The sequence below is a fragment of the Chitinophaga sp. 05T412 genome (assembly GCF_056396465.1).
In genome coordinates this window covers 115,344-230,686 of the sequence record NZ_JBFTLN010000007.1, presented here as the reverse complement: position 1 = coordinate 230,686, position 115,343 = coordinate 115,344, and the positions used below count along the sequence as shown (strand labels likewise).

Below are 115,343 nucleotides of genomic sequence, written 5' to 3'. Positions count from 1 at the left end.
AATCCAGCACCGGTAAGCTGAAAGATGCTAAACTCACCGGCTCACAGTCGCAGGCCGACCAGGAGAAGCTCACTGCCGCCCGTGCGCCGGTGCAAAAGAAACTGAAACCATTGTCTGATGCATTCGAGAAGCTGAATGATGAATACATTACTGCCAGCCGGGCAAAGAAGCCGGATGCGGTACTCGAGTCGTACAAAACAAAGCTCGACGGCATAAAGGCAAAAATGGAACCTTACTACGATGAAATGGAGAAAATTGATAAGGCCTTCCTCGATCAAAATCCCAACGCATATGTATCTGCACAGCTTTTGCGTTATCGTGTAAGCAGTATGCCACTAGCAGAGGGGGAAGCATATTACGCAAAAATGTCACCCGCCATGCAGCAAAGCTTCGATGGCCTCGAAATCAAAAAGGAGCTGGATGGCTTGCGGGCTGGCTCTCCGGGCAGTACAGCCTATGAGTTCACCAAAACGGATATCAACGGCAAAACGATTAGTCTCGCTGATTTTAAAGGTAAATATGTGATGCTGGATTTCTGGGCCAGCTGGTGTGGTCCTTGTCGCAAAGGAAATCCCCACCTGAAAGAGTTATATGGTAAGTACAGCGCCAAAGGCTTTGAAATCATCGGTATCTCTGATGACGACAGCAGCCCGGACGCCTGGAAAAAGGCTGTAGCACAGGATGGTATTGGCATCTGGCGGCATGTACTCCGCGGGCTCGACTGGAGCAAACGCGAGAAGAACTTGCCTAATCCGGAGGATACCAGTGACTATTATGGCATTCATTCGCTGCCCACTAAAATACTGATAGACCCCAAAGGGATGATTATTGGTCGCTATGGCGGCGGTGGAGAAGATGATGAGGCCATGAATAAGAAATTGAAAGAGATATTCGGTTCCTGAGCCATTTTAAAACCGGTTAAACATCCCTGCAGCGCTTTTGTTGTAGGGATGTTTCGTTTTTGGGCCTTCCATCTTCCCCAAAACTTCAAAATTGCTATAAATTTACATAGCACCTTCACACCAGGTATGTTATTATGAAAGTATTGATTGTAGAAGATAACAAGGAACTGGCCAGCGGGATATCCGATTATCTCAACGGCGAAAAGTATATCTGTGAGCTGGCGTATACCTTCGAAGCGGCGCGGGAAAAGCTGTCGCTTTTCTCCTACGATTGTATCCTGCTGGACATCATGCTGCCAGATGGTAACGGCCTGGAGTTGCTGAATTACATCCGTAAAGAGAACATCAACAGCGGGGTACTCATCATCTCCGCCAAAGATGCGCTGGATGATAAGGTAAACGGGCTGGAACGTGGGGCGGATGATTATGTCACCAAACCTTTTCACCTGCCGGAGCTGCATGCCCGGCTACGGGCTATTTACCGCCGGAAAAAACTGGAAGGAAGTAATAATAACCTGGTTACTTTCAACGAAATAGTACTGAATACCGATACGGTGGAAGCCACCGTGAATGATATCCTGCTGGATGTTACCCGCAAAGAATTTGACCTGTTGTTGTATTTTGTGGTCAATAAAAACCGCGTATTATCGCGGCAGTCTATTGCCGCCCACCTTTGGGGGGATTATACCGATAACCTGGCTAACTTTGATTTCGTTTACCAACATGTAAAAAACCTGAGAAAGAAGATCAGTGCGGTAGAAGGAACAGATTACATTGAAACGGTATATGGCTTGGGCTATAAGTTTAATACATCCAAAACATGAAGCTACTCAATAAAATAACGCTTTGGTTTATCGGTGTTGTATTGTTGGTAACGCCTGTTACCATGATCATCTCCCGGAATAATATCAAAAAACACCTGGATCAGGCGGAAATAGAGCGGATGAAGGTGGTGAACGACCGGGTGGCCCAACAGCTCCGCGAAGGCGAAAAGCCGGACCGCTATACCCATGGGCGCCCTATTGAAATCAGCCTGTTGCCGGGCGCTTTACCTGCGGAACGGGTTACTGTCAGCAAAGATAATTATGTGGCAGAAGACCTGGGGCAGAAGGAATGCCGCATCACCGTGAACTCTTACTATGAAGTAGGGGCACAGCACTATAAAATTTCTTCTTTCAATTATGTGATTAAGTCAGAAGAAATATTTCAGGGAATGCTTACCGCCGTAATATGGAAAATTGTATTGCTCACCATCGCGGTGTCTGTCACCGCCCGGTTGATCTCCGGCAAAATATTTTCTCCGCTGCGTCGCACCATGAAAGCCATTCATGCTTTTGACCTGAAGCAAAAAAAGAAAATACAACTCCCCCAAACCAGCACTACTGAATTTAAAGAGCTGAATGCTTTCCTCTGTAAAATGACGGATAAAGCCATGGATGACTATGCAGCAGTAAAGGAATTCAGCGAAAATGCGTCGCATGAACTGCAAACACCGCTGGCCGTGATCCGCAGCAAAATAGAATTGCTTTCTGAAACCAATATCGACCACACGCAGGCCGCGCTGATAGGGGATATGCAGAATGCCATTGAAAAGTTGTCGCATATCAACCGCTCGCTGATCCTGCTCACCAAGCTGGAAAATCAGGAGTTCAGAACCACGGAGAGCCTGCAATTCTGCCGTGTTACCAAAGAAGTGATCGCCACTTATGAAGACTGGCTCCTGATGCGGGAAATTAAATTAGTGACAGATCTGGATAAAGGCGTGTCTCTGAACATTCACCCGGCGTTGGCAGAAATGCTGATGAACAACTTGTTGAGCAACGCCATCCGGCATAATCGCGATGGGGGACAAATAGAGGTATTACTCACCCGGCGGGAACTTTGTGTCAGCAATACCGGTCTGCCACCACAAATACCTACCAGCGAACTATTCCAGCGATTTAAGAAAAGTAATCAGAGTAACGATAGTATTGGTCTGGGATTAGCGATTGTAAAGCAAATCTGTGAAGTGAATAATTATACCATTGACTACACCTATATCAATGGCTGGCATCGGGTACATCTTTACTTTTTTAAAGAAGATGCACCAAATGTGATGAACGGCGAACCCTTGCCCACAGCGGCGGAGATAAATGCCTAGGTATCCATCTCCCTAAAAAAATATCAATTTTGAATTTCCTTCAAAGTTACTTCAAAATGATACTGTCATTTTGCAGTTGAAATATCCCTCAAGGTATTTTCAACGTAAAATCTAGTTATTCATGTGGAGTAAAAAATATTGCCTGTTGGCGTTTGCAGCGGTACTAACCGGATACAAGGCAGATGCACAGCAGGTGTTTACCCTTAAGCAGGCCATTGATACCGCCGTCGCCAATTACGGCACTATCAAAGCCAAAGCCAGCTACACGGCGGCTGCACGCGAACAGGTATCGCAGGCACGCCGCGATTACCTGCCTAATGTCAACGTAGGAGTACAACAGGACTATGGTACTATTAATGGTCAAAATGGCCCCCTGTACGGCTTTGGAGGCCTCAGTGCCGCTTCTGCCGGACCATCACTCGATCATCAGAATTGGAATGCCGCCTTCGGCGCATTATATCTTACTAACATCAACTGGGACTTCTTTGCCTTTGGCAGAGCAAAAGAAAAGGTGAAAACGGCAGTAGCGGCCGCCACACAGAACGATAAAGACTGGCAACAAGAGATTTTTAAGCACAAAATTAAAGTGGCGGCCACTTATTTAAACCTCGTGGCAGCACAACAGCTCACCCGTTCCTATGAAGAAAACCTGCAACGCGCAGATACCATCCGCCGCGTGGTAGTGACCCGCGTGAAAAATGGCCTCATCGCCGGCGTAGACTCTTCCCAGGCCAATGCAGAATATTCCAGCGCTAAAATTGCACTTACCAAAGCGAGAGATTTTGAGCAGGAACAAAGCAATCAACTGGCGCAACTGCTGGGCGTAACACCACAATCATTTACGGTAGATACTACCTATATGACGCGTATTCCAGTGATGCCGCAACCAAATTTCAACCCGGATAGTCACCCGCTGTTGCAATGGTATAAAAGTCGCATTGCTCTTAGCGATGAACAAACGAAATACGCGAAAACACTTTACTACCCGGCCTTTTCACTGGTAGGCCTGTTGCAGACACGTGGCTCCGGCTTTGGCGCCGGTTATGCAGCGGATCAAACCGACTACTCCCACGGCTACTGGGATGGCGTGAAACCTACGCGCACCAACTATTTGCTGGGTGTAGGCGTTACCTGGAATATCACCCAGCCATTCCGTATATCCAGACAGGTACGGGCGCAACAACAGATCAGCAAAGGGTTACAGTATGAATACGAACTCGCCGGTCAGCAAATTCGTGCACAACTGGACCTCTCAGATATTAAAATAAAGAATGCCCTGGATAACTACCGGGAAGTGCCTGTACAGGTGAAAGCTGCGTCAGATGCCTATCTCCAGAAATCAGTACTGTATAAAAACGGGCTGACGAACCTGGTAGATGTTACACAGGCGCTCTATGTACTCATCCGGGCAGAAACAGACAAAGACATCGCCTATAGCAATGTGTGGCAGGCTTTATTGCTGAAAGCAGCAGCAGTAGGGGATTTTAGCATATTTGAGAACTAGCGCAGATCGCTTTCGTTAAACGGACGCCATTTTATGGCTTTATTTATCAACACGTCGTTATTATGAACTTAATCAGTTTCGCACTTAAAAAACCTATTACCATACTGGTACTTGTTGCCGGCCTGTTTTTCTTCGGGATAAAAGCGGTCAATACGATTAAGGTCGACATCTTCCCTAAGCTGGACATGCCGGTACTCTATGTATCGCATCCTTTCGGCGGTTATACGCCGGTGCAAATGGAAGCCTTTTTCGCCAAACAATATATCAACATATTCCTGTTTGTAAACGGGATCAAAAGCATTGAAACCAAGAACATCCAGGGCCTTACGCTGATGAAGATCAACTTCTATCCCGGCACCAACATGGCCCAGGCGGCGGCGGAGGTCAGCGCATTTTCCAACAGGATACAGGCGGCGTTCCCGCCAGGCTCCAATCCACCGTTTATCATTCGCTTTGATGCTTCCACACTGCCGGTAGGCCAACTGGTACTTAGCAGTGATAAGCGCAGCAACAACGAATTACTCGATATGGCGAACGTATATGTACGTTCCTCGTTTACGTCTATCCCCGGTCTGGTGGCGTCTCCGCCCTTTGGTGGAAACGTGCGTACCGTGGTGATCAAAGCAGACCCGGTATTGCTGCGTCAGCATAACCTCACGCCTGATCAGCTGGTGGAAGCCATGCGCCTGAATAACCAAACGGCGCCATCAGGGAATGTGCGCATCGGCGATAACAACTATATCACTTCCGCCAATACCACTATCCGTAATATCAAAGATTTTGAAAATATTCCATTGTTTAAGGGAGATGTACAAAATCTGTATCTGCGTGATGTAGCGACCGTGGAAGACGGCGCCGATATTACGGCCGGCTATGCACTGGTAAACGGCAGACGCTCTGTATACCTGAGTATCGCCAAAAGTGCCGATGCATCTACCTGGGAAGTGGTACAAAACCTGAAGAAATCTATTCCAAAAATGCAGGCTCAGCTACCCGAAGATGTAAAGCTGAGCTATGAATTTGATCAGTCCACCTATGTGATCAACTCCGTGAAGAGCTTACTCACAGAAGGTACCATCGGAGCCATTCTAACGGGGCTCATGGTACTGCTCTTCCTCGGGGACCCAAGAGGCGCAATGATTGTGATCCTCACCATTCCTACCTCTATCATTTCGGCGGTACTGTTTCTTAACCTCTTTGGGCAAACCATCAATATCATGACCCTGAGCGGGCTGGCGCTGGCCATTGGTATCCTGGTAGATGAGAGTACGGTGACCATTGAAAATATACACCAACACCTTGATATGGGGAAACCCAAGGCCCTGGCCATCTGGGATGCCTGTCAGGAAATTGCGTTCCCGAAATTGCTGATCCTCTTTTGTATCCTCGCAGTATTTGCGCCGGCATTCACCATGGGTGGTATCCCCGGTTCATTGTTCCTGCCACTGGCCCTGGCGATTGGCTTTAGCATGATCATTTCCTACTTCCTGGCGCAAACCTTTGTGCCGGTGATGGCCAACTGGGTAATGAAAGGTAAGCACCACAAAAAAGCCGATGGCACCAATATGTCAGATGCAGAAGAATTTGCCGCATCAGAACTGGCCGGTACCGGAGAGCACGATACCTGGGAACAGAAAAAAGTATTGGTAGAACGTGCCGATAGCAATCGCGATGGAAAAGTGAGTGGCTTCGAAAAGCTGCGAAACCGCTACCTGCGCTTTATTGGACGCATGATGCCTTATCGCCGGCCTATCGTGATTGGCTATCTCGTAGTGGTTTGCGGTATCGTGGCATTGCTGTTAAGCGGTATTGGCCGTGACGTATTGCCGAAAGTAAATGGCAGCCAATTTCAGCTGAGAATGCGGATTCCGGATGGTACCCGTATTGAAATCACGGAAGCAAAAACATTGCAACTGATGGATGGAATCAGAGGCATTGTAGGTAAAGATAATATCCAAATCACCTCTTCATACGTAGGCATGCATCCGCAGCTGTTTTCCATCAGCCCCATTTTCCTCTGGATGGCAGGGCCGCATGAAGCCGTGTTGCAGGTGGCGCTTAAAGAAGATTATAAAGTCAATCTGGATKAATTGAAAGATAAGATMCGTGCGCGTGCCAAAGGGATTGACCCGCAGATGAAACTATCTTTCGAACCCATTGAGCTGACCGATAAAATTCTCAGTCAGGGATCGCCAACACCAGTAGAGGTACGGTTTTCCGGCCGCGATAAAAAGCAGAATGAAAAGTATGCACAGATCATGGTGGACGAGCTGAAAAAAATCAGCTACCTCCGCGATGTGCAGATTGGGCAGTCTATTAAATACCCGGCACTCAATATCAATGTAGACCGTGTTCGTGCTGCCCAGCTGGGCGTGGATATGAGCGATGTATCCCGTTCACTCATCGCCTCAACCTCTTCTTCCCGTTTAACAGAAAAGAACGTATGGGTAGATGAAAAAGCAGGATATAGTTACAGCGTACAGGTACAGGTACCGGAAAACAAAATGGACAGTAAAGAACAGGTGGGAGAGATCCCGCTGTTGAAAAACACGTCGCGCCCCATATTGGGTGATGTGGCATCCATGTCCAACGACACTACTTACGGAGAAGCGGATAACCTCGGCGCCATGCCAACACTAACGGTAACGGCTAACCTGAATAACAAGGATCTTGGTACCGCTACTACCGATGTAAATAAGGCCATTGCTGCCATGGGCAAACTGCCCCGTGGTTTAAATGTGGAACTGATTGGTTTGAGCAGCACGCTCACAGAAACACTGGATAGCCTGCAGGGTGGTTTGATTGTAGCCATCGTCGTGATCTTCCTGATGCTGGCAGCTAATTTCCAGTCGTTCAAAGTATCAGCAGTAGTGCTGGCAACAGTACCGGCGGTGTTATTAGGGTCACTGGCATTATTGATGTTATGCCGCTCTACCTTAAACCTGCAGTCTTATATGGGAATGATTATGTCCGTAGGGGTATCTATTTCCAATGCGGTATTACTGATCACCAATGCGGAGCAATTACGCAAGCATAATGGCGATGCGCTGTTATCTGCTACAGAAGCGGCGGCGCTGCGTTTACGTCCTATTCTCATGACGGCATTAGCCATGGTGGTAGGTATGATTCCGATGGCCAGTGGTTTGGGAGAAGCGGGCGACCAGTCGTCTCCCCTGGGCCGCGCGGTGGTAGGAGGACTCGTAGCCTCAACTTTCGCTGCATTGTTTATCTTGCCGCTGGCTTTTGCCTGGGGACAAGGTAAAGCAGGCACGCGGAGCGTATCCCTGCATCCGAGAGATGAAGAGAGTGTACATTACATTCCTTCCGACGAAAAAGCATAATCATCTAATTTCTATTAAAATATATTTTATGAACAGCGGTTTCCGTATCACTTTCCCTTTATTGTCTGCAATGATAATCACCGCAGGACTACAGAGTTGTAGCTCCTCCGGCGCTAAAGAAGGGAAAGACCCATCCGCCACTGAAACAGCGCCTTCGCTGGATGCTTTCTCCCTGGAGAAAGGCAGTCTTTCTTCTTCTATACAAATTCCCGGTGAGCTGGTAGCTTTCCAGCAGGTAGACCTTTACGCCAAAGTCAGCAGCTTCGTAAAAAAGATGAATGTGGACGTAGGCAGTGAGGTGGCTGCAGGACAGCTATTAGTGACCTTGGAGGCGCCTGAAATCAATTCACAGTTATCTGGTGCAGAGTCCAGGTTGAAGTCGCAGGAGGCTATTTATTTATCCAGTAAAGCTACTTACGACCGCCTGCTGGAAACCAGTAAAACGCCTGGTACCATTTCACAGAACGACCTGGACGTGGCTTTTGCCCGCCAGAAGTCGGACCTGGCCCAGCTGGAAGCTGCCAGAGCAGCGCATCGCGAAGTAGGTGACAACCGGAACTACCTGGAAATACGTGCGCCCTTCAGCGGCGTGATCACCGCCCGTAACGTAAGCGCCGGCGCCTATGTAGGCCCTTCCGGTAAAGGCTCTGAAATGCCCATCTTCACCTTACAGGAACAAAAGAAACTGAGGTTGGTGGTGAGTGTGCCGGAAGCGTATACCAGCTACCTGAACAACCAGAGCGAAGTGAATTTTACCGTGAGATCACTGGCAGATAAACAGTTTAAAGGAAAAGTAATACGCCTGGCAGGTGCACTGGATCGCAAACTCCGCGCCCAGCACATCGAAATTGATGTGGCTAACAACGATAAAAGCCTGTTGCCCGGCATGGTGGCGGAAGTAGCGGTACCGCTGACCGGCAGCGCCAGCAACTTCCTGGTACCCACTACCGCGGTACTGAATTCAACGAAAGGCGTATATGTGGTGAAAATAGCCGACAAAAAAACAAAGTGGATACCTGTTACCACCGGTCGTACCGAAAAAGGGAAAACAGAAGTATTCGGGGAACTGACCACCGGCGATACACTGGTAACTGTTGCCAGCGAAGAAGTTCGGGATAATGCGCCCGCCAACAATGTAAACGTTAAGTAGGTAGATAGATGATGAATCAAAGGGGCTGTTTCCGTAAGGAGACAGTCCCCTTTTTATTGTCAGGAGCCGGCTACATACAGGCATCCATAATTACCGGTACTCAGCTGTTGTGCGGTGTAATAAATGCTGGTATATGAAGGATCTACCATAGTTGCTATGAAGGAGGAATTATTGCTGGCCATATCAAACTGCATCTGGTAAGCCACCACACCTGCTTCTCCATAAGTGGCGTACGCCATTACTACAAAATCTTCCGGCGCCCAGAAACTTTTAAAGGTATTCACTGTTACGGGACAGCCACACATCATTTTCACGAAAACGGAAATCTCAGAAGAGGAAGGGGCGGTGTTCTGCTCCAGTAGCAATCCAGGCACAATCAGGGTATACGTATAGGCGTCCTGTGTAGGACTAAGTACTACCTGTTGGTTAATTGTTATGGGTGTATCCGAATTAGGATAGGGGATGGTAGCGGTGATAGTCGCGGGTGTCATTGCTGTTACCAGGTACGATGGAAGTGTGCCACATACGGAGTTGCTGTCGGTGGCCAGGTAATCTACCTGTCCGCTGTTGGTATCGTTGGGTGTAATAATCGGCAGCAGGTTGGGCGTACGGCCGTTCACCAAAGGAGTGATGTTACCATCGTCGATACTGCTGCTGGCATTATAGTTTAAGTTGAAGGGCGTGCCACCTACATTCATTACCACGGAGATGGAGTTGTAGCCAGGATTCCAGGCATTGGGTCCCAATAGTTTGCCTCCCAATGCCTGTAGATATACTGTAATCAGCATAATATAGCTATTTTGAGCGTGAGAAAATAGATCATTAATTTAATCATATTCTCCCGGCTCACAAAATAGATCAACTGTTAACGGTGTGGATCACACCCCTGAAGAACCCTGCTGATTCAGCAATTCCCGGCAGGGGATCACTCATGTCTTTTTCATATTCAATACTACATACGCCCTGATAGTTGATCTTGTCCAGCGCGGCCACCAGTTTTTTGAAGTCAATTACACCTCTGCCTATTTCAATGGCTTTGGCATCTTTGGCGGCGGCGCTCACGTCTTTGATGTGGAGATCGAAGATCCTGTTTTTATACGCCAGAATGGCCCTGGAAGGCTCTTCGCCAGCTCTCATGGCATGACCAATATCCAGGCATAATCCCAGTCGCGGGTCCCGGTTTTTGATGAGGTCATACGCATTTTTAGGACCTGGGTACAGCGCATCTTCCGGACCGTGGTTATGTACGGCGAGACGGATATTATAAGCTTTGATTTTTTCTTCGGTGTAGTCTAGTAGCTCCGGTGTAGGTACGCCTACAATCAGCGTTACGCCTACGCGTTTGGCATATTCGAAGGCTTCATCTACTGCTTTTTTTGTTTTCATATAGATAACGCCTACCGCATATACTTTAATGCCGGCAGCAGTAAATTTCCCCAATACTTCCTGTATTTTCTCCGGAGTACTGTTGATAGGAAGATGGATATCTTTCACAGAGATGTTCGTAATATTCACCCGATTCATGATGGCGATAGCCTGATCCAGGTCAAATTTGGCAAAGGTGTAACCGGCCATGCCGATGGCAAGTGTTCCTTTTTCTTTGTTACCGGTGATGGCGGCCGTGGCAGCGAAAGGCGCCATAGTAGTGGCAGCTACGCCCAGGGCGGTTTGTAACAGGAAGTTCCTTCTTGATGACATATCGTTGTTTTACGTGGTGATAGCAATACGGCTGTGCAGGTGACAGGCGACTAAGATCTCTAAAATTTGTTGTTTTTTATGTTAAAGTGTCCGTTTTTTAAGGAAGTAGCGAATGAGGCCGTAAATAAGATGACCGATAAAGATCAGTTGTGCAATGACAAACGACAAGGTCAGGACTGTATAAATCAACATCGATTGCTTGTCTGGACGAATAATCTGATCATCCATTACATAGCGGTGTGTATTATCTAGAAATAAATCGGGGTACCAATAAGTGACCAGTATCATGCCCAATACTGCGCCTAATGTAAGGCCCACATGTAACCAGGTGAGCGTTCTTTTTTGCAGAAACCGATCGAACCAGAAGTATAGCAGCCCAATGACTCCGAAAATTAGCACCTGTACCCATAACAAAAAGGTGGCGGATACTACAAAAATTGTATCATGCAAATGGATGTCTACCTGTTTATGACCGACGAATAGCAACAGCACAAATGTCAGCAACACTGCCAATAGCAATAACAGGTAGGGATGACGGATAATAGCGCCAGTAAACGTTTTGAACATAGCATAAATATAATTAATTCATGGCAAATTCTTCAGGCACGTTAATTGTGCAGCGGGAAATTGCATTTTAATTACGGATCATGAGGAGAATAGCTTTACTATTATTGTCGTTATGTTATTGTTTGACCACCTCCGCACAATTTAGCGACTCGGTGCATTATTATATCAAATACGCATCTACCGGCGCTATCAACAGAACAAACAACGGGAATTCTTTCTTACTAAATAATAACCTGGGCTTTAAAATCAGCAAGAAACGGCTGACCATGAATACCGGCGCCAGTTACGTATATGGTAAGCAAGACCATAGCATGACCAACAACGATGTATCTGCCGCCATGGATGTGAGTATGTACCGGGGAGAGAAGAAAGTCTATTACTGGGCATTGGCCAATTTCGATAAAAGCTATTCGTTAAAAATCAACAGCCGTTTCCAGGGCGGCGGTGGTATTGCCTATGATGTGATCCATCATGCGCAGGCTACCCTGAACCTGAGCGACGGCGTGCTGTTTGAAGCCAGCAACCTTTACCTGAAAGATACCATTCCCGATGTATATCAAACCGTGCGTAACTCCCTGCGCGTGTCGTATAAATGGATCATTGTGAATATGGTGGTGCTGGAAGGATCTAACTATATACAAAATTCACTTATTCACGGTGACGACTATATTATAAAATGCAATAACAGTCTTTCCGTGAAACTCCGTTCCTGGCTGAGTGTTACAGCTGCTATGACGTATAACAAAGTAAACCGCACGGATAGGGAAAACCTGTTGATGAACTACGGGCTTACGGTAGAGAAGTTTTTTTAGTGATCTTATTTCCGAAGGGCGGATTGTAGCTCCCTATATCCCCAGAATAGGAATAACAGGGAGAGTACCAGACAAAAAACAACCGTGAAGGAGATACCTTCTTTCAGGTAGCCCTTGTAAGGTAAATACAACGAGGCGATGCCGACAAGGATGGATAGCGCACCCTTCATCAACAACTTTTTTTTATCCGGTAATTGAGCGAGGGGTACCGCTACAGGCCTGGCTTGAGGGCGATTAACAGCGGGGAGTTTATACTTATCCGCATTTTCTCCCGGAAAATCGCCATATCCAATGAGGGTAGTGATATCTGCGTGATTAAAGTAGCCGCTGATTTTTTCGTCGTCCTCCAGCATCAAAGCATCCAGGTCTTCGTAGAGGTGTTGCAGCAAGGTGTCTATGTTGTTAAAACCAGACAAAGCGAAAATATCCAGCTCCAGCATATCCTGTTCAGTCGTATTCTTATCAAGGAAGGTGATGAAGTCACGATAAAGTGGCATTACTTCCGGGAAGCTATGTTCAAAAAAAAGGATATTACTTTCGGCATTGACCAGCGCATCTTCTTTAGTGACAGAGATATGGGATTCGCCTGCTACAAAATTATCTTCATCCGTTTCTTCTATTGCGGCGTATCTTTTTCTCATGGCGGGTTCCGCGCGTTTTACATCATCTTCCTCCATCAGGGTAAGCCAGAAAAGGGGCAGGAGGTTATTGGCCTCAAACAGCACTGCCGATGCTTTCGGGTTTGATTTAATCAGGTAAGTACGATGTCCCATTGAACTGATATTTAGAGGATTGGGTAAGATGCCTAAAATAAGGAAACTATTGATGGAACGATCAGTGATCATGTACACGAAAGATTTTTAGTGTATTTTGGTTTCCGGATCAGCACATATGAAAGGATTACTACAAACGATTATTTTATTAGGAACGATACAGGGCATTATCGTAAGTGTATTGCTTTTTTTTGCACCGAATAACCGGTTGGCGAACCGGCTGTTGGGCGCTTTCATTTTACTCATGGCCACTGCCAGTTTTGGGGTATATGCCGGTTTTAAAGACTGGTTTGGTTCACCCTGGCTGGCGTTCCTGTCCAACTTTGTGCCTCTGGTTACGGGTATGTTGTTCGGGCCGCTGATGTATTTTTATATTCGTGCATTCCTCGAACCCGGTTTCAGATTGGGGCGCCGGGAGCGGTTACAATTCCTGCCCGCCATTATTGACCTCGGCCCACCTCTTATTGCCATTATTTTTGTTATCGGTGTATATACCCATACAATTAAAAATGTGTCGGGCCCCTGGGGAGCTTTTATCGACGACTATAACGTATACGCAGATATTCCCCGGTGGTTATCCGTAACAATATACACCTACATCTCCCTCAAATACCTGGCGCGTTACCAGGCTGCGGGCAAAGTTACACCGGGCTGGTCCTGGTTACGGCAGTTTGCCCTGGGAATGGCCGCATTTGCAGCTGTATGGCTGGTATATCTGGTGCCTTACGTGATCCCACGCTATACCAATATGATGTTGGATCGCTTCGACTGGTACCCCATTTATATCCCGCTGACGCTTCTGATCTATTGGCTGGGTATCCGCGGCTATATCATTTCTTATCAACAACTGGTCACCGATAAAAAAGCAGACACCCCTTTGCCGGTAGCCACGGTCGACGCGGCGTTGCTGTCTTTGAAAAAAGCCATGGAAGAAGACCGCCTGTACCTGGATACCGGGCTTAATCTGCAGCAGGTAGCAGCTCATACCGGACTTTCTCCCAAAACTATATCCGCAGTACTTAATCAGCACCTGGGTAAAAACTTCAATGAGTATATTAATACTTACCGCGTTGAGCTGTTTAAGGAAAAATTATTAGCCGCCGATGCGGCGCAACTTACCTTTGCAGGGTTAGCATACGATTGTGGCTTTAGTTCTCCCGCTACTTTTCAGCGGGCATTCAAACAGCATACCGGCATGTCGCCTTCCGAATTCAGGAAAACGGCCGCGAAAATGTAATTAAATCCGTTTTTATATTGCTCAAATCCGGATATGAGTAGGTGAAATCCCACTGAAGGCGCAGCTTTGTGAGAAAACCCATTCTCCACATGATCAATTGCTCCAACGCATTCCGCAAAGGCTTATATCTGCTATTAGTGCCATTATTTTTTTCGTGTAGCACTACACGTACTCCCCGAACCGTCGCCAAAGTAACGCCACAGGATAGTGTATGGGGGACCGCCAATATCGCCGCTTTTGAAAAGGAAATAGCGCAGCTGCGGGAACACTATCACATTCCCGGCATCTCTGTGGGCATCATGAACGGGCATCAGTTGATCTGGAAAAAAGGATTCGGCTACGCAGACAAAGAACGCCAGATTACACCGGATGAAAATACAATCTACCAGGTGGCATCTGTCACCAAAACATTTGGCTCCATTATCCTGATGCAGCAGGTGGAGGCTGGGAGAATCAGCCTGGATGATCCTATCAGTAAGTATAAGATCAATCTGGGCGCCCGCTGGGGAAGTGATCCGAAAATCAAAATTAAGCACCTGCTCACGCATACGGCAATGGGAACGGCCTTAAAAGGGTTCAAACCGGGATATAAATTCCGTTACAACGGCGCCTGGTATCAACAGTTGGGCAAAGCCATTGAGCAGGCTTCCGGTAAATCGTTCGGCGAGCTACTAATGAAGGAAATTGTGGTGCCGCTGTCGCTTAAAAATACGGCCCCCAGCACCGACGATAGCCTGAATTTCGCACTCACCGGATATGATAAAGCCGTGTTTATGCAGCGTGTCGCCAAACCATACGATTGGCAACACCAGCAAATGGTCCCCATCACTTTCAATTACCAATTTGGCCCCGCTGCCGGTATCATGAGCAGCGTAGCGGATTTGGGAATTTATTCCAATGCTATTGACGACGGGAAATTCCTGCAGGATACTACGTGGAAACAGGTATTTACGCCTTTTGTTACGCCCAAAGGCAAACACATTCAATATGGTCTTGGCTGGTTTATTGGCCACTACAAAGGCCTCAAAGTGGTATGGCATACCGGCTGGTGGACCGGCTATTCCGCGCTTTTTGTAAAAGTGCCGGAGAAAGATCTCACGTTTATTGTGCTGGCTAACTCACAGGACCTGAGTCGTCCGTTTTATCACCTCATGCGGATAGGCCCCATGGGATTTTATCGTCCTTTTAAGCGCAACCTGAATAAGCGCCTGGATGCGTCGGATTTTGGAAAGGCGTTTCTGGAGCATTTTGTAAAGCAGAAAGCATAAAGCAGAAAGCACAAAGCTATTGTAGCGAGTAGATATCCGCAATAATCACTCGCTACAATAGCTTTGTGCTTTCTGCTTTATGCTTTCTGCTCAAAAAATCAGTGCGCTCCCGGATCTGGCTCAAAGTCCATCGAAACGGAGTTCATACAAAAGCGTTTATGCGTAGGCGGTGGACCATCATCGAAGATGTGCCCCAGATGTGAACCGCAACGTTCACAAAGCACTTCGGTGCGTTGCATGCCCAGGGAATTGTCTTCTTTGTAAATGACGCTATTGGCTCTCAGTGGTTCGAAGAAGCTGGGCCAGCCACAGGAGCTGGCAAACTTGGCATCCGAACGGAAGAGAGGATTACCGCATACGGCGCAGTAGTAGCTGCCTTTTACGTCTGAATCCCAGTATTTCCCGGTGAAGGGTCTTTCGGTAGCAGCTTCTCTGGAAACGGCGTAAAGGTCCGGGGGCAATACTTTTTTCCATTCAGCATTGGTAACATGCAGTTTGCGCGTGTCTGTTCTGGAGTAATATGGGTTCTTTTCCATGGGTTCTTTATTGCCCGTCTGGCTATGGCAGGCAATCTGCGAAGCCAGGATCAGTGTTAAAAGAAATATCGGTTTCATCTTTTTTGACGATTGATAAGGTACCTAAAATTACGGATTTAAAGCCGTATGTCCGTTGTTCTCTTATTAGACGGAGATAACAGTAGATCCTTACAAAAAAGAGGTATTTATACCGTTTTCCGCAGCTGTGCCACTATGAGTTCCACTTTTACATGCAATTCTTTTCCCAGCGTGTCCAGGCCTTCATAACCCTGAAAATGTGTTGTTGGATGGAAGTAGCTGAGGGTAGTTCCTTTGTCCGTGGCCCGTAACACCAGTTTCAGCGGTACTTCAATCACTGCGGTGGGGTCCTGGTCCAGCAATTGTTTCATATATACCGGGTGGAAGAACAGTAATTGCCGCACGGGGCCAATCTCGATTTGCTGAGAGGCCAGGATTGCCTGTGGGTTGATTTCATGGAGCAGCAGGAAACCGTTGTCGGTGATGGCGGTTCTGGCTTGGGACAGCGCCGTTTCAAAAGGCCGGTCCAGTAATACGGTGATATTATCTGTTTTCATGGGTATTGTCATTTAAAGGGTGAGCAACAGCGGGCCAGTCAATCGGGGTGCCGGCTACAATGTTTACGTAGTTGCTGAAAATGTTGCGTACCACGTTACCGATAATTTCGAGGACTTCTCCTTCTGTATAGCCGGCTTCCTGCAGCTTTTGTACATCATTGGGCGATAAGCTGTTGGGCGCTGCCAGCAGCTGATGGGTAAATGCGAGGCCTGCATTTACTTTAGGGTCCACGGAATCCATCTTTCTGGCATCCAGCTGGTCGGCTTCTGATAAGCCGGCTTTGGCGCCCGTGTAGGTATGTGCGGCCAGGCAGTAGTTACAGCCGTTGTATTCGGCTGAGGCGAGGGCAATTCTTTCAGCCATGGGAGCGCCGAGTGTACCTTTGCGAAGTGCATTGCTAAGCTGTGCATAGGCTTCCAGGGTGGCGGGCGAATGGGCCATTACACCGTACATGTTGGGTACACGACCCAGCAGGCGATTTACCTGGGAGAGTACGGGTTGCGCCGCTGCGGGGGCTTCCGTTAAAGAGAGTGGTGACATTGTTTTCATGGTTTAGATCGTTGGTTATAGACAAATTTGTCTATAATGAATTTAAAAAATTACCCGTAGCTACGGGCATTGAAAAATAGGGTGGTGGTGAGCAGGTAATTAAGCCATGGCAATCAGCCGCTTCACCATTTTTTTAGCCGTTTTTACCGGCCATATTTCTTTATATACTTTGCTTTCTACAATAGCGCCTTCAAACAGCAGGTAAATGGTGTCTGCCGTGCCTGCAGCCGCCTGTCCAGGGATAGCAGTCAGCAGCTGATGCAGGTAGCGTCTCAACTTCCGCTTATGTTCCAGCACCTGTTGTTGCATCTCCGGCTGTGCATCGCCAATTTCTGCCAGCATATTAATAAAGCGACAACCTTTAAAACGCTGTAACGGCAATTGTTTTTCCAGGAAGTCAAAGGTCGCCAGCAAACGTTCTTCCGGACCTGTTTTTTGTTCCACGACGGCGGTAATTGCTGTAAACCATTGCGTCCTGGCTTCTTTCAGGTAGGCCAGTCCCAGTTCCTCCTTGGAGCCAAAGTGCGTATAAAGACTCGCTTTAGCAACACCCGCTTCTTCCAGTACCTGGTTGATGCCGGTGGCGTTGTAGCCCTGTTCATAAAACAGGCGGCCCGCAGTGGCCATGATCTTTTCCTTTGGATTACCTGGTCTTGCCATGATGTAACAAAGCTAGTCAGAAAAATAATAATAGACAAATTTGTCTATTATTATTTTTTCGGGAGATGATTACCTTGTGGAGGTGGCTGCGCTCCGCTTTTTTAGCAAAGGAAAAAACAGCTGGTCCCCTCGATAAATAAAATGTGGTCCCCTATAGCTATCAACGTTGGTGATACTTTTGCGTATATAAATTTGAAAATATGAAAGACTCAACAGGATATCCTCAGTTAATCTTGCGTTTGGCACTGGGAATCGGCTTTATCTTGCCGGTAATGGACAGGCTGGGTATGTTAGGCGCCCCCGGATCGGAGGCGGTGGCGTGGGGCGACTGGCCTCATTTTATTGCCTACACAGAAACGATACTCCCTTTTTTGAATAAGCCACTGGTGAATGTAGCTGGTGCGCTGGCTTCCACTGCAGAAGCTATATTCGGGATTTGTTTGATTTTGGGATTCAAAACCAAACAGGTAGCCTTTGGCAGCGCCATACTCACCTTAACCTTTGGCATCTGTATGGCGCTGTTTTTAAACATTCATGCGCCATTTAAGTATCCGGTATTTGTTTTCGTAGGCGCAGGTTTTGTGCTTTCCGGCGTTCCCAGATTTAAATGGAGTCTGGATGATGCACGTTTGAAGCAACACTAATCCATCGGAGGGAGACAACGTTATCAGGAAGAATAATAATAGACCATTTCGTCTATTATTATTTTTTCGGGAGATGATTATCTTGTGAATTCATTTCACAATTAAATCTGTTGCCCGTGTCTCGTAAACTTTGTTGTCTTGTTACTGCCGCATTACTAGTGGGTTTGCTGGCCAATGCCCAGCAGTATTATCTTTTTGTTGGAAGTTATAATCGGGATAAAGAGAAAGAAGGGGTGTACCTGTATCGCTTCAACGATCACACCGGCGCCTTACAGCCCGTGTATGCACTGAAGGGTATTCTGAATCCTTCCTTTCTGACCATATCCCCCAACGGCAAATACATTTATGCCTGTTCAGAATCGCAAACGCCTGATATTGGAGGCGTGAGCAGCATGGCATTCGACAGTACCAAAGAAACACTGACCCTGCTGAGCCGGCAGAGTAGCGGAGGCGACAATCCTGCCTATGTGGGTGTAGACAAAGCTGGCAAATGGCTACTCTGCGCCAATTATACCGGTGGTAGCCTCTCCATTTTTCCGTTGGAGGCAAACGGGCACATCGCACCCGCCCGCCAGACGATCACATTCCGCGACAGCAGTATTTTACCCCGTCAAACCAGCTCGCATATACATGCCGCCGTATTTGCGCCAGACAACCACTACGCATTTTTCCCCGACCTGGGCGCCGACAAAATCAGGGCATACCAGTTATTTCCTGACCAGCCGGCCCCGCTGCAACCCGCCACGCCGCAGTATACGGTTACTGCCCCGGGCAGCGGCCCCCGTCACCTTACGTTTCATCCTACCTTACCTTATGCTTACTGCATCAACGAAATAAGCGGTACCGTCACCACCTATCGTTATCATCCCGGCCGCCTGGATAGTATACAGGGTATTAGCGCCCACCTGCCATCACCCGCAGCGGACTACAACGGCGCTGACATTCACATCTCCCCAGATGGTAAATTTTTATATGCCTCCACCCGCGAGGATGCCAATATGATTTTTATTTATGCTATTCATCCGCAAAAAGGTACCCTGAACCAAGTCGGACAGGAGTCGACCCGGGGCGCACATCCACGGAATTTTGCGATTGACCCTACCGGCAAATTCCTGCTGGTGGCAAATCAACGCAGTGGCAACATCGTGGTATTTAAGCGGCATCCGAAAACCGGCCTGCTCACCGCCACCGGGACGGAGGTGAAGGTATTGAACCCATCTTCCCTGCAAATAAGGGCCTATGCCAGGTAAAAGGAGGCCATCAAAAAAAAATTAAAATAGCAAATCACTGCTGACATAAGGTTGTCATAACCCCAAAATACCTTTGACTTATCAAACACAAAAGCAAGATTATTAAAACCCATAAAAACCCGGAAACATGAAAGAAACATCAATATTACGTGGCCTCGCAACGATCAGCTTTTACGCATCAGACCTGGAAGCAGCCAAACAATGGTATGCCAACTTCCTCGGCATGGAACCTTATTTTAACGTTCCCGGCTATACGGAGTTCCGCGTGGGCGACTATCAGCATGAGTTAGGTATCATTGATAGCAAATATGCCCCTGAAGGCGCTGCCACACCAGGAACCGGCGCTATTGCCTACTGGCACGTAGATGATCTGAATGGAACCCTCGATCGCCTCCTGGCCGCCGGTGCCAGATTGTATGATGAAATTACTGACCGCAGCGGCGGAAAAGGCGCGTTCGTAACCGCTTCTGTAGTTGATCCTTTTGGAAATATCCTCGGCATTATGACGAATAAACACTACCTGGAAATACTGGCTGCTAAAGCAAACCAATAAACAATCCATACCCTCACCCAATAACTGCTGCACAATGGAAACGAACAAAGGTCAGGAAGTATTTTATGCCAAAAACAGGCAACAATGGCGTCAGTGGCTGGAAAAACACGGCCAGTCAAAAAAGGAAGTTTGCCTTATTCTGTACAAAAAAGACAGTGACACGCCCAGTGTCAGCTATCCGGAGGCAGTAGAAGAAGCACTCTGCTTCGGATGGATCGACTCCCTGACCAACAAGCGGGATGAAGACAGCCGGTACCAACGGTTTTCACCGCGCGGCCCTAAAAGTAACTGGAGTAAATCCAATGTGGATAGAGTAGAGAAATTGATTGCAGCAGGACTCATGACCCCTCACGGCCAGAAACATGTAGATATTGCGAAAGGGAATGGGAAATGGGATGCAGCGATCGCAGCTGTGAACAAATAGCTGCCGGCATTTTAGCCAATGCGGCGGAGAGGATAAAATATTGGTCTTCGCTGCATTGGCTAAAAGCTAACTGCTAACAGCTAAAAGCTGCTCCTAATGCTGCTACCGTTGGGAATATAAAATCAGGTGCGGCAGTAGTTAACTCATTCGTACTACCGTATCCGTAGCCTACGCCAATGCAGGCAATATTGTTTTTCTGCGCCCCGATAATATCATGTTTACGATCGCCAATCATAATGGTGTTTTCCGGTGTTAACTGCTCTGTGTCGAGTACATAGCGGATTAAATCTCCTTTATCAGCCCGGGTGCCATCCAGTTCACTGCCGTAAACGGCCGTAAAATAAGGGGCCAGATCAAAATGATCTATCACTATGTGGGCAAAAACAATCGGTTTCGAGGTTGCTACAAATAAGCGGCGTCCCTGCTGTTGCAAATTGGTCAGCAACTCCGGGATACCTTCATAGCGTTGATTTTCGTAAATACCGTTGACTTTAAAATACTCCCGGTAGGCATTTACCGCCTCCCAGGCCTGGGCTTCTGAGAAGGAATAATATGTCATAAATGACTCATGTAACGGCGGACCAATGAACGGAATGAGCCGGTTCAGATCTGTTTCCTCAATCCCCGCTTTCGCCAGCGCATATTGCACTGATTTGGTGATCCCAATTTTAGGATCTGTTAAAGTACCATCCAGGTCGAAAAGCACGTTATTATATCTTATCATGACCGCAATTTAATGCATCCTGCGGACGTTGTATAACTGAACTTACTGCTGTTATTTATACCTTTGATGTCATGAAAAAAAAATTACTTTTTTGTTGTATGTTGAGTTGTGCTGTTGTGTTGTTTCCTTCCTGCGGCAAAAAAACTGATACGCCAATCACACCTACTACGCCGACTACTCCCACCACACCTACCACGCCAAAGTCATATACTGATGTAGAGGAAGCCTTAACGGATGCCGTTAACAAAGAGTTTGGAGCGCCATGTTATGCTATTGTTCAGGTAGATGGAAAAACAGTTATTTCCAAAGGATATGGTGGATTTGAGTCTACTACCGTTAAGCCTATTGCTTCCTGCTCCAAATGGTTATCTGCAGCGGTTTTAATGAGCCTGGTGGACGACGGAAAATTGCAGCTGTCGGATACTATTGGCAAATACCTGCCCATCTTTACCACTTACAAGAAGGGAGCCATTACCATGGCCCAGCTGTTTTCGCATACCTCCGGTTTCCCCGGCGCATCTGCACAGGGCTATGAGTCGGATGTATTCACCACGCTGGAAACGGCCACCAACAACATTGCAGCTAATGTGCCATTGCAATACGCACCCGGATCTACCTTTGAATATGGTAGTGTGAGTATGCAGATTGCCGGTCGCATTTGTGAAGTAGTATCCGGCAAAAGCTGGAAAACACTGGCAGATGACAAGCTATTTACGCCATTAGGCATGACCCACACTAGCTACGGAATTACTAACAATCCGAAAATCGCCGGCGGCGCCAGCAGTTCCCCGGACGATTACATGCTTTTCCTGTATATGATTATGAACAAAGGAGTAGCTGCCAATGGGAAAAAAATATTGTCTGAAGCCGCTATTACTGCTATGGAACAGCCGCAAACCAGCAGTGCTACTACCTTCGTGTCGTCCCCTTATCCGCTTGACTTACTCACCTCTAAAGGCGTGTATGGTATTGGCAACTGGCGCGATGTGACCACTCCGGATGATGTATTGATTGAAAACAGCAGCCCTGGCTTATTTGGTAGCCACCCCTGGATAAACCGCGGCAAAAAAATAACCGGATTTATCTTTACCTATATCGAGAAGAACGGCTACTACACTACGATGCCTGCTTCCCGCAAGATCCGGCTCATGCTGAGAAATAAATAATTTTAGCATAAAGCATAAAGCAAAAAGCTATCGAAACGCTCTGGTCAATCGTTTCAATAGCTTTTTGCTTTCTGCTTTATGCTTTCTGCTCTCAGACAACTATATTTACGAAATAGATTCACCGTTATGAAAAGATTTGCATGGCTGCTGTTGAGTATAGCCATTACCGTTACTACACAGGCACAGGAGCCATTTATCACCACTTATGGTCACCTCGATAATGCGCTGTATAACATCAGTTCCGCCAGGAAAGCCACTGTCACCTTTTTGGGCGGCTCCATTACCAATATGGAAGGCTGGCGCGGAAAAGTGGGTGATTATTTGTCTGCCTCCTGGCCTGGTACTGCCTTTCGGTATATCAACGCAGGTATCCCGTCGCTGGGAAGTTTGCCACATGCCTTCCGTTTTAAACAGGATGTTGCCGATAAAGGGCAAACAGACCTGCTTTTCATTGAAGCAGCAGTAAACGACCATTTAAACGGTACCAACGAAATTACCCAGCGCCGGGCCATGGAAGGGATTATCCGCCATGCGCTCCGCGTGAACCCTAAAGTCAATATCGTGTTGATGGCTTTTGTGGATGAAGATAAAATGGCCGATTACCATGCCGGTAAAATTCCCCTGGAAGTGCAGGTGCACGAGGATCTTGCTAAAAAATACCACCTGCCTTTCATTAACCTCGCTAAAGAAGTTACCACCCGCATTGATGCGGGCGAGTTTAACTGGAAAGATKATTTTAAAGACCTGCATCCATCTCCCTTCGGACAAAATATCTACTTCAACGCCATCAAACGCTTGCTGGAAAGTGATTTCAGCAGACCCGTGCCTAAACACCCGGTGGCGTTTAAATTGCCTGCACCTGCTGATCCGCTGAACTACGAAAATGGTAACTATGGAGATGTGCACCRTGCTACCGCCAAAAATGGTTTCAGGGTAGTAGAGTCCTGGGAGCCCACCGATAACGTATCTACACGGGAAGGCTTTGTGAAAGTACCGATGCTGGTATCTGAAAAAGCCCATGCTACTGTTACATTTGCCTTCACAGGCCGCACCATTGGTGTGAGTGTTTTATCCGGACCAGACGCTGGCGTGATCACCTATCGCATTGATAACGGTCCCGCACAAACGAAAGATATCCGGACACAATGGAGCAAAAGTCTTTATCTGCCCTGGTACCTGATCCTGGGCGATGAGCTGTCGCCCGGAAAGCATATCCTGACTATTGAAACCGGTGATGCGGCAGCTGTAACGAGGATCGTACATTTCCTGGTAAACGGATAAAAGCGTTACCCCATATGGGAAACCTCTTTCTTATATTCCCGGGGTGTTTTGCCTTTTATTTTTTTGAAGAAGCGATTAAAGTGGGTGGTATTGTTATATCCGCATTTGGCCGATAGTTCCATCATAGGCATTTCCTTTTCCTGTAACAGCCGGCAGGCATAGCCAATTCTTAATTCATTCACAAAATGAGTAAAAGATTTTTGTGTCCTGCTTTTGAAAAAGCGACAAAAAGAATGCACATTGATGCCCGCTACGGCGGCTATTTCAGATAAAGGGATATCTCTTTTGAAGTGACGGAAAATGAATTTGAAGATATCATCCATCCGGGACTGATCTTTATCATTGTACAGGTTCACATAGTTAGGACTCGCCAGCAACCGGCATTCTTTGGCCGACATCATGCTTTGGAGTAACGTAATAAACGTGATGGTTTGCGGAAGGTCTTGCTGCTGCAGCATTTGCCGCATGAGCGCCACGATATCCGCTTTGGCCTTGCCGTAAAATTCGATGCCCCGCTGCGATTTCTTCAGCCAGGCTTTCACATGACTGATATTGCCAAATGGCGCCAGGTGCTCCAGCAATAAATCCGGTGAAACATACATGGCCAGCGACCGTGCCTGCAATTGATCTTTTCCTTCGAAATATTTTTGTTCATTATGCCACACATGCGGTGTTCCCGAACCAACAAAAATCAGTTCCCCGCTTTCAAAATAAGTGACATTGTCACCAATCATGCGGCGCCCCGCGCTTTCTACCACATATACCAACTGGCATTCATCATGAAAATGAAATTCGGTAGAAAAGTACGGCTGCGTAATTTCCTTTACCTGGTATACGCGCTCTTCAAGGGCTTTATCGCCCGGTATAGCAAAAAGTGGCTTCATATTATCTGCCTAAAATAATAAAAAACAAGAATAAAGTCAAAATAGTGTTTATTTAAGTCAATTTCACGGGGATGAGCTACCTTATTGATGATTACTTTTGAAACCGGATGCTAATCGATCCTGCATGTCGGATATTTTCCACGGAAACAATAGGAATGATGATACTGAAGAACAAAATAGTGCTGATTACGGGAGGCGCATCCGGCATAGGAGCCGCCTGTGCATTGAATTATGTGACAGAAGGGGCTACGGTAGTGCTCCTCGATAAAGATGCCGCTGCGTTGCAGTCGATGGAAGCACAACTGGGCAAAGGCCATCTGTTTATCAACGCCAATGTGGCGGACAATACCGCTGTACAAACAGCCATCAACCACACCTTGCAAACTTACGGCCGGCTCGATGCCATTCATAATAATGCCGGCGTTGCCAGTCCTGCTAAATCGCTGGACGACACCACCGAAGCAGAATGGGACCTGTTGATGAATGTCAACCTCCGCAGCATTTACTATACTACCCGCCATGGCCTCGCTGCACTGAAAGCAACCAAAGGCTGTATCCTCAACACCAGCAGCCTGGTAGGGGAAATAGGACAGGAGCAGCATGCCGCCTATGCAGCCACCAAAGGCGCCGTTAATGCGCTCACCAAAGCCATGGCATTAGATTACGCGCCTTATGGGATACGCGTCAACGCGGTAGCACCTGCCGGTGTATGGACGCCCATGCTGCGGCAATGGAATAAAGAACAAGCCGATCCATCCCGCATGGAACAATACCTGGACCAGATTCATGCCCTGGGCTATTGCCCCGAGGCGACAGAAATTGCCAGCGTATGTGCGTTCCTGTTATCCGATAACGCCCGCTTTGTAACGGGCACTATTATGCCCGTGAGCGGTGGCGCCGAACTAGGTTATAAACGAACACTATAAATTCCAACTAATGAAACGTATTGCCATCTTATGTTTAATGCTGTTAACTTTCAACAGCTACGGGCAAACCAATGCCCAGCTAGACCCGAAAATACTGACCAGCAAAGCGGTTATGGATCAGTTCATGGACCTGCGTTTCGGCATGTTCATCCACTGGGGACCCGTTACCCTGCGGGGCACGGAAATCGGATGGTCCCGGCATAACCAGGTCCCTGCCAGTGATTACGATACGTTGTATAAAGCATTTAACCCTGTGTTGTTTAATGCCGACGAATGGGTGAAAACCGCCAGCGACGCCGGTATGAAATACCTGACCATCACCGCGAAGCATCACGATGGATTCTGTTTATGGCCATCTGCCTATACAGACTATAATATCATGTCTACTCCCTTTAAAAAAGACGTGGTAGGATTATTAGCCAAAGCCTGTAAAAAATATCATATCAAATTCTGTATTTATTATTCTGTTTTGGATTGGTATAATGAGTACTATCCTTTCGATAATACCGTTGATGCAACAAAGGACCCACGGAAAAAACCAGATATGGAAAAGTATGTAGCCTATATGAAAAACCAGCTGAAAGAACTGGTGACGAACTACGATCCTTACATGCTTTGGTTCGATGGCCCCTGGGAAACTGTGTGGACACCAGCCATGGGACTGGACATCTATACTTATCTCAAAACGCTGAAGAAAGACCTGATCATCAACAATCGTTTGGGTAAAACGTTTGCAGGCACAGAAGCAGTGGGAACATCCAACTTTCTGGGCGACTATGATACACCGGAACAACGCATTGGCGGCTTAAACATGGATACACCCTGGGAAACATGTATGACCATCGCCGAACAATGGTCCTGGAAGCCTAACGATAAAATGAAATCATTAAACACCTGTTTGCAAACGCTGGCGAAAGTAGCTTGTGGTAACGGTAACCTGCTGTTTAATGTCGGCCCACGCGCTGATGGACTGATAGAACCCGCACAGGCCGCGCGTTTGAGAGAAATGGGACAATGGCTGAAACAATACGGCGCTGCTATTTACAATACCCAGGGTGGTCCATACTTTCCTACTGATACGTATGCGGCTACACGCAGTGGTAAAAAAGTATACGTGCATATTTTCAAACCGGTAGATAAATTAACACTGCCTGCCATACCAGGTGTTAAAGTAAACAAAGCTTATGTGATGAAAGGCGCTGCTGTTCATTTATCACAAACCAGCGAAGGTATTACCCTCACGTTACCCGCAGTATTGCCTGATGTGAATGATACCGTGATTGTATTGGAAACAGATAAATCTGTGGCAGATATCGCCCCTATAAAAACAGTGAACATAAAATGATTAAAAAAATCGTAGTAAAAGATGCCCGTTTTCCTTTGTCGGGTGGTGCGGGAAGTGATGCTATTCATCAGAATCCAATTTACTCCTACGCAGTTGCCTGCCTGTACGATGAGAAAGGCAATTGCGGTACCGGCCTCGCATTTACGCTGGGAGCGGGGAATGAGCTGGTATGTGCCGCTGCCCGGTTTTATGGAGAACAGTTGATAGGGAAAGATATCAATGAAGTGATGGCCACTTTTGGCGAATGGTTCCGCCTTCGTTCCGATGAGCAGCAATTCCGCTGGCTCGGGCCTCACAAAGGGGTGGTACATCTTGCATTGGCCGCTGTCACCAATGCCTGTTACGATTTATGGGCCAAACAACAGCAGGTGCCTTTATGGCAACTGCTGTTGAGCCTCACACCGGAGCAGTTGGTGAATACCCTGGATCTCTCTTACCTCGAAGAAGTATTACCCCGGGAGGAAGCCGTGGCTTTATTAACGGATATGCAGCCTTCCCGTGAATCCCGGGAAGGTATCCTGAAAACGGGATATCCGGCCTACGATACGTCTGCCGGCTGGTTCAACTATTCTGATGATCAGCTGGAAGCCAACTGTAAACGTGCACTGGACAAAGGCTTTAGCGCACTGAAATTAAAAGTGGGCGCAAAAGACCCGGACACGGATATACGAAGAGCACATATTGTAAGAAATACTGTCGGCGATCAGGTCAAAGTAATGGTAGATGCTAATCAGCAATGGAATCTGCCGCAGGCATTAGCGATTGGTAAAAGGCTGGCAGACATCCGTCCTTACTGGATAGAAGAGCCTACTCACCCGGATGATGTGCTGGCACATAAAATCCTGGCAGATGCTTTGAATCCTGTGAAGCTGGCATTGGGCGAACATGTACCCAACAAAGTGATCTTTAAAAATTACCTGGAAGCCCGCTGTGCCGGCTTTATCCAGGTAGATGCCGTGAGAGTGGGAGGCGTCAGCGAGTTCCTGACCGTAAGTTTGCTATGCAAAAAATACGGCGTACCGGTGGTGCCACATGTGGGCGATATGGGGCAGCTGCATCAGCATCTGGTGCTGTTTAATCATATCGGTATGGGACATGAAGCCTTGTTCCTGGAGCATATTCCTCACCTGCGTTCACACTTCACACATCCTGCCGAAATCAGCAGCGGATTTTACCGCACACCTGAAATACCCGGCAGCAGTTGTGATTTGCTGGCGCTTAATACATTTCCCGGATGATTTCTACAACAGATACCATCATCAGCATTTGTTACGTGGCCTTTATTGTGCTGCTGGGATTCTGGGCCGGATGGTCGGGGAAGAAAGGCAGCAATGAAGCCGGAGAATATTTCCTGGCGGGCAAATCCCTTCGCTGGCCTATGATAGGCATGGCCTTATTTGCCACCAATATTTCGTGTTTGCATCTGGTAAGTCTTGCCCAGAGCGGATTTGACTCTGGCCTGCTGGCAGGTAATTTCGAATGGATGGCCGCTTTTACGCTGATATTACTGGCGCTTTTTTTTATTCCGTTTTACATACGTTCCGGCGTGGCTACTTTGCCCGACTTCCTGGAGCGGCGGTATAACCGCGCGTGCCGCGACTGGCTCGCGATTGTATCTGTGGTATCAGCGATTGTTATTCATATTGCCTTTTCTTTTCTGGCAGGGGGTATTGTGCTGGAAACTTTGTTCGGCATCAATATGTTCACCAGTATCATCATGATAGCAGTGGTGACAGGTGCGTATACTATTGTGGGAGGACTGCGTGCGGTGGTAGTCACGGAATCCGTGCAAACCGTGGTATTGCTGGCCGGCGCCATTATCATCACGGTATTGTCGTGGTGGAAAGTGGGTGGATGGCAGCCGGTGATGACGGTATTACACGAGCAACACCAATTGAGTAAACTCTCCATGTTGCGGCCGGCGGGTGATCCCGATGGATTGCCATGGTATGCCGTATTTCTGGGATATCCGGTGATTGGCATCTGGTATTGGTGTGCGGATCAAACCATTGTACAGCGCGTGTTAGGAGCAAAGGATGAAAACCATGCCCGTACCGGCGCCTTGTTCTGTGGATTTATCAAAGTGTTGCCGGTGTTCATTTTTATCTTGCCCGGTTTGTTAGCCTATGTGTTATATAAACAGGGGGCGCTGGATTTGAGCGCCCTGCAGCAGGCCGATGGCAAGCTGCATACCAAAGGCGTTTATTCACTGATGATTACTAAACTGGTACCACCGGGATTGGTGGGGGTGCTGGTAGCGGCGTTGTTATCCGGTTTGATGAGTCAGATTTCCGGCGCGCTGAATTCTATTGCTACGCTGGTGAGTTATGATTTATACAAAAGATATCAGCCGGCGGCTACTGACCGGCAACTGGTGAAATGGGGCCGTATCTCGGCCGGTTTGGCGCTGTTGTTGTCCATTGGCCTGCTACCCCTGCTGAATCAGTATGAGAGCCTTTTTAACGGTATTAATGACGTTATATCGCATATTGCGCCGCCTATTACCTGCGTGTTCCTGTTAGGGGTGTTCTGGAAAAAGGCTTCTGCTATTGCCGCACAATATACCTTATGGATAGGCTCCGCTTTAGGTGCAGTAGTATATTTTACGGGCAAATTATACCCGGAAGGACTGCTGAGTCATACCTCTCCTTTGCTGGTAGCTTTTTACCTGTTTGTTGTTTGTGTGGTTTTGCAGATAGGCCTTTCTTTGGCGTTTCCGATGAAGCATACAACAGAAAGCAGTCGCCTGTACTGGGAAAGTCCGTTGGCGCCATTGCGAGCCAAAGGCTGGCCGGGACTGGCGAATTATAAAATATTGTCTGGAGCCTTGCTGGGCGTTATGGCCGTGCTGTATTGGATCTTTAGGTAAGCAGAAAGCAGAAAGCAGAAAGCAAAAAGCTATTGTAGCGAATGATTATAGCGGATTGATATACGCATTGGTCATTCGCTACAATAGCTTTTTGCTTTCTGCTTTCTGCTTTCTGCTTCATTTGTTGAATCATGGCTAGCGGTGATGATTAGTGTCCATGTTGCTGCCGGAGGTCCATTTGCAGTGACCATAATTCTTCCATGGGCACAGGTTTTTTACTGACTTTTTCCAGGTCTTTTCCTTCTTTGGTAAACAGAAAGGGGTAGAAGCTAAAGCCCTGGTTGCCGGTCATGTCACTGATATCCTGTTGCCAGTTATTCCATCGGTATTGCTCATAGAAACCGGCAATATCGCCGGAGCAGCAAAAACGGATAAATTCACTGTAGCCTATTTCCATGTTTTCCCATTCCAGGGTATCCGGAGCAAAATAGAATACGCTGCCGATACCTTCATTCATGGCCAGTCCGCCGTTGTTGACGGCAAAGAATCCGCCCAGTACATCATCGGCAATCAATAAAAAAGAAGGTTGTTCTCCTGTTTGTGTATATGATTTGCCATCATTCCAGCCGGGTAAGCTACGATCCAGCTTTTCATGACCGGAACCCAATACCCTGATCCATCCATGATCTACCAGCAGTCCGCCGGTTTCGTATATAATGGCGCCCATAGGGGAGCGTGTAGTGACCTGAATTTGATATAAAGCATCTTCCGCGCGGGTGCTATCTTTCGGCAGTATCTCTATTTTATTACTGCCTTGTTTAATCCAGTCTTGTACCAACGCCCAGCCGGGTTCTGTTGTATTGATCAGTTCATTTAGAGGTCTCATTTTACGAATTTGTGCATTTACAATAACAGGGAACATCCATAGGAGGCTGATAAACAGCAAAAAAGGAACGTTTCACCACGGCTGCAAATTACAGCAAAAGATGCAGCCGGCGGGTAATTAATTGCGGTGGGAGTGATAAAAAAGAGCGTTATCTTTATACTAATAATACCCCACCCCTATGAATAAGATCACTTTTGATACTGCAGCTTTTGTCAGAACGATTTTGTTTTTTGCGATGTTAACCGCAGGCTGGACATTCGGCTGCACTTACTTCAGCAAACCTTACAGCGAAAACTTTTTCATCAGTGGCCTCGGCTTCCTGGTTATTTTCCCGTTGTCTGTGTATTTGGGCATGGGCAGAGGAAAGCTGAGCGCATTAATAACTACCCTGATAGCGACTAATTTGGTATTTGTGATTGAAACATTTGCGATAAAGCAGGTGATGGAGTTCGTGTCACCAACTTCCTCAATTCCGAATGCAGTAGTGAACTCTTTCTTCATAGCCTTCTCCATGACCATCATATTTGACAGGTGTTATGGGGTGAGGTTTGGTTATCCCACCACAGGCCTGGTGTTTGTATTTCTCCTGTTGGCATACTACCTGATCAACAGATACCAGGATAGCCCTGTAATGTTGTTTGATATCAAACCTGTCTACGCTATGTTCATTGTCTTTCATGGGCTGATGTTGATTCCGCTGGCCGTTGGATTAAACATTGATAAGGTAGAAACGGAAAGCTAGCAGATGTTAGAACGGTTAAGCATTGATATTATAAAAGAACATGTAAAGTTGAAAAAAGAGCTCTAATAAGAAAGCGGGTGCCTCCAACATGGAGACACCCGCTTTCTTTATTGAAAATCATTTATATTTCTCCTTTCTTCAGTTGCTTCACTGCATAATCCACTGCCCTGGCGGTCAACGCCATATAAGTCAATGAAGGATTTTGAGTAGACGTAGAGGTCATGCAGGCGCCATCGGTAACAAATACATTGGTGCAGGCATGCAGCTGGTTCCATTTGTTGAGCATCGATGTTTTAGGGTCCAGTCCCATGCGTACACCGCCCATTTCGTGGATATCCAGTCCCGGCGCCTGTTTGGAGTCGTGGGTCTTGATATTGGTGAAGCCGGCTTTGGTATACATTTCCGTCATCTGTTCAAAGAAATCTTTCAGCATTTTTTCGTCGTTATCATCGTAATCCAGATCGATGTTGATCACCGGAATGCCCCATTCGTCTTTCCGTTGCTGATCGAGGGTAACGGTACTTTTCTCTTTAGGAATGGTTTCGCCCATCATGTGAGAGCCCACATACCAGGTATCATTGGGTGTGCTGTTAAACAACTGATCCTTCAGGTTTTTACCAAATCCGTTGGTATCAGTATGGGAGCCTCTGCCACCGTCAAATCCGGCTGCATAGCCACGGAGGAAGTCTGTTTCCTGTTTGTGTACATTCCGGAAGCGGGGGAGGTAAGCGCTGGTAGGGCGTCTACCATCGGTGGTGCTGTCTTTGAAACCTTCATACTCACCGGAGATGCGTCCGCGGTAATTATGAAAGGCAAAGTACTTGCCCAGGGTGCCGCTATCATTTCCCAATCCATTCGGGAAGCGGTGAGAGGTAGAGTTGAGTAAAATGAGGTTGGTATTGACCGCCGCCGCATTCACGAAAATAACGTTGGCATAATACTCCATCATTTCTTTGGTGTTGGTATCTACTACGCGTACGCCGGTGGCCTTTCCTTTCTGTTCATCGTAGATGATGGAATGCACTACCGAGAAAGGACGCAGGGTGAGATTACCGGTTTTCTGCGCCCAGGGCAGGGTGGAGGAGTTGCTGCTGAAATAGCCGCCAAACGGACATCCACGCTGACAAAGATCTCTTTTCTGACATTGACCTCTGCCCTGATCCAGGTGTACCTGTTGTGGTTGTGTCAAATGCGCACAGCGGGCGTATATTACCTGACGGTCTTTATAATTGGATTTTACAAAGTCTTTGAAATAATTCTCCACGCAGCTCAACTCCATAGGGGGTAAAAATTCACCGTCTGGGAGGTGAGCAATACCATCTTTATTGCCGGAGATGCCTACAAATTTTTCTACGTAGCTATACCAGGGCTCCACGTCTTTATACCGGATGGGCCAGTCGGTGGCGAATCCATCGCGTGCCGGACCTTCGAAGTCGAAGTCGCTCCAGCGTTGCGTTTGCCGGGCCCACATCAACGACTTTCCACCTACCTGGTATCCGCGAATCCAGTCGAACGGCTTCGGTTGCCCGTAAGGATGATCATTGTCTTTTACGAAGAAATGCATGGCATCTTCTTTAAAAGCATAGCAGCGGCTGATAGAAGGATTGGCAGCTCTGATGTCTTCGGGTATTTGTCCGCGGTGCGGAAACTCCCAGGGGAACTGGCTGGTAGTAGGATAATCTTTTAAGTGCTTCACATCGCGACCTCTTTCGAGTACGAGTGTTTTCAATCCTTTCTCTGTAAATTCTTTTGCTGCCCATCCGCCGCTGATGCCGGAGCCAATAACGATGGCATCAAACGTACGGTTTTGCAGACTGGTATTATTATTACTCATGTTGTGATTCGTTAGGCAGTCTTCCGGGTAATGGGTTTCAGTGGTACGCATCCTTTATAGCGTCCGGGTACCAGCTCATAGATGTTTACATTGGTAAGGAAATATTTAGAGCTGGTATAGGCCTGGATGGTCAGGTGTTTGGTGGTGTTATAAAAGAAGGCCACCTCGTCTTTGTGATCCCGGTTGGCTTCCATATTGGTGAGCAACGCTTCCCGTTGCGGAGCGGTACATTCCAGGAAACTACGTCCGTTTAACTTTTTGCAGGCGGCTTCAAAAGCTTTCAGGCCGCTGAGCCATTGTTGCTGGTCTTCTTTTTTGTAGCAGTCGTCCATCATGATCAGGGTGAACAGGTGGGCGGACAATGCTTTGGCGCCGGGTGTGGTAGTGGCAGGAATAATCGTTTCCACGAGTTCAGCCAGCATTTTTTCCTGGTCGCCGTCTACGGATATATGCTTTAGTTCCAGGGAAGCCCTGCTGGTATGTTGCAGGCAGGCTGGTAATATGGCCATGCCGGCGGATACCCACAGCAATTGCTTGATTGCTGCTCTTCTGTTCACTGCCATTGATGAAAATTTTGAGTATTAAAACGGGAAATGATCCACATTTATTTGATAAAATAAAGTTTTGAAAACAGATTTTGACGGAGCGGAAAGCGGCAAACCTGCGGCAACAGGTGTKGGTATGCAATTGGCTAACGTGAAAACCGGGTTTAAATATAAAGGAATCTATGATTTTTTACAAAGATTCTCCTGGGAATTGTGGTGATTTAATCGATAGTGGCAACGAGGGGTGGGACAGGTTTTTTCTTCAGTGAGCAGTTGAAGAAGGGAGTGATACGGTTACCGATGCGGTTGAACAGACCGATTTGCACGATCCGGCCGCCTTTGGCGATATTAACCAATCCTATCTGCACTCCTTTTCCGGTGGTAATTCTATTACATATTCCTGCAATAGCAACACCGCGGAAGTTGTAATATAAATTAAGGATACCGGTGACTTGCACTCCATCAGTTCGTCCGCCAACGGCCATCACGCCGTTAACGCCCACGCCTTTCAGCTCGGCCGCCATACCACCGGCACTGAGTGAAAGCCCTTTCAAAATGGTATTAGATCCAGCGGTGCTATCCTGGAATACGTCACGCTTCCCGGTCTCCACATTTTCTTTGGTAGCGGAGAAGGGATTCATTACACCATATCCAAGCGCTAACATCATTAAAAATACCTGCAATGGCGCCACATCAACGTTAATTCCCTGTATGGTTAGACTGTCTTTGCTTGACCAGCTGATAGCCATCAATCTCAATGCCGCGCCGTTAATGGTGGTGGGTTTGTTGACAGGTGTAGTCCATGCAATATACCGCGTGTGATGTTTTTTGGGAATGGTATCCTGCTGTTGTCGGGTGCTGTCCTGTGCTGTCGCGCAGGCATATAAGTACAGGAATAACAGGGATAGGGAAACGCGTTGTAGCATACAGTTGATTAAATGTGATCAGTTTTTGTGGCATAAAAATAACGGAGCAATTGCTGCTCCGTTACAAATAATCGTTATCGCGGCAAGTGTTTTATTTCACGCCTTTTTCCGGATTCCACCAGCCTTTTTGCTTCCGGATAAATAACATCTGTCCAATATGATATGCGTTGTGCGCACTGATATGGGCAATGATGGAATAATGGGAAGATAGTGTTTTTTCATCAGCTTGTTGAATGGCTTGTTCCCAGGCGGTGAGTACACTGTCCATTCTTTTTACGGTGCCGTCCCAGGCTGCTTGCGTAGAAGGGGCAAAGGTGGCGTCATTATCTCCGTTGAATGGCGCGGTGGTTTCTCCGTTGAATTTGCGAAGCTGGTCGAGGTCCCAGTAAATAAGGTGGTTCGTTAGCTGCGCAATGGAGTGGTTGCCACTGTTGTCTTTCCAGTTGGCCTGTTCGGCTGTTAATCCTTCTATGGCAGTGTTTACAGGTACAAACCAGTCGGCTTTATTATGCGTGGTTTTGAATTGTTCCAGCAGAATATCTTTCGTCGTGGTTTGGCTGAAGCAGCAATAGGTTGATAACAGTAATGGTAGTACGAAAATTTTTCTCATAAGTTTTTAAATTGGGGAGTTGACTAAATATACTTATTTTTTCAATGTGAGTTTAGGGAGATGGGGATACGCCGGCTGTACCGTAGCTTAAATAGTAAACCGATATGACCAGGCCCTTTTTAACGTTTGTAGCCGGGAATGGGTGTCCCTGATGAAGAGATCTTTAAAAAAATGTTTACTTTTGAAAAAAAAATTCGTTTACATTATTTACTATGAAAACAGACTCATTAGCCAATAAAGTATATGTAGAACTGCGCCGGAAGATACTTTCCAATCAATTGGTGCCGGGGATGCGATTGAAAGAAGACCTGTGGGCCAAGAAGATGGAGGTAAGCCGGATGGCTGTCAGAGAAGCGCTGACCCGTTTGCTGGGGGAAAACCTGGTGGTGTTTGGAGAGAAGGGTGGCTACTTTGTTAAGTCCATGAATGCAGACGATATCAGGCAGATCAGGCAGTTAAGGGAATTGCTGGAACTGGGCGCTTTACGCCTGGCGATACAACGCAACGAAACGGAACATATCCAGGCACTGGAAAAAATCTGTGACGACTTTACCAGCATGGTACAGAATGGCTACCTGGGCGGCGCCTGTGAAGCGGACATGAAGTTTCATGAAACCCTCATTGCCAGCGCCTGCAACGATAAACTCATGGAGCTGTACCAGTTCAGTAACATTCCATTGTTTCATATGAAGCTGGGCAAAATGCTGCAGCAAATGGACGACTACGCCCAAACCGACGCAGAACACCGGCAAATTGTCACCGCGTTGAAGAATAAAGACCTGAAACACGCGGAAGAAGCGCTGGTAAAGCATCTTATACGCGGAGAACTCACTACCCTGGAAGTAGAATAACCCCTTTTCCCCAATGCCCCGGACAAGAAAATAATTTCTCTCCGAAATTTTTAAAAACATTTTTTTGTTTACAAAATAAAGCTATATTTGTAAACATGATCCACGCGCATGTGCAGCAATGACCAATAGGAAGAATGGCGCGTGAAGTGAATGCTGACTTACAAATCCATTGCTTTCCGGCTATACCGGTATATGACAGCTGCTTTCAGCCGAATATCATACCTATGCCCGGTCATCAATAAAGGGAATGCATACACGTTGATTTACCCTCCATATAAATAGTAAAATGTAAACAAAGATAGCTGCGCACTGTAGGAGTGCGTGGTTCACGTAGAAAAACGGTCGACAAACCTCCACGTTTGCCGGCGCAAAAAATGAAAAACGAATACGCCTGCTTAGTCAGGTGAATGACACAAAAAAAATGAGGATCACACGAATCTAAAGCTAACGGCTACACGCTGATAGCTAACGGCACTCCTCATCCTGTAATCAAGCCAACAGCAATAGCTGAGTCGAATTTTATCTTAAACATTTTATCTAACCAACGCATTATGAAAGGGAAACATCTGTACCTGTTCACATGGCTCCTGATAATGGCCATTTCCATCTGCCGGCCACAGCAGCTCCTGGCACAAAACGCAGGAGAGATCAGAGGGACCGTACTCGATGGTCAAACACAAACCGCACTACCTGGCGTAACTGTACTCGTTAAAGGCACTAAAACCGGCGCATCTACTGACGCCAAAGGACAATTTACCATCCGCGCTGCTGCGTCGGATATCCTCGTTTTTTCTTTTCTCGGATATGATAAAACAGAACAGGCCGCAGGCAACAGCACACACCTGACCATCAGCCTGCAGCCCGCTAAAACTACTTTAAATGAAACCGTCGTCATTGGTTATGGCGTAGTGAAGAAAAGCTCTGTCACCGCTTCTGTGGCGAAAGTAGAAAATACTAATCTCGATCAAATGCCTGCTGGTCGCCCTGAAGCAGCCCTGGTAGGCCGCCTCGCCGGTGTGAATATTTCACAGACCCGTGGCACCGCCGGCAGCGCGCCGCTGATCCGCATCCGTGGCGCCGGCTCCATCAGCGCCGGTAATGATCCACTCATCGTAATAGACGGTATCCCCGGTGGTAACCTCGGCAGCATCAATATGAATGATGTGCAATCCATCGAAGTGCTGAAAGATGCTTCCTCCGCGGCGATATACGGCTCCCGCGCCGCCGGTGGTGTCATCATCGTCACCATGAAAAAAGGCGTGGCAGGAAAAGCGAAGTTTAACTTCAACGGCTATGCGGGATTATCCAAAGCCATTGTTCACAACGACTGGCTCACCGGACAGGAATACTACGATTATGCTGTGAAATACCAGAACCGCGAATTTGCCTGGGCCGGCGGCGATGTATCCATCCCGGTATGGGGTGATCCCAGACGCCCCGCTGCCTATCAGGTGAGCGATACTATCCGCAAAGGTACTCCCGTAGTTTGGCAGGATGCGGTATTGTCTACTGCACCGATCCAGAGCTATAACCTCTCTGCCAGCGGCGGTACCGATAAAGTGAACTACTATGTGTCCGGTACCTACAAAGATGAAAAAGGTACCCTTCATAATACCTGGTTCAAAACCTATGGCGTGAGAGCCAATGTAGATGTGAAAGCCAGCAAAGTGGTGAACATCGGCTTCATGCTCAATCCTTCGTATTCCAAACGCCGCTTCAACTCCGTTGATATCGCTAACTTCTCCAAATATCCCAGCTTTGTGCAGGAGCGTCGCGAAAATGGTACCTACCCTAAAGCACGCGACTACTGGGGCGCCGTGGTGAGCGGTCAGCTCAACCCATTGGCTACGCTGGATGGCACGGAATACTACGGTTCTACCTTCGGTAATATCAGTGATATGTACCTGAAACTCAATCTCGCGAAAGGCCTTACTTTCCGCTCTTCTTTCGGTACTAATATCGCCTATAATCAAACCGACCGCTTCCAGGCCTCCTGGGCGAATGGCGGCGGACAAAATTCCGGTGGCCAGGATAAATCTTCTACCATCAACCTGATCAATGAAAATGTGTTGAGCTATAACACCACTTTCAAAGGTGGCCACGACTTATCCGCCATCGCGGGGATGTCGTTCCAACGCAATGATGGCGAGTCTTCCAGCTACTCCGCTGTACCCGGTTCCTATAACAACGATATTATTCATACACTCAATAATGCCCTCATCAATCCGGCTGCTACGCTGGTGAGCAAATCCAGCTGGGGCCTCGTGTCTTATTTCAGTCGCGTGAATTACGCCTACAAGGATAAATACCTCCTGTCTGCTTCCATCAGAACAGATGGCAGCTCCCGCTTCGGTCCCAACAGCAAATGGGGTTACTTCCCTTCTGCATCTGTGGCCTGGAGAGCGAAACAGGAAGATTTTCTGAGAGATGTTAAACTCGTGAGTGATCTGAAGCTGCGCGCCAGCTACGGCGTGACCGGCAACTTTAACATCGGCGACTTTGCCTATCTCGGTAAAATGAAAGACGCCCTTTACGCACCTAACAACATCATTGCAAAAGGACAGGCGCAAGGCAACTACGGCAACCCGGAACTGAGCTGGGAAAAAACGGCAGGTATTGATTTGGGCGTGGAATTAGGCGTGCTGGATAATCGCCTCAGCTTTGTATTCGACTACTATAACAAACGTACCAACGACCTGCTGTATGAAGTAGCCGTACCTGTTACCACCGGCTTCACCAGCGGTTTATCCAACATCGGACAGGTAAGCAATAAAGGAATTGAACTGGAAATTACTTCTAAGAATATTGTCGGTAAATTCAATTGGTCTACCTCCTTCAACTTCTCCAAAAACAACAACCGGGTGGAAGACCTCGGAGGCGTAAAGGAAAGAATTACCACCGACCAGTTTGGTATGAGCTGGATTCTCCGGGTAGGAGAGCCGATGTTCTCTTACTATGGTTATAAAACAGTTGGGGTATTGAAAGATGCCGCCGATGTAGCCAACTCCCCGGTACTGGCAGGTTCCAAACCAGGCAATCCAAAATTCCAGGACACCGACGGCAACAAAACGATCAACGCCAACGACAAAATTATTCTCGGCAACTTCCAGCCGAAGGCCTTATTTGGAATGGTGAACAATTTCTCCTGGAATAGCTTCGACCTGAGTGTGGCGATCCAGGCTTCTCTCGGCGCAAAAATTTACAACTTCGAAAATGAGTATTACCAGGGCGCCCTGGTAGGTGCGATGCGCCGCTCGCTTGTAGAAACACAGTGGTGGTCGCCTACCGATCCCGGTGATGGCAAAATGCCCGCCAGCGCACTAAGCACCCTGAGCTACCAGGCCAGTTCCGATGTGTACATTGAAGATGCTTCTTTCCTCTCTGTCCGCAACGTCAACCTCGGCTACACCTTGCCAGCTTCGCTGATGCAGAAATTGCGGGTCAACAACTGCCGCGTATATTTCTCTGCCAGCAACTTACTCATGCTGACGAAGAAAGGATTCCACGGTTATAACCCGGAAGGATATACGAATGGTGAAATCACCGGTATCAGCAGTAAGCCTGGTTATAATACCGGCTCTGAACCTATTAACCGGGTATATGCACTGGGCTTCAACTTTAATTTTTAATCCGCAAAAGAAACAGAGATGAAAAAGACCATCATTGCCGTACAGATGCTGCTTTTGCTGGGTGCTGCCGGCTGTACAGATAAACTGCTCAACCTGAAACCGGATGATACGCTGACCACCGGTAGTTTCTATAAAACATCGAACGACATGAACCAGGCGGCCCTTGGGGTATATAACAGCCTGCAACAACGGAAACAGAATGATTACCTCATCATGGAAGTGCCGTCGGATAACCTCTACATGTCTAACAACACTTCCGTGGCTGGCGCTGCCGAAATGGACCAGCTGGCCGTGAATCAGGAAAATAACATCGTGGGCGATTTCTGGGAAGCCACGTATACTGGCATCGCCCGCGCCAACGCCATGTTGCAGAATATCGATAACCCAACGGACTACGCATCTGGTATGAAAGATCAGTTCACCGGGGAGGCAAAGTTCATGCGGGCGCTGTTTTATTTCGACCTGGTACGCCTGTTTGGTGGCGTGCCTAAAGTAACCACCTCCCTGTCTATTACCGACGCGAAGAATATGCCCCGCGCATCCGCCGATGATATTTATGCTTTCATCATCAGCGACCTGAAAGATGCCGTGGACAAGCTCCCGGCGCCATCGGGTATTGCCAAAGGCCGCGCCTCCAAAGCCGCTGCACTGGGCATACTCGGCAAAGTGTATGTGTACCGGAAAGACTGGGCCAATGCCAAAACCTGTTTCGAAAAAATCAATACCGACTACAATTACAAACTGGAACCCAATTTCGCGACGCTCTGGAGCCTCACTACAGAAGACAACAACGAGGTGATCTTCATCATGAAGTACATCGAAAATGCTGCCGGTCAAACGTTGTCTACCACCTACACGCCCAATGGCGGCCTGTTGGGGATCGTAGACCGCGGCAATGAAATAGCCCTGCCGTCCTGGAGCCTCGATAAATTATACGTTCCCGGCGATAAGCGCAAGGCCAACACCATCTCCGATATGTATATACCCGCTACCGGCGGCCCCGCTACCTGGTATCCCTACGTGAACAAATATGCCGTGAAACACAGCATTAATTCTTCCGGACTGGATTTGCCGGTATTACGTTATGCAGATGTAGTACTGCTGTATGCGGAAACCTTGTACAACCTGGGCGACAAAGCCAATGCGCTGAAGCAACTGAATCTTGTCAGAGAAAGAGCCTTCGGTGATGCGACCCATGACTATACAGATGCAGACATTGCCGCGGCAGATGCATTCCTGGATAAACTGTTGCTCGAAAGACAACTGGAACTGGCCTACGAAAATGAACGCTGGATGGACCTGGTACGCACCGGTAAATTCCTCACGGTGATGACGAAAGAAGAACGTTTATACAACAATGTGACCAATACGCCTATGACCGTTACACTGGCGCCCAAGGCCTATATGGCGTTGTTCCCTATTCCAAAACGACAGATTGACCTGTACACCCCGGGTGTATTGAAACAAAATGATGGGTATTAATGGTTGAACAGACGAAAAAAAGAAAGTAGTATGAAAAAAAGGTCCGGAAAGTTATACCAGGTATTGGGGTTGTGCATAATGCTGCTTTGTGGCGGTATGACTTCCCGGGCCCAATTATCAACCGGCACCAATGTCAGATCATTCGGTGCAAAAGCAGATGGAAAAACAGATGACATTATCGCCATACAGGCGGCCATTGAAAAAGCAAAAAAACAAGGCAGCCGTAAAACGTTTATACCAGCAGGCCAGTATCTCATTTCCAGGCCTATATGCCTGCCTTCAAACTTTACGCTCACGGCCAGTCCCGATGCTTACATACAGTTAAAGAAAGGCAGCAACGCTTATCTGATCAGAAATGAAGACCTGACTAACGGCAACGAACATATCACCGTAACAGGAGGGAAGTGGAACGGCAACGGCTATACGCAAACAAGAACTGTGCGCAATACTGTAGCTACATCCGACTTCTGCTTTGGCTTCTTCTTTTATAAAGTAAAACAACTGGAAGTAAGCCACCTGCAAATCGACAGTACCCGCAGCTGGGGTATTGCCTACATGGAATGTGATACCGTGCATATTCATGATATACATTTCCAGCAAAACCCTTTCCGTGATGCCGCACAAACCAGCGCCCTGATGAATAACGGCGATGGTGTTACCGGTGGTGGCAACCATGTGCTGATAGAAAATATCTCCGGCTTCACCAACGATGACCTTGTTGCTTTTGCTGCCGGCGGTGCCAGTTTTCAGGGAAAGATGTCGCCCTTTCCGGCATACGATTACAAGGATATTACTGTGAGGAATATATTCCCGCAAATGATCTTTGATTCCATCCCCACCCTCAAAGCGGTAGCGTTTTATACGTTCGAAGGCAAGCGGGTAGCGGATATTAACATCAGTAATGTACAAGGTAATACGGCTTGTGCATCGATCCTGTTTTATAGCCTGTTCGATAAAGTGGGTACGTTTTCCAATGTGAAAGTAACCAACGTCAGCGGCGCCAACGTGTATTCACGCGCCACGCACCCGCACTTTCCAACGCTCTATGCAGTGATCAGCGTGAAGTATTCCGTGATGGACCACGTACAATTCACGAATATACAACGCACCGAAACCCGGTATAGTAACCCGCAGTTTTTATTTGATGAACATACGGTCATCGATACACTGAAAATCTCMGGGGTACGCATTCAACACAAGGATATTCAAGGCAATTTATTTATGCAGGCGCCCGGCGCTACGATAAAAAACAGTCTTTTTTCAGATATAGTAATAACCCGTATAAAGTAATGGCGCACCTGTGTTGCCAACTATTTCATCAAAAAAATCTTAACAGTATATCATTATGAACGCATGGCCTAAATCATCTGCGCTGTTGAAGAGCAACGAACAGTGGATACCCGGTGGCGTAGTATCGCTGAACCGGAAGTCAGACCCCAATATTTGTTTCGAAAAAGGACAGGGAAGCCGGGTATGGGACCTGGAAGGAAACGAGTATATCGACTATCAGGCCGGTTTTGCCGCCGCCTTCCTGGGACATAACGATCCCGACGTGAACAATGCGGTGAAGCAAACGCTGGACGAAGCTACTTTGCTGATGGGCGCGGGGCCTACCAACCTGGAAGGAGCGTTTGCCCGTTTATTTTGTAAATGTGTGCCTACGGCAGATAGTGTACAAATTACTACTACCGGTTCTGAGGCCACTTATCATGCATTACGTATAGCGAGGGCCGTTACAGGTAAAGATCACGTGATAGTGATGCAGGGTGGTTACAATGGCTGGCACAACGATGTAGCCTGTAATGTAATCAGTGCGCTGAGTGATGTAGGGGAGCGGGTAAGTCCGGGTGAATATCCATATGATTCCATGTCGGCCGGCATTCCTGCGCAGCATAAATCACTGGTGCATGTGGTGAATTTCAATGATATCGCGTCTATTGAGTATATCCTTAAACGTTATCCTGTAGCGGGTATCCTGCTGGAGCCGATTTTACAGAACGTAGGTATTGTGCAGCCGTTGCCGGGCTATCTGCAAACGTTGAGAAAGCTGGCGGATGAACATGGCTTCCTGCTCATTTTCGATGAGGTGAAAACAGGTTTCCGTCATGCGTTGGGTGGCTATCAGGAATTGTGCGGCGTGCGTCCGGACCTGAGCACCTTCGGAAAGGCCGTGGCTAACGGTTATCCGATGGGCGTGATTGCCGGAAAGAAAGAATACCTCGATTATTTTGTGCATCCGGAAAGAAGCAAAAGAGTGCTCATTGCGGGTACGTTCAATGCACATCCGCTCACGACTGCAGCGGCCATCGCCACACTGCATAAGTTATCTGCCGGAGGCGTATATGAACATGTCAATAAACTGGGTCAGCTGATGGAAGATGGGTTGAAGGATATCTTCTCCGCTACGGGTCGTCCGTTTCATGTAGCCCGCCAGGGATCTGCTTTCTGTGTGTATTTCATGGATCATGCGCCGGTAGATTACCACGATATTGCGCAGCATCATGATTTTGCTTTCGATAAAAATTACCGGTTGAAGCTGATAGAGCAGGGCATCTTTAATTTTCCATTGCCAATTAAGCAAGGAAGCATATCTTTCGCACACACCGTAAAGGATATTGAAGAAACATTAGATAAGACCAAAATCATTGTTGCACAGTTATGAAAATTACCGCAATAGAAACACAGGTATGCCATGCCCGGATGCGCAACTGGATCTTCATTAAGATTGTAACAGATCAGCCGGGACTATGGGGATGGGGAGAAGCTACATTGGAATGGCATACCCGTGCCGTAGTAGGTGCGGTGGAAGATATTTCGCAACTGCTGATTGGTGAAGATCCGCGTCGTATTGAACATCTCTGGCAAATGATGTACCGCCAGCATTTCTGGCATGGCAACGGCATTGTACGGGGTACTGCTATCAGCGGTATTGATATTGCCCTCTGGGATATTTTAGGGAAGATACATAACGTGCCTTGTCATGAGCTGTGGGGCGGGCGGGTAAGAGATTACATCCGTTTGTACTGTCACCTCGGCGGTGGTAAGATGGAAGACTTTTACGAAACGCGTCCGGATGATGCCGCCCGTTTCGGGGAGCTGGCACAGCGCGCAGTGGAGGATGGCTTTACCGCTTTTAAATCTATGGCGGTGCCGGAAACCATGCCACTGGAAGGATTGAAGCCTATCCGCTATGCAGAGGCCTGCGTAAAATCGATGCGGGATGCAGTGGGAGAGGATATCGATATCATGGTGGATTGTCATGCACGCCCTAGTCCGTTGATGGGGATGCAGTTTGCCAAAGCCCTGGAGCCTTATGGACTGTACTTTTTTGAAGAGCCTTGCTGGCCGGAAACCATGGAAGATATAGCGTTGATACAACGTGCGGTGAAAACACCGATTGCCAGTGGCGAGCGACTGGTAGGCATTCACGCTTTCCGCGATCTGCTGGAGAAGCGTGCGGTGAGCGTCATTCAGCCGGATATTACACATTGTGGCGGATTGAGTGAAGCCCGTCGTATTGCTACGCTGGCAGATGCTTATCGCGTGGCAGTAGCGCCGCATAATCCGCAGGGGCCGGTGAGCACCGCTGCTTCAATAGAGCTGGGCTTTGCCACGCCTTCCTACAGTATTTGTGAAAGTGTGCACAATGATGTGCCATGGAGAGAAGAAGTAGTGAGTGAAGGATTTACCGTAGAGAAAAAAGGACGTATCGTACGCCCTAATCATAAACCAGGATTGGGCATAGAAATCAATGAAGCGGTAGTAAAGAAACATCCGTTTCAACAGGAAGTATTACAGCGTACGTTTTATAAAGACGGCAGCGTAGGGGATTGGTAACTACTTAAAACAGGACCGGCGATGAAGAAATTATTTGAACAAAAAACAGTGCTGATCAGCGGAGGGCTGGGAGACATTGGGCGCGCGGTGGCACTGGCATTTGCGGCGGAAGGTGCAAACGTGGCTATTGGTGATGTACAACCGGCCGAACGTGCCACGGCCTTTTTGGAAGAATTGCGTACACATGGGGTGGCATGTCATTACACTCGTGTAGACGTAGCCGATGCCGCTGCGGTAGATGCCTGGATTGTGACAGTGGAAGCAACGTTGGGCGCTGCCAGTATGGTGGTAGCCAATGCAGCTACAGTAACGATTGCTGGTTTGTATCAAATAACGGCGGAGCAGTGGACAAAAGAATTGCGCGTGAACCTGGACGGCGCCTTTTATGTAGCGAGGGCGGCGACGGGTCGCCTGCTGGCATTGCAACAAAGTGGCAGTGTGGTATTTGTAGGCAGTTGGGCGGCGGAAGCGGTGCATAGTCATATTCCCGCTTACGCCGTATCCAAAGCTGGTATGCGGATGTTGTGCCAGTGCATGGCGCTGGAACTGGCGCCACATGGCATTATGGTCAATGAAATTGCACCAGGCTATGTAGATGCAGGTGTGAGTCGCCAGGTATGGGAGCAATCGCCCGCATTGCGGGAAGATGCCCGCAAAAAAGTACCGGTACGCGCGTTGATTACGCCGGCAGAAGTAGCCCGGCAGGTGCTGCGGCTCTGCGATCCGGAGAATAAACACATTACCGGCAGTATCCTGTTAATGGATGGCGGTTTATCATTAGTGAGGTAGTATAAAGCATTTTTCGCATGACGCAGCACACCTATGCTCCTTTCAGAGACCCTTCCTTCAAAGGGTGGATCGGAACCGGGAGAGAAGATATTACACCGCCAGTAGGCATCTATGCCCGTAACTGGGGAGCAGCCAAACATGAGGTGGCCAGCGGTATACACCTGCCGTTTACCCTCACAGCGGTTACCTTTCAACAAGATTCAGATGCATCACCACTGGTACTGATCTCCGCCGATCTGGGCTGGTGGAAAAGTGCCGCAGATGAAGAGCAATTAAGAGCAGGTATTTTGCAGGCATTGTCGCTGGAGCCTTTTCAGCTGATGTTTTGTCTCACGCATACCCATGCCGGTCCCAGTACCTTCACAGAAGACGAAAATAAGCCCGGTGGCGCGTTGATTGCTCCCTATCTGCAACTGGTACAGCAGGCGGCAATAAAAGCGGCTAAAAATGCCTTAGAAACGGCAAAGCGAAGTACGCTTACCTGGCATTATGGTACCTGCGATCTGGCGAAGAACCGGGAGTTACCGGAGGCAGGAACGGATCGTATCATTACCGGGCTCCATCCGGCTGGTACAGCCGATAATACCTTGCTGGTGGGAAGAATCACAGATGAAGCGGGCAATGTAGCCGGCACCATCGTGAATTATGCCTGCCATCCTACTACGCTGGGAGCGGCCAACAGTTTATTATCACCTGACTATATCGGCGCCATGCGGGCGTTGGTAGAAGCGTCTACCAGTGCGCCCTGCCTGTTTTTACAGGGCGCTTCCGGAGAGCTGGCGCCTGCGGAACAATACAGTGGCGACACTACACTCGCGGATCATTACGGCCGCCAGCTGGGCTGGGCGGTGCTCTCCGCGCTCGATGCCATGTTGCCACCGGACCAGGCATTGTTCTTTACCGGCGTGGTGGAGTCCGGCGCATCGCTGGCGATGTGGAACAAAGGCCCTTATGCACCGGATGAAGTAGTGACCGGTGAAATGGCGACTGTGGCATTACCGCTGAAAGCACTGCCGTCGCTGGCAGCCATAGAAGCGGAATGGGCGGCTTGTAAAGACCATGTAGTGAAGGAAAGGTTATGGCGGCAACGAGGTATCCGTAAAACAATTGGAGATGGCGACGTATCACACATGCCTCTCTGGGTATGGCGTATAGGCGATGCCGTGTTGGTGGGACAGCCCAATGAAACCTATTCCGCTTTCCAGCAGGAGTTACGGTCATTACTGGCGCCCGCTGCAGTAGCAGTGATGAACATCGTCAACGGTTACGCCGGCTACCTGCCTCCTAAAGATGCGTATAGTCGTAATAGTTATGCCGTATGGCAAACGCCTTTTGCGCCCGGTGCACTTGAATTGCTGACCACCTCCGCAGCTACTATTTCACAACGATTGATTTTCCCGAAATGAACCTGAACCTGAACCTTACCGCTTTAGATGCTGTTATATTCGGCGTTTACATATTAGGTGTAATTGGCCTGGGGTTGTATGCTTCCCGCAGAGGAAAGCAAACCAAGCGCGATTATTTCCTGGCAGGAGATAAGCTCCCCTGGTGGATGATTGGCGGCAGCATCATTGCGGCCAATATCAGCAGCCATCACCTGGTAGGTGCTATGGGCGTGGCGTATAGCCGCGGCTTCGTGGCCATCGCTATGGAATGGGGTGCCATCCTCATGGGCTTCAATGCCCTGCTTTGGATATTCCTGCCGTTTTATATCCGCAACGGATTTTATACGGTCCCGGAATTTTTGGAGAAACGATACGGCGGCGCCGCCAGAACCACTTATGCTACGCTGATTTTACTCACCTATGTATTGGTGGAAATCAGTGCCGTACTGTATCTCGGCGCCTTATCCCTGCATTCACTGCTTGGTATTTCTGTGATGACCAGCGTGATTATACTGGCCGTTATTACCGGCGTTTACACGATCGCCGGCGGTTTACGGGCCGTTATCTGGACGGAAATGCTACAGCTGATTGTACTGGTGATGGGCGGCATTGTACTCACCTTTGCCACCGTGAAGGCGGCTGGTGGCGTCAGTGCTATTACCGATACCGTAAAAGACTGGGACCTGATACTACCTGCCAATGATCCTGATTTTCCATGGACCATGTACCTCGGTGGCGTACTCTGTATCAGCGTCTTTTACTGTGCCACCAACCAATTTATTGTACAACGCGTGATGGCTTCCAAAAACGAGTGGCATGCCCGCATGGGCGTGGTGTTTGGCGATTACTTGAAATTTCTGGTGCCTATTATCATTACCGTACCTGCACTGGTAGCGCCTAAGTTATTTCCTAATCTGGAAAAGCCAGACCTGCTGTTTCCTACGCTGGTAGAGAAATTGCTGCCTTCTGGTTTGGTGGGATTGGTGATGGCCGGACTGATTGCCGCTGTGATGTCGCATCTTTCCGGCGCTATTAATTCCTGTACTACTATTCTGACGGTAGATATTTACCTGCCTTATTTTAAGAAAAAAGCAACGGAGGCAGAAGCCGTTCGATTCGGTCGTATAGCCGGAGCCGTTATTATCGTATTGGGAATTTTATGCACCGCATTATTTCTTAATCATTCCAATAAGCCGGTATTCCTTTACCTGATGAATGCCTATGGCTTGTTTACCCCTGGTATCGCCGCCATGTTTTTGTTGGGTATTTTATGGAAACGGGCTACGCATGCTGGTGCGCTGGCAGCGGGCATCCTCACCATTCCGCTGTCTATTGCCATGGAAATGCTATTTCCGTCGATGCCGTTCTTTAACCGCACCGGCATTGTATTCTGGAGTTGTATGGCAATATGTGTGGTAGTAAGCCTGCTCACCAAACCCAAGCCGGAAGCAGAACTGGCAGGGCTTATCTGGAACAGGGCCAGCTTGTCGCTGCCCCCGGAGCAGAAAGCGCAGCAACGCGGATGGCGCAACCCCACTATTTGGTGGGCCATCATTACCGCGATCGTTTTATTTTTTTATATCCGTTTTGCCTGAGCATAAAGCATAAAGCAAAAAGCTTGTCGCTGCTTGTTTTGCAATGATGCTTATTCGATAAAATTTATTTCGGTGTTATGTCAACAACTACTATCAATAAACCAGCTACTGCCCGAAAGTCACGCGCCTGGCTGGCTTCCCTGGGTCCAGGATTAATCACCGCCGCGTTGGTATTTGGTCCCAGTAAAGTGACTATTGCCTCCATCATGGGCGCCAATTACGGTTTTTCCCTGTTATGGATTGTGGCAGTAGCCATCTTCTTCATGATTATTTTTACGATGATGGCTGCCAGAGTAGGCATTGCTACCAATCAATCTTTACTCAGTTCTATCAGCGATAAATGGGGCATGCCTGCGCGTATAGCCATTGGCGTTGGGGTGTTCCTGGTAACTGCTTCGTTTCAGGCCGGCAACTCCATTGGCGCCGGTATTACGCTGGCAGAAGCCACGCATAGTTCCAAAGTGATATGGATTATTGTGTGTAATGTGCTGGGGATTGGCATTCTTTTCTTCCGGGGATTTTATAAAAAGCTGGAGAAAATTATGATCACCCTGATCATCATGATGCTGGTAGCATTTATGGTAACGATGGCCATGTCTCGCCCCGCTGTAAGTGATGTCGCCGCAGGCTTTGTGCCCGGTGTACCTTCCGGTTCACAGAAACTCATTATCGCCTTTATGGCTTCCTGTTTTTCCATTGTAGGCGCTATTTATCAATCCTATCTCGTACAGGAGCGGAAAAGATTACGCCCGGATGTGACACAAACCGGCAAAGAAACCTTGCCGGGGATGCTGATCCTGGGCTTTATGAGTGCGACTGTGATGATCTGCGCTGCCACGGTATTACACCCGGCAGGCATCAAAGTAACAGCCGCCACGGATATGGCGAAAGCACTGGAACCCGTATTTGGCAACGCCGCTGCCGGCCTTTTCCTGATAGGCTTATTTGGCGCTTCTTTTTCTTCCCTGCTGGGAAATGCGGCGCTGGGCGGAACGCTGTTAGGCGATGCGTTAGGATTCGGCGGACAGCTCAGTTCTAAAATGGTGCGTTTATTTATTGCCGTTATTATGATGATTGGCGCCGGCGTAGCCATCATTTTTGGCAAGCTGCCGCTGGAACTGATTGTGCTGGCCCAGGCCGTTACCATTTTCATTGTGCCGTTTATCGGTGTGGCTTTGTTCTTCGTGGCAAATGATGCGAAGATCATGGGACCCTTAAAGAATAGTTTATTTACCAATATCGCCGCCGGCATCGGTTTGCTGATCATGTTCGGATTGGCAGTCAGCAACGCGATCACTTTATTTTTTTTGTAAGAAACTGATCTCATGAAGAAAGGAACGCTACGTTTGTTGCTAGGGATGATGTTGGGGGCCGCCGCCTGCCACCAGGATGCGACGTTTACACCGCCGCTGGAAGCCGTACTGGAACTGGATAGTAGCCGGGTGGGCATTAGTACACTGATCTCCGATCTCAACGTACCCTGGGAAATAGCCTGGGGCCCCGATAACCAGATCTGGTACACAGAACAGAGCGGTACCATCAGCAAAGTAGATCCACGCACCGGTGTGAAGAAGCTATTGCTCACCATTCCGGACGTATATCGCCAGCGCACACTGGGCTTGTTAGGCATGGCTATATCAGCAGATAAGGCACAACCGTTTTTATTCGTGGACTACACACACCTGCAAAAAGATTCTTCCATTGTATCCCGGCTGGTAAGATATACCTACACCACTGATACCCTGAAAGATCCGTTGGTGCTGCTGGAATTGCCCGGCAACACGGGGCATAATGGCTCCAGGGTAGCGATATCTCCCGATGGTAAAATTATACTCTCCACCGGAGATGCCGCCAATGGCGACAATGCGCCGGATATCCATTCTATCAACGGCAAAACATTACGACTCAATTTCGATGGCAGCATTCCTGCCGATAATCCATATCCGGGTAGTCCCATCTGGTCCCGCGGTCATCGCAATATTCAGGGCCTGGTGTTTTCTTCCGCAGGACATTTATTTGCCTCTGAACATGGAGATGCTACTGATGATGAGCTGAACCTGATTCAACGGAAAGCATTTTACGGCTGGCCGCGCGTGGAAGGCTTTGCTGACCGGCCGGATGAAAAAGCTTATGCGGACTCCTTTCCATTTACCCCACCGTTAAAAGCCTGGACGCCTACCATTGCGCCAGCGGGCGTGGACTATTACAGTAGTGATCGCATTCCGGAATGGCATAACAGTATTTTATTAGGTACTTTAAAAGCAGCCAGTTTGCGGGTACTCGCCCTAAATGCTGCACAGGACAGCATTACCGGAGAACGTATTTATTTCTCCGGGAAATTTGGCCGCCTGCGGGATATCTGTGTTTCGCCGGATGGAGATGTATACGTGGCTACCAGTAACCGCGACTGGAACCCTGGCAAGGGCTTCCCATTACCGCATGACGACCGGATTATCCGGTTACGTGCACTCATCGCAGCAGATAAAGTACCGGCTGGTTTACCCGTTGAAAAAGCCGCCACTGCACCCGTTGTGGCAGCATCTAAGGGCGCTGCCGTTTATAAAAGTTATTGTGAAGCCTGTCATAAACCAGATGGCAAAGGAGTGCCCGGCTCTTTCCCCGCACTGGATGGAAATACTTTTGTAACCGGTAATCCCGCATCACTGATCGCAACCGTAATACAGGGCCGCACTGGCGCTACCAAAGCGAAGAACAGCGCGTATGGGGAGCAGATGCCTGCCTTCGGGTTTCTTACGGATGAAGACGTAGCGGCTGTTACTTCCTATATCCGTCACAGTTGGAATAATCATGCCGATAGTATAGCCGTTTCCGTGATTACGCAAACGAGGAAGAAATTGACCGGTAACGTTCTCAATGAAAAAAAATAACCGGATGAAGCAAAGCATTATCTTTAGCTGTATGGCTTCGCTACTGTTGTCCTGCACGCACTCATCTAAACAAACATCGCCTATGCAGCTGATTGTATTGGACCCGGGTCACTTTCATGCTTCCCTGGTACAGCAACAGATGTACCCCGGCATTGATTCCGTCATAAAGGTATTTGCACCAGAGGGGCCCGAAGTAAAGCAATACCTGCAGCGGGTGGCGGACTACAACACACAGGATAGTCCTGCTGTACATTGGGTAACAGACGTATATACCGGTCCCGCTTACCTGGAGAAAATGCAGCAGTGCGCTCCCGGCAGCATCGTGGTGCTGGCCGGAAATAACCGGCTGAAACCCGCCTATATACAGCGTGCTGTTCAGGCAGGTATGCACGTATTCGCCGATAAACCGATGGCGATTGATGCCGCCGGATTTGATACCCTGTGCGCTTCTTTTGCCGCCGCCGCAGCACATAAAGTGCAGCTTTTCGATATCATGACCGAGCGTTATGAGATTCATAATGTGTTGCAGAAAGCGTTGTTGCAATTGCCAGCGTTATTTGGTACGCTGGAAGCGGGTTCGGCGGATAATCCCACGGTGATAAAGAAAAGTGTACATCACTTTAAGAAGACTGTCGCAGGAAAAACGTTGGTGCGTCCCAGTTGGTACATGGACGTAAAGGAGCAAGGTGAAGGAATTACCGATGTAACCACACATCTGGTGGATCTGGTGCAATGGACCTGCTTCCCGGAACAGGTACTTCATTATAAAAAAGATATTCACGTAGATACCGCTACCACCTGGCCTACGGTAATGAGTGCTGCGCAATATGCAGCCATTACCGGCGGAGCGCCGCTTACACCGGCATTAGCCGCTATGGCAGGGAAGGATAGCGTATTGAAAATATATGCCAACGGCGCTTTTGATTATACCATCAAAGGCATACATGCACGTATTGCGGTACAATGGGATTATGAAGCGCCCGCCGGTACCGGAGATACGCACTATTCGCGGATACAGGGCAGTAAAGCGGCATTGCTGATTAAGCAGGATAAGGAACAGCATTATTTGCCGGTATTGTATATCAGTCCCGTTTCATCGGATGCGGCTTACCTCCAACAAATGCAGACCGCTTTTCATGCGCTGGCACAGCAATATCCGGGGATAGCGTTGAAGCCTGCGGGGAGCGACTGGGAAGTGGTGATACCCGAACAATATGTGAAACCACATGAACCGGCTTTTGCTAAAGTAATGCAGCAGTTTCTGATCTATGTAAAGTCTGGTCAGATGCCCGCCTGGGAAGTGCCCGGGATGTTAGCGAAATATTATACCACCACACAGGCATTGGCCATCGCAAAACGACAATAGTATGCACTATCCTCGCCGAACATTTATACGGAATGCTGTTATTACCAGCGCCGGCGCCGGTTTGCTGGGCAGTTTACGCCCATTATACGCGATGGCGCAAGCAGCAGCAGACACCATCCGCATAGGGATTATCGGATTAGATACCACCCATGCGATTGCTTTTACCAAGGCATTTAATAACCCGGAAACGGTACCAGGACTGGAAGGCATGAAAGTAGTAGCGGCCTTCCCGCAGGCAAGTCCGGATATAGCTTTGAACCAAAAGCGTTTGCCGGGTTTTACGGAAGAAGTGAAAAAGATGGGGGTGGAAATCGTCGGTTCTATTGACGCGCTGCTGGCTAAAGTGGATGTAGTATTATTGGAATCCAATGATGGAAGACCTCATCTGGCACAGGCGTTGCCCGTGCTGAAAGCAGGAAAGAAAATATTTATCGATAAACCATTGGCCGCTTCACTGGCAGATGGTATCACCATTTTTGATACCGCGCAACGATACCATGCACCTGTGTTCTCCGCATCCTCGCTGCGTTTCATGGAGAGTGCGCAGCAGGTAGGGAAGGAAGGCGTGATTGGAAAAGTACTGGGGGCGGATACGTATAGTCCGGCCGCCATTGAAAAAACACATCCGGATTTATTCTGGTATGGCATTCATGGTGTAGAAACCTTATACACGGTGATGGGCGCCGGTTGCAATACGGTGACCCGCTTCAGCACACCGGATACAGATGTGGTAGTGGGCATGTGGAAAGACGATCGCATCGGCACTTTCCGCGGTACCCGCAGGGGACCGGATGATTTCGGCGGCCGTGTTTTCGGTGAAAAAGGGAGTATGCTGCTGGGCCCTTTTAAAGGATATGAAGCACTGCTCCAGCAAATCGCCACCTTTTTCAGAACAGGCGTAGCGCCCGTGAAGCCGGAAGAAACCTTGGAAATACTGGCCTTCATGGAGGCCGCAGAAGAAAGTAAACGCAGAAACGGCGCACCCGTACCACTAACGGAAATGTATCAACGCGCCAGGAAACAGCAACGATAAACAACGACCATTTTTATCACCAGCATAATTCCACTTTTATGTCAGCATCCCGTAGAGATTTTATCAAAAAAACGGCGCAGGGCACGGCCGCTATTGCCCTGAGTAGCTTTGTTCCTGGCTTCAGCGCCAAAAGTTATGCCCGCATCCTGGGCGCCAATGATCGTATCCACATTGGTATGATGGGGGTTAATTCCCGCGGACTGGCGCTGGCCAATAACTACGCCAAACAAGCCAACTGTGAAATCGTTTCCGTATCTGATGTAGATACACGGGCTGCAGCGAAATGTATTGAAAGTGTATATAAAATCCAGCAAATCCGCGCCAAAGCGGTGCCTGATTTTCGCAAGGCGCTGGAGAATAAAAACCTGGATGCCCTAGTGATTGCGGCGCCGGACCACTGGCATGCCCCCGCCGCGATACTGGCCGCCAAAGCAGGTAAACACGTTTATCTGGAAAAGCCCTGCAGTCACAATCCGCATGAAGGAGAGCTCCTGGTAAAGGTGGCGGATAAATATAAAACCGTAATACAAATGGGCAATCAGCGCAGGTCGTGGCCCAATGTAGCCGCGGCTATCCGGGAAGTAAAAGAAGGCACCATCGGCCGCGCTTACTTTGCCAAAGGCTGGTATACCAATAACCGCGAATCAATTGGTATTGGGAAAGAAGCACCCATACCGGAATGGCTGAACTACGACCTGTGGCAGGGACCCGCACCCCGCCGCGCCTTTAAAGATAACCTGATACACTACAACTGGCACTGGTTCTGGAACTGGGGCACCGGTGAAGCACTGAACAATGGTACACATATGATTGACCTCATGCGCTGGGGACTGAATGTAGATTACCCTACGCGGGTGACTTCTGCGGGGGGACGTTACCGTTATAAAGACGACTGGGAAACGCCAGATACCCAGGTAATCACCCTGGAATTTCCCAATAATACCAGCATGGTATGGGAAGGCCGCAGCTGCAACGGGCGCTATGTGGAAGGCAATTCCGTAGGTGTTATTTTCTACGGTGAAAAAGGATCGCTGGTTATTGACGGCAACGCCTATACGATTTATGACCTGGATAATAAAGTAGTGAAAACGGTCAGCAACGAAGCCATCATTGATCCGCGCAACCTGACCAATCCGGCCGAGAGCCTGGATGCGCTGCATATACAGAATTTCTTTGACGGCATCCGCAAGGGCACCGTCTTGAAATCGGATATCCTCAGCGGGCATCAGAGTACGCTGCTTTGTCAGCTGGGTAACATTGCCCTGCGTTCCGGTAACGTCTTACATATTGATGCTTCCAACGGACATATACTGAATGATCCGGCTGCGCAGAAATTCTGGCAACGGGAGTATCAGCCAGGATGGGAACCAACGCTGTAACCGATAAAACAATTTCCATGAAACAACATACCGCTACGGTAGCAGCGGGGTCGCTCAGCAAAAAAGATACGGTTATTTCCATACTGATAGTGGGCTTACTGTTTTTCGTTTTTGGCTTTGTTACCTGGGTAAATGCTATTCTGATACCATACTTCAAGATCGCGTGTGAGCTGAGTAATTTCCAGTCGTACCTGGTGGCTTTTGCTTTCTATATTTCCTATTTCTTTATGTCTGTGCCGGCATCCTACCTGCTGAAAGCAGTAGGCTTTAAGCGGGGGATGATGATGGGCTTCTGGGTGATGTCGCTGGGTGCACTCATTTTCATACCGGCAGCGTATACACGTACTTATGAAGTATTCCTTTCGGGGTTGTTTATCATCGGTCTTGGCCTGGCAGTGCTGCAAACCGCCGCCAATCCTTATATCACCATCCTGGGGCCAAAGGAAAGTGCGGCGGCACGTATCAGCATCATGGGTATCTGTAATAAGGGAGCGGGCATTGTGGCGCCACTGATTTTTGCGGCGGTGATCCTCAAAGCAACGGATGGCGACCTGTTCAAAGAGCTGGCCTACATGACCGGCGAGGCGCGCACCGCTGTGCTGGATGCACTGATCCGTCGCGTGATAGTACCTTATGCCGTAGTAGCCGTGGTGTTGTTTGCATTGGGGTGTATGGTACGTTTTTCCCCGCTACCGGAAATAGATACGGAACACGAGAACGCAGACGTTGCCGTTGCCAATGCCGGTAAAACCAGCATCTTCCAGTTTCCGCACCTGATACTGGGAGCGGTGGCCATTTTCTTACACGTAGGCACGCAGGTAGTAGCCATTGACACCATTATTGGCTACGCCGGTTCTATGCATATTCCGTTGCTGGAAGCAAAAACATTTCCTTCCTATACGTTGTTCGTGACCATTTGCGGCTACCTGTTKGGTATTTCGCTGATTCCCCGTGTGATCAGTCAGGCTAATGCTTTACGGATATGTACCGTATTGGGCGCCTGCTTTACACTGGGCATTATTTACCTGCATGGGGAAGTGAAAATATTAGGACATGTAACAGATGTTTCCATTTGGTTTGTGGTATTACTGGGCTTTGCCAACTCGCTGGTATGGGCGGGTATATGGCCACTGGCGTTGGATGGTCTCGGACGCTTCACCAAGCTGGGCGCTTCCGTGATGATCATGGGACTAAGCGGCAATGCTATGTTACCCGTGATGTACGGCTTAGTAGCCGATGTATACAATGTACGCCTGGCTTACTGGGTATTATTCCCCTGTTATCTGTACCTGATATTCTACGCGTTTTACGGATATAAATTAAGAAGCTGGCGTAGTAATTATTTAATCAATAAATGAAGTGGTATGACCGTGAGAGAAACAACAGCAGGGCAGTTGCAGGTAGCTGTGTATGCGGACCGGCAACAGCTGGGGGCTGCGGCCGCAGCGGCTTGTGGAAGTTGTATTCGCACGTTGCTGGCGGAACAGGACTGCGTGAATATCATCTTTGCCGCAGCGCCTTCGCAGCACGAATTCCTGGCAGCGTTGATGAAAGAAACGGGGATCGACTGGCAACGGGTGAATGCTTTTCATATGGACGAATATGTAGGGCTGGCGCCTGATGCGCCACAGGGCTTCGGCAATTTTTTAAAGGAAAGATTATTCGATTTGCTGCCTTTTCGCGAAGTACATTATATCGGTGGCCAGGATGCGGACACCGCGTGTTTGCGCTATGCTGCCCTGTTGGAAAAATACCCGGTGGACATTGTGAATATGGGCATCGGAGAAAATACGCATATTGCGTTTAATGATCCGCATGTGGCTTTGTTCCATGATCCGGTGCCGGTAAAAGTAGTGGACCTGGATGCCGCCTGCCGGCAACAGCAGGTGAATGATGGTTGCTTCGCTACATTGGCAGAGGTGCCTACGCATGCCATTACCTTAACGGTACCGGCGTTGATGCGTGCCCGTTATATTTTCTGCATGGTGCCTGGTGTGAACAAGGCGCCGGCAGTGCAGCATACCTTACATGCTGTTATCAGTGAACAATATCCGTCTACTATTCTTCGTACGCATGGTCGCGCCCGGCTTTTCGCCGACGTCAACAGTATCGGTGAATAACAGCGATGACCAGCTCTTTTATCTCCCGAAAAAAAAATTATCAATATGAAACAACTGGAAAATTTGGTTGACAGCCTGCTGCAACCTTCAGATGCATTGGTGGCAGATATTGCCAGCCTGGAAGGAGATATCCTGATCCTGGGCGTAGGTGGAAAAATTGGTCCCAGTCTGGCTAAACTGGCTAAGCAGGCGGTAGACCGCTCCGGTATCAAACGTCGTGTAATAGGGGTGTCCCGTTTAACGGAACCCGGACTGAAAGAACAACTGGAACGCGATGGCGTAGAAGCTATCGCGGCTGATCTGTTGAATGACGCCGACCTACAAGCCTTACCGGATGTAAAGAATGTATTGTATCTGGCAGGAACCAAATTCGGTACCACCGGTAAAGAAGCTTTTACCTGGGCCATGAATACTTATCTGCCGGGGCGTGTAGCCGAGAAGTTTAGGAACTCCCGCATCGTGGTATATTCTACCGGTAACGTATATCCGTTTACGCCCGTGTTTTCAGGCGGAGCGGATGAAAGCGTGGCGCCTGCGCCCATTGGTGAGTACGGACAATCCTGTTTGGGCAGGGAACGTATTTTCCAGCATTTCTCCGGCAAGTATAATACACCGGTACTGGTATACCGTCTCAATTACGCCAATGATTTACACTACGGCGTGTTGCTGGAAATCGCCAAAGCTGTGCGGGAAGAGCGGCCTATTGATATCCGCATGGGACATGTGAACGTGATCTGGCAGGGGGATGCCAATGAAATGGCGTTGCGTAGCCTGTTGCATTGCCATGTGCCGGCGAAGCTACTGAACATCACTGGTCCGGAAACCGCGCCGGTACGATGGATCGCCAGCGAGTTCGGGAAAGTTTTTGGTAAGCAGCCATTGTTTACCGGAGAAGAGCAACCGACGGCTTTGCTGAACAATGCGGCAGAAAGTTTCCGTTTGTTCGGTTACCCGAAAGTATCGCTGTTGCAGATGATTGGACTCACGGCCGCCTGGCTGGAAGAGGGTGGGCGTACTATTCAGAAGGCGACACATTTCCAGGAAAGGGAAGGACAGTTTTAACGACATCTCAAAAAAAAAATTACCATGGAATCAGCAGTTGAACAACTATTACATAGCGGCACTATTATCCCCGCGCACCCACTGGCATTGGATGAGCGCCGGCAGTTGCATGAAAGCAGGCAACGTTTACTCACCCGTTATTATATCGCCAGTGGCGTAGGTGGTGTGGCGGTAGGCGTACATACCACGCAGTTTGCGATCCGGAACCCGGAGATTAATTTGCTGGAACCCGTGTTACGTATTGCCGCCGAAGAAATTGCGGCGGCGCAGCTGGACCGGCCATTTATCAAAGTGGCCGGCATTTGCGGGCCAACGGAGCAGGCGTTGTCGGAAGCCCGGTTGGCGCTTAAATATGGTTATCATATTGGGTTGCTGAGTCTCGGCGGACTGAAAGACTACACCGAAGCGCAGCTGTTGGCGCATGTGCGGGCAGTGGCGGAGGTGATTCCGGTATTTGGCTTTTATCTGCAGCCTTCTGTGGGCGGTAGGATACTGAGTTATTCCTTCTGGGAGCAGCTGGTGGAGATCCCCAACGTAAAAGCCATTAAAACGGCACCATTTAACCGTTATCAGACGCTGGACGTGGTAAGGGCCGTGGCTTGCTCTTCCCGCCGGAATAACATCGCCTTATACACCGGCAATGACGATAATATTGTGGCAGACCTGCTCACCACTTACCGGTTCCGGGTAAACGGTGAAATAGTGGCAAAAGGTTTTGCAGGAGGACTGCTGGGACACTGGTCGGTATGGACCGAAAAAGTAGCGGGGCTGTTTGGCCGGATAAAAAATTGTATACTTGAGGATTATAAGGGTGCGGGGGAATTGTTGCAGGAAGGGATAGCCGTGACAGATATGAATGCGGCTATTTTTGATCCTTCTCATGCATTTAAAGGCTCTATAGCCGGGATACATGAGGTATTAAGGAGACAGGGACTGCTGGAAGGCACCTGGTGCCTGGAGGATCACGAAGTGCTTTCGCCGGGGCAGGCTGCCGAAATAGATCGGGTAACTGCTGCTTATCCGCACCTGACAGATGATACTTTTGTAAAAGAATTTTTATCACAGGACAGTATAAAAAAATTGTTGCTACATGCTTAAAGAAAGAATCCGGCAATTAGCCAGCGGACTGTTGGAGGAGGCTACCGCAAATCGCCGCCACCTGCATACTTATCCAGAGCTTTCCTACAGGGAACACCAGACGGCTGTATTTATAGAAGAGAAGTTACGTGCACTGGATATTCCTTACGAAAGAATGGCTGATACCGGTATTGTTGCTTTACTGCAGGGCGGTGCAGCGCCATCCGATAAAGTGGTGGCCCTGCGCGCCGATATAGATGCCTTACCCATTGTGGAGTTAAATGAGGTGCCTTATCGCTCGCAACATACAGGCGTGATGCATGCTTGTGGTCACGATGTGCATACTGCTTCGCTATTAGGTGTGGCGGGTATTCTCAGCCAGATGAAGGCGGAATTTTCGGGTACTGTCAAATTTATTTTTCAGCCTGCGGAAGAAGTGATTCCTGGCGGGGCTAGTTTGCTCATTAAAGCCGGGGTGCTGGAGAACCCACGTCCTGCGCACATCCTGGGGCAGCATGTGATGCCGGAGCTGGCGGTGGGGAAGGTAGGGTTTCGCTCAGGCCGCTATATGGCCAGCAACGACGAGATTTCTATGGTGGTAAAAGGAAAAGGCGGCCATGGGGCCATGCCCAACCTGGGTATTGACCCGGTGGTGATCGCCTGTCATATAGTGATTGCGTTGCAACAGATTGTGAGCCGCCGTGCTAATCCGCTGTCGCCTTCTGTATTGTCGTTCGGTAAAATGATCGCCAACGGCGCCAACAACGTGATTCCTGATGAAGTACGGTTGGATGGTACCTTCCGCTCACTGGATGAAAAATGGCGGAATGAGGCCCATGAAAAGATTAAAAAAATGGCCATCTCCATTGCGGAAGGCATGGAAGGGGCCTGCGATATTAAAATTGAAAGAGGATATCCCGTGTTAATCAACGAAGATAAACTCACTGCGGCGAGTCGCGCACATGCCATCGACTTTCTTGGGGCGGATCAGGTAGCAKACCTGGACATCTGGATGGCAGCAGAAGATTTTGCTTCCTACTCACAAGTGGCAGATGCCTGCTTTTACCGGTTGGGCGTACGGAATGAAGACCGGGGTATCAAGTCCGGGCTACACACCGCTACCTTCGATGCCGATGAAAAGTCGTTGGAAACCGGTGCGGGCCTTATGTCTTACCTGGCACTCAAAACCCTGGGGAATTAAAACGGGGTTAATTTTTGTTAACGGGTGGTTAACATCCGGGATTTTCATGCATTCACATGCGATTTTCGCCCGTTCACGAAATAAGGTTTGCAACTAACGCCGATGAATATATCTTTGGTTCAGGTTTTTCATAGGATATGGTTAAAATATTAAAGGGGAGGTATTCTTACCACCCCTTTTTTTATGCGTAAGCGATTTCCCTTATTTTTGGAATATGCAAAAAATTCTATTGATAGGAAACCTTCAACAGCTGCAGGAGAATATAGGGGATTTATTGTTGCTCCATCACTATGAGGTAGTGTACGCCAACGATGGCAAAACAGGGATCACCACTGCAAAAGAGCAGCATCCTGATATGATCCTTTGTGAAATGAATATGAAGGGGATCGACGGATTAGGCGTATTAAATACCCTTCGTAAAGATCCATTGCTGGAACGGGTACCAGTGATTTTTTTGGGAGATAAATACAATGCCCGGTTGTTTCGTACCGCCATGAACCTGGGTGCCGATGACTTTCTTATTTCACCCTTTTCCAATAACGATTTATTGCTGACGGTAGAGAACCGCCTGCAACGCTATCAGTACCAGACAGCGATAAACGGCCCGGCAAACGCTACAGATGATCACGACCTCAGAAAACTGATCCGCGAGTTCACCGAAAACCGGAATACCATGCGGCTGGCAGTACATGAAACGGTGTACAAGGAAGGAGGTACGCCCCGTTATCTGTATTATATACAGGAAGGGAAAGTGAAAACCGTGAAAACGCATGAAGACGGAAAAGACCTGGTGATAGGGCTTTACAAGAAGGGAGATTTTTTTGGGTATGTAGCGCTGCTGGAAGAAACGCCTTATAAAGCCACGGCTATTGTGATGGAAGATGCAGAAATTGTGTTGATACCCAGGAAAGATGCAGAGGAGATATTTAATCGTACGCCTTATATTGTTACCCGTTTTGTGAGGATGCTTGCGCAGAACGTAACAGAGAAAGAAGAACGTTTGCTGGGGATTGCCTATGATACGTTACGTAAAAAAGTAGCCAGTGCGTTGGTGCATCTCCGTAATAAATACCTGGTAACGAATTCAGAAAATTTCGTGATCAATATTTCCAGGGAAGAACTGGCCACTGTGGCGGGTACGGCCACAGAGTCGCTGATACGTACGCTGAGTGATTTTAAAAATGAAAAACTGATTGCCATCCGCAATGGCAGCATTACGCTACTGGAAGTGGAGAAGCTGGAAGATATAGCTTTCCGTTAACGCAAAAACCGGTATGCTTTCGCATACCGGTCTGCAGGCACACCTGCATCAATCCCTCGGGCCTTTTCTCTTCACTTGCAGGCATACCATTTATTTATGAACAAGCAAGGTTGCAGTTAGTAAGTCGTTTGCTGTTTGTAATTCCCGCCTCCCGGAGGAGGCGGTTCATACTTTATAGGATGCTGGTTAAGCCATATTAGTTCATAAATTGGGGATGGATCATGTTCTCGAAAGAGTAGATTTCATCCCATTGTGCCTGGGTGATGTATTGTTTTTCGCTGACCACAATCTGGTGTACAGATTTGCCGGTGTTCAACGCTTCTTTCGCAATGGCGGCGCAGGTTTCATAACCCAGTAATGGGTTCAGTGCCGTTACAATACCTATACTGTTCATCACCATTTGCTTACAAGCTTCTTCGTTGGCGGTGATACCATTTACGCATTTTTCGCGCAGGGTATCTACGGCATTGTGCAGGTAGGAGAGCATGTTGAACAAGCTGAAGGAAATAACGGGCTCCATCACGTTCAATTGCAGCTGTCCGGCTTCGGCGGCCATGGTGATGGTTAAGTCAGCACCAATCACATAGTACGCCGTTTGGTTCACCACTTCCGGAATAACCGGATTGACTTTACCTGGCATGATAGAAGAACCTGGTTGCATTTGTGGCAGGTTAATTTCGTGTAGCCCTACCCGTGGTCCGGAAGATAACAGCCTTAAGTCGTTACAAATCTTTGATAACTTAATCGCGGTACGTTTCATCATACCGGATATCAGTACAAAGGCGCCTGTATCGGAAGTGGCTTCTATCAGGTCTTCCGCGAGCACAATAGGTAAGCCGGTAATTTCGCCGAGATACTGTGTAACCAGTTCAGGATAACCGGCAGGAGCGTTAATGGCGGTACCAATAGCGGTAGCACCCATATTTACTTCTGTCAGCAAAGCCTGTATTTCCCGGAGGCGTTGCACATCTTCCCGGAGGGTAGTGGCAAATGCGTTGAATTCATCTCCCAAACTCATGGGCACAGCGTCCTGTAATTGGGTACGTCCCATTTTCAGTACTTGTGCAAACTCGGTTCCTTTGGCAGCAAAGGATTGCTGCAGGGCATCGAGTGCCTTTATAAATTCGTTCATCTTAAAGTACAAGGCTATACGAAAAGCGGTAGGGTAGGCGTCGTTTGTACTCTGAGAGCAGTTGACATGGTTATTTGGATGTAAAAAATCATACTGTCCTTTTTCGTGTCCCATGTATTCCAATCCCAGGTTGGCAATCACCTCGTTGGCATTCATATTAACAGAAGTACCTGCACCACCCTGGATCATATCGGTCGGGAACTGATCGGTGTAAGCGCCATTGATCAGTTTATTGCTGGCGTATATAATGGCTTCTGCTACATCAGCTGGTAATACGCCGAGGTCTCTGTTGGCCATGGCGGCAGCTTTTTTAACGTATCCCAGTGCCCTGATAAAAATGGGTTCGTGGGAAAGCGGCATGCCGGTAATATGGAAATTTTCAATCGCACGTAGTGTTTGAATACCATAGTAAACGCTGTCGTCTATGGCTTTTTCACCTAAAAAATCGTGTTCAATTCTAAATGCTTGTTTCATGACATCAATATTTTATTGTGAATCTTGTATCACTGTTTCAATCTCACATCACAAAAGTACATCGGGGTAGAAAGGTGGGAAATGACGTGCGTCAGGGGAGGGATGATTTTGATCAGCCAAAAGCTAAAAGCAGAAAGCAAAAAGCTATTAAAGCGATTGACCAGCGCGGATGAGTAATTAAAATACTCGCGCTGGTCAATCGCTTTAATAGCTTTTTGCTTTCTGCTTTTAGCTTTATGCTTCCTGCAGCAGAAACTTATTGGATATCACCTTAAAGGATATACGCCGGTCTGCAGAGCGAATCACGAGGCCTTCGCGTTCTACTTTGCGATGCGCAGGACTGAGCACAGATGTGCCTTCTGCCAGGAGCAGCAGTTCATCTATCGTGTCAGGCAGTTGAAAGGCTTCATGCAGTATGGGCACATGTTGCAGTCCCAGTTCCTGGATCAATGCAATGAAAGCAGCCATGGTAAAGTATTCGCCGCCATCGATGTTAAATACATTGTAGAAACGGATGCTTTGTCCACGCAGGTCATACGGATTACCCTGTATGCCTTCGCCGATCATTTCTCCCTGCAGGGCCAGATTTTTACCGGTGGCAGCGAGTTTGGCGGCGATGTCCAGTTGTCGCGCTACTTTCCACAACGTGTTTTCGGCGGTTTCCTGCAACTCCAGGTTGCGGGAGCATACGCCAAATTCACCATCACGGTGGTAGTAAGTCACGGAAGAACCGTCCAGTTTTTCTGTAACGTAACAAGGTTCGCTATTGTAGGTGGCGTATTGGTCGCTCAGGTTCTGGATTCTTTCTTCATCTGTTTTAGGAATGAAAGAAGGGAAGCCGCCTTTCATCATACCAGCCAGTGCAGCGGGTATGGGCGCTTCGTATTTGATGATGCCCAGTTGTGCTGCTACGTCCTCTCCGGGTTCCAGAGAAGCGTCAGGCAGCATGCTGATGGGCAACAGGAGTCCCTGGGAAATCTGTCCGCGAAATTTGGCGGTTTTCAGGCGGAATCCTTCCGTTTCTCCCATCTTGCGGTAGGAGCTTTTGCGGAGAAATTCAAAGGCCGGAATCAAAGGCAGAAAGGCATCTATTTCACAGTAGATAGCGAGGTCGCCGGGTTTATATTCCTGTTTTTTGATGACGAGCTTCCATCCTTTTACGGTAGCTACTTCAATCATGTCGGCGCCAGGGATAGGGGCAATGTTGTCTATCACCACGATAGACGCAAGTTTACGTTCCATTGGGTTAGCTTAATTTACGAGGTTAACAAATATTCGGGCGCAAATATATAATTTTTTCGCTTTGCGAAACGAAAAAGAATGTTATTGATGTTCGCGCTATATGTTCGCAAATTCGAATTCCATTCATATTGTCATTGACGACCGGCGGTATTGATCTTTTAAAAAGAAATTTTTAGAAGGGTAATTTTTTTTCAGTTAGATAAGAATATCCTTATTTCTTTTTAGCTGCATACCATTCCACCATCTGGCGGAGAACATCATTGATCACTTCCATTGGCAGATCTTCGTTAGGATCGATGGGTAATATTTTCATGCGGGCGCGCTTCCCTGTCTGCAGCCATGGGTGTTGGATATGTTTGCCTTCTACAATGCCAATATAAGGATGTTGGGAAACCGGATCAATCCAGAGATAGCAACACATTTTTCCGTTGTAACAAAAGAAGGGCATCCGGTATTTCCAGGCTTCCGTAATGTGCGGATCGAGTTGTTGCAGATGTGCTCTGAGCGCCAGCAGACAACTTTTTGCCGGTTCCGGCTTTGATTCAAACCAAATATCGATATCCCGTAACATAGGCCGTAAGTTACGAATTAAGCCGTGTTCAATCTTTTTTACTATCTTTCTTATCCTGACCCTCTGCATTATCAAAAAGCATATGAATGAAGAAAGTGCTGGTACCGTTGCCCGAATATGGTTTTGATCCAACTGAAGCAGCCATACCGTGGTTGCTGTTGACCGCAAAGGGGTACGACGTGCAGTTTGCCACGCCGCGAGGTTACAGCAGTATGGCGGATATGCGGATATTGAAAGGAACGGAACTGGGCATCTGGAAATGGTTGCTGGCTGCCCGTAAAGATGCCGTAGCGGCCTATCATCAGCTATCCAACAGCGATGCGTTTTGTAATCCTTTGAAATATTCGGCCATACAGCCGGATGATTTTGATGCGTTGCTATTGCCCGGAGGCCATGATAAAGCGATGCGTGTATACCTCGAATCTACGCTGCTACAGGATATTGTAGCGCACTTTTTCGCTACACAACAACCGGTAGGTGCTATTTGTCATGGTGTAGTACTGGCTGCCAGAAGTAAAGATCCACGCACCCATACCTCTGTATTACATGGTTATAACACCACAGCCTTGCTGCAATCGCAGGAGCTGGCAGCTTATCGTTTGACTAAATGGTGGCTGAAAGATTATTATCTCACTTATCCCATTACCGTACAAGCTGAAGTGACGGCCTGTCTGGCAGACGCGAAACAATTTATACCAGGTCCTTTGCCGATGTACAGAGACGACAAAAATCACCTGAACAGGGGTTTTACAGTATTGGATCGTCATTATTTATCAGCCCGGTGGCCTGGTGATGCCTATCATTTTGCCACAGCGTTTATGCAATTACTAGGCGCATAAGCGTTTTCGTTTGCTGCCTGCTAACCTACAGGTTATCGACGTATTTACCTGAGATGGATTGTTGTAATTTTGTGACAACGAATCAATATAATATCAGGAGTATGAGTAAGCATGGAACAAAACGTCCTTTMTCCGTATTAGACCTCGCGCCGATATTGGAGGGACAAACACCTACCGAATCATTTCACAACAGCCTGCGGCTGGCCCAATATGCAGAACAATTAGGATATCATCGTTTTTGGATGGCGGAGCACCACAATATGGTGAGTGTGGCAAGTTCGGCCACTGTGGTGTTGCTGGGATATATAGCCGGCGGCACTAAAACCATCCGCGTAGGTTCCGGTGGCATTATGCTGCCTAACCATGCCCCGTTGGTAGTAGCAGAACAGTTTGGAACGCTGGCTACGCTTTATCCCGACCGGATAGACCTCGGCCTGGGAAGGGCCCCTGGCACTGATCAGGTGACTGCCCGTGCATTGCGCCGGGATCGCATGGCTGCTGTCAATGAATTCCCGGAGCAGATACTGGAATTGCAACAGTATTTTTCTTTCGATAATCATACTGCGGCAGTGCGGGCCATTCCGGGTGAAGGGTTGGATATTCCGATCTGGATACTGGGTTCCAGCACCGACAGCGCTTACCTGGCCGCCGCTATGGGATTACCTTATGCGTTTGCCAGCCACTTTGCGCCTGCACAGTTGCATACCGCCCTCGCTATTTACAGAAAGAATTTTAAGCCATCCGAATTTTTACAGCAACCACATACCATGGCCTGTGTAAACGTGATTGCGGCTGATACTGACGCAGCTGCGAACCGGCTGGCCACCTCGTTTTATCAGTTGTTCCTTGGCATTGTTCGTGGACGCCTGCGCAAAATGGGCCCGCCCGTCGATAGTATGGATGGCGTTTGGACCGAACAGGAAGCTGCCCATGCACAAACCATGCTGGCCTGCTCTTTTATTGGCAGCGCMGATACCGTGCAGCAGGGATTGCAACAGTTCCTCAACGATACTCAGGTAGATGAAGTCATCGCTACCGCACATATTTATAACCAGGACGAACGACTGTATTCGTACAAATTATTGAGCGAAATAGCCGAACGGTTAGTGTAGAAAAAGAATTACGAATTACGAATTACGGATTGGTGAGAAGATTATAGCGGGTATCCTTCGCGTTTACAATCTTCTCACCAATCCGTAATTCGTAATTTGTAATTCGTAATTCGTAATTCCTCTGCAGACATACAGCACCACTGCAAATGTTGTATATTTATAGCCTGAGCGGCCACGTAGTGGTTTAAAAATCAGACTATGGTTTACAATATGCGTACTGTTATAACTGGCACTGGTAGCTTCATTCCTGTCAACAAGAAGTTGAATAAAGACTTTGTACAGCAGGAATTTTACAGCGATAAACAGATCCGTATACCATCAGAAGGAGAGGATATTGTCCGGAAATTTGAGGAAGTAACGGGAATTTCTGAGCGTCGGTACGCCGATATAGATATGAATGCCTCGGAAATGGCGGTGGCAGCTGCTTTGGTAGCTATTAAAGATGCCGGTACTGATCCGGAAACCCTGGACCAGATTATTGTGGCGCATAACTTTGGAAATGTTTTAAAAGATACGATACAGTCGGATGCGGTGCCCTCCCTGGCTTCCAGGGTAAAACAGGCATTGGGAATCCGCAATCCGGCCTGCATACCCTACGATATCCTGTTTGGATGTCCGGGATGGATACAGGGCGTTATCCAGGCAGATGCGTTTTTTAAAGCAGGCCTCGCGAAGAAATGCCTGGTGGTGGGAACGGAAACCTTGAGTCGTGTGATTGACCAATATGATCGTGATAGTATGATTTTCAGCGATGGCGCCGGCGCAGTTGTGCTGGAGGCTGCAGAGGGCACCACCAATAGCAGCGGTATTATCAGCTCCAGCACGCAGTCGTTTGCCAACGAAGAATTGAATTACATTGATATGGGGGCGTCTTACGCCCCAAATGCGGATAAGCGTGTCCGTTATATCAAGATGTTGGGACGCAAAGTATATGAGTTTGCGCTCAAACGGGTACCGGAAGCTATGAAAGACTGCCTGGATAAAGGCAATATCTCTATCCGCGACGTTAAAAAAATCTTCATTCATCAGGCCAACGAAAAAATGGATATCGCCATTATCAAGGCTTTTTATGGATTATATGATATCCGGGAGATACCTGCCGATATTATGCCTATGAATATTCATGTATTGGGCAATAGCTCCGTAGCTACCGTGCCTACACTGTATGATATGGTGCGAAGGGGTGATATTCCTAATCAATCCGTACATCCGGGCGATGTGATCCTGTTTGCCTCCGTAGGGGCGGGGATGAATATTAATGCGATTTGTTATCGGGTGTAGTTATCGTATAAGCGTTACCGTTCCTTTTCTGCTAAACCGCCTGCCGGTATAATCTACTCCCTGCACCATCCATACGTAGGTGCCGGCAGGAGCGGGTTTGTTTTGCCAGTTGCCATCCCATCCGCCGGGAAGGTCCGCGCTGCGGAATACTTCCTGGCCCCAGCGATTCCAGATACAGAAAAAATCCAGTTTAGGCACACCTGCGGCAATGACGTGGAACACATCGTTGCGTCCATCATTGTTGGGTGTGAAGGCATTGGGTACGTAGAACTCCGGCCCTTCATACACTTTTACGCTGATGTAGTCTTCGTCGCGGCAGCCTTCCGGAGAGGTCAGGGTAAGACGGTATGTTTGGTCCCTGTGTAAAATGGCTATGGGGTTGGGAATAAATGGGTTATTCAGGCCGATGGCAGGTGCCCAGGTGTATCGTATCCCCGGATTATTCCACCCGGCCTGCAGTTGCAAAGGTTGTCCGTTAGCCACAATGGTATCAGCGCCGGCACGGGCATATACGGCGGTAACGGTGACCGGCACATCAACCGTATTCGATTGACAGCCATCGGCGCTAATGGCGTATAGTCGTGCAGGGTAGTAGCCGGTATCTGCATAGCGCCAGGTCGCATTTTGTTGTTGCTGTGTAGTACCATTGCCCAGGTCCCAGTTCCATTGCCGGATAGGGATGTTGGGGGTATTATTGATTCCCTGAAAATCAGTGGTCACGCCCAGGCATACATTTTCACCACTGCCACTCACTTGTGGCGTATTGCTCACCAGTATTGACTTTCCCAGACTACTGCTGCAACCCTGGGCAGAAGTGACTTTCAGTTGTATCTGATGAGTACCCGGTGCGGTATAGGGCGCCAGCGGTTTTGATCCGGTGGCGGTACTGCCGTTGCCCCAATCCCAGTCCCATTGTTGCAAGGTGCCAACAGTGATGGAGGTACGGTCCTGCATATACATCTGTGACCCCAGGCAAAGTGTGTTGGGGCCAAAGTCCACTACCGGGTACGCCCCAACGGTAAATGGGGCCTTTAGTGTATCGGACTCGCAGCCGCTGTTATCCTGGATCACAAGTCGCACTTCATAATGCCCCGCTGATGGATATACATGTGCCGGAGGCTGTGATGCCGTGGAATGGGTCCCATCTCCCAAATCCCACCACCAGGACGTGATGGTGCCAAAAGAGCTGGAGTTGTCTTTAAACTGTATGGGCATGCCATCGCAGAAAACCTGTTGTGGGTTGAAGTTAAATTCAGGACGGAGGGCGGCACAGAACTGTTGCAGATTGGAGCTGCCGCCGGTAGAGCCGCCGAAGCCCCAGAAAACATTGGGGTCTCCACCGAAGATATCATTGACGAGGTCTTTGTCGAGCGTAAGCCGCAGTTCATTGTCAACGCTCACCTCCATATGTTTTGACACCGCATCCCATTTGATCCGGAACAGGTGCCATTGACAGTCTTCCACATTATCATTGTCTTTGATCACGGTAACCGGTCCTGCGAGATTGCCGGGGCCGTTATGATCCGTCAGTCCGTTCATCTGGATGGCGAGGTGATCATACGGCGGATCATTTTCATCGAAGTTTTGCCAGGTATCTATTAACACGCCCAGAGAAGGAGAGATCCCTTTGAAACCCAGTCCCTGTCCGGTGCTGCCCAGGTTGGTACCTTTAGTTTGTAAAATGAAACCGATACCATCGGCGCCGGTAGCGTCTTTACAGCCCAGGTTTACATCAAATACATAGTTGAAAGACTGGGAGAGGTTAATCTTATTTTTATTCCATACGGTGCCGCTGGCAAATTGTTGATCCGGTGTGAGCACATAGCAGTTGCAGGTGCGCTGGGTGGCGGTACCATTGAGTATATACGGGAGCAACGTTTGACCTGCGAGCCGGGAGTGAAGCAGCAACAGGCCGATGATCGGGCATAGTATTCTTTTCATAAAGGGAGCCGGGCAGCGGACAGATTGCCATCAACAAGTTACATTGTTACCCTTTAAGATCAAAGCATAATTATTTGTAGTTTTGCGGCAACCCGACGAGCCGTGGACATGTTAACCTGTTCGTTTAACTGAAGTACTGCTGCGTTATTCATCTCCCTAAAAAAACTAAATGAAGAATATTACAGATTATAAAGGCCGGCAATTATTTCTTTCCCGCGATGACGAAAAAGAGGTGGCACCATTGGCGTATTATATTGATGAACAGCGCGTGCAGGCCTGGCCGCAATATCCCGGCTATCAGGTAGTGACCTGGCATGCAGGCACCGGACTGCTGGTCCTGAATTCTCCCTGGATCACGGGCGGGCGCAAACTGGTGACCAACCTGGTGGTGATGCGGGTAGCCACGCAGGAAGTAGCGTTTAGCACCAATCCCCATATGTATTACAACGCGGTATTCAACAACAGCGGCAGTTACCTGCTGGTGGAAGCATATAACCAAAAACCAGCGTGGATAGATATTTCCACCGGTGATATTGTAGCGGAACTAAAGCCGGAACTGCGATTGGCCGATGGCACATTTAATCCGCACAGCAATACCTTTTACTTCCCATTGGAAAAGAAGAAGGCCTGGCTGGCGGTTGATGGCGCTTCTTTCACCGGCACTCTGATGAAAACGCCTTTCCCTGACCGGGTACATAAAGTGCAGTATGTGGCATCGCTAAAACAATACCTGGTGCTCACGGAAGGCAATGTCCTGTTGTGCTGTGATGACCAGCTAAAGCCTGTCTGGCAACGGAATTTCTCTGAAATGGGCAGTGATTCGGGCAACATATTTGGCAGCGATATGCTTGTTACAGAAGACCAGGAGCTGGTTTGCGTGAGCGCCAGTGCTACGGAAGGTAATCGGTGGGGAGCTGATTATGTGCTGGACCTGAAAACCGGGGAACCGCGATATATTGTGCAAGGCTATCATATGCGGGGGCGCATTGCTGGTAGCTATTTCGGGCGGCAGGTACTGCTACACCCGATGAAAGTCATGGACCTGGAAACCGGTACAGTAGCGTCCTGGACGCTACCTGATTTTTTGCCCGGTTTTAAGTAATTTGCAGCAGATTTTAACCGGTAATTATGGATATAAGCGTAAATAAATACATCAGCGAAACGGGATTTTGCAGTCGCCGCGAAGCCGATAAATATATTGAACAGGGTAGGGTAACGATCAACGATAACATCGCTTCCAAAGGTAATCGTGTTAAAGATGGAGACGTGGTAGAAGTAGACGGGGAGCCGTTGAAGAAGAAAAAAACTACCGTGTACATTGCGCTGAACAAGCCCAAAGGGATTACCTGTACTACTGATCTGAAGGATAAAACGAATATCATTGATTACGTGAATTTCTCCAGCAGAATATTCCCAATAGGCAGGCTGGATAAGCGTTCTGAAGGGTTGATCTTTTTAACGAACGATGGTGATATCGTTAATAAAATTCTCCGGGCGGGTAACCAGCACGAGAAAGAATATATTGTTACTGTTGACAAGCCCATTGACCTGGAGTTTGTAAAATCAATGCGTAATGGGGTGCGTATTCTTGGGGTGATGACGCAGAAATGTTTCGTGCAGCAGGAGGGAGCCAACCGTTTTCGTATTATTCTTACGCAGGGGTTAAACCGTCAGATTCGTCGCATGTGTGAAGCGTTGGGCTTTGAGGTGGTGGCATTGAAGCGTACCCGCATCATGAACATGACGTTGAAAGACCTGGCGTCGGGCTCATGGCGGTATTTTACAAAAGAAGAAGTGAATCATCTTAATACCCTGGTTGCCAGCAGCAGTAAAACAGAAAAAGGAGACAATCATGACGGAATGGACGAATAGCCATCATCTTCCAATAACAGTAACCCGGGAGGGAGCACTCATCCCGGTGTCGATGGCGGTGTCGTCATTGTCTTTGTCGGCGCTGCAGGTGCAGTTAAGCCGTTTTCTGCATCCGGAAGAGCGAGCTGTTTCCAGGGGAGCAGGACAACATCATTATTTATTAGGCCGCCATGCTGCAAAGCTGGCGGCTGTTGATTTTACAGGAGTAGCGGGCGCCAACATCCGTATCCATCCTGGTGTATTTGGGCAGCCGGTGTTGAGCTGTCCGGGTTACGGGAACCTGCAGGTGAGCATCACGCATAGCGGCGGGAGCGCTATGGCGGTCGTTTTCCCCGAAGCGCATCCTATGGCGATAGATATTGAACTGTTGGACGGAGATCGTTTTTTACCCCCTTTAACGCCCGCAGAAGAGCTGCTGGTAGCGTCGCTGCCATATACCACCGAAGAACAAACCTACCTGCTCTGGACAGCCCGGGAAGCCCTTTCCAAAGTATTGCGCACCGGTCTCACTACCGACCTGGAGTTGTTTAATGTAAAATCACTGGCCATAAATGGTAGCTTCCTGGTGGCTGAATTCCAGCATTTCATGCAATACAAAGCGATTAGCTGGAGGGCGGGCAATATAGCCTGTTCATTGGTATTACCACAGCGTAGCCAGGTAGATATGGCCGCTTTGCAAATGCTGACTAGTCAAGTGTCTTAACGTACAGGAAAGTAGAATCTTTCGGCTGATAAGTGAAAATAAATTTTCCGGCTACCTCTTTCCCAAAATTCACCCCTCTCACTTTAGCATCATATACGGGTTTGTGTACAAACGCAATGACGAACGAGTCGAGGTATACATAATGTAACTGAAGATCCGTAAAACCGATTTCCGTCATGTCCTTAAAAGCATTTCTGCTTCTGTCGTTTAAATTCTGCAGATTCCAGAGGTCTTGTGGAAAGTGATGAAAGGTGCGTCGATATTCTTTTACAGACTCCACAAAGTTAATGGTGGGATGAATATCTCTTTTCTTCATTTTGGCTTTCAGCGGAATGCTGGTACTGCTTTTCTCGTGTTCCTGCACGTGGAGTTGTCCATCGGCACTACGGGAATAAGTATACGTAGAAGATTTGGAGGGAGCGCAGGCATAGGTAAGACTGGCAATTGCTAACAGTAAAGGATATTTTTTCATAACGAAGTGGAAGTTATTTTTATTTTTTTGAAAATAAATTTGGTGGTTATGAGATAAATCCTATTTTTGCATCCCCTTAACAATGAAGGTGGTAGCGGATTCCCTAGCTCAGTTGGTAGAGCAATACACTTTTAATGTATGGGTCTTGGGTTCGAGTCCCAAGGGGATCACTGGAGAAACTTGAAACCTGCGCGCTGCGCGGGTTTTTTGTTCTGGGGCTATTTGTTAGTCTATCAAAGTGCGGATTCGCGATTCGTGGTTAGACACTATCTCATAAACTGTGTAAATTCTAAAAATCGGGGTATTTCACCTCGATTTTTTAATTTTAAATCATATACAGTTTTATGAAGACAGAAGATTTTTGGATCAAGTTGAAAACTTGGGGGATAGAATAAATTTTAAGCATAAAGTTTAGTCAATCTGTAAAGAAAGAATTCTACATCCCGCACCCCTCCCAGSGCGTTYCTAAAGGACTTTATTTTKGCATTRAAWGATTCTGCAGCRGCATTKGTMGCTCTGTTRTTGAAGAAGTTGAGAATRCCCARATAATGRGTTCTGATAGTSCTGGCAACGGTYTTGAAGGATAATATCCCYGCTKCYTCYACATCATTATACCACAAAGCCAGTTTCTTAAATGCWTCTTCTTTRCAYTTACAATGCTTGTAAAYCTCRCCCARSCGCAGRGATARYTGGTAGGATTTATGAATAAGGGGATAACGGCTAAATAAAAGTTCTGCTCTCTGCTGCTGCTCTCTGGTCCATAGTCTTKGATGTTTAAATAGTAAATATCGGCTTCTGGCGAGTAGTTGCTTTGTTGTGTCCCCATTGGGTAGTTTGGCTGGCTCCCACCTTACTGCATTTCGTTTTGCCTGCTCATATTCCAGATTCTCTTGTTCCAGAACTTCCCAACGATGTTTTATTCTTATTTCCTGTACTGCTTCAAAAGCCAGGTGCTGCACGTGGAAGCGATCTATTACCCGATGAGCATTAGGGAAACAGGCTTTTACCGCCTTATTCAGGCTCCCGGACATATCAACAGTGACTTCGTGTACTTTCTCGCGAAGGCGCTTAGGGATTTTGAATAATATTTCTTTCAGAAATTCGGACTGAGTTCCCTTGATCATGGCCACTATTGAGCCTTTACGCCCTTTGGCCAGCTTATTAGTAACGATAGTATATAGTTCTCCACTGGAAAATGCTGTTTCGTCTATACTTAAAGTGGTGCCGATATTTTGCTCAAAAAGCATCCATTCAGTGGCGTGTTCTTTTTGATCCCAGATAGGGAAATCACTGAGATAGTGTTTGTATTGCTGACCTAACTGTTTACCATCTACCTGAAAGAAATGGCCAAGTTGCACAGGGCTTATAGGATATTTATCTAAGTAATCCTTTTAAAAAAGCACCGAATTCCGGAGTCATTCGTGTGCCTTTTTTTACTACTTCCCAATCTCTTGTTATTATTTCTCCATCCTCCAAAACCTCCCACCGCCGCCGCTTGGCATGTAGGGTCACCTTTTGACCACGTATAGGGAAATCCTGAATGGCAATTTCTGAGAAGAAACCTTTGGAGTGTGCTTTTTTATGCTGATGTTCTACTGGAATTTTATTTTTTTCTTCCAGGTATATATTTATACCCTCTTTGTCCTGACTTGAATCAATTAAGTCAAAATACTCTAAAACCCCAGCGGGTAATAGCATCTCTACAAGTTTACGAAAGTTCTGATCCACGTGCGTCGTTGGCTAATCTGCTGCAAAACAACTATTTTTTATTCTATCCCCCAAGTTTTCAACTTGATCCAGATTTTTTATCAGACGACTTTCTGAAGCAGTTTAAAACGGCCGATCAGCTAAATAATTTCCTGGCCCAGATTCAGAAGCGGGGCATTGAAAAGATGCTGGAAGGTGAGCTGGATAGCCATTTAGGCTATGATAAACATGAGCTAAATGAAAGCGAAAATAGCCGTAATGGATACGGTAAAAAGAAGATTAAGACCAGCTATGGTGAATCTGAAATAAAAGTTCCCAGGGATCGTGATGCCAGTTTTAACCCTATGATCGTACCTAAGCGCGAAGGAATGGCTCAGGGGCTGGAAGAGATAATAGTGTCTTTTTATGCCAAGGGTATGAGCGTATCTGACATAGAAGATCAAATAAGGGAAGTCTATAAATTTGATGTTTCCACCGCCACGATTAGCCGCATAACCAGCCGTGTGACCGAAGATATAGTCGCCTGGCAAAACCGTCCATTAGAACCGGTTTATCTCATAGTCTGGATGGATGGTATTGTGTTCAAGGTGCGGGAGAACAGCAAAGTGGTGAATAAAACCGTCTATATCGCTGTAGGCCTAAAGCGGGATGGCCTCAAAGAAGTCCTGGGAATGTGGCTGGGTAAGAATGAATCAGCGGCCTATTGGATGACTGTACTTACAGATCTGAAGGCCCGTGGCCTGGAAGATATTCTAATAACGGCCACGGATAATCTTAATGGCTTCACTCAGACGATCAAATCGGTGTTCCCACAGTCCGCCACTCAGGTCTGTGTCGTACACCAGATACGTAACAGTTGCCGCTATGTAGTCTGGAAAGATAAAAAGGAGTTTACCACCGATATGAAGGATGTTTATGCTGCACCAACCAGACAGGCTGCCATGGCTGCTCTTGACGCCATGGATGTCAAATGGAGTACAAAGTACGCATACGCCATCAAAAGCTGGCGTGAAAACTGGGAAGACCTGACTGTCTTTTTTGACTTCCCCATGGAGATCAGACAGATTATCTACACGACCAATCTCATTGAAAATCTGAATGGTAAAATTAGAAAATATACCAAAAACAAGCTATCATTCCCTACTGACGAAGCTGTCCTTAAATCAGTATACCTGGCATTGCGGGAGGTGTCAAAAAAATGGACCATGCCCATTAGAAACTGGGGCATGATCCTAAATCAATTTTTAACTATTTTTGATAAAAGAGTCAGAATCTAGTTTTTAATCTGATCCCCCGATTTTTAAGTTTACACACTTAATGAAATAGTCCCATTAGCAACCTGTCTCCTGATTTTGTTCATCATAATCAGGTTCAGACAACCAAGCTATGGAAAAACTATTATCTTAAAAAGACAACTGTTAATGAAAAACAGGACTAAGAACAAAACGCAAACCCATTTTAGGACTTATTTTTAAAATCTGTAAACTTATTTTAGGACGAGACACTCCCTTATTTTATAATTCCAAAAGGAGGAGGAAATTTATATTTTCAACATCTCCACATCCTCTGCAAGTATCTTTATTTTGCCCCCAGTAGACAACGTTTCAACTATGTAGCACTTTAATTTAACATTATCAAATATCCCATTCCATCCCTTATAAAAATCCACCAGGTCAATATCATCCGATGGTGCTATGTAAGCTGTATCGATTGTTTCATTAGCAATAATTCCAAAGTTCATTATTGCTTTAAACAAGTATGCTTTCTTGAAAATCAATTTCGATCTAGATTTATCTTCATACCATTTCACAATAATTTCCACACTGTCATTGTTACCTGGATCTGTTCGATCAATGAAAATACTCTCAAGTATCGAATCATGCCAATAACAGTCGTCAAAATCAAAATTCATAAAGTAATATTTATAGTTAATCTGATATGTTCTATTTCCCTACATTTAGCCACCATGGCCATCTATTTTGATCCATGATGTGTTCTTCTTTTCTGTCCAAATGAAAATGGCTATCATTAGGTCCTTTTTTACCTGATGGAGTTCCAGGATCTATACGAACCTTTTCAACATAGTCGCTACCTGTCCCAGTCCCATAATTACCTGGTCGATGTTTATTCTGAGTAAATTCCTCTGGGATGACTGCTCCTTGAGGTAACACAACTCCCTGAGGAGTCACCAAAAATGGTTGGCCTTCGCGTGGATTTGACTTATCATTAGTTGCAGGCGGCTCGCCTCCTCCCTCCGATGCTACCTTTACCCTTCCACTTTGCGAGGCTAAATTGGCAGTGCCATTACCTGTTAACACTGTTCCAATTGCAGAAATGCCCATACCGCCAAGTGCCACCCCTCGGCTGTCAGGCCACCACTTGCCCCAGTTACTGTTACTGCGGTTCCTGTTATAGCTCCTCCAACTACTTGCCCTCCTTTACCTCCTACTGCGGCTGCAACATTAGCTACATCTAATCCCGTATTCCAACCTGTTGCAATTGAGGGGTCTGAGATATTACCAGCAACAGCACTTCTAAAACTTGCCCCGCTAAGATTATCAACAGTGCCTATAACTAACCCTCCAACGCCTCCTGCGATAGCTTTACCTGCCATCTTAACGAGGTTCCAATTAGGCGGCCAGTCCGGCCACATGCCATCAGGGTCTATAAATCTTATCGGATTATCAAAGGCATATACATATGGGCTCCACCGACGTCCTTTTTCACTTAGTGGATCTACTACCCACCAACGCCCAATTTGTGGATCCTGCATCCTCGCTCCATAGTCATATAATTCTAGCCCTGAACCATCGCCGAACTCTTTCGACTGTAGTTCTTTCCCATTGTATTTCAGGCGGTTTTCAGGGTAGTTACTCCCCTTCAACGCATTGGAACTAATCCCCGCCATCGTCAACCCAAATGGATAATAATGTGTTTTCTCCAGCAAGAACTATTGCTTTCCTGTAACAAGATTATATAGCAGGTCAGATTCTATAACTGATGTGTGGGCATTTGGAGTCATTATCATTAAATGCACCGTGCTACCCCGCTTTAAAAATAGCAAATCCATAGGAATAATAGTTGTAGCACCAAAAGCTTTCTCATTCCCAATCACAAAAATATCCACGGCCTCCTTTTCATTATATTTTATAGAAAAATTGTTACATAATAAATGATAGCTTACTATGCTATCATTGGCAACTATAGTCCTTAACGAGTCTCCCGAAAGCGTTAAATAAATTTTAGATACCGGTTTTATTGATGCATCACGATACTCAAAGCGATAAAAAGCACTCTCATCAATAACTGTATACACTTCCATATTAGTGCGTTCTGCACTTTTAAAAGTGACATTTAATAACCTACTTAATGGTGCGTCTTTAATTAAATCAATCTTATAGCTAATTAAACTGTAAGATTTATCAAAAGATATGAAAGTAATAGGATTTCTATTGCCACTTTGATAAACAACACCTCCGTCCAATCTATTCATGTACTTATTGCTGGCTAAAGCAAACTCTTCTGGTTTGATTGAATATTTACGTATAGGATTATCTGCGGATGAGCGTCCAACTTTTATTATAAGTTTACATATTGCCGCACCTAAAATAGTCAAAAAGCAAACCCCTAAAACAATAGTTACCACGCGTATAACGTTTCTTCTATTCTTCAACATAAAATATCAAGCAATTTTCATTTAAAAAACAAGCTTTGGTGCAAGAAATATTGCTCCTAAAGTCCCCAAGCCTGGGCGCAGAGTTAAATCCCCACCAGAAACAAGATTGTTTCCATCTGTATGGCTTGCACCGGCGCCTATTTGCCCAAGGCCAACGCCCACACCAATACTCAAATGTGCCTCATATCCAAGTACCCCAATACCCGCTGAAATTGAGATATCAGTGCTCACTCCCAGCGTAAATGTACCTAACAGGGTAATGGATGCCCCATCTGGTGCCCCCTTATTAGAAGACAAGTCCGTTGTAACAATGCTCCCGTCCTTTCCAGAAACCATCCCTGCCGACTGAGCATATGTAAATTTGTCCCCCAGTATACCAGCTGACAGACTTGCCTCCTTACTTACCTTATTTGTGGTTGTACTGCCTATTAATGGCTTACCATCTTCCCCAGCCTGCTTCACTGTTGATGAAACACCCTTGGCAGTTTTATTATCAGCCCCGTTGCTATTAGTATTTGTAGTCGCAACACTTCTCTGATTTGTTTCGCTCTTAGCTCCGCTACTTTCAGTATTTGTCCCCAACGGTCTCAACAAATTAACAGGCTGTTGATTAGCTTTTACAGACCAGGGAGCAACAGAACTATCACCTAGAGGATCATTCCTTAAAATTGGATTATTACTCATAGCTGAATAAATACTTTGCGCATAATCAGGCTTCGAATCAATTTGCCACCACCGACCTAACTGAGGGTCAAGACTCCTCAAAGGTGTCGCATACATTTCGAGACTAGTACCATCCGAGAATTCCTTACTCTGCAATTCTGACCCTTTGTTGTACTTATATTTATTCTCCGCATAATTCGCTCCCTTCAACGCATTCGAACTAATCCCGGCCATGGTCAGCCCAAACGGATAATAATGTGTCTCCTCCAGCAGCGGACCAGAAGCTGCTCCTAAAACGATATTATCAAAGAACACCGGTTGCGTGCTTTCATTACTGGTGTATACATAGAGGAAGCCACTTTTGCGGATGGGCATCTTATCAACGGCCAGTGTTTGCAACTGATCGGGTGTGGCTTGCACCTGTTTCACCCCACTGTTTTCCTCTACCAATTTAAACTGATCGTCAAACAAAACAAAATTTAAATAGGCTTTGGGCTTATCTTGTTTATCCGGATCAGGGTCTTTATCTTTCAGGCGTTGGTAATCGTTGTTGTAAAAATTACTATTAAATGGGTTTTGCCCACCGGCAGTTCCAAGTGTATGCACATCGGCGGTAACTGTATGGTCGTTAAAAGCCTGAAGCAGTTCTGCCAGCATGTTTTCAGCGGGTAGGGTAGCGCCGGTGTTTTTCTGCGGGCCAGTGGACTTATAAAAGGCATTGGCTCCTATTTGAATAGTATCACCAGCCATTACACGCAGCACGATGGAGGGACCAATTTTTTTACCACCATTGCCTGCGGTTAATTTAGCTACTGCTTCATTTTTACTGGCACTTTGATTTGCCGGATAACCGGCAGGTTTGGGAACGCGGGTATTGTCCAAGTTACTGAATAAGGCGTTTTCTGTAGCAGCACTGGCCGTTTCCATGGTAGCTGTATACATGGTAAAATCTGTCTGCTCAGTGAGTACCTGACGTACATTGCCCAGGTGATCTTTTACGAAATAATCATAGGCGTATGCAGGTGCAATACCTGTTTTGTAAATAAGCCTTACCCGGCCTTCTTCCTGTGGTGCAAATTGAAGCGTATCATTTTTATATACAAACCCATCTATATAATCCGTAGTGGTAATGGTGCCGGTTCCGGTAACATCTGTTACTTTTTTGCGCAGCTTATTGCCTGACGCGTCATAGGTATATTCCACATAACMCTTACCCAACAAGGTAATACTATCTGGAAGATTCAAATGATTATACCTGTTTATGGCCAGCAGTTTATTCATATCAAGAATAAGGTTCCCGTTGCCATCATATGCATAATCCTGGGTTTCATTATTGTTGATTTCTTTAAAGTCGCCTAAGGCGCTTTGAGGATTGTTAGCCCTGTCTGTGACAAAAAACAGCTTGTTGCTGTTGGGGATATAGCCATACTTCAGGCTATCAATTGTTTGAATGGTTGCGCCATTGAGTCCTTTCTGGTTCATGAACCGGATGTTGCCATTGGCATCGTAAGACAGGCCACTCACTGTAAAATCGACCTGGTCGCGGGTCCAGGCTGTAGTGCCGGAATTCTGCTGTGTGAAGTCGGCCGCCGTCAAACGATTGGTATTATCGTAGCCGTAACCATACGCCCTGGCAATGCTGTTGCTCCTGCTTTTCCATTTTATCCCCGTAATGTTGCCGTTGTATTGATTGTTTACAAAGCCGGCATCATAGTTTAATTCCTGCCCAAACCAGTTGCTGGTACTACCAGCAGTATTGACAAAAGATTTATTGATACCACGTAACCATCCCCGGATGTTATATTCATAAGAGAGCTGCTCAATAGGAGCGCTGGTGCCATTGATCCCCAGCTTTTTTGTTTTTAGTCTTCCCAGCTCATCATAATCATTGGTAGCAATGGTGCGCTCCAATGTGGTGGTATCATTGAGCCTTTTCTTGATGCTGGTCAGTCTGCCTGCAGCATCATAGCCCATCATGGTCAGGATGGTCGTTTGAGGAGTAGGACCGCAGCGTTGGTTTTTATGCCGTAAATAGGTGCTTAGTACTTTTCCATTAAAGTCATACAGTGTAGTGGTTACATCCAGTGAGCCGGAAATATTATCACTGATGGTTTGTATCACGCGGCCTTTATCATTGTAATAGACGGTGGAAGTCAGCCACCTGTCAGGGGTATTAAGCACTTTTACTTTTGTACCCGTCACCATCCCTTTGATCATATGGCTGGTGGCGGTTACCGGCTCGACATAAGGATTAGCGCCGGCCTGTGGTTTATCGAAATCTGTTATCAGCGCCGGCTGTACCCCGGTGAAATTGTAGTTGTCATAGAAGGTATAAGTGAGCGGTGTTAAAGCGCTGGCAGGTATAGCCGGCAAAGGAATAGTAGCGGTAATGGTAGCAGTACCCTGGTTAAGACTGGTGTTGATAAGCGCTTCGGTGGTACCACCGGCACCAGTGTCAAACCCGGATTCAAAGGTGATGCTGTTAGTCGCCTGATATTGGGCACTGCTATCATAAGACGCTGTCACCAGGTCGGCTACTCCCGGGAAGGTATAATTGATGCTTTGGGTGTTGGAGGTGGCCGTATTCATGCTGGCCTGCAAAGTCGCACGGGGGACATTACTGTTGTATAGCGCAGTTTCTATGGGCCTGTTTAAAGTATCATAGAAAGTAACCAACCAGTTGTTTTTTACTTTCATGTTGCCATCCCTGCTAAATACCAGCCGGTCTCTCAGATCATATACCATCTCTGTGGAATCCGCACCGGGCACCTTTTTGACGATCAGGCGGTGTTTAGCATCATAACGATATATAAAACATAACTCCCCGGCAACCGGCGACAGATCGGGGTTACCTGCAATAGCCTGTACCGCCGACGGGGGCACTACTACCCGTAAGTTACCCAGGTAATCATAAATATAATAAGTACATAACCAGCCATCATGGCCTGTACCCGGGTTATTGGCATACTGTACTTTATTTAATATAACATGGCCTTCTTTATCCTTATACGATATAGACTGTTTGCCTGCTTCGTCTGTAATAACATCTTTGAATAACTGTCCGGCAGCGTAAGCAGCTGATGGCACCGGTAACAGGCCCCCGCTCATACTCCAGTTCATTACAGAATCGGCTACGGTATTGAGTAAATACTGATGTACAACCGGGCGATTGCCACCGGTCTGTGCCCAGCTGTTACCAGGCGCATAGGTGCGGGCAGTGCGGTTTAACGGGGATGGCTCAAAAACAGCCTGGTTATAATAAATACTTTCACCTGAGGTACCAGGGTTGAGTGTGTTGCTCTGGTAGAATGTCCGTTGGTTGTTAAAAGGATCTGTTTTAAATGAGCCATCACTGGTATTGCCACTTTGCGGGACATAAGGCAGATAGCTGTATTGTATTCTACCCAGGTTATCATAGGTAACAGGTGTTACCAGGTCACTGCCGGCTGGGGTAATGCCTTTATTCACCGTTTGTACCAGGCGCCCCAGCCCATCAAAATATTGGGTGACTAATTTTACTTCCGATACCGTTCTGCCGGGAGCACTGATAAAAGCGGTATCTGAACTGGGGAGACTGGGTTCATAGAGGCGGATATAATTACCGGCGGTGCCGGTATAAGCGGAAGGTGGCGTTACCGGGGAGGCTGTTGGAAGCGACGGAGTAGTGGGGATGTTCTGCCCGTTAACCGTGCTTACAAAAGTAATGAACAACAACAAATGTAAATATCTGGTTAAGCGTTTCACAGTATAACGATTTAAGATAAACGATTGATAGCTGCATAAGAGAGGTCTATAACAACTACCGGGACAGGGGGGGAGCATCCACCCTTGGTGCACCAGCGTTTGAAATTATTTTAGGTACCTGCATATTTACCATGCTATAAACGATCGCGTAATCGAGTGAAATTTCCGGTCCAAGCGTGGCGTAAAGTGTACCGTCCTCACTGATAAAATACTTGCTGCCAGTTGGTGCAGCATCTGCACTTGCGCCATTTTTCATTCCAGTAATCCATGCCAGTACATCCGACTTTGGATCACTACTATCTCTCATCGTCATTCCCTGTGTGCATACAATACCATTTGCCGTCAGACCCTGATAATTTTGCGGTAATCCTGCCCGACTGTCATTACCGGTACCTACCAGTGCAATCACCTGTATTTTACTGGCATATTTATTTTGAAAACGGGTTATCTGGCCTGATATCGCTGTATCCTCATTGAGCGGCATCACTATATACAGCAGCTTTTTACCGGCATAGGCATCCAGGTGAAGCTGTTGCCCATCCAATGTGGTAAGTGTTGTTTGCGCACTACCATTARGTGTACCGTAACAGCAAATCATTATAAATATAAAAATCCTGTTCATATCATTGGGGATTAGTTAAAGTATTGACATATCGTTTTATAATCTTTCCATTCATGTCTTTCACATGCTGGAATCTTCCAAACAGGTCATATTCGTAATAGGTTATTTTCCCTTCGGGAGTGGTCATAGAGGTCATGCCGCCAAAAACAGGAGAATAGGTATAGAACGTTACCTGTGCGGAGGTACCTGCAAGAGCATTGCTTATCTTTGCCAGTTCCGTCCGCATCGCTGCATCTGAAGAGGGGTTGTCCAGCACAGAGAGATTCACCAGACCTGACAGGGTAGTGTAATTACTGCCGATTATCTTCGCCACAGGAAAACAGCCATTATACCCCCATAGGTAAGCCTCTTTAACATCATTAGTTTTATACTGCTCGGTGAGATTGCCTCTTGTATCATAAGCAGATAAATTAACCTCGCTGGAATCGCCTCCGGCAAAGAAAGTACGTAGCCTTGACAAATGAAGCTTTGAAGTATTATAATAGCCAAACATAAATTTTGCGCCGCTGATAAAAACCGGGTTGGCATAATTTGTTTTCATAGAATCCACCACTTCTATAGGCTGCAGATAATTTTTGTTATTCAGACTATCTTTCATGACCTGCTCTGCACTATTCAGACTGAAGACGAAGTCACTGTTATTATTAAATGCGTATTTATAGGTCTGTTCTCTGGTTTGGCCGTTATTAACAGCTATTATTTTCTGTTTCAGAAAAAAGATATCATGCTGCAGGTAGTACTGGTAGTTAGTTTGTATTCCGGTTGATGTACCACTGGCGAAGGTGGAGTCTAAAGATTGACTTAATACAGTGACGGGCTGCCAGGTGGGGAAGCTTACGGCCAATGCCCAATCCGGGATACAATCATGAAACCGATCGTTGCAGTTAGATTGGCTGGGAGCTGACTCGGTCCAATAGGATAGCTGGCCGTTTGGCGGAAAATCAATAGTAACATACCAATATGGCTTTGCCCGGGCGCCTATCTGCGATTGAGGGTTATTCCAAATCCATGAGTTAGTACTTTTCTTTAATAAGGCCCCATTCTGGTCATACACTTTTTCTACCAACAGTTTTGCCCGGTAATAGCTATAATCGGATGGCGGGGGTAATGGAAATCCCTGGTTGATCGTATTATAGGCGTAAGTGTATATCCGGTCGGTCCAGCCGTTAGCACTGTCTATTGTCCGGACTTCAGGATACATGACGTAGGACCCACCGTCCAGCGCCAGTGGATAGCTGCTCCCCGGGTAAACCTTCACATATTGACAAGCAGTGGAAAAGTCATTTTGCATGGCCGTAACATTCACCGGGGAGATAAGTAAGCCGCTGCCCACTGTAGAGTCAATGGAATACATTTTGTACTTGTAGTCAGTTTTGTTGAACTGACCAGTAATCGGATCATAATCCCTGATTGTTTTTATACGGACCCCTCCGGCATTATAGGATCTCCTTGAAAATACCGCATTGGCACCATAGGGCTTGCTAATGGTACCTGTTTCATAGGTGCCTTCCTGCCAGTTACCGGACAAACTACCGATGTTACAGTTTATGTCTGGAACAAAAACATCTACCCTGTAATAGCCATTTTTTAATATACTATTTCCGGATGGCTGTCCACTGAAGCCCTGAATTAAAAAGCCTCCGGTAAGATCAGTTGAATCCAGCACCCGCATTACTTTCACTGTATAATTAGCGCTACACGTAATATCCATATTGTTTAGGGAAAAGAAGAATTTGGAAAGATTATAAGAGGAGTTTACAGTAAAAAGATGTTGCATAGAGGGAAAGTTGCCTCCCGTATGTAGAAATTTAGTTTCTGTAAAACTCCGTGAAACCATATAATTAGGGTCCGGATGATAAGCGAAGAAATCACCCAGCCCCAGCACTGTATTACCCTCGTATATGATCTCCCTATATCCACCCGTAGGGTAAGTGATTTTCTTAAGGATATTTGCCTGGGAGTTGGCGGCTTCGGCAGTGCGGATAGCCCCGAAATCCCAGTACACATCTCCGTAACCATTGGAAACAATCATCTTCGGAATCATGCCTGTATTAAGATTTCCCTGACCATTACTGAATCCCCATATATCAACACCCGGGCTTAAAACACTGGGAAGGTTATTAAACTCGTTGTATTCAAACTTATGTGTAAGACTATCAAATCCAGATGTGCCAAATTGTGAGAAACTGACAAGCTTCCAGCGCTGGCTGCTAAAGCTTGTGCCATAATTGAATTTATACTGCCCTTTGTAGTTACCACCAGGATCATACATTTGAATCGCCAGCATTTTATTCGGGCCATACGCATAATCGKGTACGGAATTAAAAATCAGGTAGCCGCTGTTGCCATCAATGCGGGATATCAGGTACTCGGTTGCGTCAGTTGTCACTATGCCAGCATCTCCAATTATATTGAATCCCTGGCAGTCCTGCCCGGCGGTATTCAGCGGCATGAAACTGCCCGATATAGTGGTGAAAGTATTTCCGGATAGCGTGTAGGTATACTGAATACTGTTTTCTTCATTCATATCATATGCTTCGGTGAGATACCAGGAGGTCGATGATATTTCAGCCGGGGAACTGCCGTGTTGTCCGAAGTAGGAGGATTGGTTTCGGAGCATGTAATTTCCTGTTCCAGCTTTTGTTCTACCGAAATAGTATTTATTCCCATTTTCATCTGTGATAATCCATGAACGGATTCCCTGACCCGGAGGTGCCTGGTTTGTATCCAGGTAGTAACTTATATTAATGCCGTCATTGCTCCCCATCATGATGATCTCTCCTGTTTCTTTCAAAAAAAATTTGCCACTTCGTCCATTAAAATTATATAAATAGGTATCAGGTTCCAGGTCCAGGGCGTCATCCTTTAAAGCAGCAAGATTACTTGTGTTCGATGTGCTGAATGTAGACGGTTTGGCATAAGGATTAGTCAGCATTCCCAGGCTCATATCATCAGGTTTTCCTCTCACCATCTGTGTGATGCGGCCAGCGCCGTCAGCCAGGCTAAAGCCTAATCCTACGCAGCTGGACTGCTCTTCTACCTTTATTCCACCCGTGCTGTTGTAGTTAAGCGTGATGCTGGCAGATAGCGGGCCACTGGAAATGCTGCAAAGAGGAAAACTAATCGGGATCGTGCCTGTAAAAGTGCCTATAGGTCGTTCCAGTACTTTAAACATAGACGCGGCATTAGGTGGTATGGGCCTTGCTTTGGGTAAGTTTTGCTGATATTGGGCAAAACAAAAAGTGGTGATTGTTATAAGTATCGAGGTTGTTGCAAGAAATTTCACTCGCATACGATCTGTTTTAATAAGTTTTTGATTGCTTTTTTATTTTGTCAGTGCAGCCATCTTCTTTTCCTGCAACTCCAACCTCTTATTTAATTCTATGATATAGAGTGTCAACTCTTCAACTTTCTGCAACAACAGTTTATTCATTTCTCCCAGATCTAATCCTTCCTCTTTTACTTGCTGCTCAGATGGAACATCAGGTAAATGTTGGTTCTCCTGAATGAAATTTTCTACATATTGTAAAGAAGGCAATTCATAATCTGATCGAAATACGAAATCAGCCCAGACAATTTGTTCTACTTTAACCCGGCGTGCTCCTATGATTCCATTTACTGCTAGTTTATATCCGTTGGTAGTGTTTGTTCCTATGCCTACATTTCCGCCACCGTTTACCATTAGAATATTTCCCGAAGAAATGGAGTTCATCAACATCGAATTATTCGAACCCGGATTGGTTTCCAGCACCAGGTATCCTTCATTGCTGCCTCTGATTTTCCCTCCGGTAATTCCACCAAAATAGGTCCAGTCATTATAGGCATTGCCTAATATTACTGCGGCCCTGTCCCCGTTTGGTAAGATGCCCACCTGCGTCACATGCAGCCCTGCCGAAGGAGAAGTTGTTCCTATTCCCACATAACCCAAAGAGGTGATGTTCATCACGTCCGTCCAGGTAGAAGAATTATTCCTTGCAGCAATCCGGAGATCGGTTCTTCCTCCTGGGTCATATGAGTAAATCTTATGACCAAAACCACTTCCAAAAGTAGAAGTGGTCCAGGTAATATTTTTATTGGCACCAACTTTTGCTGTTAAAGTATCAAATACTACATTTTGCGCTTTGGTGGAATAGGTAAACATGCAATAGAAAACAGGGATTAATTGTAACATTTTTCTCTTCATAACTATTTATAGGTTTAATTTTTTTATGATCAAAAAGTATAGCCCGTTCTTAGTTTTATAGGATCTGTTCTTGGTATATGCTGATTATATAAAAAATCAAACAGCAAAATGATATTGCCTTTCATCTTGCCATTGATCTTATATTTTTTACTGATCCCAATCAACCCGCTCTGTGTCCACTGTTGGCCAACTCCGTCTGGTAGCGCTATATACCTGGGTTGATAGTTTTGTTCATAACCGCCATTAATAAAGAAGGTGTTTTTTAACTTCCAGTCGATGAAGGAACGTATACCAATCCCCTGGTTGGAGAAATGAATATTATCAAAGCCGGTGCCCATGCCGAGCTTGTAGGAGAGCCCCAACCCGGTGCTGCCGTTTTTGTGGAACTTATAAGCCACCTGTCCTGCAAGGTCTCCGGTGGTAGGGAAAAATTTATTGCTGCGCTGGAACTGGATGTTGCTGCCAAACTCCAGCCGTTGCAGAAAGCGTTTTGTTTTCATTTCGTTAGGTTTAAAGTTGGGCATATCCGCAGCGTTGTCCAGATCTGGAAATTTACGCTTCAACTCATCCATCTTGCTGCGGGCTTCTGACATTTGCTGGCTTACTGCTGCACCAGCATTAGGGCCGGTACCAATGCGTTGCTGTATAAGTTGTTCTACGTCATTCCGTGTTTGTAACCCTTCCAGGCTTTGAGCAGCAGCAGCGCCTTGTATATTAAGTAAGCTGGCCAGCTGAGAATGTCGCTGCATAAAATTATTAAAGGCAGGAATTTTCTGCAGCAGCTCCATCGCTTTCTGCTCTGCTTTCTTCTTATCTTTAAATACTTCTTTATATTCTTTCAGTTGCTGAGCATAGTAATAAGCTTCCTTGTTCATTTTCTGCAGATCTTTAGCGAAGCCAGTGTATTGTTTTAGCTGTTCATTTAATAACAGTTTCCGTTCACGCATATATGCCTTAATCTCTTCCGCCTGCTGCAACTTATCCCTCAATTTCTCTACCGATTGAAGCGAGCCATTTAATTTATCAGTAACCCCTTTTGACTGATTCAATAAATTCCTGGATTGTTTTAAGAATACAAGCGAATTTTGAAGACTATCCAGGTAGGGACTACCAGCCATTAAAGGTTTGGATAGGTTACCCAGCTTACCTTGTATGCGGGACTTCATACTGCCCAAAGCGTCAATGGAAGCGGAGAACAGCTGTTGCGCCTTGAAGGAATCAATACACGCCAATTTATTTTTCAGTCTTCCTTCTTCTTTCGTAAAACGAAGCAGCGCCTTATCCGTTTTTTGGGTGATTTGTTTCTCCAACTTATCTGATTTTTTTTTAACCTGTGAGAGATATTTATCCGGGATTTTTCTGGTTGTAACAGCAGTGCTATCTTGTGCATGGACGGTAGCTAACAGTAGAAGGTGCAAGGATACAGCAAGGTAAAAATGCTTCATACGGATGTAATGTCTTCCAGGTTATAGAGAAAATGAAAACCGATCGATGGCTATTATTTCGTAATTCAGAGTTATGTCCCGGCTAATTGTCTGTTTTCTGGTTATGCTGATTAGTTATGCTATTCTTAGGAAGTCTGAGCGAATTCGCAATTGGGGAATCAGGGATTATAATAAAAAGCAATACTAATTACTAAATGGAAATATCGTGGGTCTTCTTTCAATAAGACCGCTACTAAAGTATGTACAATTTCCCTTCCTGCTGTTAATTAATTGTAAATGCGTATAAATACGGGCATTAATGCGTATAAATACACGAACACTGCCATGAAAGCTCGGGAATGCCTGATTTTTGGGCGCGGCTCAATATGTCCTGCACTATTCGATGAGAATGACCTTTGCTGCTATCTCGCACAACTTCGTCTTGGTATGCTGATTGTGGATACCACCAATAATTAACTCCATTTCTTCTTTGTTATACTGTACATAAGGATAAGGAACCCTGTTCAATGGACTCGCCTTGCTTGTTTCTTTCTGCCCTTCTTTCATCCTGACAATACTACTGTAATAGCTATTTTAGGGCCCAGACAAATTACGCCGAAATCTCTTTCCGGAAACCCGAAATTTTTTGTTCAGAAATGAATTTTATTTACCTTCATGCCGCGATTTTAGAGGTAGACTAAATGCTTGTTAGTGCCAATTTCGAAACCCGATTAAAACAGTATTTCAGATTACGGAGCCTTGTTTAGAAACCCTTGGCTTATGAGAAACTTTACCATGTTAACATGATTTTTTAACAATAACTTATTGTCAGTTGATGTAAGAATTCATGTATGTTGTTAATAATGAAAATATCAGGTTAGCCGGGATCTTTGGTGTATTGCAGATGCAATAAAAGGATCTTCATACCATGATTTTATGATATCATACACCAGATACCAGACACAATGTGTAATGGCATACATTTTCATGCTTATAATCGGCTGATGGATGATTAAATATCAAGTGAAAAATTTCCTATTATAAAATACCCTTCAAACATGAACTCAAAATTGCTATCCAGGACTTGTTTATTATACCCGTCGGCCTGAGGGGACCAGCAGTACAACTATTACCATATCAATAGCAATATTCATTGAGTATGTAATACGATCACCTGCACAGACATTCTGATACCTTTAACCTGTTTCCAGCTCCTGTAGCCCGTTGGACAAGGATTGTCATTGTTTGTTGTAACAGAAAATGACAGCATATTCAGGTACATGCCTGATTTATTTTTCATCAATTAATGACCGTTAGACCATGCCACTCCATGTAACACCTATTCATCCTGCGCAGCGGGATATCCTGATGGATTTGTTGATCAATGCCGAAAACTCGACCTATAATGTCGGAGGCGTAACCAGACTCACCGGGCCTCTTCATAAAGAAAAATTTATAGCCGCCGCCGAAACGTTGCCAGCAGTATTTGATGTATTTCGGATGAGGTTCGATCTCAGCGACCAGGTGCCACAAGCCTACCTGGATGATACCTTCACAACACAGGAAATCGTATGTATGGATTTCAGCGGTCTGCAACCGGATGCCGTTGAAGAATGGATACGGGAACGTCTTGAAATACCCTTCCTCCTTCATAAAGAAAATGCGCTCTGCGAACAATATCTCCTGTCCATCGCGCCGGATGAACACCTATATTTCTGTAAATATCATCACCTGATTATTGATGGATATGGGCTGGCCGCAAGTTATCAGTATGTGGCCCGTAAATACCGCTCCTTACTGCAAGGAACGGACCTGGATTGGTCGCCTGTTTCCTATGTGGCGGCGGCCGGCAATGCCCTCACCTATCAACAATCGCCAGCATACCAGGAAGACGCTGCCTACTGGAAAAAGATGATTGATAAAAAGCCAGCTCAGTTATTGGAACGCAGGTACCAGCACCTGGATGCCAATCCACGTCAATGCCGGACGTTCCTCCTGGAATTTACGGCTGTCGAAAAAGCTGCGTTGGAAGACTTGCAACAAGCTACCCAGGCAAATCTGCTCCGACTGACGCTGGCGGCGCTCACCATTTACTTCGCAAAAACTACCGAACATACGGCGTTGGTATTCGGTACACCAGTGCATCGCAGAAAGGATAGAGAATTACAGCAGATCGCTGGTATGTTTTCCGGTATCACGCCATTCCAGGGTGTTTATCAACCAGATGATACGGTATCTACTTTGTTGGAAAATATTGGAGTTGCCAGGAAAAATGACAACCAGCATCAACATTACCAGATGGCTGATCTGAGCCGTTCCCTGAAACTCAACGGCACAACAGAACAACTGGTGGATATCATTGTTAACCACGCAAACCTCAATCTAAACCTGGACTTCGGAGAAGGTATACAGGCTGTTACACAGGACCTGACAAGTGAGATTACCCGTTACCCGCTGGAACTGCTCTGGCGCGACTATGGAGAAGGACAGCCGCTGCAGTTGAAAGCAGATTACTACCCGTCGTACTTCACGGAAACGGATATACGTTTATTGGTGAAGCGCCTGTTGTATATCATACAGCAATTCAATGGCGGAGGGCAACATAAACTGGATGAGATCAATATGCTGCCAGATGAAGAACAAACGCTGCTGGCAGCCTTTAATAACAACCATATAGATGTTGTACCTTATCCTTATATCCATGCGCTCATTGAAGAGCAAGTGAGGATTCAGCCAACAGCGGAAGCACTGGTGTTTGAAAATCAACAACTCACTTACCAGCAGTTGGATGAAAAGGCCAACCAGCTGGCGCATTACCTGCGTGAAAAAGGCGTGCGGGAAGATACATTCGTCCCGGTATGCATGGAGCGCTCTGCAGAAATGATCATTGGTATATTGGCGGTGCTGAAAGCCGGCGGTGCCTATGTGCCGGTCGATCCTGCCTATCCGCAACACAGGATCTCCTTCATGCTGCAAGATACCCAGGCGGCAGTACTGGTCACCAATATGGCTGGCAGCCTGCCCCTGGACCAGTATACCACCGCAGAAATTATTGATGTCCGCCAACTGGCGAACATACTACCGCAGTATCCCGTAACGCCGGTAGAAACGGCCTTACAACCCCAACATCCCGCCTACGTGATTTATACGTCCGGTTCTACGGGCAACCCGAAGGGCGTAACCATTGCTCATCAAAACCTGGTTGCTTCCACGCTGGCGAGAAAAACTTACTATGGTGGTACGGGTACCGCATTGCTGGTTCCCTCTTTCTCATTCGATTCTTCGGTGGCTGTTATCTTCGGTACGTTGTGTACCGGCGGCAGCCTGATTGTATGCCGGGAAGAGACTTTGAAAGATGGGGAGATCGTAAAAAAACTACTTTCCCGTACTGATATGATCCTGTGTGTGCCTTCCTATTACCGGTTTCTCCTGGAAGAAGGACTGTTACAAGATACGACCTTGTCTACCGTTATCCTGGCAGGGGAGGCACTGGAGGTATCACTGGCCCAACGTCACTTTAGAGAAGTGCCGAAAGCGACGCTGTATAACGAATACGGACCTACGGAATGTACAGTATGGTCATCAGTGGCACAAATACAACCTGCAGACAAACTGATAACGATCGGAAAGCCGGTGGCGAATATGCAGATACATATTCTGGATGCGCAGCAACGGGTCCTGCCAGTAGGAGTAACCGGGGAGTTATATGTAAGTGGCCCGCAAGTGGCCAATGGTTACCTGCACCTGCCTGAAATGACCGCAGAAAAATTTATTACCAACCCTGCGGGTAACCGGCTGTATAAAACCGGCGATACCGGCCGCTGGCTGCCAGATGGTAATATCGAATACCTGGGCCGTATAGATGACCAGGTAAAGATTCGCGGCTACCGTATTGAATTGGGTGAAATCGGCCATGCACTGCAGGAATGCAAAGGCGTTAAGCAAGCAGTAGTGGTGGCATGGACAGATGAACGCAACAACAAGCGTCTCGTGGGGTATGTTACCACAAGCGCCGATTACAATAAGATGGCTGTATTGAACCGGTTGAAAGAAAAACTACCGGAATATATGGTGCCGTCCGTACTCGTGGAACTGGCACAGCTGCCTTTGTCTGTCAACGGCAAGGTGGATAAAAAGGCGCTGCCAGCCCCGGAAGCAAGGGATTTGCAACTACAGGAATATGTAGCGCCGCGCAATGAGACGGAACAACAGTTGGCAGCTATCTGGCAGGAACTGCTGGGATTACAACAGGTAGGGATATACGATAACTTTATAGAGCTGGGTGGCGACTCCATTCTATCCATGCAAGTAGTGAGCCGCGCCAGGAGACTGGGATATGAACTGAAAGCAAAAGACCTGTTCAAATACCAGACAGTAGCCGCGCTGGCGCAGCTGTTGTCCGTGAAATATGTGGTGAGCCCCACTGGAGAACAAGGGCAGCTGACAGGTAAATGCGGTTTACTGCCCATTCAACATTGGTACTTCGAACAAGAAGGCAACGGCCAACCGGCATTGTTTACACAACAGTTAGTGCTGGAAACAGAAAAGCAACTGTCACCGGTATTGCTGGAAGCTGCACTCCGTAAGCTGGTGCTATACCATGATGCGCTCCGTTTTGCCTATCAAAAGGATGTTGACGGATGGCAACAATGCTACGGTACAGCGGAGGTTACATTACATATCGCGGATATGCGCAGGAAACAAAAAAACTGGCAGCAACATATCCCCATTTGTATAGAGGAAAGCCAGGCGCGCCTGGACATTCACAATGGTGTGATATTGCAGGCTACCTTGGTCCAAACACCCACAGCTGAGGCCAACAACCGGCTGTTGCTCGTAGTACATCACCTGGCCATCGACGGCGTATCCTGGCGTATCCTGCTGGAAGATCTCAACCGCTTGCTGGAACAACCTAGTTTGACAGCAGATGCGGTATTGGGCGATAAAGGCAGCTCCTACCGCCAGTGGCATGATGCCCTGACAGCTTATGCGCAAAATAGCCATTGCCACCGGCAACAACGTTATTGGGAGACGGTGGTGGCAAAACGTACGCCATTACATACTGATCTGCCACATACCGGCGATATAACAGTATCGGATATACGTAAAGAAACGGTGCGCCTCAATGCAGCGGCTACCCGCCGTCTGCTACAGGAAGTGCCTGCGACCTACCGGACAGAAATTAATGATATCCTGCTGGCCGCGCTGGCTATGACCCTGACGGCCTGGAATAAAGGTGCTGGTGTGCTGGTAGGCCTGGAAGGACACGGTAGAGAAGAGATCGCACCTGAAATAGCCGTTAACCGCACCATCGGTTGGTTTACCAGCCAATATCCGGTATGGCTGGAAGCCGCTGCTGACACATCTATGGGCCTCCTGATCAGGAATATAAAAGAACAATTACGCCAGGTACCGGATAAAGGTATCGGCTACGGCATCAGCAAATATATTGGCAGACAAACAGCCCTGCAAGGCGCAGTACCCTGGGAAGTAGGCTTTAACTATCTCGGTCAGGGAGATAACATGCCTGCGGGACATGGAGCCATTAAAACCTCGCTGTCTTCACTGGACGCCGGAGGATCGCCACAACGTATTGTTCCCGAAAAACTGGCTGTCAACAGCATGATCCGTGACGGCGAACTCGTCATAGAGTGGAGCTACAGTCAACTGCACTTCAACGCAGCCACCATAGCAGGTATCGCAGCAGACTATCGTCATCACCTGGAGACACTCATCACACACTGTGCAGACCGCAGCCAGCAGGCAGCAGTCGCATCGCCTTCCGACTATGGGCTGGGCGGCGTGATGACCAATGATGAACTGGACCACTTCCTCGATGCCACAGTAGCAGGCGTTTCCAGAAGATCCCAGGTAGCCGGACTATACCGGCTCACCGGATTACAGGAAGGTATGTTGTTCCATGGACTATATGATGAAAAGGGAAGCGCTTACATCGAACACTTTGGATGTGAACTCCCCAATTTGCAAGTAGCAGCCTTTCAAAAAAGTTGGGAACACCTGATACAACATCATACTGTTTTCCGCAGTGCCTTCTATGCAAAGATTTGCAGTATCCCGGTGCAATGCGTATACCAGAACATTGCGTTGCCTTTCACAGTACTGGACTACCGGCACATGACGGAAACAGCACAGCAGGAAGCACTGAATGCCTGGATGATCGCGGACCGCCAGATGGGGCTGGACTTTGAAAAAGCTCCCCTGATGCGTATCACATTGTTCCAACTGCAAGACGATAAATACCGCATGCAATGGACTTATCATCATCTGCTGATAGATGGTTGGTCATTGCCGGTATTACTCGGGGAATTGGTGGAAACCTATGAGGCCATCCTGACCAATAATTCCCTGCCATCACTGAAGACAGATGAATTCGGAGATTACATCCGTTTCCTGGCAGACAGAGATCTGTCGGCAGAAGAGGTTTACTGGCGTGGTTATCTGAAAGAGGCAACCGAAGGATGTTTGTTACCCTTTGTAACTACCACCACCTCCCGCACAAAAGGAGAAGGGCGCTTTCAGGAAACACTGCTGCGCCTGGATACGGTAGCCCGTCAGCAATTGGAAAGGTTTACACAACAACAACGTATTACCCTCAACACCCTGGTGCAAGGCGTGTGGGCGTACCTGTTATCCCGTTATACCGGAAAGCCTGCCGCCATGTTTGGCGTGACAGTTGCCGGCAGACCAGATGAACTACCCGGTGTAGATAAAAAAATTGGGTTGTACATCAATACGCTGCCATTGTATACCACGGTGGCAAATGAACAAACAATAGCCGGCTGGCTGGAGGAGATACAGGCTACGCAACTGCAAAGCCGTGAACACCAGTATGCTGCGTTGAATGATATTCAGCACTGGACGGGTATCCGGGAAGAGTTGTTTGACAGTCTCCTGGTTTTTGAAAACTATCCGGCGAATCCTGCCTTGCAATCTTCTGACTGGAAATTGCAGCTCCTGAATTTTCAGGTGCAAGAGCAAGCTAACTATCCACTGACGATACGCGTGATGATGGCAGAAGGCCTTGAAATTGGCCTGATATACAATGAAACGGTACTCGATGGCGCTTATATCCAGATGATAGCGGCCCATTTTGAACAGGTATTATTACAAATAGCTACCCAGCCTGTAAATACCATCGCGGACATTACCTTGTTGACAGCGGCTGAGAAAACGCAACTGTTGCATACATTCAATCAGACTGCAACACCTTATCCCGTGGATAAGAGCATAATTGCGCTTTTTGAAGACCAGGCGGCTCAAACGCCGGATGCCATCGCAGTTGTATACGATACAACGTCGTTTACCTATAAAGAGCTGGATGAAGCTGCTAATCGTCTTGCACACCAATTGCAGGGTAAAGGATTAAGTGCAGGCGCGTATGTGCCTGTATGTATGAAACGCTGCGCCGGCCTGATGGTGGCGGTATTGGGGATTCTGAAAGCTGGCGGCGCCTATGTTCCGGTAAATCCTGAGTATCCTGCAGAACGGATATTGCAATTACTGAGCAATTGCGATAGCCCGTTGGTAATATGTGAAAGGGAATGGAAGGATGCCTTACAAATTGTTGTTGACAAGGAATTACTTTATATAGATGATAACCCAGACCTGCTGCAATATCCTGTTCATGCGTTGGCAGAACAACCTACACCAGCAGCAGTGGCATATGTCATGTATACCTCTGGTTCCACCGGTAAGCCTAAAGGCGTCGCTGTTACTCATAAGAATGTGGTGAGCCTGGTGAAGTCGCAGGAGTATATTACACTGACAAAAGAAGATGTCATCCTCTCTGCCGGCTCCCTTTCCTTTGATGCAACAACTTTTGAATATTGGGGTGCCCTGTTGAACGGCGGCTGTGTGGTGTTAAGTACAGAGAGCAGTTTGCTGGACATAGAATTACTAAAGCAGGAACTTTATCAGCGCCGCGTCACCAAAATGTTTTTTACTACCAGCTGGTTCAACCAGTTGATAGATACGGATATGACGGTATTCGCCGGGTTACAGGAGGTGCTGACAGGAGGTGAGAAAATGTCGGAAAAGCATGCGGATAAATTCAGACGTGTATATCCGCATATCGCGCTGACTAACATATATGGCCCTACGGAGAATACCACTTTCTCACTTTATTACCGCATCCATGAAGCGACGGTCAGTGGCAACGTACCTATTGGCCGTCCATTGAAAAACAGGACAGCGTATATCCTGGATAGTGCAGGACATCCGGTTCCGGTTGGGGTAACAGGAGAACTGTATGTAGGAGGCGATGGTGTAGCAAAAGGATACCTGGACCCGGAACTGACCGCCACCCGGTTTATGCCGAATCCTTTCACCGATGACCCGGCTGCAGGCATTTACCGTACCGGTGATCTGGCCCGCTGGATGCCTGATGGTAACATCGTTTACATGGGGCGTATCGATGAGCAGGTGAAGATCCGCGGATTCCGTATCGAACCCGGTGAAACAGCGAGAGTGCTGGAAGGTTGCCCGGGAGTTAAACAGGCAGTAGTAACCGTTTGGACAGATAAACAAAAAAACCGGTACCTGACCGGTTATGTGGTGCCGGAAAATAACTTTGATAAAGAAGCCATATTGGATTATCTGAAAGAAAGATTACCGGATTATATGACACCGTCTTTCCTGATAGCCCTGGAAGCAATGCCACTTACCGTCAATGGAAAAGTGGATAAAAAGGCGTTGCCGGCGCCAGACGATGCAGCCCTCTCAAATGCTGTGTATATGGCTCCCCGTAATGAACAGGAAAGCAAGCTGACAGTCATCTGGCAACAGTTGCTGGGCCGGGAGCGTATTGGCATACATGATCATTTCTTTGAGTTAGGCGGGCATTCCCTCCTGGCTATGCGTCTGCAATCTGCTATCAGAAAACAGTTGCAGGCAGAGGTGCCGGTAAAGGCGATCTTCAGTAATCCCACAATAGCAGGCCTGGCTGTCTATCTAATTCAACAGAGGGGGCCTGTGCAGCAAGGCATTACGGCGGAGGCATATACCAGCCCGCAGCCATTATCCTTTGCCCAGGAAAGACTTTGGTTTATCGACCGGCTGACCGGTAGTATACAATATCATATACCAGTGGTATTCCGCCTGACAGGAACCGTCAACAAACAGGCGCTGGAGATGGCCATCCGTGAAATGGTCAACCGTCACGCCGTTTTACGTACTATCATCACCGTTATTGACGAACTGCCACATCAGCAGGTAATGGACAAGGATGGATGGGAATTGGAAATGGTAAGTCGGCATGATCTCCATAAGGATATTACCGCTTTACATGTTTATGTGAAATCCCTGATTGATGCGCCGTTTAATTTGTCTGCCGACCACATGTTACGTGGACAGCTGATCGGGTTGACAGAACAGGAGTACATCTTTGCCCTGACGCTGCATCACATTGCTGGCGATGGCTGGTCTGTCAGCATCTTTATCAGAGAATTGATGGAGATGTATGCGGCATTCGATCACCAACAATTACCCGTTTTACCACCACTGGATATCCAATATACAGATTACTCCCGCTGGCAACGTACTTATATGTCAGCGGCAGTGCTGGAACAGCAACAAGCCTATTGGAGCCGTCAGTTGGCTGATGTGGCAACGTTACAGCTGCCACTTGACTATACCCGTCCGACTGTATTTTCGAACCGTGGCGCCATTATACCGTTCCATATAGATGATACCCTGCAACAGCAGTTACAGACATTATCGCAGCAGGAGGGGACTACTTTGTTCATGACATTGCTGGCAGCATTTAATGTGTTGTTATACCGCTACAGTGGTCAGGAAGATATCACGGTGGGCAGTCCTGTTTCTGGCCGTACCCGGCAGGAAACTGAAAGCCTGATCGGATGTTTTGTGAATACCCTGGCATTACGTACGCAGCTGCATGATAACCCAACCTTTGCTACCCTGCTCCAACAGGTGAAAAATACAACCCTGGATGCCTATGAGCATCAGGATATACCATTTGAAAAAGTAGTGGAGGCCGTTGTGAAAGAGCGTGATCTGAGCTATAGCCCATTGTTCCAGGTAATCTTCACGTTACAGAACATGCCGGTGGCAGCTGATCTTACATTAGGCACAGCGCATTTGCAACCGGAAAAGATCGCTTATACCACTGCCCAGGTAGACCTTAATTTCACTTTAGAAGAGACAGCAACAGGATTGTCAGGCAGCGTGGAATATTGTACGGATCTGTTCCGGGAAGAGACGATCCTGCAGATGATCACGCATTTTAAACAACTGTTAGCAGCAATCGTTATCAACCCGTTCACGGAAGTAGGCTTTTTGCCGATGCTGCTGCCAGCGGAAGAAACACAGTTGCTGGAAGTCTTTAATCAGACAGATACCAACTATCCGGCTGATAAAAGTATCACGGACCTCTTTGCCGCGCAAGTAGCCCTGACACCGGATGCAACAGCCCTGGTATTTGCTGGTGAGGAGATCACCTACCAAGTGCTGGATACTGCTTCCTCCCAACTGGCGCAATACCTTGTGGTGGCAGGACTAAAGCCTGGGATGCGTGTTCCCATTTGTATGGAGCGTTCAGATAAACTGATCACCGCGATCCTGGCGATATTAAAGGCAGGAGGCGCTTATGTGCCGATCGATTCCCATTATCCGGCAGAACGCATCAGTTATATGTTAGGCGAAAGTAATAGTACGCTGCTGCTCACCACAACGATGCAGCTGATAGCGTTGGAGCAGGCAGGTACCAACATGCAGTGCATCTGCCTGGATCAGGCAATAGTAACGCCGATGTCAGTACCATTGCCAGTGGCGCTTCCACAAGACCTGGCTTATGTAATTTATACTTCCGGTTCTACTGGCACGCCAAAAGGGGTGATGGTAAGTCATCAGAATGTAGTGAGCCTGGTGAAAGGGGTGGACTATGTCTCCTTCAGCGCGACGGATCGTTTACTATCTACTGGTGCACCTTCTTTCGATGCCGCCACATTTGAGTACTGGGGGATGTTGCTCAATGGAGGCTGCCTCATTCTTTGCCCGGAACAACAGTTGCTGGACAATGAGGTATTGAAGCGTGAAATTAGTACGCAGCAGGTCAATATGATGTGGTTTACCACCAGTTGGTTCAATCAGTTGATCGATACTGACATCAGCATTTTTGAAACCTTATCAGTTGTACTGACTGGTGGAGAGAAATTATCGGAAGAACATCTCAGTAAATTAAAACAACGATATCCTGCGCTCACCACTATTAACGCTTACGGCCCAACGGAGAATACGACTTTCTCTACGACCTGCACAGTCGCGTCGGATGTTGTGAAGGTACTGACACCAATAGGCCGTCCCCTGAGTAACCGGAAAGTATATATTTTGGATAGCCGCCGTCAGCTGGTGCCTGTTGGTGTTACGGGCGAAATTTATGTAGGAGGGGCTGGTCTTGCCTTAGGTTACCTGAATTTACCTGAGCTGACAGCAGAACGATTCATCTCCCATCAGTTTCGTAATAACAGCATTGAAAAACTATATAAAACCGGGGACCTGGGATGTTGGCAGGCCGATGGTAACGTGCTTTGCCTGGGCCGTACAGATGACCAGGTGAAGATCCGGGGTTATCGTATTGAACCAGGTGAAACGGAAAGGGTACTGCAACAATGTGAATGGGTGGAACAGGTGGTGGTGATAGCGCGTACAAATGAACAGGGCAGTAAATATCTTGCTGGTTATATTGTGCCGGCAGGAACCTTTGAAAAAGAAAAAATACAAACCTACCTCAAACAGTTGTTGCCAGATTATATGGTGCCCGCTGTCTTGCTGCCATTGGAAAAGCTTCCGCTGACGAGCAATGGTAAGGTAAATAAACGCGCATTACCTGAACCTGATCAATCCCTGATGCCCACAGCAGCGTATATGCCTCCGCGTAATGCCACGGAGCTGGCGTTGACAGGTATCTGGCAGCAATTACTGAAAGTATCACGGGTAGGCATATACGATAACTTCTTTGAACTGGGCGGACATTCCCTGTTGGTAACGCGTGTTGTATCTGCGATACGCCGGGAGCTGGAAGTAGAGATCCCCATACGCGATCTCTTCACTTATCCGGTGGTGGCCGCACTGGCGGACCATATCCGCCATCAGCAACGGGGCACTGTGCTGCCAGCCGTTACTGTATCTCCACGGGAAGGAAAGCTGCCGCTTTCTTCTGCGCAGGAAAGGTTGTGGTTTATAGACCATATGGAAGGTAGTGTGGCTTATCATATGCCGCTGGTATTAAAACTGGATGGCGATCTGGATGTAATGGCCCTTGAAAGCGCCTTCAAAACAGTGGTAGACAGGCATGAAGCACTACGTACTGTTTTCCTGGAAGAAGACGGAGTGGTAAGTCAGCATATCCTGCCTGCCGATGAATGGCAGCTGCAAGTGATGGATAGAACCATGGAAGCTGACCGGAAGAAGATATTGGAAGAGATTACGGATTGTTATAATGAGCCATTTAATCTGGCGGTGGATTATATGTTGCGGGTACACCTGGTACAACTGGCTCCCCGTGAGTATTTCCTCGTTGTAGTGCAACACCATATTGCATCAGACGGGTGGTCCGTGTCAATATTGCTCAAAGAATTAATTGGGCTGTATGAGGCTGCGCACAGACATCAGTCGCACCAGTTGGAGCCACTACAGGTGCAATATGCAGATTATGCGTTGTGGCACCGGCATCACCTGCAAGGCGCGCTGCTCGATCAGCAATTGTCTTACTGGAAAGCGAAACTGGAAGATACAACTACGCTGCAATTGCCCACAGATTTCCCGCGGCCTGTCACACAAAGCACCCGCGGAAATACTTTGCATTATGAGGTGGATAGTACCCTGACAGCCGGATTAAATCAGCTGTCCAGACAGCAGGGGGCTACGCTGTTTATGACGATGCTGGCCGCTTTCAAAGTGTTACTCTACCGCTACAGCGGACAAGAAGATATCTGTGTGGGTAGCCCTATTGCCAATCGTACCCAGCAAACCATAGAACCGCTTATTGGTTTCTTTGTTAATACCATTGCACTGCGCAGTAACCTGGCTGGTAATCCGGACTTCCTCTCCCTACTCAAACAGGTAAAGACTACTTTACTGGAGGCATATCAATACCAGGATGCCCCGTTTGAGAAAATAGTGGAGGCAGTGGTGAGCGACCGTGATATAAGCCGTACACCGCTGTTCCAGGTGATGTTTATCTTACAAAATCTGCCGGAAATTCCAGATCTGCAATTGGATGATGTGCAGGTAACGATACAGCAGGTGCCTAACATCACCGCCAAATTCGATTTGACAGTGGATGTTACGACTACTGATACTGGTCTGCGTTTCCGTGTAGAATACTGCAGTGATCTTTTTGAGGCGGCTACCATCGCAAGGATGATGGAGCATTATCTGATCCTTCTGGCAGCGATTGTGGAAACACCTTCCCGGAAGATAGGTACAATGCCGATGCTTACGGCCGCGGAAGAAAAACAGTTATTGAAGACTTTTAACGATACAGCATGTATATATCCTGCCGGTATGGCGGTGATAGACCTGTTCGAAGCACAGGTCCAAAAGACGCCGGATGCAATTGCAGTTGTTTTCGAAACAGAACAGTATACTTACCGGCAGCTGAATGAAAGCGCTAATCAACTGGCCCATTATCTCCGGGAGAAAGGGGTGGTGGAGAATACACTGATACCTGTTTGCATGTCGCGCTCACTGGGGATGATCACCGCCATTGTAGGTATCCTAAAGGCCGGCGCCACTTATGTACCGGTAGATCCTGCTTATCCGGAGGTGCGTATCCGTTATATCCTCTCTGATACAGCGTTTACTTTGATGATTACGGATGCGCACAGCCAGGGGGTACTACCCGCAGGCATTGCATCGGCGCGTATCCTGACGTTGTCAGCGGATGCGGGGGCAGACGTGTTGTCGGGGCAACCAGTTACAAACCCCAGCCGGTATACTTCTCCGGACAAACTGACTTATCTCATTTATACATCCGGTTCTACCGGACAGCCGAAGGGAGTGGAGATGCCTGACAAGGCTTTGTTTAACCTGCTTTGCTGGCAGCAACAAGAGATCGATACCCGGACGCCTAAACGCATACTACAGTTTGCCAGTATTAATTTTGATGTGAGCTTCCAGGAAATATTCTTCACGCTCAGTTTTGGCGGTAGCCTTCACCTCGTGGATGAACAACGGAGGAAAGACATGGCTATCCTGATGGAGCAGATCAATACAGAAAAGATCAATTGCCTCTTCTTACCTTATGTAGTGTTGAAAAACCTGGTGGAATACGCACAAGAAAGTGGTATCTATCCGCAATACTTACAGGAAGTGATTACAGCGGGTGAACAGCTGAAATTGAGCAATGACCTCCGGTTATTTCTGGAAAAAGGTGACACACGCCTGTATAACCAGTACGGGCCTACGGAGGCACATGTGGTGAGCGCCTATACAATACAGCCTGAAGATTATACCCAACGGGTATTGCCGCCTATTGGCAAACCGATTGCCAACACCCGGTTATATATTTTGGATGCCAACGGCCATCCCTGCCCGGTTGGGGTACCAGGAGAATTGTTTATTGGTGGTGTACAGGTAGCCAAAGGATACCTGCATCTGCCGGAATTAACAGCCGAACGCTTTATTGCCGATCCGTTTGATGTAACCGGAGAGGGTCGTTTATACAAAACCGGAGATGTTTGCTGTTGGTTGCCGGATGGTAACATCAATTACCTGGCGCGTAAAGATGACCAGGTGAAGATTCGCGGGAACCGTGTGGAAATAGGCGAGGTAGAAAGCGTACTTGGTCAATGTGAGCTGGTGGCGCAATGTGTGGTACTGGTAAAGAATGACCAATATGGTAATAAGCGGCTGGTAGCTTATGTGGTGCCACAACAGCGCTTCGGGAAAGACGAGCTGCGTACCTGGATGCAGTCGAGGCTACCGGATTATATGATCCCCTCTCTTTTCATCACTTTACCAGAACTGCCATTGACAAATAATGGTAAGATCAATAAACGCGCATTGCCCGAAGCAGACATGAGTGCGCTTGGCGGTGCTGCGTATGTGACGCCACGCAACCTGACGGAACAACAGCTGGCAGATATCTGGCGTGTTTTATTGCAGGTGGAAAAAGTAGGTATTCACGACAATTTCTTTGAGCTGGGAGGCCATTCCTTATTGGCCATGCGCTTGCAATCTGCCCTGCGTAAACACATGGAAGTGGAAGTAGCCGTGAAATCCATATTTGCGAATCCTACCATAGCGCGATTGGCCGGGTTTATCCGCCAGAACGGTAAGGGCTGGCTGCTGCCGGCAGTAACACCGCAGCAACGGCCGGAATTGATTCCGCTGTCGTATAGTCAGGAGCGGTTATGGTTCATTGATCAGATGGAAGGCAGTGTACAATACCATATGCCAGTAGTATTGCGTATGGAAGGTACACTTGATAAAGGAGCGTTGGCAAATGCGTTCCAGGACCTGGTGATCCGCCACGAAGTATTGCGGTCTGTCATTGTGCAGATGGACGGACATTCTGGTCAGCAGATATTGCCAGCGCAGCAATGGCAGCTGCAACAAATCGATCTGTGCGGCCACCAACAGGCAATAGCGGAGTATCGTACCCTTGTGCATACGTTGATAAGAAAACCTTTTGATCTCACAAAAGAACATATGATACGGGTGCACCTGATCGCGCTCGATGCTGCTACACATATCCTGGTGATGAACATGCACCATATTGCCTCCGATGGTTGGTCTATCAGTATCCTGTTCAGGGAATTAATTACCCTTTACAATGGTTATACTACCGGAGAAAAGGTGAAGTTGCCGGCGCTCGAAATACAATATGCAGACTATGCCATCTGGCAACGAAAGTATATGTCGGATGAGGTATTGGCAGCACAACTGTTGTACTGGAAAGAAAATCTGAAAGATGTACCCGCGCTGCAGCTGCCAACAGATAAAGTCAGACCGGCAATTAAAGGTAAAGATGGCGCTGTAGAATACCTGCAATTCGACCGGGAGCTGACGGATCAGCTACTGGCCCTGTCGCAACAGGAAGGCGTAACGCTTTTCATGACATTGCTGGCAGCCCTCCATGTGTTATTGTACCGTTACAGTGGGCAGGATGACATCTGCATCGGTAGCCCTATTTCCGGCCGTACACGCCAGGAGGTGGAAGGACTCGCGGGATTCTTTATCAATACTCTGGCCCTGCGCGGCAATCTCGCCGGTAATCCCGCATTCCTTTCCTTGCTGCAACAGGTAAAACAGACTACGCTAAGTGCTTATGAATACCAGGAGGTACCTTTTGAAAAGATAGTGGACGCAGTGGTGACGGAGCGCGATATGAGCCGCAGTCCATTATTCCAGGTGATGTTGGTTTTACAGAACACGCCGGATATTCCGGAGCTGACGCTGGGAACGGTGCAGTTGTTGGAAGAGCCGCTGGATCATATTAATGCTGTATTTGACCTTAACTTTTGTCTGAAGGAAACAGAAGAAGGACTTTCCCTGATCATTCAATACAGTACGGACCTGTTTTACGGTGACACAGTGAGAAGGATGGGTAAACATTTTGAACAGTTGCTGCGTTCCATTACCCTTCAACCTGCCACACACATATGTGCGTTACCGTTATTGGATGAAGCGGAAGAACAACAGTTGCTGGAAGACTTTAACAGCAAGGTATTGGCGGTGCCGCAGGGTATTTCTTTGCCGGGCTTATTCTCAGCCAGAGCAGCAGCAACTCCTGATGCAGTGGCATTAATGTTTGAGGATATTACGTTGACTTATAAAGAACTGGATGAACGCTCCAACCAGTTAGCGCACTACCTGCGCGATAGAGGCGTTGGCCGGGATACCCTGGTGCCTTTATGCATTGAACGCTCGCCAGAGATGATCATCAGCATATATGCGATTATGAAAGCAGGCGGTGCCTATGTGCCTATTGACCCGGAATATCCGGCAGACAGGATACAATATATCCTCGCGGATACCGCTGCGGATATAATGGTTAGCATGCCTTCTGTCAGCGACAGGCTGGGGACCGCAGTAGATGGTATAGCATTGGTGATGGCTACAGACGCAGACTTATTCGCCAGTTATCCGCTAACAGCGCTGCCAGATGGCCCTGCTGCCAATGATCTGGCCTATGTGATCTTTACTTCCGGTTCTACCGGCAAGCCCAAAGGCGTATTGGTCGAACATAGTGGCGTGGTGAACCTGGTGTATGATCAGTGGGAGTCGTTACAGATAGAAACAGGAAGTCGCGTGCTGCAGTTTGCCTCTATCGGCTTTGATGCCTCCTGTATGGAAATATTTAGCGCCCTGTCGCATGGCGGCTTATTAGTGCTGCCGCGTAAAGAAGATTTGCTGTCTTCTGCCGGATTTGCTACGCTGATCAATAAGCGGAAAGTAGAGGTATTATTTTTACCGCCTTCTTATTTGCATAGCATGAAAGAAATGCTAGGCAGGATGAAAACCATTATATCCTGTGGAGAGCCATTAAACAGGGAGGATGGAAGATTCTTGCAAGCCAAGGGCGTGAGACTGATTAACGCTTACGGCCCTACGGAAAATAGTATCTGCACCACTTTATCCATTGATCCAATCCGGGAAGACGGCGTAGTGGTCATCGGAAAACCGGTGGCTAACATGCAGCTGTATATCGTGGATGCCCACGGCGGATTGTGCCCGGTGGGTGTAGCGGGAGAGATTTGTGTGAGTGGCGCTGGCCTGGCCCGTGGTTATCTTAACCGTCCGGAACTTACCAAAGAAAAGTTTGTCATCAATTCTTTTACCGGAGATGGAGAGAACCGGATGTACCGAACTGGTGATCTGGGCCGCTGGCTTTCAGATGGAAATATTGAATACATGGGGCGGATCGATGAACAAGTGAAAATACGCGGATACAGGATTGAATTGGGCGAAATAGAAAACGTGCTGCAAGAGTGTGAGCTGGTGAATGAAGCAGTAGTGGTCGTGAAAGGCGGAGAGCACGATAATAAACTGCTTGTGGCTTATGTGATACCGCAACATGCGTTCAATAAAGAGGGTATCGTCGCATATCTGAAGAGCAAACTTCCAGACTTTATGGTACCGCCGGTGATAATTCCGATGGAGTCATTCCCGCTGACGCCAAATGGTAAGATTGACCGGAAAGGACTGCCATCGCCGGCATCCTTGATGCTCAACGATCAGCAGCAGGATGCAAGTCCTGCTAACGAAATTGAAGAGCAACTGCTGGAAATCTGGAAAGAGGTACTGAACTTACCACGGTTAAGCATACACGACAATTTCTTTACAGCTGGTGGTAACTCTATCACAGCGATCCGGTTGATTGCCAAGATGAAGGTCGATTTCCAGGTTTCTATTAATGACCTTTTCCAACATCCTACTATAGCCGGTATCTCTAAATATGTGATTTATGAAAAGAACCACTTTAAAAATAAACTGGCGGCATTGATGTCCAGGTTTAATCCGGCACAGGTAGATCAGGAAGCAATGCAGGCGCAGGCAGCACACATGCAGGCGGTGTTGGCAGAACAGCAACGGCCATATCTGGAAGAAGTGAAAGCATGGCAACAGCTGGATGTCAGCAGTACTACTACCTATCAGCAGATCCTATTGTTGGGGGCAACCGGTTATCTGGGTATTCACTTGCTCTATGACCTGCTTCAGCGAAACGACACGCCGGTATGCGTATTGGTGCGGGCAGAAAGTGATGAAGCGGCTTTCAGCCGGTTATCGGAAAAGTATGCCTTTTACTTTGGTACGCCATTGCCTAAAGATCAGGCGAAGCTGCGGGTATGGAAAGGAGATATCGCTTTACCACAGATGGGAATGGACGCGACCGTGTTTGAGACCCTGATGGCCGAAACGGATTGTATCCTGAATACGGCCGCCAACGTAAAACACTATGGTAGTTATAGTGACTTTGAAACCGTGAATACCCGCTCTGTACAGACAATACTGGATTATTGCAAAACAGGAAGGAAGAAGATAATCCATCATATCTCTACTACCAGTGTCGCTGGTGTGGCAGAAAAGGGTAGCACCGACTACCTGTATACCGAAACCGATTTGTTCAAAGGACAGGAAGTACCTAACTTCTATGCGAAGAGTAAGCTGGAGGCGGAACGTTTGCTGGATGCAGCCAGAGAGGAAGGTGTCGGGGTGAATATCTACCGCGTAGGCCACTTGTCGTTTCATTCTGCTACCGGTAAGTTCCAGGAGAATATTGACAATAATGCTTTCTATAACCAGATCAAAGGGTTTATTTCCTTCCATGTGATGCCGGAAGAATTCAGTGAGCTGGAATTGTCTAATATTGACCAGGTGTCCGCTGCGATACTGCAGATTTTTGACAAACCAGCGTTGCTGAATAGGAACTATCATATCCGTAATCCGCATCTGCTCTCTGCTGCCGAGTTTGTGGCCTATCTGAACAGTTATGGATACGATATGGCTTTGACGAATGTATATACTTATTTAGAGAGGATGTTGCAATCATACGATACCCAAAAAGACCTGATAGACCGGTTGTTCCTACAGGCAGATCTGTTTGGCGACGATAAGCAGCATATGGGGCATCCCTACCAGGTATGTTATGAGGCAACGAATGCCATCCTGAAAAAAATGAAATTCAGATGGGCATACCTTGACGAAGAAAAAGTGCACCTGATGATTAAGTATGCGGTGGAAGTGGGTTTCTTTGAGCCTGCCCGGAAAAAAGCTATTTCCTTAAAATAAGACTGATCCTTTCGGTATTAAGGTTCATGGAAAATTTGTAAACCCCGTGCGAAGCGCGGGGTTTGTTTTGCTCCCCCAAATTAGTTTTTTAATAGCATTCAGGGTTGTTATGCTGATTTTCCACTTTCAATTTGCGGGATTCATATTTTGCCATAACTTTAATAGCTCCATTTGGGAAAAGAGAGCTGATGATGCCACCCCATCTTAAAGGCCAAAATTTGAACTGTCATTTTTAAACCCGTTCCAATATGCCTGATTATACTACCTATTCGGATATTGAATTAGTGAACTTACTGAAAACCGGGAAGCACGGGGCATATACTGAAATCTATGAGCGGTACATATTCGCGCTGTTAAATCATGCCAATAGTAAATTGCTTAACCGGGAGGAGGCCAAGGACGTTGTGCACGAGGTTTTTGCCGTGTTGTGGTCTAAACGGGAGAGCTTAGAAATAACCCACCTTGCTGGTTATCTCTATGCATCGGTTAAAAATATCATATTGAATCAGATCGCCCACAAGGAAGTGCAGGATAGATATATACTTTCTATGGTGCATTTTGCAGAACAGGGGAATACCAATACAGATTACCTGATCAGGGAGCATCAGCTGTATGAATTAATAGAAAAAGAGATTGCGGCCCTTCCGCATAAAATGCGAAACGTTTTTGAGCTGAACAGAAAAAAGCATTTAAGTCACAGGGAAATCTCCATGGAATTGAATATTTCCGAACAAACGGTTAGTAAACACATTACCAATGCCTTGAGAATACTGAGGACCAAACTTGGTCTTTATACCTACCTATTCTGGTGTCTCCACCGTTGGATAAAATAATTTTATTTTTTTTTACCTGTTCCATCCTACTTAATTGTCTTGTTATTAGTCAAGGGATTAAACTCCTTAAAAACGTGCGGAAAAAAGATATCATTGAAATCATTCGTAAGTACAAAAACGGCACTGCCACAGCGGAAGAGCGGGCTTTTCTGGAGTCCTGGTACTGGCAATATCAGGAACCGCAGGAGTTCAAATACGACGCGAAAGACCAGCTGGAGGATGCCGGGGAGATTTGGGCACGTTTGCAAAAGCAGGTTCCGGAACCCAGGCGGTTTGTATGGTGGTATGCAGCTGCGGCAGCCGCATTGGTACTGTTTTTTGGGGTAGGATATCTATTCCGGCAGGATATGCACCAGGGACTGGCCAATAATAAAACTGTGCAACAGGACGTGCTGCCTGGTGGAAACAAAGCAGTACTCACATTGGCGGACGGCATTAAAATATCCCTCGCCGATGCCAAAAAGGGAACGATTGCAAAACAAGCCGGCGTAAAGCTGGAGAAAACGGATGATGGTCAAATTATTTACACCGTCACCGGTGATGGCGCATCATTAACATCAACGGCATCCAATACGATAGAAACCCCCATCGGCGGGCAATTTCAAATACACTTGCCAGACGGCTCCAAAGTATGGCTGAATGCCGCATCTTCTTTGAAATACCCGGTTTGTTTTGATGGCGCCAGGGAAAGAAAAGTAGCGTTAAGCGGTGAGGCTTATTTTGAAGTCGCAAAGGATAAAGCAAAGCCTTTTATCGTCAGCACTGACAATCAGACGGTAAAGGTATTGGGCACCCATTTCAATATAAACGCATACACCGACGAGGCTTCGGTGAAGACCACCTTACTGGAAGGAAGTGTACAAGTATGTTCAGGTGAGGTGACGGAGCAGATCAGGCCCGATCAACAGGCCGTGCTTACCAATAAGCATCTCCATATTATTGCTATAGATGGACAAGATGCCATCGCTTGGAAGAGAGGAAATTTCGAATTTGACAATGCGGATATTAAAACCGTCATGCGCCAGTTGTCCCGATGGTACGATATTCAGGTGGTCTATCAAGGAGAAATACCCAGGATACATTATTCAGGAATGTTGTCCCGAAACAATAATATTTCAGTGATTCTCAATATGCTCAAAAAAACAGGGAAAATTAATTTTAAAATTGACAGCCGAACCGTCACCATATTTAAATAAGGAATTATCGATAGAAAAAAGTAGAACAAGAAATAAAAATCAGTTAATCTAAACCAAATATCTAAATAGAATAGCCGCAGCAATGGGATCAACACCAGGGCGGTTTCGGTTCCCGTTCACGGAACCGTCAGGAAATTTATTAGCTAAAATCTAACAATCAAACCAAAAACTAACCTAAACCGAAGGTATGAAACTATTTATGCAATCTCAGCGAGTTGCGGGTAGAGAGTTATGCGATAACCCCAGCCAAATTGCCAACCTGCCAACATCGTCCGGCTCCAAAAAGTATAGGAGAAAACTATTACGAACAATGAAAATAGCAGTTTTTTTAATTTTTGTCATTTGCATACAGGTAAATGCGAAGGCTTATTCCCAGCTGATCACTTTAAAGAAAAAGAATGTCGCTTTAAAAAGCGTACTTAAAGAAGTGCTGGCGCAAACAGATTATACACTACTGTACAGTGATGAGGTGATTGGTTTATCAGTTCCCGTTTCTGTGAACTTCGATCATATTCCTTTAAAAGCCGCACTCGACCAGCTTTTTGCCGGACAGCCCCTTACCTATAGTATTGAGGCAAAAACAGTATTGATCAGTGAAAAAGAAAAGGTCCCGACCAGCAAGGCGAACACCTATGTTGCTTCGATCAACGCAGTAGAGGGCATCAATGTCACCGGTGTTATATTAGATGAAAACGATGTTCCACTAGCCGGTGCATCGGTATCGGTGAAGGGGACGAAGGTGGCTGTTATCACAAATGGATTGGGGTTTTTTAGTTTGCAAAACGTGCCTGAAGATGCTACCCTGGTCATTTCTTTTATTGGCTACATCACCAAAGAGGTGAAAGCCCGTCATGAACTGGGAAATATAGGATTGACTTTAAACCCATCGAAACTGGGAGAAGTGGTGGTAGTGGGTTATGGTACGCAGGAAAGAAGAGATCTGACCGGAGCGGTAGGGAAACTAAATGGCGCTACCATTGCAGATCAACCTGTGGAGAGCTTTGATAAAGCGCTGGCAGGCAGGGTAACAGGCGTGCTGGTTACGCAGAGTAGCGGCATATTAGGTGCCGCACCTACTATACGTATCAGAGGTACTAATTCACTGACATCAGGGAATGATCCATTGTACGTATTAGATGGGGTTCCGATCATCACCAGCGATAATAGTGTTGTTGTTGCCACCAACCCACTGGGAGATATCAATCCTTCAGACATCGAAAGTATTGAAGTATTAAAAGATGGTTCTGCATCCGCCATTTATGGCTCCAGAGCCTCATCGGGCGTTATTCTGATCACCACCAAAAAAGGAGCGAAAGGAAGAACTGCGGTGAATTACGATTCATGGTTTGGTGTTGCTCAAATCGGCAAGCGATACAAAATGCTGAACGCTGCACAATTTATACAAATCAATAACGAGAAATTTACCAATGCAGGTTTAGATCCACAGGCTTTTCCAACTTTAGGACCTGATGGGAAACCATATGATACGGACTGGCAAAATGTTATTTTCAGAACAGGATATTCACAAAATCACAGTTTATCCGTCAGTGGAAGTACCAATAAATCCAACTACTTTTTTTCCGCCGGATTTAGTGATCTGCAGGGTGTGACTGTTGATAATTCTCAGAGAAGATATACCGTAAGGGCCAAAGTAGAACAGAAAGCGCTGGATATATTTACTTTTGGTTTTAATACTGCCATCAGTTATATACAAAATAATGGTTTAAATACAGATCCTGGTGCTGTTAGCGGGAATGTAGCGGCGGGATTGGCACTATTTCCCAATGTGCCGGTGTATAATCCCGATGGTTCCTATAATATAAGCGGGCAGGCTTTGGGCAGGGGCGCCAATAAAATTGACATCGCCAATGGTTTGCCCAATATTAAAGCGGTGTTGGATAATAATGTATTCCGGAACCAAAATACTACGATCAATGGAAATGCTTTTATCAGTGCAACAATCATTGATGGCCTGACAGTAAGATCGCAACTCGGTGTAAATGCGCTATATGGTGAAGATTATAACTATTGGAGTCCTCTTACGGGGGATGGACTAAGCACCAATGGCTATGTTTACCAACAGTACACGCCATCTTTTAATTATGTATGGACCAATAACCTGAGCTATAATAAAACATTTAACCGTCACAATATAGGTGTGGTGGCCGGAACAGAGTTTCAGAAAACCAGATTAAGGAATATTAATGCATCCGGAACCGGTTTGTCAAATGTATATTTTGGTCCTAAGAATTTAATTTCCGGAACAGTAGCCAATCAGTTTGTCGGCGGCGATTATACTGAAAATGCCATTGGTTCCTATTTTGGAAGGATCAATTATAGTTTTGCTGATCGCTACCTGCTTACGCTGACTTACAGATCCGACCGGCTTTCCAGTCTCGGACCAAACAGTAAACCCGCCAATTTACCAGGTGTTTCTGTAGGCTGGAGATTATCTGATGAAAACTTCTTTCAACAGTCGGGGATGGCTACCTTCATAGATGAGCTTAAAATACGCGCCAGTTACGCTAAAACGGGTAATGCGAATATAGGCAACTATCCATTTGCCAACATCTACGCGCCTAATACCTATGGATCACAAAATGGAGTGGCCTATTCTACTTTTGGAAACCAGGCTTTAAAGTTTGAAACAGCTAACAAATACGATGTTGGATTGGATGTATCGCTCTTAAAAAACCGTATCAACTTCATTGCTGATTATTATCAGAACAATAATAATAATCTGATATTAAGTGTTCCTATTCCTCCTGCTTTTGGGGTGCCTAATAATAAGATTGCCGAAAATGTAGGAGCATTGAATAATCATGGATTCGAGTTTGGCATCAGTTCAAAAAATATAGTAAACAACTCTTTTACCTGGAGAACAGACTTTAATTTTTCTACTAATAAAAGTAAGATTACGGATCTTTATAATGGACAGGATATTATCTATTCCTCATCCTTATACCGTGTTGGACTACCCAGAAATGAAAATTACCTGTATCAGTCTGCAGGAGTAAACCCGGCAAACGGGAATCCCATATTTGTAAAGGCAAACGGCCAGATGGTGCAGGGAAATATCCCCAATACCACTTATTATAATTATGATCCTAAAAATCCGGGAGATCTCTCTACACAAGCTACTTTAGCGTCTAACGACAGACGGCCTTCAGGTACATATACCCCCACCTACTTTGGCAGTCTGAATAATACATTCACTTATAAGAATATTGATCTGACTTTATATTTTGTCTTTTCAGGGGGCAACAAAATTCTTAACGGCGATCGTGCTGGCTTCCTGACAGATAACAGCTTTGAGAATACCAGCGTTGAAATATTGCACCGGTGGACTACCCCCGGACAGATCACGGATGTGCCAAGGTTGTATTCCGGCGGTAGTGCCTTTCATACCGCATCTACGGCCTATCTGGAAAATGGAAGTTTTATCCGCGCACAGAAGCTTCAATTAGGTTATTCCTTTGCTTCCAGTTTAATTCACCGTACTAAATTGAATAGTCTGCGCATCTATGCGGCTGTGGATAACGCTTTCCTGATTACAAAGTATAAAGGACTTGATCCTGAACTGGATGCCGGTAGCAACCCAAGACCGAGAACGATAACTTTTGGATTAAATGTTGGACTTTAATTACTGATAAGATGATATAC

General features: G+C 47.2%; 83 protein-coding genes and 1 tRNA gene (1 of these 84 only partly in view). 53 read left to right on the top strand and 31 right to left on the bottom strand.

The features are described from left to right. The 6 genes from AC1DFM_RS17350 to AC1DFM_RS17325 form a co-directional block, all read left to right on the top strand. Window positions 1–902, top strand: the 3' portion of a protein-coding gene (locus AC1DFM_RS17350; RefSeq protein ID WP_477078000.1) for a redoxin domain-containing protein. Its footprint begins 307 nt before the window's first position; 902 of the gene's 1,209 nt are visible here — the last part of the coding sequence; its start codon lies off the left edge, out of view; the stop codon is at window positions 900–902. 134 nt (window positions 903–1,036) lie between these two features. After that, entirely contained in the window at window positions 1,037–1,726 is a 690-nt protein-coding gene (locus tag AC1DFM_RS17345; RefSeq protein ID WP_477077999.1) for a response regulator transcription factor, read from the top strand. Beyond that, entirely contained in the window at window positions 1,723–3,042 is a 1,320-nt protein-coding gene (locus tag AC1DFM_RS17340; protein ID WP_477077998.1) for a sensor histidine kinase, read from the top strand. Before AC1DFM_RS17345 ends, AC1DFM_RS17340 begins: the two co-directional genes overlap by 4 nt. Before the next feature lie 121 nt (window positions 3,043–3,163). Then, a complete protein-coding gene (locus tag AC1DFM_RS17335) occupies window positions 3,164–4,546 on the top strand; it encodes a TolC family protein (protein ID WP_477077997.1) in 1,383 nt (460 codons plus the stop codon). Between the two features lie 62 nt (window positions 4,547–4,608). Further along, window positions 4,609–7,887 (top strand): efflux RND transporter permease subunit, encoded by a 3,279-nt coding sequence (locus AC1DFM_RS17330; RefSeq protein WP_477077996.1) that lies wholly within the window; start codon window positions 4,609–4,611, stop codon window positions 7,885–7,887. A gap of 28 nt (window positions 7,888–7,915) precedes the next feature. Next, entirely contained in the window at window positions 7,916–9,037 is a 1,122-nt protein-coding gene (locus tag AC1DFM_RS17325; protein ID WP_477077995.1) for an efflux RND transporter periplasmic adaptor subunit, read from the top strand. A gap of 59 nt (window positions 9,038–9,096) precedes the next feature. Here AC1DFM_RS17325 and AC1DFM_RS17320 read toward each other — a convergent pair whose 3' ends face one another. The 3 genes from AC1DFM_RS17320 to AC1DFM_RS17310 all read right to left on the bottom strand — a co-directional run bounded on the left by AC1DFM_RS17320 (window position 9,097) and on the right by AC1DFM_RS17310 (window position 11,302). Continuing rightward, complete coding sequence (locus AC1DFM_RS17320; protein WP_477077994.1) at window positions 9,097–9,825, bottom strand: hypothetical protein; 729 nt, start codon at window positions 9,823–9,825, stop codon at window positions 9,097–9,099. A gap of 70 nt (window positions 9,826–9,895) precedes the next feature. Then, window positions 9,896–10,735, bottom strand: a complete 840-nt coding sequence (locus AC1DFM_RS17315) for a sugar phosphate isomerase/epimerase family protein (RefSeq protein ID WP_477077993.1) — start codon at window positions 10,733–10,735, stop codon at window positions 9,896–9,898. An 81-nt stretch (window positions 10,736–10,816) separates the two neighbouring features. Next, window positions 10,817–11,302, bottom strand: coding sequence for a hypothetical protein (locus AC1DFM_RS17310; RefSeq protein WP_477077992.1), 486 nt, complete (start codon window positions 11,300–11,302; stop codon window positions 10,817–10,819). Window positions 11,303–11,382: 80 nt separating this feature from the next. On the opposite strand from AC1DFM_RS17310, the gene AC1DFM_RS17305 reads away from it, so the two are divergent. Beyond that, window positions 11,383–12,114 (top strand): DUF481 domain-containing protein, encoded by a 732-nt coding sequence (locus tag AC1DFM_RS17305; protein WP_477077991.1) that lies wholly within the window; start codon window positions 11,383–11,385, stop codon window positions 12,112–12,114. A gap of 5 nt (window positions 12,115–12,119) precedes the next feature. Here the strand turns inward: AC1DFM_RS17305 and AC1DFM_RS17300 are convergent, their stop codons facing one another. After that, on the bottom strand, window positions 12,120–12,959 hold the full coding sequence (locus AC1DFM_RS17300) for a hypothetical protein (RefSeq protein ID WP_477077990.1): 840 nt from the start codon (window positions 12,957–12,959) through the stop codon (window positions 12,120–12,122). Window positions 12,960–13,005: 46 nt separating this feature from the next. Here AC1DFM_RS17300 and AC1DFM_RS17295 point away from each other — a divergent pair, with 46 nt between their 5' ends. Next, complete coding sequence (locus tag AC1DFM_RS17295; RefSeq protein WP_477077989.1) at window positions 13,006–14,124, top strand: helix-turn-helix domain-containing protein; 1,119 nt, start codon at window positions 13,006–13,008, stop codon at window positions 14,122–14,124. A gap of 89 nt (window positions 14,125–14,213) precedes the next feature. Beyond that, window positions 14,214–15,392, top strand: coding sequence for a serine hydrolase domain-containing protein (locus tag AC1DFM_RS17290; RefSeq protein ID WP_477077988.1), 1,179 nt, complete (start codon window positions 14,214–14,216; stop codon window positions 15,390–15,392). Between the two features lie 98 nt (window positions 15,393–15,490). Here the strand turns inward: AC1DFM_RS17290 and msrB are convergent, their stop codons facing one another. The 4 genes from msrB to AC1DFM_RS17270 form a co-directional block, all read right to left on the bottom strand. Next, window positions 15,491–16,006, bottom strand: a complete 516-nt coding sequence (gene msrB, locus AC1DFM_RS17285; protein WP_477077987.1) for a peptide-methionine (R)-S-oxide reductase MsrB — start codon at window positions 16,004–16,006, stop codon at window positions 15,491–15,493. Between the two features lie 107 nt (window positions 16,007–16,113). Next, window positions 16,114–16,503, bottom strand: a complete 390-nt coding sequence (locus AC1DFM_RS17280) for a DUF302 domain-containing protein (RefSeq protein WP_477077986.1) — start codon at window positions 16,501–16,503, stop codon at window positions 16,114–16,116. Further along, complete coding sequence (locus AC1DFM_RS17275; protein ID WP_477077985.1) at window positions 16,490–17,044, bottom strand: carboxymuconolactone decarboxylase family protein; 555 nt, start codon at window positions 17,042–17,044, stop codon at window positions 16,490–16,492. The genes AC1DFM_RS17280 and AC1DFM_RS17275 overlap by 14 nt, the downstream gene beginning before the upstream one ends. 108 nt (window positions 17,045–17,152) lie before the next feature. After that, window positions 17,153–17,713: a TetR/AcrR family transcriptional regulator gene (locus AC1DFM_RS17270; RefSeq protein ID WP_477077984.1), complete on the bottom strand. Its 561-nt coding sequence runs from the start codon at window positions 17,711–17,713 to the stop codon at window positions 17,153–17,155. A 200-nt stretch (window positions 17,714–17,913) separates the two neighbouring features. Here AC1DFM_RS17270 and AC1DFM_RS17265 point away from each other — a divergent pair, with 200 nt between their 5' ends. The 4 genes from AC1DFM_RS17265 (at window position 17,914) to AC1DFM_RS17250 (ending at window position 20,584) form a co-directional block, all read left to right on the top strand. Next, window positions 17,914–18,357 (top strand): hypothetical protein, encoded by a 444-nt coding sequence (locus tag AC1DFM_RS17265; protein ID WP_477077983.1) that lies wholly within the window; start codon window positions 17,914–17,916, stop codon window positions 18,355–18,357. Between the two features lie 116 nt (window positions 18,358–18,473). Beyond that, window positions 18,474–19,607 (top strand): lactonase family protein, encoded by a 1,134-nt coding sequence (locus AC1DFM_RS17260; protein WP_477077982.1) that lies wholly within the window; start codon window positions 18,474–18,476, stop codon window positions 19,605–19,607. 127 nt (window positions 19,608–19,734) lie between these two features. Beyond that, window positions 19,735–20,160, top strand: coding sequence for a VOC family protein (locus tag AC1DFM_RS17255; protein ID WP_477077981.1), 426 nt, complete (start codon window positions 19,735–19,737; stop codon window positions 20,158–20,160). A gap of 34 nt (window positions 20,161–20,194) precedes the next feature. Further along, window positions 20,195–20,584, top strand: a complete 390-nt coding sequence (locus AC1DFM_RS17250; RefSeq protein ID WP_477077980.1) for a YdeI/OmpD-associated family protein — start codon at window positions 20,195–20,197, stop codon at window positions 20,582–20,584. A gap of 73 nt (window positions 20,585–20,657) precedes the next feature. Here AC1DFM_RS17250 and AC1DFM_RS17245 read toward each other — a convergent pair whose 3' ends face one another. Continuing rightward, the gene (locus tag AC1DFM_RS17245) at window positions 20,658–21,308 is read right to left on the bottom strand and encodes an HAD family hydrolase (RefSeq protein ID WP_477077979.1); all 651 of its coding nucleotides are present in this window, start codon (window positions 21,306–21,308) and stop codon (window positions 20,658–20,660) included. 71 nt (window positions 21,309–21,379) lie between these two features. On the opposite strand from AC1DFM_RS17245, the gene AC1DFM_RS17240 reads away from it, so the two are divergent. Together AC1DFM_RS17240 and AC1DFM_RS17235 are read left to right on the top strand one after the other, a co-directional pair. Next, window positions 21,380–22,474, top strand: a complete 1,095-nt coding sequence (locus AC1DFM_RS17240) for a serine hydrolase domain-containing protein (RefSeq protein ID WP_477077978.1) — start codon at window positions 21,380–21,382, stop codon at window positions 22,472–22,474. A gap of 126 nt (window positions 22,475–22,600) precedes the next feature. After that, complete coding sequence (locus tag AC1DFM_RS17235; RefSeq protein WP_477077977.1) at window positions 22,601–23,755, top strand: SGNH/GDSL hydrolase family protein; 1,155 nt, start codon at window positions 22,601–22,603, stop codon at window positions 23,753–23,755. A gap of 5 nt (window positions 23,756–23,760) precedes the next feature. Here the strand turns inward: AC1DFM_RS17235 and AC1DFM_RS17230 are convergent, their stop codons facing one another. Then, a complete protein-coding gene (locus AC1DFM_RS17230) occupies window positions 23,761–24,639 on the bottom strand; it encodes an AraC family transcriptional regulator (RefSeq protein ID WP_477077976.1) in 879 nt (292 codons plus the stop codon). 155 nt (window positions 24,640–24,794) lie between these two features. Here AC1DFM_RS17230 and AC1DFM_RS17225 point away from each other — a divergent pair, with 155 nt between their 5' ends. The 4 genes from AC1DFM_RS17225 to AC1DFM_RS17210 are packed head-to-tail and all read left to right on the top strand — an operon-like array spanning window position 24,795 to window position 29,779. After that, window positions 24,795–25,565: an SDR family NAD(P)-dependent oxidoreductase gene (locus AC1DFM_RS17225; RefSeq protein ID WP_477077975.1), complete on the top strand. Its 771-nt coding sequence runs from the start codon at window positions 24,795–24,797 to the stop codon at window positions 25,563–25,565. Window positions 25,566–25,575: 10 nt separating this feature from the next. Next, the gene (locus AC1DFM_RS17220; protein WP_477077974.1) at window positions 25,576–26,910 is read left to right on the top strand and encodes an alpha-L-fucosidase; all 1,335 of its coding nucleotides are present in this window, start codon (window positions 25,576–25,578) and stop codon (window positions 26,908–26,910) included. Beyond that, window positions 26,907–28,148 carry an enolase C-terminal domain-like protein gene (locus AC1DFM_RS17215; RefSeq protein ID WP_477077973.1) on the top strand — a complete coding sequence of 414 codons (1,242 nt, stop codon included), beginning with the start codon at window positions 26,907–26,909 and terminating at the stop codon, window positions 28,146–28,148. The genes AC1DFM_RS17220 and AC1DFM_RS17215 overlap by 4 nt, the downstream gene beginning before the upstream one ends. Next, on the top strand, window positions 28,145–29,779 hold the full coding sequence (locus AC1DFM_RS17210; RefSeq protein ID WP_477077972.1) for a sodium:solute symporter: 1,635 nt from the start codon (window positions 28,145–28,147) through the stop codon (window positions 29,777–29,779). The genes AC1DFM_RS17215 and AC1DFM_RS17210 overlap by 4 nt, the downstream gene beginning before the upstream one ends. A 148-nt stretch (window positions 29,780–29,927) precedes the next feature. Here the strand turns inward: AC1DFM_RS17210 and AC1DFM_RS17205 are convergent, their stop codons facing one another. Further along, window positions 29,928–30,605, bottom strand: a complete 678-nt coding sequence (locus AC1DFM_RS17205; protein WP_477077971.1) for a DUF2625 domain-containing protein — start codon at window positions 30,603–30,605, stop codon at window positions 29,928–29,930. A 178-nt stretch (window positions 30,606–30,783) separates the two neighbouring features. Between AC1DFM_RS17205 and AC1DFM_RS17200 the strand changes: the two genes are divergently transcribed. Then, a complete protein-coding gene (locus AC1DFM_RS17200) occupies window positions 30,784–31,347 on the top strand; it encodes a hypothetical protein (RefSeq protein WP_477077970.1) in 564 nt (187 codons plus the stop codon). 121 nt (window positions 31,348–31,468) lie between these two features. Here the strand turns inward: AC1DFM_RS17200 and AC1DFM_RS17195 are convergent, their stop codons facing one another. The 4 genes from AC1DFM_RS17195 to AC1DFM_RS17180 all read right to left on the bottom strand — a co-directional run bounded on the left by AC1DFM_RS17195 (window position 31,469) and on the right by AC1DFM_RS17180 (window position 35,262). Continuing rightward, window positions 31,469–33,181, bottom strand: coding sequence for a GMC oxidoreductase (locus tag AC1DFM_RS17195; RefSeq protein WP_477077969.1), 1,713 nt, complete (start codon window positions 33,179–33,181; stop codon window positions 31,469–31,471). Between the two features lie 11 nt (window positions 33,182–33,192). Beyond that, complete coding sequence (locus AC1DFM_RS17190) at window positions 33,193–33,744, bottom strand: gluconate 2-dehydrogenase subunit 3 family protein (protein ID WP_477077968.1); 552 nt, start codon at window positions 33,742–33,744, stop codon at window positions 33,193–33,195. 203 nt (window positions 33,745–33,947) lie between these two features. Next, a complete protein-coding gene (locus tag AC1DFM_RS17185) occupies window positions 33,948–34,652 on the bottom strand; it encodes a hypothetical protein (RefSeq protein WP_477077967.1) in 705 nt (234 codons plus the stop codon). A 91-nt stretch (window positions 34,653–34,743) separates the two neighbouring features. Next, window positions 34,744–35,262, bottom strand: a complete 519-nt coding sequence (locus tag AC1DFM_RS17180; protein WP_477077966.1) for a DinB family protein — start codon at window positions 35,260–35,262, stop codon at window positions 34,744–34,746. Between the two features lie 212 nt (window positions 35,263–35,474). On the opposite strand from AC1DFM_RS17180, the gene AC1DFM_RS17175 reads away from it, so the two are divergent. From AC1DFM_RS17175 to AC1DFM_RS17080, 20 genes are all read left to right on the top strand, one after another. After that, window positions 35,475–36,113, top strand: a complete 639-nt coding sequence (locus AC1DFM_RS17175) for a GntR family transcriptional regulator (protein WP_477077965.1) — start codon at window positions 35,475–35,477, stop codon at window positions 36,111–36,113. Window positions 36,114–36,664: 551 nt separating this feature from the next. Beyond that, window positions 36,665–39,742, top strand: coding sequence for a SusC/RagA family TonB-linked outer membrane protein (locus AC1DFM_RS17170; protein WP_477077964.1), 3,078 nt, complete (start codon window positions 36,665–36,667; stop codon window positions 39,740–39,742). Between the two features lie 18 nt (window positions 39,743–39,760). Then, window positions 39,761–41,224 (top strand): RagB/SusD family nutrient uptake outer membrane protein, encoded by a 1,464-nt coding sequence (locus tag AC1DFM_RS17165; RefSeq protein ID WP_477077963.1) that lies wholly within the window; start codon window positions 39,761–39,763, stop codon window positions 41,222–41,224. Window positions 41,225–41,254: 30 nt separating this feature from the next. Continuing rightward, window positions 41,255–42,514 carry a glycosyl hydrolase family 28-related protein gene (locus AC1DFM_RS17160; protein WP_477077962.1) on the top strand — a complete coding sequence of 420 codons (1,260 nt, stop codon included), beginning with the start codon at window positions 41,255–41,257 and terminating at the stop codon, window positions 42,512–42,514. Between the two features lie 55 nt (window positions 42,515–42,569). Beyond that, window positions 42,570–43,886, top strand: a complete 1,317-nt coding sequence (locus AC1DFM_RS17155) for an aspartate aminotransferase family protein (protein WP_477077961.1) — start codon at window positions 42,570–42,572, stop codon at window positions 43,884–43,886. Further along, complete coding sequence (gene dgoD / locus AC1DFM_RS17150) at window positions 43,883–45,061, top strand: galactonate dehydratase (RefSeq protein WP_477077960.1); 1,179 nt, start codon at window positions 43,883–43,885, stop codon at window positions 45,059–45,061. The genes AC1DFM_RS17155 and dgoD overlap by 4 nt, the downstream gene beginning before the upstream one ends. 21 nt (window positions 45,062–45,082) lie before the next feature. Continuing rightward, a complete protein-coding gene (locus AC1DFM_RS17145; protein WP_477077959.1) occupies window positions 45,083–45,850 on the top strand; it encodes an SDR family NAD(P)-dependent oxidoreductase in 768 nt (255 codons plus the stop codon). 17 nt (window positions 45,851–45,867) lie between these two features. Beyond that, the gene (locus AC1DFM_RS17140; RefSeq protein WP_477077958.1) at window positions 45,868–47,256 is read left to right on the top strand and encodes a neutral/alkaline non-lysosomal ceramidase N-terminal domain-containing protein; all 1,389 of its coding nucleotides are present in this window, start codon (window positions 45,868–45,870) and stop codon (window positions 47,254–47,256) included. Then, window positions 47,253–48,830, top strand: coding sequence for a sodium:solute symporter family transporter (locus tag AC1DFM_RS17135; protein WP_477077957.1), 1,578 nt, complete (start codon window positions 47,253–47,255; stop codon window positions 48,828–48,830). Before AC1DFM_RS17140 ends, AC1DFM_RS17135 begins: the two co-directional genes overlap by 4 nt. A gap of 77 nt (window positions 48,831–48,907) precedes the next feature. After that, entirely contained in the window at window positions 48,908–50,143 is a 1,236-nt protein-coding gene (locus tag AC1DFM_RS17130; RefSeq protein WP_477077956.1) for an Nramp family divalent metal transporter, read from the top strand. Between the two features lie 12 nt (window positions 50,144–50,155). Beyond that, complete coding sequence (locus tag AC1DFM_RS17125; RefSeq protein ID WP_477077955.1) at window positions 50,156–51,718, top strand: PQQ-dependent sugar dehydrogenase; 1,563 nt, start codon at window positions 50,156–50,158, stop codon at window positions 51,716–51,718. Window positions 51,719–51,722: 4 nt separating this feature from the next. After that, window positions 51,723–53,084, top strand: coding sequence for a putative oxidoreductase C-terminal domain-containing protein (locus tag AC1DFM_RS17120; protein ID WP_477077954.1), 1,362 nt, complete (start codon window positions 51,723–51,725; stop codon window positions 53,082–53,084). Between the two features lies 1 nt (window position 53,085). Further along, complete coding sequence (locus AC1DFM_RS17115) at window positions 53,086–54,117, top strand: Gfo/Idh/MocA family protein (RefSeq protein ID WP_477077953.1); 1,032 nt, start codon at window positions 53,086–53,088, stop codon at window positions 54,115–54,117. 38 nt (window positions 54,118–54,155) lie between these two features. Beyond that, the gene (locus AC1DFM_RS17110) at window positions 54,156–55,496 is read left to right on the top strand and encodes a Gfo/Idh/MocA family protein (RefSeq protein ID WP_477077952.1); all 1,341 of its coding nucleotides are present in this window, start codon (window positions 54,156–54,158) and stop codon (window positions 55,494–55,496) included. Window positions 55,497–55,513: 17 nt separating this feature from the next. Further along, a complete protein-coding gene (locus AC1DFM_RS17105; RefSeq protein WP_477077951.1) occupies window positions 55,514–56,854 on the top strand; it encodes a sugar MFS transporter in 1,341 nt (446 codons plus the stop codon). A gap of 6 nt (window positions 56,855–56,860) precedes the next feature. Beyond that, window positions 56,861–57,616 carry a 6-phosphogluconolactonase gene (locus AC1DFM_RS17100; protein ID WP_477077950.1) on the top strand — a complete coding sequence of 252 codons (756 nt, stop codon included), beginning with the start codon at window positions 56,861–56,863 and terminating at the stop codon, window positions 57,614–57,616. 45 nt (window positions 57,617–57,661) lie between these two features. After that, complete coding sequence (locus AC1DFM_RS17095) at window positions 57,662–58,678, top strand: NAD-dependent epimerase/dehydratase family protein (protein WP_477077949.1); 1,017 nt, start codon at window positions 57,662–57,664, stop codon at window positions 58,676–58,678. A gap of 24 nt (window positions 58,679–58,702) precedes the next feature. Continuing rightward, complete coding sequence (locus AC1DFM_RS17090; RefSeq protein WP_477077948.1) at window positions 58,703–59,776, top strand: dihydrodipicolinate synthase family protein; 1,074 nt, start codon at window positions 58,703–58,705, stop codon at window positions 59,774–59,776. After that, the gene (locus AC1DFM_RS17085) at window positions 59,769–60,956 is read left to right on the top strand and encodes a M20 metallopeptidase family protein (protein WP_477077947.1); all 1,188 of its coding nucleotides are present in this window, start codon (window positions 59,769–59,771) and stop codon (window positions 60,954–60,956) included. The genes AC1DFM_RS17090 and AC1DFM_RS17085 overlap by 8 nt, the downstream gene beginning before the upstream one ends. Window positions 60,957–61,170: 214 nt before the next feature. After that, a complete protein-coding gene (locus AC1DFM_RS17080) occupies window positions 61,171–62,217 on the top strand; it encodes a cyclic nucleotide-binding domain-containing protein (protein WP_477077946.1) in 1,047 nt (348 codons plus the stop codon). A 196-nt stretch (window positions 62,218–62,413) separates the two neighbouring features. On the opposite strand, the gene aspA is transcribed toward AC1DFM_RS17080, so the two are convergent. The 3 genes from aspA to AC1DFM_RS17065 all read right to left on the bottom strand — a co-directional run bounded on the left by aspA (window position 62,414) and on the right by AC1DFM_RS17065 (window position 65,636). Beyond that, window positions 62,414–63,823, bottom strand: a complete 1,410-nt coding sequence (aspA, locus tag AC1DFM_RS17075) for an aspartate ammonia-lyase (RefSeq protein WP_477077945.1) — start codon at window positions 63,821–63,823, stop codon at window positions 62,414–62,416. Between the two features lie 234 nt (window positions 63,824–64,057). After that, the gene (locus tag AC1DFM_RS17070; protein ID WP_477077944.1) at window positions 64,058–65,065 is read right to left on the bottom strand and encodes an RNA ligase (ATP); all 1,008 of its coding nucleotides are present in this window, start codon (window positions 65,063–65,065) and stop codon (window positions 64,058–64,060) included. Window positions 65,066–65,276: 211 nt separating this feature from the next. Continuing rightward, window positions 65,277–65,636: a DUF1801 domain-containing protein gene (locus tag AC1DFM_RS17065; protein ID WP_477077943.1), complete on the bottom strand. Its 360-nt coding sequence runs from the start codon at window positions 65,634–65,636 to the stop codon at window positions 65,277–65,279. Between the two features lie 86 nt (window positions 65,637–65,722). Between AC1DFM_RS17065 and AC1DFM_RS17060 the strand changes: the two genes are divergently transcribed. The 3 genes from AC1DFM_RS17060 (at window position 65,723) to AC1DFM_RS17050 (ending at window position 68,868) form a co-directional block, all read left to right on the top strand. Next, window positions 65,723–66,475 carry a type 1 glutamine amidotransferase domain-containing protein gene (locus AC1DFM_RS17060; protein ID WP_477077942.1) on the top strand — a complete coding sequence of 251 codons (753 nt, stop codon included), beginning with the start codon at window positions 65,723–65,725 and terminating at the stop codon, window positions 66,473–66,475. 101 nt (window positions 66,476–66,576) lie between these two features. Continuing rightward, window positions 66,577–67,587: an LLM class flavin-dependent oxidoreductase gene (locus tag AC1DFM_RS17055; protein ID WP_477077941.1), complete on the top strand. Its 1,011-nt coding sequence runs from the start codon at window positions 66,577–66,579 to the stop codon at window positions 67,585–67,587. Window positions 67,588–67,785: 198 nt separating this feature from the next. Next, entirely contained in the window at window positions 67,786–68,868 is a 1,083-nt protein-coding gene (locus AC1DFM_RS17050; RefSeq protein ID WP_477077940.1) for a 3-oxoacyl-ACP synthase III family protein, read from the top strand. Here the strand turns inward: AC1DFM_RS17050 and AC1DFM_RS17045 are convergent, their stop codons facing one another. Beyond that, window positions 68,869–70,809: a lectin-like domain-containing protein gene (locus AC1DFM_RS17045; protein WP_477077939.1), complete on the bottom strand. Its 1,941-nt coding sequence runs from the start codon at window positions 70,807–70,809 to the stop codon at window positions 68,869–68,871. It lies immediately after the preceding gene. 169 nt (window positions 70,810–70,978) lie between these two features. Between AC1DFM_RS17045 and AC1DFM_RS17040 the strand changes: the two genes are divergently transcribed. The 3 genes from AC1DFM_RS17040 to AC1DFM_RS17030 are packed head-to-tail and all read left to right on the top strand — an operon-like array spanning window position 70,979 to window position 73,384. Then, complete coding sequence (locus AC1DFM_RS17040; RefSeq protein ID WP_477077938.1) at window positions 70,979–71,911, top strand: hypothetical protein; 933 nt, start codon at window positions 70,979–70,981, stop codon at window positions 71,909–71,911. Between the two features lie 26 nt (window positions 71,912–71,937). Then, window positions 71,938–72,681, top strand: a complete 744-nt coding sequence (gene rluF, locus AC1DFM_RS17035; protein WP_477077937.1) for a 23S rRNA pseudouridine(2604) synthase RluF — start codon at window positions 71,938–71,940, stop codon at window positions 72,679–72,681. Next, a complete protein-coding gene (locus AC1DFM_RS17030) occupies window positions 72,662–73,384 on the top strand; it encodes a 4'-phosphopantetheinyl transferase family protein (RefSeq protein ID WP_477077936.1) in 723 nt (240 codons plus the stop codon). Before rluF ends, AC1DFM_RS17030 begins: the two co-directional genes overlap by 20 nt. On the opposite strand, the gene AC1DFM_RS17025 is transcribed toward AC1DFM_RS17030, so the two are convergent. After that, complete coding sequence (locus AC1DFM_RS17025) at window positions 73,368–73,856, bottom strand: hypothetical protein (protein ID WP_477077935.1); 489 nt, start codon at window positions 73,854–73,856, stop codon at window positions 73,368–73,370. The genes AC1DFM_RS17030 and AC1DFM_RS17025 overlap by 17 nt on opposite strands. Window positions 73,857–73,953: 97 nt before the next feature. Between AC1DFM_RS17025 and AC1DFM_RS17020 the strand changes: the two genes are divergently transcribed. Then, a tRNA-Lys gene (locus tag AC1DFM_RS17020) sits at window positions 73,954–74,026 on the top strand. A gap of 228 nt (window positions 74,027–74,254) precedes the next feature. Here the strand turns inward: AC1DFM_RS17020 and AC1DFM_RS17015 are convergent. Together AC1DFM_RS17015 and AC1DFM_RS17010 are read right to left on the bottom strand one after the other, a co-directional pair. Continuing rightward, window positions 74,255–75,214 (bottom strand): ISAon1 family transposase, encoded by a 960-nt coding sequence (locus AC1DFM_RS17015; RefSeq protein ID WP_477077934.1) that lies wholly within the window; start codon window positions 75,212–75,214, stop codon window positions 74,255–74,257. Window positions 75,215–75,230: 16 nt separating this feature from the next. After that, on the bottom strand, window positions 75,231–75,554 hold the full coding sequence (locus AC1DFM_RS17010) for an ISAon1 family transposase N-terminal region protein (RefSeq protein WP_477077933.1): 324 nt from the start codon (window positions 75,552–75,554) through the stop codon (window positions 75,231–75,233). Window positions 75,555–75,676: 122 nt separating this feature from the next. Here AC1DFM_RS17010 and AC1DFM_RS17005 point away from each other — a divergent pair, with 122 nt between their 5' ends. Beyond that, window positions 75,677–76,840: an IS256 family transposase gene (locus tag AC1DFM_RS17005; protein WP_477078149.1), complete on the top strand. Its 1,164-nt coding sequence runs from the start codon at window positions 75,677–75,679 to the stop codon at window positions 76,838–76,840. 263 nt (window positions 76,841–77,103) lie between these two features. Here AC1DFM_RS17005 and AC1DFM_RS17000 read toward each other — a convergent pair whose 3' ends face one another. From AC1DFM_RS17000 to AC1DFM_RS16960, 9 genes are read right to left on the bottom strand one after another with little or no spacing between them, the layout of a single operon-like run. Beyond that, entirely contained in the window at window positions 77,104–77,475 is a 372-nt protein-coding gene (locus tag AC1DFM_RS17000) for a hypothetical protein (protein WP_477077932.1), read from the bottom strand. A gap of 31 nt (window positions 77,476–77,506) precedes the next feature. After that, window positions 77,507–77,905, bottom strand: coding sequence for a hypothetical protein (locus AC1DFM_RS16995; protein WP_477077931.1), 399 nt, complete (start codon window positions 77,903–77,905; stop codon window positions 77,507–77,509). Beyond that, the gene (locus AC1DFM_RS16990; RefSeq protein ID WP_477077930.1) at window positions 77,875–78,510 is read right to left on the bottom strand and encodes an RHS repeat domain-containing protein; all 636 of its coding nucleotides are present in this window, start codon (window positions 78,508–78,510) and stop codon (window positions 77,875–77,877) included. The genes AC1DFM_RS16995 and AC1DFM_RS16990 overlap by 31 nt, the downstream gene beginning before the upstream one ends. 3 nt (window positions 78,511–78,513) lie before the next feature. After that, window positions 78,514–79,239 (bottom strand): hypothetical protein, encoded by a 726-nt coding sequence (locus AC1DFM_RS16985; protein ID WP_477077929.1) that lies wholly within the window; start codon window positions 79,237–79,239, stop codon window positions 78,514–78,516. Between the two features lie 21 nt (window positions 79,240–79,260). After that, the gene (locus AC1DFM_RS16980) at window positions 79,261–83,646 is read right to left on the bottom strand and encodes a DUF6443 domain-containing protein (RefSeq protein ID WP_477077928.1); all 4,386 of its coding nucleotides are present in this window, start codon (window positions 83,644–83,646) and stop codon (window positions 79,261–79,263) included. Between the two features lie 55 nt (window positions 83,647–83,701). Then, window positions 83,702–84,268 (bottom strand): hypothetical protein, encoded by a 567-nt coding sequence (locus AC1DFM_RS16975; RefSeq protein WP_477077927.1) that lies wholly within the window; start codon window positions 84,266–84,268, stop codon window positions 83,702–83,704. Between the two features lies 1 nt (window position 84,269). Beyond that, window positions 84,270–87,560, bottom strand: a complete 3,291-nt coding sequence (locus AC1DFM_RS16970; protein WP_477077926.1) for a hypothetical protein — start codon at window positions 87,558–87,560, stop codon at window positions 84,270–84,272. A gap of 33 nt (window positions 87,561–87,593) precedes the next feature. Further along, entirely contained in the window at window positions 87,594–88,451 is an 858-nt protein-coding gene (locus AC1DFM_RS16965; RefSeq protein ID WP_477077925.1) for a hypothetical protein, read from the bottom strand. 29 nt (window positions 88,452–88,480) lie between these two features. Next, window positions 88,481–89,761 carry a hypothetical protein gene (locus tag AC1DFM_RS16960; RefSeq protein WP_477077924.1) on the bottom strand — a complete coding sequence of 427 codons (1,281 nt, stop codon included), beginning with the start codon at window positions 89,759–89,761 and terminating at the stop codon, window positions 88,481–88,483. A gap of 411 nt (window positions 89,762–90,172) precedes the next feature. Between AC1DFM_RS16960 and AC1DFM_RS16955 the strand changes: the two genes are divergently transcribed. The 5 genes from AC1DFM_RS16955 to AC1DFM_RS16935 all read left to right on the top strand — a co-directional run bounded on the left by AC1DFM_RS16955 (window position 90,173) and on the right by AC1DFM_RS16935 (window position 115,323). Further along, window positions 90,173–90,352, top strand: coding sequence for a hypothetical protein (locus AC1DFM_RS16955; protein ID WP_477077923.1), 180 nt, complete (start codon window positions 90,173–90,175; stop codon window positions 90,350–90,352). 843 nt (window positions 90,353–91,195) lie between these two features. Then, window positions 91,196–109,651: a non-ribosomal peptide synthase/polyketide synthase gene (locus AC1DFM_RS16950; RefSeq protein WP_477077922.1), complete on the top strand. Its 18,456-nt coding sequence runs from the start codon at window positions 91,196–91,198 to the stop codon at window positions 109,649–109,651. Between the two features lie 248 nt (window positions 109,652–109,899). Then, a complete protein-coding gene (locus AC1DFM_RS16945) occupies window positions 109,900–110,484 on the top strand; it encodes an RNA polymerase sigma-70 factor (protein WP_477077921.1) in 585 nt (194 codons plus the stop codon). A 74-nt stretch (window positions 110,485–110,558) separates the two neighbouring features. Further along, entirely contained in the window at window positions 110,559–111,680 is a 1,122-nt protein-coding gene (locus AC1DFM_RS16940) for a FecR family protein (RefSeq protein ID WP_477077920.1), read from the top strand. A 310-nt stretch (window positions 111,681–111,990) separates the two neighbouring features. Then, a complete protein-coding gene (locus tag AC1DFM_RS16935) occupies window positions 111,991–115,323 on the top strand; it encodes a TonB-dependent receptor (RefSeq protein WP_477077919.1) in 3,333 nt (1,110 codons plus the stop codon). Window positions 115,324–115,343: the final 20 nt, after the last annotated feature.

Bases quoted from the DNA above. Each gene is read 5' to 3' on its own strand.
- AC1DFM_RS17300 (WP_477077990.1), bottom strand. From the start codon at position 12,959: ATGATCACTGATCGTTCCATCAATAGTTTCCTTATTTTAGGCATCTTA.
- AC1DFM_RS16945 (WP_477077921.1), top strand. From the start codon at position 109,900: ATGCCTGATTATACTACCTATTCGGATATTGAATTAGTGAACTTACTG.
- AC1DFM_RS17255 (WP_477077981.1), top strand. From the start codon at position 19,735: ATGAAAGAAACATCAATATTACGTGGCCTCGCAACGATCAGCTTTTAC.
- AC1DFM_RS17070 (WP_477077944.1), bottom strand. From the start codon at position 65,065: ATGGAACGTAAACTTGCGTCTATCGTGGTGATAGACAACATTGCCCCT.
- AC1DFM_RS17030 (WP_477077936.1), top strand. From the start codon at position 72,662: ATGACGGAATGGACGAATAGCCATCATCTTCCAATAACAGTAACCCGG.
- AC1DFM_RS17175 (WP_477077965.1), top strand. From the start codon at position 35,475: ATGAAAACAGACTCATTAGCCAATAAAGTATATGTAGAACTGCGCCGG.
- AC1DFM_RS17340 (WP_477077998.1), top strand. From the start codon at position 1,723: ATGAAGCTACTCAATAAAATAACGCTTTGGTTTATCGGTGTTGTATTG.
- AC1DFM_RS17215 (WP_477077973.1), top strand. From the start codon at position 26,907: ATGATTAAAAAAATCGTAGTAAAAGATGCCCGTTTTCCTTTGTCGGGT.
- AC1DFM_RS17250 (WP_477077980.1), top strand. From the start codon at position 20,195: ATGGAAACGAACAAAGGTCAGGAAGTATTTTATGCCAAAAACAGGCAA.
- AC1DFM_RS17045 (WP_477077939.1), bottom strand. From the start codon at position 70,809: ATGAAAAGAATACTATGCCCGATCATCGGCCTGTTGCTGCTTCACTCC.
- AC1DFM_RS17265 (WP_477077983.1), top strand. From the start codon at position 17,914: ATGAAAGACTCAACAGGATATCCTCAGTTAATCTTGCGTTTGGCACTG.
- AC1DFM_RS17220 (WP_477077974.1), top strand. From the start codon at position 25,576: ATGAAACGTATTGCCATCTTATGTTTAATGCTGTTAACTTTCAACAGC.
- AC1DFM_RS16995 (WP_477077931.1), bottom strand. From the start codon at position 77,905: ATGGGCATTTCTGCAATTGGAACAGTGTTAACAGGTAATGGCACTGCC.
- AC1DFM_RS17320 (WP_477077994.1), bottom strand. From the start codon at position 9,825: ATGCTGATTACAGTATATCTACAGGCATTGGGAGGCAAACTATTGGGA.
- AC1DFM_RS17110 (WP_477077952.1), top strand. From the start codon at position 54,156: ATGTCAGCATCCCGTAGAGATTTTATCAAAAAAACGGCGCAGGGCACG.
- AC1DFM_RS17280 (WP_477077986.1), bottom strand. From the start codon at position 16,503: ATGAAAACAGATAATATCACCGTATTACTGGACCGGCCTTTTGAAACG.
- AC1DFM_RS17135 (WP_477077957.1), top strand. From the start codon at position 47,253: ATGAACCTGAACCTGAACCTTACCGCTTTAGATGCTGTTATATTCGGC.
- AC1DFM_RS17120 (WP_477077954.1), top strand. From the start codon at position 51,723: ATGAAGCAAAGCATTATCTTTAGCTGTATGGCTTCGCTACTGTTGTCC.
- AC1DFM_RS17210 (WP_477077972.1), top strand. From the start codon at position 28,145: ATGATTTCTACAACAGATACCATCATCAGCATTTGTTACGTGGCCTTT.
- AC1DFM_RS17295 (WP_477077989.1), top strand. From the start codon at position 13,006: ATGAAAGGATTACTACAAACGATTATTTTATTAGGAACGATACAGGGC.
- AC1DFM_RS17180 (WP_477077966.1), bottom strand. From the start codon at position 35,262: ATGAGAAAAATTTTCGTACTACCATTACTGTTATCAACCTATTGCTGC.
- AC1DFM_RS17195 (WP_477077969.1), bottom strand. From the start codon at position 33,181: ATGAGTAATAATAATACCAGTCTGCAAAACCGTACGTTTGATGCCATC.
- AC1DFM_RS17040 (WP_477077938.1), top strand. From the start codon at position 70,979: ATGAAGAATATTACAGATTATAAAGGCCGGCAATTATTTCTTTCCCGC.
- AC1DFM_RS16955 (WP_477077923.1), top strand. From the start codon at position 90,173: ATGCGTATAAATACGGGCATTAATGCGTATAAATACACGAACACTGCC.
- AC1DFM_RS17335 (WP_477077997.1), top strand. From the start codon at position 3,164: ATGTGGAGTAAAAAATATTGCCTGTTGGCGTTTGCAGCGGTACTAACC.
- AC1DFM_RS17230 (WP_477077976.1), bottom strand. From the start codon at position 24,639: ATGAAGCCACTTTTTGCTATACCGGGCGATAAAGCCCTTGAAGAGCGC.
- AC1DFM_RS17060 (WP_477077942.1), top strand. From the start codon at position 65,723: ATGAAGAAAGTGCTGGTACCGTTGCCCGAATATGGTTTTGATCCAACT.
- AC1DFM_RS17025 (WP_477077935.1), bottom strand. From the start codon at position 73,856: ATGAAAAAATATCCTTTACTGTTAGCAATTGCCAGTCTTACCTATGCC.
- AC1DFM_RS17145 (WP_477077959.1), top strand. From the start codon at position 45,083: ATGAAGAAATTATTTGAACAAAAAACAGTGCTGATCAGCGGAGGGCTG.
- AC1DFM_RS17080 (WP_477077946.1), top strand. From the start codon at position 61,171: ATGCAAAAAATTCTATTGATAGGAAACCTTCAACAGCTGCAGGAGAAT.
- AC1DFM_RS17090 (WP_477077948.1), top strand. From the start codon at position 58,703: ATGGAATCAGCAGTTGAACAACTATTACATAGCGGCACTATTATCCCC.
- AC1DFM_RS17325 (WP_477077995.1), top strand. From the start codon at position 7,916: ATGAACAGCGGTTTCCGTATCACTTTCCCTTTATTGTCTGCAATGATA.
- AC1DFM_RS17305 (WP_477077991.1), top strand. From the start codon at position 11,383: ATGAGGAGAATAGCTTTACTATTATTGTCGTTATGTTATTGTTTGACC.
- AC1DFM_RS16935 (WP_477077919.1), top strand. From the start codon at position 111,991: ATGAAAATAGCAGTTTTTTTAATTTTTGTCATTTGCATACAGGTAAAT.
- AC1DFM_RS16965 (WP_477077925.1), bottom strand. From the start codon at position 88,451: ATGAAGAGAAAAATGTTACAATTAATCCCTGTTTTCTATTGCATGTTT.
- AC1DFM_RS17275 (WP_477077985.1), bottom strand. From the start codon at position 17,044: ATGTCACCACTCTCTTTAACGGAAGCCCCCGCAGCGGCGCAACCCGTA.
- msrB (WP_477077987.1), bottom strand. From the start codon at position 16,006: ATGAAACCGATATTTCTTTTAACACTGATCCTGGCTTCGCAGATTGCC.
- AC1DFM_RS17000 (WP_477077932.1), bottom strand. From the start codon at position 77,475: ATGAATTTTGATTTTGACGACTGTTATTGGCATGATTCGATACTTGAG.
- AC1DFM_RS17065 (WP_477077943.1), bottom strand. From the start codon at position 65,636: ATGTTACGGGATATCGATATTTGGTTTGAATCAAAGCCGGAACCGGCA.
- AC1DFM_RS17240 (WP_477077978.1), top strand. From the start codon at position 21,380: ATGAAAAAAAAATTACTTTTTTGTTGTATGTTGAGTTGTGCTGTTGTG.
- AC1DFM_RS17270 (WP_477077984.1), bottom strand. From the start codon at position 17,713: ATGGCAAGACCAGGTAATCCAAAGGAAAAGATCATGGCCACTGCGGGC.
- AC1DFM_RS17315 (WP_477077993.1), bottom strand. From the start codon at position 10,735: ATGTCATCAAGAAGGAACTTCCTGTTACAAACCGCCCTGGGCGTAGCT.
- AC1DFM_RS17100 (WP_477077950.1), top strand. From the start codon at position 56,861: ATGACCGTGAGAGAAACAACAGCAGGGCAGTTGCAGGTAGCTGTGTAT.
- aspA (WP_477077945.1), bottom strand. From the start codon at position 63,823: ATGAAACAAGCATTTAGAATTGAACACGATTTTTTAGGTGAAAAAGCC.
- AC1DFM_RS17205 (WP_477077971.1), bottom strand. From the start codon at position 30,605: ATGAGACCTCTAAATGAACTGATCAATACAACAGAACCCGGCTGGGCG.
- AC1DFM_RS17200 (WP_477077970.1), top strand. From the start codon at position 30,784: ATGAATAAGATCACTTTTGATACTGCAGCTTTTGTCAGAACGATTTTG.
- AC1DFM_RS17245 (WP_477077979.1), bottom strand. From the start codon at position 21,308: ATGATAAGATATAATAACGTGCTTTTCGACCTGGATGGTACTTTAACA.
- AC1DFM_RS17125 (WP_477077955.1), top strand. From the start codon at position 50,156: ATGAAGAAAGGAACGCTACGTTTGTTGCTAGGGATGATGTTGGGGGCC.
- AC1DFM_RS16985 (WP_477077929.1), bottom strand. From the start codon at position 79,239: ATGTTGAAGAATAGAAGAAACGTTATACGCGTGGTAACTATTGTTTTA.
- AC1DFM_RS17115 (WP_477077953.1), top strand. From the start codon at position 53,086: ATGCACTATCCTCGCCGAACATTTATACGGAATGCTGTTATTACCAGC.
- AC1DFM_RS17130 (WP_477077956.1), top strand. From the start codon at position 48,908: ATGTCAACAACTACTATCAATAAACCAGCTACTGCCCGAAAGTCACGC.
- rluF (WP_477077937.1), top strand. From the start codon at position 71,938: ATGGATATAAGCGTAAATAAATACATCAGCGAAACGGGATTTTGCAGT.
- AC1DFM_RS17345 (WP_477077999.1), top strand. From the start codon at position 1,037: ATGAAAGTATTGATTGTAGAAGATAACAAGGAACTGGCCAGCGGGATA.
- dgoD (WP_477077960.1), top strand. From the start codon at position 43,883: ATGAAAATTACCGCAATAGAAACACAGGTATGCCATGCCCGGATGCGC.
- AC1DFM_RS17155 (WP_477077961.1), top strand. From the start codon at position 42,570: ATGAACGCATGGCCTAAATCATCTGCGCTGTTGAAGAGCAACGAACAG.
- AC1DFM_RS17170 (WP_477077964.1), top strand. From the start codon at position 36,665: ATGAAAGGGAAACATCTGTACCTGTTCACATGGCTCCTGATAATGGCC.
- AC1DFM_RS17290 (WP_477077988.1), top strand. From the start codon at position 14,214: ATGATCAATTGCTCCAACGCATTCCGCAAAGGCTTATATCTGCTATTA.
- AC1DFM_RS17140 (WP_477077958.1), top strand. From the start codon at position 45,868: ATGACGCAGCACACCTATGCTCCTTTCAGAGACCCTTCCTTCAAAGGG.
- AC1DFM_RS17190 (WP_477077968.1), bottom strand. From the start codon at position 33,744: ATGGCAGTGAACAGAAGAGCAGCAATCAAGCAATTGCTGTGGGTATCC.
- AC1DFM_RS17095 (WP_477077949.1), top strand. From the start codon at position 57,662: ATGAAACAACTGGAAAATTTGGTTGACAGCCTGCTGCAACCTTCAGAT.
- AC1DFM_RS17225 (WP_477077975.1), top strand. From the start codon at position 24,795: ATGATGATACTGAAGAACAAAATAGTGCTGATTACGGGAGGCGCATCC.
- AC1DFM_RS16950 (WP_477077922.1), top strand. From the start codon at position 91,196: ATGCCACTCCATGTAACACCTATTCATCCTGCGCAGCGGGATATCCTG.
- AC1DFM_RS17010 (WP_477077933.1), bottom strand. From the start codon at position 75,554: ATGCTATTACCCGCTGGGGTTTTAGAGTATTTTGACTTAATTGATTCA.
- AC1DFM_RS17165 (WP_477077963.1), top strand. From the start codon at position 39,761: ATGAAAAAGACCATCATTGCCGTACAGATGCTGCTTTTGCTGGGTGCT.
- AC1DFM_RS17310 (WP_477077992.1), bottom strand. From the start codon at position 11,302: ATGTTCAAAACGTTTACTGGCGCTATTATCCGTCATCCCTACCTGTTA.
- AC1DFM_RS17050 (WP_477077940.1), top strand. From the start codon at position 67,786: ATGGTTTACAATATGCGTACTGTTATAACTGGCACTGGTAGCTTCATT.
- AC1DFM_RS17185 (WP_477077967.1), bottom strand. From the start codon at position 34,652: ATGCTACAACGCGTTTCCCTATCCCTGTTATTCCTGTACTTATATGCC.